The 113,231-nt window shown below is 73.5% G+C and carries 98 protein-coding genes, 1 tRNA gene and 6 pseudogenes (2 of these 105 only partly in view); 37 read left to right on the top strand and 68 right to left on the bottom strand.

Going from position 1 to position 113,231, the window contains the following annotated elements:
* The 11 genes and pseudogenes from ACQ614_RS29810 to ACQ614_RS29760 form a co-directional block, all read left to right on the top strand.
* Positions 1-761 carry the 3' portion of an FAD-dependent monooxygenase gene (locus ACQ614_RS29810; RefSeq protein WP_431681944.1) on the top strand. The gene continues 748 nt to the left of window position 1, outside the view, so the window shows 761 of its 1,509 coding nt (coding positions 749-1,509); its start codon lies beyond the left edge, outside the window; it ends in the stop codon at positions 759-761.
* 30 nt (positions 762-791) lie between these two features.
* Complete coding sequence (locus ACQ614_RS29805; protein WP_431681942.1) at positions 792-1,481, top strand: winged helix-turn-helix domain-containing protein; 690 nt, start codon at positions 792-794, stop codon at positions 1,479-1,481.
* Positions 1,478-2,893 carry an MFS transporter gene (locus ACQ614_RS29800; RefSeq protein WP_431681941.1) on the top strand — a complete coding sequence of 472 codons (1,416 nt, stop codon included), beginning with the start codon at positions 1,478-1,480 and terminating at the stop codon, positions 2,891-2,893. Before ACQ614_RS29805 ends, ACQ614_RS29800 begins: the two co-directional genes overlap by 4 nt.
* Positions 2,894-3,059: 166 nt before the next feature.
* Positions 3,060-3,443 carry a hypothetical protein gene (locus ACQ614_RS29795; RefSeq protein WP_363494989.1) on the top strand — a complete coding sequence of 128 codons (384 nt, stop codon included), beginning with the start codon at positions 3,060-3,062 and terminating at the stop codon, positions 3,441-3,443.
* A complete protein-coding gene (locus tag ACQ614_RS29790) occupies positions 3,443-4,468 on the top strand; it encodes a transcriptional regulator (RefSeq protein ID WP_431681940.1) in 1,026 nt (341 codons plus the stop codon). Before ACQ614_RS29795 ends, ACQ614_RS29790 begins: the two co-directional genes overlap by 1 nt.
* A 37-nt stretch (positions 4,469-4,505) precedes the next feature.
* Positions 4,506-4,940, top strand: coding sequence for a roadblock/LC7 domain-containing protein (locus ACQ614_RS29785; RefSeq protein WP_431681938.1), 435 nt, complete (start codon positions 4,506-4,508; stop codon positions 4,938-4,940).
* 50 nt (positions 4,941-4,990) lie between these two features.
* Positions 4,991-5,365 (top strand): hypothetical protein, encoded by a 375-nt coding sequence (locus ACQ614_RS29780; protein ID WP_363494995.1) that lies wholly within the window; start codon positions 4,991-4,993, stop codon positions 5,363-5,365.
* A 306-nt stretch (positions 5,366-5,671) separates the two neighbouring features.
* Positions 5,672-7,041, top strand: a pseudogene (locus tag ACQ614_RS29775) (aminopeptidase P family protein).
* A 109-nt stretch (positions 7,042-7,150) separates the two neighbouring features.
* Positions 7,151-7,627, top strand: a complete 477-nt coding sequence (locus tag ACQ614_RS29770) for a MarR family winged helix-turn-helix transcriptional regulator (protein ID WP_431681937.1) — start codon at positions 7,151-7,153, stop codon at positions 7,625-7,627.
* Between the two features lie 5 nt (positions 7,628-7,632).
* A complete protein-coding gene (locus ACQ614_RS29765) occupies positions 7,633-8,490 on the top strand; it encodes a haloalkane dehalogenase (RefSeq protein WP_431681935.1) in 858 nt (285 codons plus the stop codon).
* A gap of 183 nt (positions 8,491-8,673) precedes the next feature.
* Positions 8,674-10,179, top strand: a complete 1,506-nt coding sequence (locus ACQ614_RS29760; RefSeq protein WP_431681932.1) for an amino acid permease — start codon at positions 8,674-8,676, stop codon at positions 10,177-10,179.
* 24 nt (positions 10,180-10,203) lie between these two features.
* Here the strand turns inward: ACQ614_RS29760 and ACQ614_RS29755 are convergent, their stop codons facing one another.
* Positions 10,204-10,914 carry a TetR/AcrR family transcriptional regulator gene (locus ACQ614_RS29755; RefSeq protein ID WP_431681930.1) on the bottom strand — a complete coding sequence of 237 codons (711 nt, stop codon included), beginning with the start codon at positions 10,912-10,914 and terminating at the stop codon, positions 10,204-10,206.
* A 110-nt stretch (positions 10,915-11,024) separates the two neighbouring features.
* Here ACQ614_RS29755 and ACQ614_RS29750 point away from each other — a divergent pair, with 110 nt between their 5' ends.
* Genes ACQ614_RS29750 through atzF form a run of 4 tightly spaced genes read left to right on the top strand, consistent with a single transcriptional unit; the run spans position 11,025 to position 17,676 of the window.
* A complete protein-coding gene (locus ACQ614_RS29750) occupies positions 11,025-11,834 on the top strand; it encodes an urea amidolyase associated protein UAAP1 (protein WP_431681928.1) in 810 nt (269 codons plus the stop codon).
* A complete protein-coding gene (locus tag ACQ614_RS29745) occupies positions 11,831-12,436 on the top strand; it encodes an urea amidolyase associated protein UAAP2 (protein ID WP_431681927.1) in 606 nt (201 codons plus the stop codon). The genes ACQ614_RS29750 and ACQ614_RS29745 overlap by 4 nt, the downstream gene beginning before the upstream one ends.
* A gap of 9 nt (positions 12,437-12,445) precedes the next feature.
* Positions 12,446-16,018, top strand: a complete 3,573-nt coding sequence (gene uca, locus ACQ614_RS29740) for an urea carboxylase (RefSeq protein ID WP_431681926.1) — start codon at positions 12,446-12,448, stop codon at positions 16,016-16,018.
* Entirely contained in the window at positions 16,015-17,676 is a 1,662-nt protein-coding gene (atzF, locus tag ACQ614_RS29735; protein ID WP_431681924.1) for an allophanate hydrolase, read from the top strand. Before uca ends, atzF begins: the two co-directional genes overlap by 4 nt.
* Before the next feature lie 73 nt (positions 17,677-17,749).
* On the opposite strand, the gene ACQ614_RS29730 is transcribed toward atzF, so the two are convergent.
* The 24 genes and pseudogenes from ACQ614_RS29730 to arc form a co-directional block, all read right to left on the bottom strand.
* Positions 17,750-18,454 carry a GntR family transcriptional regulator gene (locus ACQ614_RS29730; protein ID WP_431681923.1) on the bottom strand — a complete coding sequence of 235 codons (705 nt, stop codon included), beginning with the start codon at positions 18,452-18,454 and terminating at the stop codon, positions 17,750-17,752.
* A gap of 40 nt (positions 18,455-18,494) precedes the next feature.
* A complete protein-coding gene (locus tag ACQ614_RS29725) occupies positions 18,495-19,406 on the bottom strand; it encodes an ornithine cyclodeaminase family protein (RefSeq protein WP_431681922.1) in 912 nt (303 codons plus the stop codon).
* Positions 19,403-20,461 carry a proline racemase family protein gene (locus ACQ614_RS29720; RefSeq protein ID WP_431681921.1) on the bottom strand — a complete coding sequence of 353 codons (1,059 nt, stop codon included), beginning with the start codon at positions 20,459-20,461 and terminating at the stop codon, positions 19,403-19,405. The genes ACQ614_RS29725 and ACQ614_RS29720 overlap by 4 nt, the downstream gene beginning before the upstream one ends.
* The gene (locus ACQ614_RS29715; RefSeq protein ID WP_431681920.1) at positions 20,458-21,798 is read right to left on the bottom strand and encodes an aldehyde dehydrogenase family protein; all 1,341 of its coding nucleotides are present in this window, start codon (positions 21,796-21,798) and stop codon (positions 20,458-20,460) included. The genes ACQ614_RS29720 and ACQ614_RS29715 overlap by 4 nt, the downstream gene beginning before the upstream one ends.
* Positions 21,799-21,847: 49 nt before the next feature.
* Complete coding sequence (locus ACQ614_RS29710) at positions 21,848-22,849, bottom strand: proline racemase family protein (protein ID WP_431681919.1); 1,002 nt, start codon at positions 22,847-22,849, stop codon at positions 21,848-21,850.
* Positions 22,850-23,021: 172 nt separating this feature from the next.
* A complete protein-coding gene (locus ACQ614_RS29705; protein WP_431681918.1) occupies positions 23,022-23,930 on the bottom strand; it encodes a dihydrodipicolinate synthase family protein in 909 nt (302 codons plus the stop codon).
* 85 nt (positions 23,931-24,015) lie between these two features.
* Positions 24,016-25,421: pseudogene (locus ACQ614_RS29700) on the bottom strand (FAD-dependent oxidoreductase).
* Positions 25,402-25,722 (bottom strand): (2Fe-2S)-binding protein, encoded by a 321-nt coding sequence (locus ACQ614_RS29695; protein WP_363495027.1) that lies wholly within the window; start codon positions 25,720-25,722, stop codon positions 25,402-25,404. Before ACQ614_RS29695 ends, ACQ614_RS29700 begins: the two are co-directional and overlap by 20 nt.
* The gene (locus ACQ614_RS29690) at positions 25,719-26,909 is read right to left on the bottom strand and encodes an NAD(P)/FAD-dependent oxidoreductase (protein WP_431681917.1); all 1,191 of its coding nucleotides are present in this window, start codon (positions 26,907-26,909) and stop codon (positions 25,719-25,721) included. Before ACQ614_RS29690 ends, ACQ614_RS29695 begins: the two co-directional genes overlap by 4 nt.
* 188 nt (positions 26,910-27,097) lie before the next feature.
* Positions 27,098-28,039, bottom strand: a complete 942-nt coding sequence (tatC, locus tag ACQ614_RS29685; RefSeq protein ID WP_431681916.1) for a twin-arginine translocase subunit TatC — start codon at positions 28,037-28,039, stop codon at positions 27,098-27,100.
* A 67-nt stretch (positions 28,040-28,106) separates the two neighbouring features.
* Complete coding sequence (tatA, locus tag ACQ614_RS29680; RefSeq protein WP_431681915.1) at positions 28,107-28,376, bottom strand: Sec-independent protein translocase subunit TatA; 270 nt, start codon at positions 28,374-28,376, stop codon at positions 28,107-28,109.
* 138 nt (positions 28,377-28,514) lie between these two features.
* A complete protein-coding gene (locus ACQ614_RS29675; RefSeq protein WP_431681914.1) occupies positions 28,515-28,679 on the bottom strand; it encodes a hypothetical protein in 165 nt (54 codons plus the stop codon).
* 20 nt (positions 28,680-28,699) lie between these two features.
* A complete protein-coding gene (locus tag ACQ614_RS29670; protein WP_363495035.1) occupies positions 28,700-28,930 on the bottom strand; it encodes a hypothetical protein in 231 nt (76 codons plus the stop codon).
* Positions 28,931-28,933: 3 nt separating this feature from the next.
* Positions 28,934-29,890, bottom strand: coding sequence for a helix-turn-helix transcriptional regulator (locus tag ACQ614_RS29665; protein WP_363495037.1), 957 nt, complete (start codon positions 29,888-29,890; stop codon positions 28,934-28,936).
* A 5-nt stretch (positions 29,891-29,895) separates the two neighbouring features.
* Positions 29,896-30,870 carry a helix-turn-helix transcriptional regulator gene (locus tag ACQ614_RS29660; RefSeq protein WP_363495039.1) on the bottom strand — a complete coding sequence of 325 codons (975 nt, stop codon included), beginning with the start codon at positions 30,868-30,870 and terminating at the stop codon, positions 29,896-29,898.
* 185 nt (positions 30,871-31,055) lie between these two features.
* Positions 31,056-31,427 carry an FKBP-type peptidyl-prolyl cis-trans isomerase gene (locus ACQ614_RS29655; RefSeq protein WP_431681912.1) on the bottom strand — a complete coding sequence of 124 codons (372 nt, stop codon included), beginning with the start codon at positions 31,425-31,427 and terminating at the stop codon, positions 31,056-31,058.
* 153 nt (positions 31,428-31,580) lie between these two features.
* Positions 31,581-32,870, bottom strand: coding sequence for an FKBP-type peptidyl-prolyl cis-trans isomerase (locus tag ACQ614_RS29650; protein WP_431681910.1), 1,290 nt, complete (start codon positions 32,868-32,870; stop codon positions 31,581-31,583).
* A gap of 184 nt (positions 32,871-33,054) precedes the next feature.
* Positions 33,055-34,050, bottom strand: coding sequence for an FKBP-type peptidyl-prolyl cis-trans isomerase (locus tag ACQ614_RS29645; protein WP_431681909.1), 996 nt, complete (start codon positions 34,048-34,050; stop codon positions 33,055-33,057).
* 296 nt (positions 34,051-34,346) lie between these two features.
* Positions 34,347-35,708 carry a Pup--protein ligase gene (pafA, locus tag ACQ614_RS29640; RefSeq protein WP_363495047.1) on the bottom strand — a complete coding sequence of 454 codons (1,362 nt, stop codon included), beginning with the start codon at positions 35,706-35,708 and terminating at the stop codon, positions 34,347-34,349.
* Between the two features lie 167 nt (positions 35,709-35,875).
* Complete coding sequence (gene prcA / locus ACQ614_RS29635; RefSeq protein WP_431681907.1) at positions 35,876-36,637, bottom strand: proteasome subunit alpha; 762 nt, start codon at positions 36,635-36,637, stop codon at positions 35,876-35,878.
* A 36-nt stretch (positions 36,638-36,673) separates the two neighbouring features.
* Entirely contained in the window at positions 36,674-37,513 is an 840-nt protein-coding gene (gene prcB / locus ACQ614_RS29630; protein ID WP_431681906.1) for a proteasome subunit beta, read from the bottom strand.
* Between the two features lie 183 nt (positions 37,514-37,696).
* Positions 37,697-37,915: a ubiquitin-like protein Pup gene (locus ACQ614_RS29625; protein ID WP_363495053.1), complete on the bottom strand. Its 219-nt coding sequence runs from the start codon at positions 37,913-37,915 to the stop codon at positions 37,697-37,699.
* A 137-nt stretch (positions 37,916-38,052) separates the two neighbouring features.
* Entirely contained in the window at positions 38,053-39,564 is a 1,512-nt protein-coding gene (gene dop / locus ACQ614_RS29620) for a depupylase/deamidase Dop (protein ID WP_431681905.1), read from the bottom strand.
* Positions 39,565-39,656: 92 nt separating this feature from the next.
* On the bottom strand, positions 39,657-41,423 hold the full coding sequence (gene arc / locus ACQ614_RS29615) for a proteasome ATPase (RefSeq protein ID WP_363495057.1): 1,767 nt from the start codon (positions 41,421-41,423) through the stop codon (positions 39,657-39,659).
* Positions 41,424-41,668: 245 nt separating this feature from the next.
* On the opposite strand from arc, the gene ACQ614_RS29610 reads away from it, so the two are divergent.
* Positions 41,669-41,956 carry a ferredoxin gene (locus ACQ614_RS29610; protein WP_363495059.1) on the top strand — a complete coding sequence of 96 codons (288 nt, stop codon included), beginning with the start codon at positions 41,669-41,671 and terminating at the stop codon, positions 41,954-41,956.
* Positions 41,957-42,001: 45 nt separating this feature from the next.
* Here ACQ614_RS29610 and ACQ614_RS29605 read toward each other — a convergent pair whose 3' ends face one another.
* From ACQ614_RS29605 to ACQ614_RS29595, 3 genes are all read right to left on the bottom strand, one after another.
* Entirely contained in the window at positions 42,002-42,592 is a 591-nt protein-coding gene (locus ACQ614_RS29605) for a hypothetical protein (protein WP_363495061.1), read from the bottom strand.
* A gap of 301 nt (positions 42,593-42,893) precedes the next feature.
* Entirely contained in the window at positions 42,894-43,856 is a 963-nt protein-coding gene (locus tag ACQ614_RS29600; protein ID WP_431681904.1) for a tRNA (adenine-N1)-methyltransferase, read from the bottom strand.
* 97 nt (positions 43,857-43,953) lie between these two features.
* On the bottom strand, positions 43,954-45,153 hold the full coding sequence (locus ACQ614_RS29595; RefSeq protein WP_431681903.1) for a site-2 protease family protein: 1,200 nt from the start codon (positions 45,151-45,153) through the stop codon (positions 43,954-43,956).
* 248 nt (positions 45,154-45,401) lie between these two features.
* Between ACQ614_RS29595 and ACQ614_RS29590 the strand changes: the two genes are divergently transcribed.
* Both ACQ614_RS29590 and ACQ614_RS29585 read left to right on the top strand, forming a co-directional pair.
* Positions 45,402-46,310 carry a RecB family exonuclease gene (locus ACQ614_RS29590; RefSeq protein WP_431681902.1) on the top strand — a complete coding sequence of 303 codons (909 nt, stop codon included), beginning with the start codon at positions 45,402-45,404 and terminating at the stop codon, positions 46,308-46,310.
* On the top strand, positions 46,311-46,982 hold the full coding sequence (locus ACQ614_RS29585) for a response regulator (RefSeq protein ID WP_431681901.1): 672 nt from the start codon (positions 46,311-46,313) through the stop codon (positions 46,980-46,982). It abuts the gene before it with no gap.
* Positions 46,983-47,066: 84 nt separating this feature from the next.
* On the opposite strand, the gene ACQ614_RS29580 is transcribed toward ACQ614_RS29585, so the two are convergent.
* The 3 genes from ACQ614_RS29580 to metH form a co-directional block, all read right to left on the bottom strand.
* Positions 47,067-48,674 carry an ABC transporter substrate-binding protein gene (locus ACQ614_RS29580; protein ID WP_431681900.1) on the bottom strand — a complete coding sequence of 536 codons (1,608 nt, stop codon included), beginning with the start codon at positions 48,672-48,674 and terminating at the stop codon, positions 47,067-47,069.
* Positions 48,675-48,993: 319 nt separating this feature from the next.
* A complete protein-coding gene (locus ACQ614_RS29575; RefSeq protein ID WP_431681899.1) occupies positions 48,994-49,695 on the bottom strand; it encodes an HAD family hydrolase in 702 nt (233 codons plus the stop codon).
* Between the two features lie 160 nt (positions 49,696-49,855).
* Positions 49,856-53,374 (bottom strand): methionine synthase, encoded by a 3,519-nt coding sequence (gene metH, locus ACQ614_RS29570; protein ID WP_431681897.1) that lies wholly within the window; start codon positions 53,372-53,374, stop codon positions 49,856-49,858.
* A gap of 156 nt (positions 53,375-53,530) precedes the next feature.
* On the opposite strand from metH, the gene ACQ614_RS29565 reads away from it, so the two are divergent.
* Together ACQ614_RS29565 and ACQ614_RS29560 are read left to right on the top strand one after the other, a co-directional pair.
* Entirely contained in the window at positions 53,531-54,583 is a 1,053-nt protein-coding gene (locus tag ACQ614_RS29565; protein WP_431681896.1) for a hypothetical protein, read from the top strand.
* Positions 54,584-54,636: 53 nt separating this feature from the next.
* The gene (locus tag ACQ614_RS29560) at positions 54,637-55,173 is read left to right on the top strand and encodes a GNAT family N-acetyltransferase (RefSeq protein WP_431681894.1); all 537 of its coding nucleotides are present in this window, start codon (positions 54,637-54,639) and stop codon (positions 55,171-55,173) included.
* Between the two features lie 37 nt (positions 55,174-55,210).
* On the opposite strand, the gene ACQ614_RS29555 is transcribed toward ACQ614_RS29560, so the two are convergent.
* From ACQ614_RS29555 to ACQ614_RS29515, 9 genes are all read right to left on the bottom strand, one after another.
* Positions 55,211-55,768, bottom strand: coding sequence for a TetR/AcrR family transcriptional regulator (locus tag ACQ614_RS29555; protein WP_431681893.1), 558 nt, complete (start codon positions 55,766-55,768; stop codon positions 55,211-55,213).
* Positions 55,765-56,127, bottom strand: coding sequence for a DUF1304 domain-containing protein (locus ACQ614_RS29550; RefSeq protein ID WP_431681892.1), 363 nt, complete (start codon positions 56,125-56,127; stop codon positions 55,765-55,767). The genes ACQ614_RS29555 and ACQ614_RS29550 overlap by 4 nt, the downstream gene beginning before the upstream one ends.
* A 35-nt stretch (positions 56,128-56,162) precedes the next feature.
* Complete coding sequence (locus ACQ614_RS29545; RefSeq protein ID WP_431681890.1) at positions 56,163-57,776, bottom strand: glycoside hydrolase family 13 protein; 1,614 nt, start codon at positions 57,774-57,776, stop codon at positions 56,163-56,165.
* Between the two features lie 32 nt (positions 57,777-57,808).
* Positions 57,809-58,693, bottom strand: coding sequence for a carbohydrate ABC transporter permease (locus ACQ614_RS29540; protein WP_431681889.1), 885 nt, complete (start codon positions 58,691-58,693; stop codon positions 57,809-57,811).
* 15 nt (positions 58,694-58,708) lie between these two features.
* Positions 58,709-59,653, bottom strand: coding sequence for a carbohydrate ABC transporter permease (locus tag ACQ614_RS29535; RefSeq protein ID WP_431681888.1), 945 nt, complete (start codon positions 59,651-59,653; stop codon positions 58,709-58,711).
* A 79-nt stretch (positions 59,654-59,732) separates the two neighbouring features.
* Positions 59,733-61,130 carry an extracellular solute-binding protein gene (locus ACQ614_RS29530; RefSeq protein WP_431681886.1) on the bottom strand — a complete coding sequence of 466 codons (1,398 nt, stop codon included), beginning with the start codon at positions 61,128-61,130 and terminating at the stop codon, positions 59,733-59,735.
* 451 nt (positions 61,131-61,581) lie between these two features.
* On the bottom strand, positions 61,582-65,595 hold the full coding sequence (locus ACQ614_RS29525; protein WP_431681885.1) for a discoidin domain-containing protein: 4,014 nt from the start codon (positions 65,593-65,595) through the stop codon (positions 61,582-61,584).
* 190 nt (positions 65,596-65,785) lie between these two features.
* Positions 65,786-66,019 (bottom strand): hypothetical protein, encoded by a 234-nt coding sequence (locus tag ACQ614_RS29520; protein WP_431681884.1) that lies wholly within the window; start codon positions 66,017-66,019, stop codon positions 65,786-65,788.
* Between the two features lie 208 nt (positions 66,020-66,227).
* Complete coding sequence (locus ACQ614_RS29515; RefSeq protein ID WP_431681883.1) at positions 66,228-67,241, bottom strand: LacI family DNA-binding transcriptional regulator; 1,014 nt, start codon at positions 67,239-67,241, stop codon at positions 66,228-66,230.
* Positions 67,242-67,716: 475 nt separating this feature from the next.
* Here ACQ614_RS29515 and ACQ614_RS29510 point away from each other — a divergent pair.
* Positions 67,717-68,355: pseudogene (locus tag ACQ614_RS29510) on the top strand (PAC2 family protein); the annotation flags it as partial.
* On the opposite strand, the gene ACQ614_RS29505 reads toward ACQ614_RS29510, so the two are convergent.
* The 5 genes and pseudogenes from ACQ614_RS29505 to ACQ614_RS29485 all read right to left on the bottom strand — a co-directional run bounded on the left by ACQ614_RS29505 (position 68,346) and on the right by ACQ614_RS29485 (position 73,151).
* Positions 68,346-69,716, bottom strand: a complete 1,371-nt coding sequence (locus ACQ614_RS29505) for an IS30 family transposase (RefSeq protein WP_431681882.1) — start codon at positions 69,714-69,716, stop codon at positions 68,346-68,348. The pseudogene ACQ614_RS29510 and the gene ACQ614_RS29505 sit on opposite strands and share 10 nt — an antisense overlap.
* 72 nt (positions 69,717-69,788) lie before the next feature.
* Positions 69,789-70,844, bottom strand: a pseudogene (gene mshC, locus ACQ614_RS29500) (cysteine--1-D-myo-inosityl 2-amino-2-deoxy-alpha-D-glucopyranoside ligase); the annotation flags it as partial.
* Positions 70,845-70,974: 130 nt separating this feature from the next.
* The gene (locus ACQ614_RS29495; RefSeq protein ID WP_431681880.1) at positions 70,975-71,847 is read right to left on the bottom strand and encodes an SCO1664 family protein; all 873 of its coding nucleotides are present in this window, start codon (positions 71,845-71,847) and stop codon (positions 70,975-70,977) included.
* Positions 71,817-72,380: a DUF3090 domain-containing protein gene (locus ACQ614_RS29490; protein WP_431681879.1), complete on the bottom strand. Its 564-nt coding sequence runs from the start codon at positions 72,378-72,380 to the stop codon at positions 71,817-71,819. Before ACQ614_RS29490 ends, ACQ614_RS29495 begins: the two co-directional genes overlap by 31 nt.
* Before the next feature lie 81 nt (positions 72,381-72,461).
* Positions 72,462-73,151, bottom strand: coding sequence for a histidine phosphatase family protein (locus ACQ614_RS29485; RefSeq protein WP_431681878.1), 690 nt, complete (start codon positions 73,149-73,151; stop codon positions 72,462-72,464).
* A 106-nt stretch (positions 73,152-73,257) separates the two neighbouring features.
* Between ACQ614_RS29485 and ACQ614_RS29480 the strand changes: the two genes are divergently transcribed.
* Positions 73,258-74,238, top strand: coding sequence for a magnesium and cobalt transport protein CorA (locus tag ACQ614_RS29480; RefSeq protein ID WP_431681877.1), 981 nt, complete (start codon positions 73,258-73,260; stop codon positions 74,236-74,238).
* Positions 74,239-74,281: 43 nt separating this feature from the next.
* Here ACQ614_RS29480 and ACQ614_RS29475 read toward each other — a convergent pair whose 3' ends face one another.
* Positions 74,282-75,328: an LLM class F420-dependent oxidoreductase gene (locus ACQ614_RS29475; RefSeq protein WP_431681876.1), complete on the bottom strand. Its 1,047-nt coding sequence runs from the start codon at positions 75,326-75,328 to the stop codon at positions 74,282-74,284.
* Between the two features lie 201 nt (positions 75,329-75,529).
* On the opposite strand from ACQ614_RS29475, the gene ACQ614_RS29470 reads away from it, so the two are divergent.
* Both ACQ614_RS29470 and ACQ614_RS29465 read left to right on the top strand, forming a co-directional pair.
* Positions 75,530-76,510, top strand: a complete 981-nt coding sequence (locus ACQ614_RS29470) for an aldo/keto reductase (RefSeq protein ID WP_431681875.1) — start codon at positions 75,530-75,532, stop codon at positions 76,508-76,510.
* 25 nt (positions 76,511-76,535) lie between these two features.
* A complete protein-coding gene (locus ACQ614_RS29465; RefSeq protein ID WP_431681874.1) occupies positions 76,536-78,476 on the top strand; it encodes an ATP-binding domain-containing protein in 1,941 nt (646 codons plus the stop codon).
* Positions 78,477-78,550: 74 nt separating this feature from the next.
* Here ACQ614_RS29465 and ACQ614_RS29460 read toward each other — a convergent pair whose 3' ends face one another.
* Positions 78,551-79,168 (bottom strand): hypothetical protein, encoded by a 618-nt coding sequence (locus tag ACQ614_RS29460; RefSeq protein WP_431681873.1) that lies wholly within the window; start codon positions 79,166-79,168, stop codon positions 78,551-78,553.
* A gap of 375 nt (positions 79,169-79,543) precedes the next feature.
* Between ACQ614_RS29460 and ACQ614_RS29455 the strand changes: the two genes are divergently transcribed.
* Positions 79,544-79,738, top strand: coding sequence for a DUF5703 family protein (locus ACQ614_RS29455; protein ID WP_363501579.1), 195 nt, complete (start codon positions 79,544-79,546; stop codon positions 79,736-79,738).
* A gap of 114 nt (positions 79,739-79,852) precedes the next feature.
* Here ACQ614_RS29455 and ACQ614_RS29450 read toward each other — a convergent pair whose 3' ends face one another.
* The 3 genes from ACQ614_RS29450 to ACQ614_RS29440 all read right to left on the bottom strand — a co-directional run bounded on the left by ACQ614_RS29450 (position 79,853) and on the right by ACQ614_RS29440 (position 82,684).
* Positions 79,853-80,620: a chaplin gene (locus tag ACQ614_RS29450; RefSeq protein ID WP_431681871.1), complete on the bottom strand. Its 768-nt coding sequence runs from the start codon at positions 80,618-80,620 to the stop codon at positions 79,853-79,855.
* Positions 80,621-80,846: 226 nt separating this feature from the next.
* Entirely contained in the window at positions 80,847-81,086 is a 240-nt protein-coding gene (locus tag ACQ614_RS29445; protein ID WP_431681870.1) for a chaplin, read from the bottom strand.
* Positions 81,087-81,346: 260 nt separating this feature from the next.
* Entirely contained in the window at positions 81,347-82,684 is a 1,338-nt protein-coding gene (locus ACQ614_RS29440; protein ID WP_363501568.1) for a M20/M25/M40 family metallo-hydrolase, read from the bottom strand.
* A gap of 233 nt (positions 82,685-82,917) precedes the next feature.
* Here ACQ614_RS29440 and ACQ614_RS29435 point away from each other — a divergent pair.
* Positions 82,918-83,002: transfer RNA gene (locus ACQ614_RS29435), tRNA-Leu, on the top strand.
* A gap of 70 nt (positions 83,003-83,072) precedes the next feature.
* On the opposite strand, the gene ACQ614_RS29430 is transcribed toward ACQ614_RS29435, so the two are convergent.
* Complete coding sequence (locus tag ACQ614_RS29430; protein ID WP_431681868.1) at positions 83,073-83,801, bottom strand: hypothetical protein; 729 nt, start codon at positions 83,799-83,801, stop codon at positions 83,073-83,075.
* A gap of 247 nt (positions 83,802-84,048) precedes the next feature.
* On the opposite strand from ACQ614_RS29430, the gene ACQ614_RS29425 reads away from it, so the two are divergent.
* The 3 genes from ACQ614_RS29425 (at position 84,049) to ACQ614_RS29415 (ending at position 87,933) form a co-directional block, all read left to right on the top strand.
* The gene (locus ACQ614_RS29425; protein WP_431681867.1) at positions 84,049-85,401 is read left to right on the top strand and encodes a DUF2252 domain-containing protein; all 1,353 of its coding nucleotides are present in this window, start codon (positions 84,049-84,051) and stop codon (positions 85,399-85,401) included.
* Positions 85,402-85,746: 345 nt separating this feature from the next.
* Positions 85,747-86,808, top strand: a complete 1,062-nt coding sequence (locus tag ACQ614_RS29420; protein ID WP_431681865.1) for a right-handed parallel beta-helix repeat-containing protein — start codon at positions 85,747-85,749, stop codon at positions 86,806-86,808.
* An 87-nt stretch (positions 86,809-86,895) separates the two neighbouring features.
* On the top strand, positions 86,896-87,933 hold the full coding sequence (locus ACQ614_RS29415; RefSeq protein ID WP_431681864.1) for a methyltransferase: 1,038 nt from the start codon (positions 86,896-86,898) through the stop codon (positions 87,931-87,933).
* A gap of 194 nt (positions 87,934-88,127) precedes the next feature.
* On the opposite strand, the gene ACQ614_RS29410 is transcribed toward ACQ614_RS29415, so the two are convergent.
* From ACQ614_RS29410 to ACQ614_RS29370, 9 genes and pseudogenes are all read right to left on the bottom strand, one after another.
* Positions 88,128-88,466: a TcmI family type II polyketide cyclase gene (locus ACQ614_RS29410; RefSeq protein ID WP_363489160.1), complete on the bottom strand. Its 339-nt coding sequence runs from the start codon at positions 88,464-88,466 to the stop codon at positions 88,128-88,130.
* Positions 88,463-88,918, bottom strand: a complete 456-nt coding sequence (locus tag ACQ614_RS29405; RefSeq protein WP_363489158.1) for an SRPBCC family protein — start codon at positions 88,916-88,918, stop codon at positions 88,463-88,465. The genes ACQ614_RS29410 and ACQ614_RS29405 overlap by 4 nt, the downstream gene beginning before the upstream one ends.
* A gap of 4 nt (positions 88,919-88,922) precedes the next feature.
* The gene (locus ACQ614_RS29400; RefSeq protein ID WP_431681862.1) at positions 88,923-89,177 is read right to left on the bottom strand and encodes an acyl carrier protein; all 255 of its coding nucleotides are present in this window, start codon (positions 89,175-89,177) and stop codon (positions 88,923-88,925) included.
* A 30-nt stretch (positions 89,178-89,207) separates the two neighbouring features.
* Positions 89,208-90,455, bottom strand: a complete 1,248-nt coding sequence (locus ACQ614_RS29395) for a beta-ketoacyl synthase N-terminal-like domain-containing protein (RefSeq protein ID WP_431681860.1) — start codon at positions 90,453-90,455, stop codon at positions 89,208-89,210.
* Positions 90,452-91,717, bottom strand: coding sequence for a beta-ketoacyl-[acyl-carrier-protein] synthase family protein (locus ACQ614_RS29390; protein WP_431681859.1), 1,266 nt, complete (start codon positions 91,715-91,717; stop codon positions 90,452-90,454). The genes ACQ614_RS29395 and ACQ614_RS29390 overlap by 4 nt, the downstream gene beginning before the upstream one ends.
* Positions 91,714-91,956, bottom strand: a pseudogene (locus tag ACQ614_RS29385) (cupin domain-containing protein); the annotation flags it as partial. The pseudogene ACQ614_RS29385 and the gene ACQ614_RS29390, both read right to left, overlap by 4 nt.
* Before the next feature lie 228 nt (positions 91,957-92,184).
* Positions 92,185-92,286: pseudogene (locus ACQ614_RS29380) on the bottom strand (beta-ketoacyl synthase N-terminal-like domain-containing protein); the annotation flags it as partial.
* Positions 92,283-92,702: a cupin domain-containing protein gene (locus ACQ614_RS29375; RefSeq protein WP_363489150.1), complete on the bottom strand. Its 420-nt coding sequence runs from the start codon at positions 92,700-92,702 to the stop codon at positions 92,283-92,285. The gene ACQ614_RS29375 and the pseudogene ACQ614_RS29380, both read right to left, overlap by 4 nt.
* Before the next feature lie 78 nt (positions 92,703-92,780).
* Positions 92,781-93,878 carry a SchA/CurD-like domain-containing protein gene (locus ACQ614_RS29370; protein WP_431684057.1) on the bottom strand — a complete coding sequence of 366 codons (1,098 nt, stop codon included), beginning with the start codon at positions 93,876-93,878 and terminating at the stop codon, positions 92,781-92,783.
* A gap of 325 nt (positions 93,879-94,203) precedes the next feature.
* Between ACQ614_RS29370 and ACQ614_RS29365 the strand changes: the two genes are divergently transcribed.
* The gene (locus tag ACQ614_RS29365) at positions 94,204-95,826 is read left to right on the top strand and encodes an FAD-dependent oxidoreductase (protein WP_431681857.1); all 1,623 of its coding nucleotides are present in this window, start codon (positions 94,204-94,206) and stop codon (positions 95,824-95,826) included.
* A 43-nt stretch (positions 95,827-95,869) separates the two neighbouring features.
* Here ACQ614_RS29365 and ACQ614_RS29360 read toward each other — a convergent pair whose 3' ends face one another.
* A complete protein-coding gene (locus ACQ614_RS29360) occupies positions 95,870-97,984 on the bottom strand; it encodes an MMPL family transporter (RefSeq protein WP_431681856.1) in 2,115 nt (704 codons plus the stop codon).
* 167 nt (positions 97,985-98,151) lie between these two features.
* Here ACQ614_RS29360 and lpdA point away from each other — a divergent pair, with 167 nt between their 5' ends.
* Both lpdA and ACQ614_RS29350 read left to right on the top strand, forming a co-directional pair.
* Complete coding sequence (gene lpdA / locus ACQ614_RS29355; RefSeq protein WP_431681855.1) at positions 98,152-99,558, top strand: dihydrolipoyl dehydrogenase; 1,407 nt, start codon at positions 98,152-98,154, stop codon at positions 99,556-99,558.
* Positions 99,559-99,686: 128 nt separating this feature from the next.
* On the top strand, positions 99,687-101,183 hold the full coding sequence (locus ACQ614_RS29350) for a carboxyl transferase domain-containing protein (protein ID WP_431681853.1): 1,497 nt from the start codon (positions 99,687-99,689) through the stop codon (positions 101,181-101,183).
* A gap of 41 nt (positions 101,184-101,224) precedes the next feature.
* Here ACQ614_RS29350 and ACQ614_RS29345 read toward each other — a convergent pair whose 3' ends face one another.
* The 5 genes from ACQ614_RS29345 to ACQ614_RS29325 form a co-directional block, all read right to left on the bottom strand.
* Positions 101,225-101,494 carry a hypothetical protein gene (locus tag ACQ614_RS29345; protein ID WP_363489138.1) on the bottom strand — a complete coding sequence of 90 codons (270 nt, stop codon included), beginning with the start codon at positions 101,492-101,494 and terminating at the stop codon, positions 101,225-101,227.
* Positions 101,495-101,537: 43 nt separating this feature from the next.
* The gene (locus tag ACQ614_RS29340) at positions 101,538-102,194 is read right to left on the bottom strand and encodes an ABC transporter ATP-binding protein (RefSeq protein ID WP_431681852.1); all 657 of its coding nucleotides are present in this window, start codon (positions 102,192-102,194) and stop codon (positions 101,538-101,540) included.
* On the bottom strand, positions 102,191-102,949 hold the full coding sequence (locus ACQ614_RS29335) for an ABC transporter ATP-binding protein (protein WP_431681851.1): 759 nt from the start codon (positions 102,947-102,949) through the stop codon (positions 102,191-102,193). The genes ACQ614_RS29340 and ACQ614_RS29335 overlap by 4 nt, the downstream gene beginning before the upstream one ends.
* Positions 102,950-103,076: 127 nt before the next feature.
* Positions 103,077-104,990 carry an ABC transporter permease subunit gene (locus ACQ614_RS29330; RefSeq protein ID WP_431681850.1) on the bottom strand — a complete coding sequence of 638 codons (1,914 nt, stop codon included), beginning with the start codon at positions 104,988-104,990 and terminating at the stop codon, positions 103,077-103,079.
* On the bottom strand, positions 104,987-105,520 hold the full coding sequence (locus tag ACQ614_RS29325; protein ID WP_431681849.1) for a hypothetical protein: 534 nt from the start codon (positions 105,518-105,520) through the stop codon (positions 104,987-104,989). Before ACQ614_RS29325 ends, ACQ614_RS29330 begins: the two co-directional genes overlap by 4 nt.
* 214 nt (positions 105,521-105,734) lie before the next feature.
* On the opposite strand from ACQ614_RS29325, the gene ACQ614_RS29320 reads away from it, so the two are divergent.
* The 4 genes from ACQ614_RS29320 (at position 105,735) to cobM (ending at position 109,823) form a co-directional block, all read left to right on the top strand.
* The gene (locus ACQ614_RS29320) at positions 105,735-106,340 is read left to right on the top strand and encodes a hypothetical protein (protein ID WP_431681848.1); all 606 of its coding nucleotides are present in this window, start codon (positions 105,735-105,737) and stop codon (positions 106,338-106,340) included.
* Positions 106,337-107,701, top strand: coding sequence for an ABC transporter substrate-binding protein (locus ACQ614_RS29315; RefSeq protein WP_431684055.1), 1,365 nt, complete (start codon positions 106,337-106,339; stop codon positions 107,699-107,701). Before ACQ614_RS29320 ends, ACQ614_RS29315 begins: the two co-directional genes overlap by 4 nt.
* A 131-nt stretch (positions 107,702-107,832) precedes the next feature.
* A complete protein-coding gene (gene cbiE / locus ACQ614_RS29310) occupies positions 107,833-109,065 on the top strand; it encodes a precorrin-6y C5,15-methyltransferase (decarboxylating) subunit CbiE (RefSeq protein ID WP_431681847.1) in 1,233 nt (410 codons plus the stop codon).
* Positions 109,062-109,823: a precorrin-4 C(11)-methyltransferase gene (gene cobM, locus ACQ614_RS29305; protein ID WP_431681846.1), complete on the top strand. Its 762-nt coding sequence runs from the start codon at positions 109,062-109,064 to the stop codon at positions 109,821-109,823. The genes cbiE and cobM overlap by 4 nt, the downstream gene beginning before the upstream one ends.
* 4 nt (positions 109,824-109,827) lie before the next feature.
* On the opposite strand, the gene ACQ614_RS29300 is transcribed toward cobM, so the two are convergent.
* Together ACQ614_RS29300 and ACQ614_RS29295 are read right to left on the bottom strand one after the other, a co-directional pair.
* Positions 109,828-110,520, bottom strand: coding sequence for a bifunctional 4-hydroxy-2-oxoglutarate aldolase/2-dehydro-3-deoxy-phosphogluconate aldolase (locus tag ACQ614_RS29300; protein ID WP_431681844.1), 693 nt, complete (start codon positions 110,518-110,520; stop codon positions 109,828-109,830).
* Positions 110,517-112,118, bottom strand: coding sequence for an N-acyl-D-amino-acid deacylase family protein (locus ACQ614_RS29295; RefSeq protein WP_431681843.1), 1,602 nt, complete (start codon positions 112,116-112,118; stop codon positions 110,517-110,519). Before ACQ614_RS29295 ends, ACQ614_RS29300 begins: the two co-directional genes overlap by 4 nt.
* 143 nt (positions 112,119-112,261) lie before the next feature.
* On the opposite strand from ACQ614_RS29295, the gene ACQ614_RS29290 reads away from it, so the two are divergent.
* Positions 112,262-113,231 carry the 5' portion of a sugar kinase gene (locus ACQ614_RS29290; RefSeq protein ID WP_431681842.1) on the top strand. 101 nt of this gene lie beyond the right edge of the window, so 970 of the gene's 1,071 nt are visible here — the first part of the coding sequence; the start codon lies at positions 112,262-112,264; the stop codon falls past the right edge of the window.

Raw genomic sequence — 113,231 nt, 5'->3', positions numbered from 1 at the left:
TCGTCGCCCGGCACACCGGGCGCGAGGACATCCGGGTGCACCGGGCCGGCTGGCTCTCCAGCTGGCGGGTCAACGTGCGGATGGCAGAGCGGTACCGGGTGGGCCGGGTGCTGCTGGCGGGCGATGCCGCGCACGTCCACCCGACCGCGGGCGGGCTCGGCATGAACACCGGCATCCAGGACGCATGGAACCTCGGCTGGAAGCTCGGGGCGGTGCTGGCAGGCCGGGCCCGGCCCGCGCTGCTCGACAGCTATCAGGAGGAGCGCCTACCGATCGCCGCCTGGACGCTGCAGACCTCCGCCGCCGGGATGGAGGCCGTCATCCGGGGCGCAAGGACACCAGGGGTCGGCGTGGAGGCCACCCGGATCGCCGACCTCACCGGCCTCTCGCTCGGCTACCGCTGGAGCAGTCTCGCCGAGGACGGGCTCGGCGGTCTGCTGCAGGCCGGAGACCGGGCACCGGACGCCCCCTGCGCCGACGCCGAGGGGCGGCCGATACGGTTCCTCGAGGCGTTCGCAGGCGATCGGTTCACCCTGCTCGCCTTCGGCCACCGACCGGCCACCGGCCTGCCCGGACACCTCCGCACGATAACCGTGGACACGGACGACCCGGCGGGGCTGCGGGACACCGGCGGGCATGCGCACCGGGCGTACGGCGTCGAGGGTCGGGCCCTGGTGCTCGTCCGGCCGGACAACCATGTGGCGCTGACCGCCCGGAAGGGTGAGGAGAAGGGCGTCCTCGACTATCTCGCCCGCTTGTAAAGACTTCTTTCTAAAGATATCTTTACATGCATGACCGAGGACCGTCCGGAACCGCCGCCACCCGACACCGTGCACCTCAGCGACCCGCGGGCGCTGCGGGCGTACGCGCACCCCACCCGGATGGCCCTGGTCGGGCTGCTCCGCCGGGAGGGCCCGCTCACCGCCACCCGGGCCGCCGAGCTGATCGGCGAATCGGTGGCCAGCTGCTCCTTCCACCTCCGCCAGCTCGCCAAGTACGGGCTGGTGGAGGAGGCCGGTGGCGGCCGCGGGCGTGAGAAGCCCTGGCGGGCCACCGCCCTGTTCACCAGCTGGGACACCGCCGCGGCGGACCCGGCGGCCGCCGAGGCGGCCGGCGCCCTCCAGCGCACCGTCGTCGACCGGTACGCCGCCCTGGCCGCCCGCTGGCTGGACGGCCAGGGCGAGGAGTCGCCCGCCTGGCGTCGCGCCGCCGGCCTCGACGACACCCTGCTGCACCTCACCGCGGAGGAGCTCGCCGACCTCACAGCGCGGATGGACGAGCTGACCCGCCCGTACCTGGGCCGGCTCGGCGCCGGGGCCGAGCGCCCGGCCGGCAGCCGCCCGGTCCTGCTCGTCCGAATGGCCCTGCCCACCGATCCGCCGCACGCCACCGATCCGCCGCACGCCACCGATCCACCGCACGCCACCGATCCACCGCACGACGGCCCCGCCGCCGGCCCGACCGAGGAGTCCGCACGGTGACCGCGCCGACGACCGCCCACGCCGACCAGCCCGACCACGGGCCCGAGGCCCCCGAGGCTTCCGAGGCTTCCGAGGCTTCCGCCGGCGTCGATGCCCTCGAGTCCCTCGAGTCCTCCGGCACCCCGGCTGCGCCGGACGGTCCGCTCCCTCCGGAGCGCCCCGGCCGGCGGCTGATACCCGCACTGCTGCGGGTCACCGAGTTCCGCCGCTACTGGACGGGCCAGACCGTCTCGGCCGTCGGCGACCAGATCACCCTGATCGTGCTGCCGCTGGTCGCCGTCACCACCCTGCACGCCGACGCCGGCCGGATGGGCCTGCTCACCGCGGCCGGCTGGCTGCCCAGCCTGCTCTTCGCGCTGCACGCCGGCACCTGGGCGGACAGCCGCTCCGACCGCCGCCGGATCATGATCGCCGCCGACATCGGGCGGGCCGTCCTGCTGCTCACCGTGCCGATCGCCTACCTGCTGGGCGCGCTGACGCTCACCCAGCTGTTCGTGGTGGCCTTCGCCATGGGCACCCTGTCGGTGCTGTTCGACGTGTGCAACCCGCCGCTGTTCGTCTCCGTCGTCCCCGCAGACCGCTACGTGGAGGGCAACTCGCTGGTCAATGGCAGCCGGGCGATGTCCGCGGCGGCCGGCCCGGGCCTCGGCGGCGGGCTCGTCCAACTGCTGGCCGCCCCGCTGGCGCTGGTCGCCGACGCGCTCTCCTTCCTCGCCTCGGCTCTCGCCCTGGGCAGCATCCGGCCCACCGAGCCCCCGGCCGAGCCGCGCTCCCGCGGCCGGATCTCCGCCGGGCTCAAGTTCATCGCCACCACACCCGTGATGCGGGCGGCCCTGCTCGGCACGGCCACGGTGAACCTCTTCACCTTCATGATCGCGGCGCTGTTCGTGCTGTACGCCACCACCGAGCTCGGCCTGTCCGCCGGGCTGCTCGGCGCGGTGCTGAGCGCCGGAGCGGTCGGCGGACTGCTCGGCGCGGCCGTCACCGGGCGGATCAGTCGCCGGATCGGCATCGGCCGGGCCGCGGTGCTCGGCCTGATCGCCTACCCGGCGCCGCTGCTGCTCATCCCCGCGGCACGCGGAGGCACCTGGACGGTGGTCGGCCTGCTGCTGGCCGCGGTGTTCGGCTCGGGCATCGGCGTGATGATCCTCGATATCACAGTCGGCTCGCTCTTCGCGGCAGTAATCCCGGATCGGCTCCGATCCCGGGTCTCCGGCGCCTATCAGGCGGTGAACTACGGCATCCGTCCGCTAGGTTCGCTTCTGGGAGGGGTGCTTGGAAGCACGCTCGGCCTGCGGCCGGCGCTCTGGGTTGCCGCCGTCGGCGCACTCACCTCGTTCCTGTGGCTGCTGCCCTCGCCGATTCCCGGCCTCCGGACCCTGCCCGACTCGCAGGAGGAGAAGGGGAGCTGACCGCACGTCAGCACTTTGCAAAGCTTCGGGCATATGCCCGAGGAATGTGCCGGAACCCTCCCCCGTGCCACCACCGGCGCGGTAGCGTTACGCCCCGATGGGGCTACAGCCAGTAAGGACGTGGCCACGGACGCGTCTCGGGGGCGCTTAGGAGGGGTGCGAACCATTGCCGGGGATCGACGACTGCCTGCTCGAAGCGATGACCATCACCGGGGCTCTCGGCGCCAGCCTGGTCGACTGGACCAGCGGCCTCGCCCTCGGTGCGGCCGGCGCCGGCCCGGGCGGTGACCACGACGCGGGGGCGGCCGACGCCACCGAGGTCGCCCGCGCCATCACCCAGACCTCGTCCTTCGCCGACCCCGCCGCCAGAACCGCCCCGGCCGAGGACGTCATCGTCACCTCGGCCGGCACCTACCACCTGATCCGCTTCGTGGAGACGGCCTTCGACAGCAGCGTCTTCCTCTACCTGCGGCTGGATCGGGCCACCGCCAACCTCGCCATGGCCAGGATGCGATTGGCCGGCATTGCGGACGGGCTGGTGCTCGCCTGATGCAGCCGACCCTGCAACCCGCCCCGCACCCGGTCCCCGCGCCGGTCCTGCAACCCGCCCCGCAGCCGCTCCCCGCGCCGGTCCTCCAACCCGCCCGTCCCGCGTTCAGGCTGCCGCGCCGGCACCGCTCGGGCTTCGCCCCGGCCACCGTCTTCGAGGCCGCACTGGCCGACCTCGCCTCCGACCGGGCCACCGGGGCGCTGCACGGCTCCGCGGGCACCGTCCACCTGGTCGACGGCGAGGTGGTGCACGCCGAGAGCCCGGCCACCCCGGACGTCGGCACGCTGCTCACCTCGGCCGGCCGGCTCTCCGCCCGCACCTGGGCCGACGCCATGGCCGCCGCCCGTGGCCGCCCCGCCGCCGAGCACCTCGTCAGCACCGGCTGCATCGGCCGCGGCGAACTGGAGCTCTGCCAGGTCACCGCGGTGCTCGACGCCGCCTTCTTCGCGCTGCCGCAGAACGACGGCCCGATCGGCTTCCTGCCGGGCGTCCGCCCGGCGCTGACCCTCGCCCGTCCGCTGGCCGCCGGGGCCGTGCGGATCGCCGTCGCCCGGCGGCGCGCCCTGCTGGACCGCACCTTCGCGGCCGCCGGGCTGGACGAGGCCCCGGTCCGCGCCCGCTCCGAACCCGCCGGACCGGAGCGGCGGACCGCCGCCTTCGGCGCCAGGGCACGGGCCGTCCTCGCCGCGGCGGACGGCTACCGCACCCCCGCCCAGATCGCCCGCCTGCTCGGCCGGTCCGCCTACACCACCCTGCTCGACATCCGGCACCTCGCGGCCGCCGGGCTCATCGAGATCCCGGCGCCCAGGGACGGGCCCGCGCCGACCGTCGCAGCCGCACCCCCGGTGGCCGCGCCCGCCCCGCCGTCCGCCCCGGCGCGGACGGACGGAGTGCCGCCGCAGGCCGGGCCGCCCCCGGCCCACCCGGAGGTGCTGCTGCCGTCGCCGGCCCTGCACGACTTCCCGCCAGATCCGGAGATCGCCCTGCTGCTCCGGATCCGAGCCGCCCTGGAGGCCCGACTGTGAGCGTCCCACCCGCCCGTACGCCGTTCCGGGCCGCGTCATGAAGCGCGCCCTGCGCCAGTTCACGGCGAAGCGGTCACCCGCCCTGCCCGAGCCCGAGGTGCTCAACGAGCTGCGCGGGCTGCGCGCCACCGTGCCGCACCTGACCGGCGGACTGGTCGCCACCACCGACGGGCTGGTGGTCGCCCACGACACCAACGGCCTGGAGCCGGAGGGCCTGGCGGCGCTCACCGCGGCCGCCCTCGGCGTCGGTTCCAGGCTGATCGAGGCCAGCGGCCAGGGCGGCTTCCGCGAACTGCTCACCCGCGGCGAGAACGGCTACACCGCGACCTACGCGGCCGGCGGCTACGTCGTCCTGACCCTGTTCGCCGGGCCGGACGCCAACGTGGGCCGGCTGCACTTCGAGGCCCGCCGGGCCGGCGGCCGGATCGCCGCGATAGCCGACGCCGCCCTGGAGCGCCAGGACCGTCCCTGAATCCGAACCACCGACACCCCGTCAACACACCCTTTTCGGAAGGAACCACCATGGCCAGCACGGAGCACTCCCTCAAGGACGCGATGAGCTCGATCGAGGGCGCCATCGGCGTTGCCCTCGTCGACTACAACAGTGGCATGGCGCTCGGCACCATCGGCGGCGGCCCGGAGCTCGACCTGAACGTCGCCGCAGCGGGCAACACGGACGTGGTCAGGGCGAAGGTCCGCGCGATCGAGATGCTGAATCTCAAGGAAGCCATCGAAGACATCCTGATCTCACTGTCCAGCCAGTACCACCTGATCCGGCCGCTCACCAGCCGCTCCGGGAAGGGCCTGTTCCTCTACCTCGCCCTGGACAAGCAGCGCGCCAACCTGGCGATGGCCCGTCACCAGCTGAAGCGCATCGAGGCGGACCTGGAGGTCTGACAGCAGCACCACGGGCAGCGGGCCGGGCGGACCATCGGGTCCACCCGGCCCGCCGGTGCGTGCACACCGGTCCGGCTCCCGGCGTGCACGGGTCTGGTTCCCGGGCAGGGGCATCAGTACCATGGCAATGTGACATTTCACTGATGTCCGGTCGACACCCCCGCCCCGACCGGCCGGCCGAAGGAGAGCCCACCAGCCGTGACCACCGACCCTGCGACCACCAGCCCCGCGACCACCGACTCCGCACCCCTGCCGCCCAACACCGGGAGCCACGACCTCCCGGTCTCCCCCGCGCTCGACGCCTTCATGGGCACCGCCTGGGCACCCACCCCGCTGCCCGCCGGCGATCGGGTCCCCGGCCACCACGCGATGCCGGCCCGGCGGGCCGCCCTGGCGGCGGCCTTCCCCGGCGAACGCCTGGTCGTCCCGGCCGGGCAGCTGAAGGTCCGCAGCAACGACTGCGACTACCGCTTCCGCCCGCACAGCGCGTACGCGTGGCTCACCGGGCTGACCGGCGAGGAGCAGGTCGGGCACGTCCTGGTGATCGAGCCGGACGGCGAGGCCGTGCTGCACGTCCGCCCCCGCTCGCCGCGCGGCGCGGGCAGCTCCGAGTTCTACCGGGACCGCCGCTACGGCGAGTTCTGGGTCGGGCGGCGCCCCGACCTCGCCGAGGCGGAGCAGCTCACCGGCATCCGCACCGTGCACCTGGACGAGCTCGCCAAGACCGTGGGCCCCTCCGCCCGGGTGCTGTCCGGGGTCGACCCCGCGGTGGACGCGCTCACCGGCCTGCCGCCGCGGACCGCGCCGAGGGCGACGCCCGGCTGGCCGCGGTGCTCTCCGAGCTCCGGCTGGTCAAGGACGCCTGGGAGGTCGGCCAGTTGCAGCTCGCCGTCGACCACACCACCGCCGGTTTCGAGGACGTCGTCCGCGCACTGCCGGCCGCACTGCGCCACCGCCGCGGCGAGCGCTGGCTGGAGGGCACCTTCGAGCGGCGCGCCCGGCTGGAGGGCAACGGCCCCGGCTACGAGACGATCGTCGCCTCCGGCGCGCACGCCTGCGTGCTGCACTGGATCCGCAACGACGGGCCTCTCGACCCGGACCGGCTCCTGCTGCTGGACGCCGGCGTGGAGACGGACACCCTCTACACCGCCGACATCACCCGCACCCTGCCGCTGAGCGGCACCTTCACCAGCGCGCAGCGGGACGTCTACGAGCTCGTGCTGGCCGCGCAGGAGGCGGGCATCGCGGCGGTGCGGCCCGGCGCGAGCTTCCGCGACTTCCACCGGGAGGCGATGCGGGTGATCGCCGAGGGGCTGGCCGAGTGGGGCGTGCTGAAGGTCCCGGCGGAGGAGGCGCTGCGCCCGGAGAGCGGGCTGTACCGCCGGTACACGCTGTGCAGCAGCGGCCACATGCTCGGGCTGGACGTCCACGACTGCGCCAGGGCGCGGACGGAGACCTATCTGGACGGGCGCCTGGAGGAGGGCCATGTGCTCACCGTGGAGCCCGGGCTGTACCTCCAGCCGGACGACGAGACGCTGCCGCCGGAGCTGCGCGGCATCGGCGTGCGGATCGAGGACGACCTGGTGGTCACCGCGGACGGCGCCCGGCTGATGTCCGGTGCACTGCCGCGCACGGTCGCGGGCATCGAGGAGTGGATGGGCACCCTGCTGGGCTGACCCGCCGGACGGCATAGGGCAGGGAGGGCGGGGCACCGGCCGTCGGCGCCCCGCCCTCCCTTCGGCGAAATAGTAGCCATGTACTTAATAGCCATGTACTGTATTTCCCATGAGCAAGGAACCCCACGGCCCGACACCCGGCTTCCTGGTCTGGCGGCTGGCCATGAAGTGGCGGGTGGCCGTCGACCGGGCGCTCGCCCCGCTCGGCCTCACCCACGCCCAGTACGCCCTGCTGGCCTCGCTGTACGGCGTCCAGCGCTCCGGCCTGCAGCCCAGCCAGCGCGAACTCGCCGACCGCACCGGCCTGGAGGCGCTCTACGTCTCCAAGCTGGCCCGCACCCTGGAGGCCGACGGCCTGCTGGCGCGGGAGAAGGACCCGGCCGACAGCCGCGCCGTCCGGCTGTCGCTCACCACGACCGGCCGGGAGACCACCCGCCGCGCCATCGCCCTCGTGCAGCAACTCCTGGAGCAGCTGCTGGCCCCGCTCGGCGGCCTCGACGGCGCGCGCACCGACGCCCTGGTCCGCGAACTGACGACCCTGCTGGACACCCCGCTCGACGTCCCGTCCGACCCACCGGAGGAGTAACAGCCATGCCCGAGACCGTCGTTCTCGACTCGACGATGCACCACGAGGAAGCCGGCAGCGGCACGCCGCTGGTCTTCCTGCACGGCAATCCCACCTCGTCCCACCTGTGGCGGAACGTCCTGCCCGCGGTCGGCGGCCCGTTCCGGCGGCTCGCCCCCGACCTGATCGGCATGGGCCGCTCCGGCAAGCCCGACATCCCGTACCGCTTCGACGACCACGCCCGTTACCTGGACGCCTGGTTCGACGCGCTCGGGCTGGACGGGGCGGTGCTGGTCGGCATCGACTGGGGCGGCGCACTCGCCTTCGACCGGGCCGCCCGGCTGCCCGAGCGGGTCCGCGGGGTCGCCTTCATGGAGACCATCGTCCGGCCGATGACCTGGGAGGAGTACCCGGCGGCCGCCCGAGCCCGGTTCGAGGCCTTCCGCACCCCGGGCGTCGGCGAGGAGCTGGTGCTCGACCGGAACGTCTTCATCGAGGGCTCCTTCGGCCAGACCGTGCTCACCGGCCTCGCCGAGGAGGACCTGGACGTCTACCGCAGCCCCTACCCCACCCGGGAGAGCCGCCGTCCGCTGCTGGAGTGGCCGCGGGCGATGCCGCTGGACGACGAGCCGGCCGACGTGGTCGCCCGGGTCAAGGCGTACGGGGACTGGCTCGCCGCCACCCCCGAGGTGCCGAAGCTGCTGCTGACCTTCGACTCCTCGCCGACCCTGATGATCGACCCGGCGATGGCCGCCTGGTGCACCGCGAACATCGCCGGCCTGGAGACCGTGCCCTGCGGCCCGGCCGGCCACCAGGCCCCCGAGGACCGGCCCGCCGAGATCGCGGCGGCAATCACCGCATGGGCGGGCCGCCACTTCGGCTGACCCCCAGGGGCGCTCGGGCACCTGAATCGACCACCCGAGTGCCCTTCGAGGCCGGCTCCCGGCTCGCCGGACGATCGGTGAGCACACGGCAACCTGGCGGCAACAGCCGGGCAACGCACGGGAATCCGGCCGGGCCTAATTTCTGTCACCCGACAGAAACCGCCCGCGGAAAGCCGGTGCCCGATGACCACCAGCACTTCCCTCGCCCCTGCCGAGACCCCCGGGCCGCCGTCCGCCGGCGAGCTCCCCTACCCCCAGCAACTCCACCGCACGATGGGCCGGTTCGCCTCCTTCGCGGCCGGGTTCTCGTTCATCTCCGTCCTGACGACGGTCTTCCAGCTGTTCGCCTTCGGCTACGGCGCGGCCGGCCCGGCCTTCGTCTGGACCTGGCCCGCGGTGCTCGCCGGGCAGCTGGCGGTGGCCGCCTGCTTCGCCGAACTCGCCGCCCGCTACCCGATCTCGGGCGCCATCTACCAGTGGGCGACCCGGCTGGCGAACCCGGTCTACGGCTGGTTCACCGGCTGGCTGATGGTGCTCGGCCAGGTCGTCGTGGTGGCCGCCGCGGCGCTCGCCCTGCAGGTGGTGCTGCCCGCGCTGTGGTCCGGCTTCCAGCTGGTCGGCGGCGACCCCTCGCCGACCACCGCGAGCGGCGCGGCCAACGCTGTGCTGCTGGGCACCGCGCTGATCGCGCTCACCACACTGGTCAACGCGGTCGACAACCGGGTGCTGTCGCTGGTGAACGGCGTAGGCGTGACGGCCGAGCTGGCCGGCATCGTCCTCATCGTGGTGCTGCTGTTCACCCACACCGAGCAGCCGGCCGGTGCGGTGCTGCACACCGGCCACCCCGGCGGCGGGTTCTGGGCGCTGCTGGTCGGCTCGTTCACCGCCGCGTACGTGATGATCGGCTTCGACAGCGCCGGGGAGCTGTCCGAGGAGACGGTCGCACCGCGCCGCACCGCGCCGCGGACCATCCTCACCGCGCTCGCCGCGGCCGGGGTCAGCGGCGGGCTGCTGCTGCTCGGCGGGGTGCTGGCAGCGCCCAGCCTGACCGACGGACGGCTCGCCGCCGAGGGCCTGTCCTACGTGCTGACCAGCAGCCTCGGCGACGGGCTGGGCCGGGTACTGCTGGCCGACGTGGCGGTCGCGGTCTGCGTGGGCACCCTGGCGATGCACACCGCCGGCACCCGGATGGTGTTCTCGATGGCCCGGGACGGTGCACTGCCCGGCGCCGGACGGCTGGCGCGGGTCTCCCCCGGCAGCGGCATGCCCCGCTGGGCGGCGCTCGCGGTGGGCGCACCCGCGGTCGGCTTCCTGCTGCTCAACCTGGTCTCCCCGGCGGCCTTCCTGGCGCTCTCCGCCACCTGTGTCGCCCTGGTGTACGCCGCGTACGCGCTGGTGGTGGGCGCCATGCTGGCCCGCCGGCTGCGCGGGCTGCCGCTCGGGGCCGGCGGGGCGGGCGGCGCGGGGCTGGACGAGGCCGGCCTGCCGCTGTTCTCGCTGGGCCGCTGGGGGCTGCCGGTGAACGCCCTGGCGCTGCTCTACGGGGTGGCGATGACGATCAACCTGGCCTGGCCGCGCGCCTCGGTGTACGACCCGGAGGGCGGGCACTGGTACCTGCAGTGGTTCGCGGTGCTCGTCCTGGCGGGGGCGGTGGCGGTGGGCGCGGCCTACCGGTTGCGCCGCCGCTGAGGCCCTTCGCCCGGAGGGCCGCCCTCACAGCAGCCGCTCGCCCTCCCGGCGGGCGGCTTCGAGGCGTTCGGGCCCGCAGCCGCCCAGGCGCAGCACGGCGTCGGCGACCGCACGGGCCACCTGGGCGGCCGAGCGGCCGCCGTGCTCGCGGGCGACCGCCACCCCGCCCTCGACCAGGCCGAACAGCAGGTCGGTGCGCAGCGCCGCGTCCGTGCCCGGGTCGACCAGGGCGAGCAGGCGCCCGTACGCGGCCTTCAGGGCCTCGCGGGCGCCGCGGAAGTCCGCGAAGCGCTCGCCGCGGACCTCGGGCAGCTGGTAGAGCGCGCCGAGGTTGTAGAGGCCGCCGAAGAGGAGTTCGGCGTCCCGGGCGGCGAGGGCCCAGAGCCGCGGGGCCGGGTCGGCGTCGGCGTCGGCGAGCAGGCCGGTGGCGAAGGCGAGCGAGGGCTCGACGGTGCCCTCGAGCAGGGTGGCGAGGATGTCCTCCTTGCCCGCGAAGTAGTGGTACATCGAGGCCTGGCGCATCCCGGCGCGTTCGGCGACGGCACGGGTGGTGGTGGCGGCGTAGCCGTTCCGGGTGAAGAGTTCGGCGGCCGCGGCGAGGACCTGGTCGCGCGGGGCGAGGCCGCTGTCCGAGGGGCCCTGGGCGCGCGGGCGGCCGACGCGGCCCGTGCCGTGGGTGGTGGCGGTACGGGGGGTGCGGGCCGTTCGGGCGGTCGGGCGGCTGGTGGCGGACACCCCGCGATCCTCGCACATCACCGCCGGCGGCGATCGCCGTGAGGGGACGGTAACTCCGGTGTTACGCACGGGCAATGGCGGCGAAGCCGGGCCTCCCTAATTTCTGTCGCATGACAGAAATCCACGACGCCGAGGCCGGCACCGCCACCACCACGGCCGCCCGCGCCCACGCCAGGTCCCAGGCGGGCACGGTCGTCGACTGCATGCCGCAGCTGCCGCCGCCCCCGGGCACCCTGTGGTCCGAGACCGTCGCCGGCGGCGGCTACACCCACCTCGTCCTCCCGGCCGGCACCCTGGTCACCCTCACCGACCGGGACGGCGACGCCTGCGCCCACCTGCTGCTGTACGTCACCGGGCGGCCGTGGGAGCGGCTGAACGCGGCCGACACCGTCAAGGTGCAGTGGAACGCCTACCTCACCGGGGGCAGCCAGCTGCTCTCCGGCGAGGGCCGGGTGCTCGCCACCCTGGTCGAGGACACCTCCGGCCGGCACGACGCACTGGCCGGCGCCTCCACCGCCGCCCGCAACACCGCCCGCTACGGCGACGGTTCCGCACACGGCCCCTCCCCCGCCGGCCGCGAACTGCTCACCCTGGCCGCCGCCAAACACGGCCTGACCCGGCGCGACCTGCCCGCCCCGGTCTCCTTCTTCCAGGGCGTCACCGTCGAGGCGGACGGCACCCTGCGCCACACCGGCCCGGCCGGCCCCGGCGCCCGGGTCGTCCTCCGGCTGGAGCAGCACAGCACCCTGCTGCTCGCCAACACCGCCCACCCGCTGGACCCGCGCCCGGCCTGGCACTGCTCCCCGCTGCAGGTCACCGCCGCGCCCGGCGAGGTGACCGGCCCCGGCGACCCGCACTGGGACGCCACGCCCGAACGCCACCGCGCCCACCTCAACACCGCCGCCCTGGGGGCCCGATGACCGTCCTGCCCGATGCCGAGGTGCCCGCCCGCGGTGCCTGGTCCGCCGTCGTCCGCCGCGGTCAGCGGCTCACGATCACCGACCTCGGCGGCAACCAGGCCGTCGACTGCCTGCTCTACGACGCGCACGACACCACCGTCCGCTACAGCGCCGCCGACACCCTGCAGGCGCAGGGCTCGGTCTTTCTCGGCAAGGGCAGCGTGCTGCTGTCCACCGAGCACACGCCGCTGATGACCGTGGTCGAGGACGACTGCGGCCGGCACGACACCATCGCCGGCGCCTGCTCCAAGGAGTCCAACACCCTGCGCTACGGCCACCACACCTGGTCGCAGCACGCCTGTGTGGAGAACTTCCTCGCCGAGGGCGCCCGGCACGGCCTCGGCAAGCGCGATCTGGTCTCCAACATCAACTGGTACATGAACGTACCGGTCGAGGCGGACGGCACGCTCGGCATCGTCGACGGCATCTCCGCCCCCGGCCTGCGGGTCGTGCTGCAGGCCGAGACGGACGTGCTGGTGCTGGTCTCCAACTGCCCTCAGATCAACAACCCGTGCAACGGCTTCGACCCCACGCCCGTCCGCATGACGATCACCGAGGACTGAGCGGCGACCATGGCCTACGACACCCTGCTGATCGCCAACCGCGGCGAGATCGCCGCCCGGATCGTCCGCACCGCGCGCCGGATCGGCATCGCCACCGTCGCCGTGTACTCCGACCCGGACCGCTCCGCGCCGCACGTCCGGCTCGCCGACCATGCGGTGCGGCTCGGCCCGGCCGCCGCCAAGGACAGCTACCTGCGCACCGACCTGGTGCTGCAGGCCGCCCACGACAGCGGCGCCGGCGCGATCCACCCCGGCTACGGCTTCCTCTCCGAGGACGCCGCCTTCGCCCGGCAGGTGGAGGCCGCCGGGCTCGCCTTCGTCGGCCCCACCCCCGGCCAGCTGGAGGTCTTCGGCGCCAAGCACACCGCGCGGGCCGCCGCCGAGGCCGCCGGCGTGCCGCTGCTGCCCGGCACCGGCCTGCTGCCCGATCTGCCGGCCGCCCTCGCCGCCGCCGAGACCGTCGGCTACCCGGTGATGCTCAAGGCCACCGGCGGAGGCGGCGGCATCGGCATGCAGGCCTGCCGCAACGCCGACCAGCTCGCCGACGCCTGGGAGCGGGTGCAGCGGGTCGCCGCCGCCAGCTTCGCCACCGCCGGCGTCTTCCTGGAGCGGCTGGTCGAGCACGCCCGCCATGTCGAGGTGCAGGTCTTCGGCGACGGCACCGGCCGGGTGGTCACCCTCGGCGACCGGGACTGCTCGCTGCAGCGCCGCAACCAGAAGGTCCTGGAGGAGGCCCCCGCACCCGGTCTGCCCGACCGCGTCCGCCGGCAACTCGCCGACTCCGCAAGGGAGCTGTGCGCCTCCGTCGGCTACCGCTCGGCCGGCACCGTCGAGTACGTCTACGACGCCGCCCGCGAGGAGGCCTACTTCCTGGAGGTCAACACCCGCCTCCAGGTGGAACACCCGGTCACCGAGGCGGTGTACGGGGTCGACCTGGTCGAGTGGATGCTCCGGCTCGCCCAGGGCGACCGCTCGGTGGTCCGGGAGGTCGGCGCACCCGACGGCCATGCCGTGGAGGCCCGCGTGTACGCGGAGGACCCGAGCCGCGACCACCGGCCCAGCGCCGGCCTGCTCACCGAGGTCGTCTTCCCGCCCGGCGTCCGCGTCGACACCTGGGTGGAGACCGGCACCGAGGTCACCACCGCCTACGACCCGATGCTCGCCAAAGTGATCGTGCACGGCGCCGACCGGGCCGACGCCCTCGCCCGGCTCACCGGCGCCCTGGACGGCACCCGCATCCACGGCATCGAGACCAACCTCGGCCTGCTGCGCGCCGTCCCCGCCGTCCCTGCGATCGCCGTGGCCGAGCACCACACCGGCACCCTGGCGCACGTCGCCGACCCCACCCCGCGGATCGAGGTCGTCCGGGCCGGCACCCAGACCACCGTCCAGGACTGGCCCGGCCGCACCGGCTACTGGCACGTCGGCGTACCGCCCTGCGGCCCGATGGACGACCTCTCCTTCCGGCTCGGCAACCAGGCCCTCGGCAACCCCGAGGGCGCCGCCGGCCTGGAGTGCACCCTGCTCGGGCCCGCGCTGCGCTTCACCGCACCGACCTGGGTCTGCGTCACCGGCGCCCCGACCGCCGTCACCGTGGACGGCACCCCCGTACCCCAGTGGGAGCCGGTGCTCGTCCCGGCCGGCGGCCTGCTCGACATCCCGGCCCCGCCGGGCCCCGGCCTGCGCAGCTACCTCCTGGTCGCCGGCGGCATCGAGGCACCGGACTTCCTCGGCAGCGCCGCCACCTTCACCCTCGGCGGCTTCGGCGGCCACGGCGGACGGGCGCTGCGCACCGGCGACGTCCTGCACGGCGGCACCGGCACCCTCGGCGAGGGCGCCGGCCCGGTCGCCGACCGGCCCGAGTTCACCTCCACGTGGCAGCTGCCCGCCGTCGAAGGGCCGCACGCCGCACCGGAGTTCTTCACCGAGCAGGACATCGCCGACTTCTACGCCGCCGACTGGTCGGTGCACTTCAACAGCGCCCGCACCGGCGTCCGCCTGGTCGGCCCCAAACCCGCCTGGGCCCGCCCGGACGGCGGCGAGGCCGGCCTGCACCCCTCCAACATCCACGACACCCCGTACGCGGTCGGCGCCGTCGACTACACCGGCGACATGCCCGTCCTGCTCGGCCCGGACGGCCCGTCCCTCGGCGGTTTCGTCTGCCCCGCCACCGTCGTCTCCGGGCAGCGCTGGAAGCTCGGCCAGCTCCGCCCCGGCGACAGGGTCCGGTTCGTGCCCGTCACCGCCGAGGACGCCGGCGTGCTGCGCCGCACCCCGGCCGCCGCACCGCACGCCTCCCGCCCGGCGATCGTGGACGGCGGCATCCTGCACCGCACCCCCGCCGGCCGGGACCGGCCGAGCGTCACCTACCGGCGCAGCGGCGACGACAACCTGCTGGTCGAGTACGGGCCCATGCAGCTCGACCTGGCCCTGCGGATGCGCGTCCACGCGCTGGCCGAGCAGCTCGCTGCACGGCGGCCGGAGGGCGTCGTCGACCTGACCCCGGGCATCCGCTCGCTGCAGGTGCACGTCGACCCGGACGTCCTGCCGCTGCCCGAACTGCTGGCGCTGGTGCGGGAGATCGAGCGGGCACTGCCCGCCACCGACCGGCTGGTGGTGCCCAGCCGCACCGTCCACCTGCCGCTGTCCTGGGACGACCCGGCGACCCGGGAGGCGATCGAGCGGTACATGGCGGGCGTCCGGGACGACGCGCCGTGGTGCCCGTGGAACATCGAGTTCATCCGGCGGATCAACGGCCTGGCATCGGTGGACGAGGTGTACCGCACGGTCTTCGACGCCGAGTACCTGGTGCTGGGCCTCGGCGACGTCTACCTGGGCGCGCCGGTCGCCACCCCGCTCGACCCGCGGCACCGGCTGGTCACCACCAAGTACAACCCGGCCCGCACCTGGACGGCGGAGAACTCGGTCGGCATCGGCGGCGCCTACCTCTGCGTGTACGGCATGGAGGGACCCGGCGGCTACCAGTTCGTCGGGCGGACGGTGCAGATGTGGTCGGGCTGGCAGCAGCGCGGCCCGTTCGAGCCGGGTGCGCCCTGGCTGCTGCGGTTCTTCGACCGCATCCGCTGGTACCCGGTCTCCGCGGAGGAACTGCTGGAGATGCGGGCCGACATGGCCGCCGGACGGTTCGCACCGAAGATCGAGGAGGGCGAGTTCGCGCTCGCCGACCACCTGCGCTTCCTCGAGGAGAACGCCGGGCCGATCGCCGGGTTCCGGGCCGTCCAGGCGGCGGCCTTCGCCGCGGAGCGGCAGGCTTGGGAGGAGGCGGGCGAGTTCGACCGGGCCGAACGGGCGGCCGGCGCCGCACCGGTGGCACCGCGGACCGTCACCGCGCCGCCGGGGGGCAGCGTGGTGGAGGCCGAATTCACCGCCTGCGTCTGGAAGGTCGACGTGGCACCGGGCGAACGGGTGCGCAAGGGGCAGCAGTTGATGGCACTGGAGGCGATGAAGATGGAATCGGCGGTCACCGCGGACCGGGACGGCGTGGTCGCGGAGCTGCTGGTCGGCTCCGGCGACCAGGTCGAGGCCGGCAGCCCGCTCGTGGTGCTGGGGGCGGTCGCATGAGCACCGCCCCCGCCGGCGCCGTGGAGCGGGTCCGCCGGGCGTACGAGCGGATCGCCGCCGTCGACCGGCCCGAGGTGTGGATCGACCTGCGCCCGCAGGCGGAGGCCGAGGCGGAGGCCGCCCGGATCGACGACCGGGCGGCGGCCGGCGAGCACCTGCCGCTGGCCGGCACGGTCTGCGCGGTCAAGGGCAACATCGACGTCGCCGGGCTGCCCACCACGGCCGGCTGCCCCGACTACGCCTACCTGCCCGAGCGGGACGCCCCGGCGGTCGCCCGGCTGCGGGCGGCCGGCACGGTCGTCCTGGGCACCACCAACCTCGACCAGTTCGCCACCGGCCTGGTCGGCACCCGCAGCCCGTACGGCGCCGTCCGCAACGCCTTCGACCCGGAGCGGATCTCCGGCGGGTCCAGCTCCGGTTCGGCGGTCGCGGTCGCCCTCGGCCTCGTCGACCTGGCGCTCGGTACCGACACCGCCGGCTCCGGCCGGGTGCCCGCCGCGTTCAACGGCATCGTCGGCCTCAAGGCCGCACCCGGCCGGGTGCCCACCGAGGGCGTCGTCCCGGCCTGCGCGAGCCTGGACTGCGTGTCGGTGTTCGCCCGGACGGTCGGCGAGGCGGAGGCCGCCCTGCGGCTGGTCGCCGACCCGGCGCCGGTGCCGCCGCCCGCGCGGCACCCCGGCCCCTGGCGGATCGCCGCCCCGGACGCCGCCCGTCTTGGCACCCTCGCCGACGGGTGGGCCGAGGCGTACACGGCCGCCGCCGACCGGCTCGCCGCAGCCGGCGCCGAACTGCGCGACCTCGACCTGGCACCCTTCGACACCGTCGCCGCCATGCTCTACCAGGGCGCCTTCGTCGCCGAACGGTACGCCGCGGTCGGCGAGTTCGTCGACGCCCTCACCGAGAAGGACGGCGCAGGGCTGGACCCGGTGGTGGCCGGGATCATCCGCGCCGCCCGCGACATCCCCGCCCACCGGCTGTACGGCGACCTCGCCGAACTGGCCCGCCTGCGGGACCTCGCCCTGGCCGAACTCGGCGACGCGGACGCCCTGCTGCTGCCCACCACCACCTGGCACCCGACCTTCGCCGAAGTCGCCGCCGACCCGGTCGGCAGCAACGCCCGCCTCGGCCGGTTCACCAACTCGGCGAACCTGCTCGGCCTCTGTGCGATCGCCGTCCCCGCGGGCACCGTCGACGGCCTCCCCTTCGGCGTGATGCTGGTCGGCCCGGCCGGCACCGAGGAACGGCTGGGCGCCCTCGCCCGTCTCCTGACCGAACCGCCGGTCCGCCTCGCCGTCTTCGGCGCCCACCTCACCGGCCAGCCACTCAACGGCCAACTCACCGCTCTGGGCGGCCGCTTCTGCACCGCCGTGCGGACGGGGCCGGTCTACCGCCTGTACGCCCTGGACACCGTCCCGCCCAAGCCAGGAATCGTCCGGGTCGACGAGGGCGGCACAGCCGTCGCCGGCGAACTCTGGGAACTCCCCGCCGCCGGCCTCGGCACCCTCCTGGCCGCCCTCCCCCACCCCATGGCCCTCGGCCCCGTCCAGCTCGCCGACGGCACCCGCACCCCCGGCTTCCTCTGCGAACCCGCAGCCCTCCCCGGAGCCGAGGACATCACCGCCTCGGGCGACTGGCGGACTCATCTGTCGAACCCGTAGGGGCGCGGGTAACTGCGCAATCCGGATGCGGCTCACCCGGACAGTGCGGCCAGCGCCCCTGGTGGCCGGCCCTTCAGCGCGCGCGGAGCCGTACCGGCTCCTCCTCCGGGGCCTCCAGACCCGCCGCCCAGAGGGAGCGGACGTGCCCCAGGTGGCGCGACATGCACTCCTCCGCGGCCTCGGCGTCCCCGGCCAGCATCAGGTCGAGCAGTTCCAGGTGCTCCTCCGCCGAGGAGACCAGTTCGCCGCGCTGGTCCAGCCGGGTGAGGCCGTACAGCCGGGACCGCTTCCGCAGGTCGCCGACGGTCTCCACGAGCCGGGCGTTGCCGGCGAGGCCGAGCAGGCCGAGGTGGAAGCGGCGGTCGGCCTCCAGGTAGGCGATGAGGTCGTGCTCGCGGGCGGCGGCGACGATGGCCTCGGCCTCGGGGCGGAGGGCCTCCAGCTGCTCGCGGGTGGCGGTGCGGGCGACCCGGCCGACGGTCGGGACCTCGATGAGGGCGCGGATCTCGGTGAACTCGTCGAGGTCGCGTTCGCTGAGCTCGGTGACCCGGAAGCCCTTGTTGCGGACGGCCTCGACGAGGCCCTCGCGGGCGAGGTCGAGCATGGCCTCGCGCACGGGGGTGGCGGAGACGCCGAAGTCCGCGGCGAGGGCGGGTGCCGAGTAGACGACGCCGGGGCGCAGCTCGCCGGAGATCAGTGCCGCGCGCAGGGCGTGGGCGACCTGGTCGCGCAGTCTCTCCTGGACGGAGATGAGGGCGCGGGGCTTGAGGTCCGCCATGGTGTGCCTCCGGAGGTGTACTGGACCCCATCGTACAATGTCACGTTGCGCCGGGCCTGGTGGCGTTCTCGTACTGGGCGGCGGCGACTGCGAGATCCTCCCAGGCCATGCCGACGCTCTTGAACAACCGGGGCCGATCATGGGGGACAACTTCCCCGCCCGCCACCAGTTCTGAAAGATTAGCAAGCGGTGCGGGACCGTCCTCGGCGAAGGCCACCAGCAGGTCCCCCGCCTCGCGCAGGGCGGCCGCCCGCGCCTCGACGTACAGCGCCGACCTGCGGACGAGCGTGCTGTCGACCTCCCGGGCGCCTGGTTCGTGCGAGCCGACCGCGGCGACGGCGGCGCGGTCGGGGACGAGCCGCCCGTCGAAGAGCGGGGTGCGGGCGGTGGTGCAGCAGACCACCAGGTCGGCCCCGGCGACGGCCTCCGGCCCGCCGACGGCCGCCGTGGGGCCCAGGGTGCGGGCGTGCGCGGCCAGTTCCTCGGCAAACCCGCGGCGACGGCCGACCACCGTGACCCGGTCGACCGGCCGGACCGCGAGGAGCGCGGCCAGGTGCCCGTACGCCTGCGGCCCGGTACCGAAGAGCACCAGGTGCCGGGCGTCGGGGGCGGCCAGCCGGTCGAGGGCGAGGGCGGTGACGGCGGGGGTGCGCAGGGCGGTGAGGTCGGCGCCGTCGAGCAGGGCGAGCGGTTGCAGGGTGGGGCCGTCGAGCAGCAGGTAGCTGCCGGTGATGCGGGGCAGGCCGCGGGCCGGGTTGCCGGGTGCCACGCCGGCGGTCTTCACCCCGGCGTAGCCGCCGGCCGCGGCGGGCATGAGGAGCAGTTCGCCCGCCGGGACAGGCACGGCGGCGCGGGGCGGCTGGGTCTCGGGGTCGAGGCCGGCGGCCAGGGCGTCGGCGAGGGCGCGGACGGCCCCCGCCGGGCCGAGGGTGAGCGGCAGGTGCGGGATCACAGCAGGAAACCCGTCCCCAGCCGGTCGTCGGGGTCGAGCAGGAAGCGGTGCTCGCCGGTGCGGTGGGCGGTGCCGGTGACCTCGGTGAGCAGGCCGCCGGACCGCTCCCCCAGCACCCGGCCGGTGAACTCGGTACCGACCAGCGACTGGTGGCGCAGCACCTGCCCGGGGGCGAGCCGGCCGTCGGCGGCGAGCAGGGCGAGCCGGGCGGAGGTCCCGGAGCCGCACGGCGAGCGGTCGATCTGGCCGTCGGCGAAGACGGTGACGTTGCGCTGGACGGGCCCGTCCGGGGAGTCGGGCAGGTCCTCGTACAGGACCACCCCGTAGACGCCGGAGAGCCGGGGGTCGGTGGGGTGCCGGGTCGCGGGGTGGCCGTCGAGGGCGGCGCGGACGGCCTGTCCGGCGGCGGTGAGGCCGGGCAGCCGGGCCGGGGTGACCGCCAGTCCGAGGTCGGCGGCGCGGACGGAGGCGTAGCAGGCGCCGGCGTGGGCGACGTCCACCGTGCAGGGCCCGTACCGGGTGCTGACGGCCAGGGCGCGGGCGGTGACGAAGGCGGGCACGTTGCGGAAGGCGATGCCGGTGGTGCGTCCGCCGTGGCGGTGCACGGTGGCGGCGACCCGTCCGGAGGGGACGTCGATCCGCACCTCGGCGGTGCCGTCGTCGGGGGCCGGGACGCGGCCGGTGTCGACGGCCCAGGCGGCGAGCGCGATGGTGCCGTGGCCGCAGGCGGTGGAGTAGCCGTCCTTGTGCCAGAACAGCACGCCGAGGTGGGCGCCGTCGTCGTCGGGCGGCACGACGAAGCCGCCGTACATCCCGGCGTGGCCGCGCGGTTCGCGGGTGAGCAGCCGCCGCAGGTCGTCGAGCGGTCCCGGTCTCGGTGCGGTGGCGGTGCCGCCGGCGCCGATGGCGACGGCGCGGCGTTCGGCAACGGTCTCGCCGGGGACGGGCGGCAGGCCGCCGGCGACGATCCGGAAGGGCTCGCCGGCGGTGTGGTAGTCGACGGCCTCGACCGCCGCGGGCGCGGGTGCGGGTGCGGGTGCGGGTGCGGTGCTCATGCGGACGGGAGCAGCGTGACGGTGCGGCTGGCGGTGTAGAACTCGAGGGCGGCGGCGCCCTGTTCGCGTTCGCCGTAGGCCGCGGAGCCGGTGCCGCCGAAGGGCAGGTGGAAGTCGACGCCGGTGGTGGGGGCGTTGATCCGGATCATGCCGGCGGCGAGGCGGTCGGCGGCGGCGAGTGCGGTGTCCAGGTCGCGGGTGTGCACGGAGGCGGCGAGGGTGTGCCGTCCGGCGTTGGCGAGGGCGATCGCCTCGTCGAGGTCGGCGGCGGGCAGCAGGACGGCGATCGGGCCGAAGAACTCCTCGGTGCGCAGCGGGTGTCCGGCGGGCACGTCGGCGAGCAGGGCGGGTGCGAAGCCCCAGCCCGGGCCGTCGGTGCGCCGGCCGCCGGCGAGGAGGGCGGCCCCGGCGGTGCGGGCGGAGTCGACGGCACCGGTCAGGCGGTCGAGGGCGGCCTCGCCGATGACGGGGCCGCACTCGGCGGCGGTCAGCCGCTTGGCGAGGGCCTCGCGGAGCGGCTCGTACGCGGCGCCGACGGCGATCACCTGGCCGGTGGCGGTGCACTTCTGCCCGGCGTAGCCGGCGACGGCGGCGGCGAGGTGGTCGGCGGCCTGCTCGATGTCGGCGTCGGGCAGCACGAGGGCGGAGTTGAGGCCGCCGAGTTCGGCCTGCACGGGGATGCCGCGGGCGGCGGTGGCGGCGATGACGGCCCGGCCGACGGCGGTGGAGCCGGTGAAGGAGACCACGTCGGCGGTGTCGACGAGTTCGGCGCCCTCGGTGGCGCCGCCGGGCACCACGGTGAGCACGCCCTCGGGCAGATCGAGGAGTTCGGCGAGGCGCAGGGCGCAGGCGGTGGCCTCGGGGGCGGGCTTGAGGACGGCGGTGTTGCCGACGGCGAGGGCCGGGGCGGCCTTCCAGACCGGGATCGCCAGCGGGAAGTTCCACGGCGTGACCAGCCCTGCGACGCCGTGCGGGCGGCGGCGGGTGAGCAGCAGTCCGGGCCCGGCGGCGGTCTCGTGGACGGCGCCGGACGGGGCGTAGGGCGCCTGCGCGTAGTAGCGCAGGATGGCGACGGCGCGGGCGGCCTCGGCACGGGCCTCGGCGAGCGGCTTGCCGACCTCGCGGACGGCGAGGGCGGCGAGCTCCTCCGCGGCGGCCTCGACGGCGTCGGCGGCCCGGCCGAGGGCGGCGGAGCGGGCGGCCGCCCCGGCGGCGTGCCAGCCGGGCTGGGCGGCGCGGGCCCGCTCCACGGCGGCCTGGGTGCCGAGGGCGCCGGCGGTGTCGGCGGCGATCACCAGGTCGGCCGGGTCGGCGGGGTTGTACGAGCTGACGGTCACGTCGGGGCCCTTCGGGTGGGTGCGCGGGACGGGCGGGGGCCGGCCGGTCTCAGAGCAGGAAGCCGGCCGGGAACGGGTCGTCGGGGTCGAGGAAGTACTGGGCAGTGCCGGTGAGCCAGGCGCGGCCGGTGACGGTGGGCACGATCGCGGGGCGGCCGGCGACGGTGGTCCGCTCGACGATCCGGCCGGTGAAGGTGGTGCCGATGAAGGACTCGTTGACGAAGTCCTGGCCGATCGGGAGTTCGCCGCGGGCGTTGAGCTGGGCCATCCGGGCGGAGGTGCCGGTGCCGCACGGCGAGCGGTCGAACCAGCCGGGGTGGATGGCCATCGCGTGCCGGGAGTGCCGGCCGGTGGAGCCGGGGGCGAGCAGCTGCACGTGGTGGCAGCCGTTGATGGACTCGTCCTCGGGGTGGACGGGCCGGTCGGTCTTGTTGATCGCGGCCATCACGGCGAGGCCGGCGTCGAGGATCTCCTGCTTGCGGGCCCGGTCGAAGGGCAGGCCGAGCCGCTCCAGCGGCAGGATCGCGTAGTAGTTGCCGCCGTAGGCGAGGTCGTAGGCGACGGTGCCGTACCCGGGGACCTCGACCTTGAGGTCGAGTCCGGCGGAGAAGGAGGGCACGTTGCGGATGGTGACGGCCTTGGCGGCGCCGTCCTCGACCCGCACCTCGGCGACCACCAGCCCGGCCGGGGTGTCCAGGCGGACGGTGGTCACCGGCTCCTGCACCTCGACCATGCCGGTCTCGACGAGCACGGTGGCCACCCCGATGGTGCCGTGGCCGCACATCGGCAGCAGGCCGGAGACCTCGATGTAGAGCACCCCGAAGTCGGCGTCCGGCCGGGTCGGCGGCTGCAGGATGGCGCCGCTCATCGCGGCGTGGCCGCGGGGCTCGTACATCAGCAGGGTGCGGAAGTGGTCGAGGTGCTGCTGGAAGTGCACCCGGCGCTCGGCCATGGTGGCGCCGGGCAGGGTGCCGAACCCGCCGGTGATCACTCGGGTGGGCATGCCCTCGGTGTGCGAGTCGACGGCGTGGAACACATGGCGGCTGCGCATGGCCGCTCCCCCTCGTGGTGAAAGGTGCTCGATCGGTGAAGTCGTCAGGGGCGCGGGGAACTGCGCGATTCGGATGCGGGCCGTCGCACGGATCACGGCTTGGCCCATGCTGCCGTGGTACCCGCCCACGGACTGCGCAGTTCCCCGCGCCCCTCATCGGATACCCGGCGCCCTAGGACAGGCCCTCGGCGAGGGCCTTCTCGGTGGCGGCGCGGACGGCGGCCGCGACCTCCGGGGCGAGCGGGCCGCGGGGCGGGCGGCAGGGCCCGCCGGGCATCCCGGCGATGTCCATGGACAGCTTGATGGCCTGCACGAACTCGGTCTTGGAGTCCCAGCGGAGCAGCGGGTGCAGGGTGCGGTAGAGCGGCAGCGCGGTGGCGAGGTCGCCGGCGACGGCGGCCTCGTAGAGCGCGACGGAGGCCTCCGGCAGGGCGTTGGGGTACCCGGCGATCCAGCCGACGGCACCGCCGAGGGCGAGCTCCAGCAGGACGTCGTCGGCGCCGATCAGCAGGTCGAGGCCGGGCGCGAGTTCGGCGATCCGGTAGGCCCGGCGGACGTCGCCGCTGAACTCCTTGACCGCGACGATCGAGCCGTCGGCGTGCAGCCGGGCGAGCAGCTCGGGCACCAGGTCGACCTTGGTGTCGATCGGGTTGTTGTACGCGACGACCGGCAGCCCGGCCCTGGCGACCTCCGCGTAGTGGGCGCGGACGGCCGCCTCGTCGGCGCGGTAGGCGTTGGGCGGCAGCAGCAGTACCGAGCCGGCGCCGGCCTCGGCGGCCTGCTCGGCCCAGCGGCGGGACTCGGCGGAGCCGTACGCGGCGACGCCGGGCATCACCCGGGCGCCGTCGCCGGCGGCCTCGACGGCGGTGCGCACCACGCGGGCGCGCTCCTCGGGGGTGAGGGTCTGGTACTCGCCGAGCGAGCCGTTGGGGACGACGCCGTGGCAGCCGGCGTCGACGAGTCGGCGGACGTGCTCGCCGTAGGCGTCGTAATCGACCGACAGGTCCTCGCGCAGCGGCAGCGCTGTGGCGACCATGATGCCGCGCCAGGGCCGGGCGGGGTCGTACGGGACTCGGGTCATGGGGCTACGCTCCTGAGTAGTGATGTGTGACATTTTACAAGGGTTCGCGGGGCGCCACAAGGGCGCCCCGCCGGACGGGCCGGGCTCATGCCTCCCGGGCCGCACCGTCGGCCAGCTGCGCGAGCGGCACCGGGCAGGCCAGCGGACGGCTGTCGGGCCGCGGCTCGCCGCCCCCGGCCAGGCAGGCCACCGCGGGCCCGCACATCCGGCCCTGGCACCAGCCCATGCCGGCCCGGGTGAGCAGCTTGACCGTCCGGGCGTCGCCCGCGCCGAGCTCCTCGACGGCCTCGCGGATACGGGCGGCCGGCACCTCCTCGCAGCGGCAGACGTCGGTGTCCGGGGTGAGCCAGCCCGTCCAGCCGGGGCCTGGCCGGTGGGCGGCGGCCATCAGGTCGGCGAAGGCGCGCCGGCGGCGGCGCAGCGACCGCAGCGCGGCCGGCACCGGCCGGCGATCTCCCTGGCGGCGATCGCACCCTCGACCAGGGCGAGGTCGGCGCCGCCGACCCCGCAGGTCTCCCCCGCCGCCCAGAGGCCGGGCAGGCTGGTGCGCAGCCGCTCGTCGACGTCGAGGGCGACGGCGCCGTCCGGGCCGGTACGGGTGGCCGCGCCGAGTTCGGTGGCGAGTTCGATCTGCGGCAGCAGGCCGTGGCCGACGGCGAGCGCATCGCAGGTGACGTGCCGCTCGGTGCCGGGCACCGGCCGCCAGTCGGCGTCCAGCCGGGCGACGGTCACGCCGGTGACCCGCTCCTCGCCGTGCACGGCGACGACCGCGCTGCGCGGCCGCAGCCGTACCCGGTGGCGCAGCAGCAGGGCGGTGTGCCGGGCGCCCTCGGCGAGCTTGGCCGGGTTGGCGGCGAGGGCACCGGGTGCGCGGGCGTAGCCGAGGTATCCGGAGGCCTCCACGACCTCGGGCACCTGCGCGCCGGCCGCGGCGAGCGAGGCGGCGGCGGCGAGCAGCAGCGGGCCGCTGCCGGCCACCACGATCCTCCGACCGGGCAGCACCAGGCCGGACTTGAGCATGGCCTGGGCGCCACCCGCGGTGACCACACCGGGCAGGGTCCACCCAGGGAAGGGCAGCTGGCGTTCGTACGCGCCGGTGGCGAGCAGCACGGCGCGGGCCTCGACCACGGCCGCCCCCTCGCCGCCGGGGCCGCGGACGGCGTGCAGCCGCCAGGGCTCCCCGGGCTCGGCCGTCCAGACGTGGTGGCCGGCCAGGTGGTCGACCCGGCCGGCCCGGACGTGCCCGGCGAGGGCGCGGTCGAGGGCGGCGAAGGCGGGCCAGTGGTGGTGCAGCCGCTCGGGACGGGCGGCGCGGAGGCCGGGCGCGGGGTGCCGGTAGTACTGGCCGCCGGGCTGCTCGGCGGCGTCCAGCAGCACGCACCGCAGGCCGAGGCCCGCGGCGGTGGCGGCGGCGGCGAGCCCGGCCGGTCCGGCGCCGACGATCGCCAGGTCGTAGGGCCGGGCGGCGGCGTCAGACTTCGAGGTCGGCACGGCCGTGTCCCTCCTGGGTGGTGACGACGGTGCCGGGCTCGGCGGGCAGCAGGCAGGTGCGCCGGTTGGGCCGGCCGTCGACGGTGGCGAGGCAGTCGAAGCAGACGCCGATGCCGCAGAACGCGCCGCGCGGGCGGCCGCCGACCCGGGTGCGGCGCCAGGCCAGGATGCCGGCCGACCAGAGCGCGGCGGCGATGCTCTGCCCGGGCAGCGCCGGGACGGGCCGCCCGTCGAACTCGATGGTGTGCGCCGGGCCTGGCCGGGCCTCGACCAGGTCGGCGGGGGTGCGGTGCGCGGTCATGCCTCTCCTCGGGCGGCGGTTCGGTCGGCCGGGCCGTCGGCGGGCCGCCCGGCGAAGCGGTCGGCCCGGAACGGCGCCGGGTCGAGGGCGGTGGGGCCGCCGGTGAGCTGCTGGGCGATCAGCAGTCCGGTGGCGGGCGCGAGCCCGATGCCGGCGCCCTCGTGCCCGCAGGCGTGGTGCAGGCCGGGCACCCGCGGGTCGGCGCCGATCGCCGGCAGGTGGTCGGGCAGGTACGGGCGGAAGCCGCGGTAGGCGCGCTGCACGGCGACCTCGCGGAGCACCGGGAAGAGCGCGGCGGCCTGCGCGGCGAGCCGCTGCAGCACCTCCACCGAGAGGGTGCGGTCGAAGCCGACCCGCTCCCGGCTGGCACCGATCAGCACCGGCCCGGCGGGGGTGCCCTCGACGACGGCCGAGGTCTGCAGGGCGGCGGAGCCGCTGGCCACGTCGGCCACGTAGTCGGCGGCATAGACCTTGTGCCGGACGATCCGCGGCAGCGGCTCGGTGACCAGGACGAAGCCCCGGCGGGGCAGTACGGGCAGGTCGACGCCGGCCAGTGCGGCGACCTCGCCGCCCCAGGTGCCGGCGGCGTTGACCACGGCGGGGGCGGCGATCTCCCGGCGGTCGGTGACGACCCCGCGGACGGCGCCGTCGGGGCCGGTGCGCAGCGCCCGGACGGTCTCGCCGAGGAACCGGTCGGCGCCGGAGGCGCGCAGCAGGTGTGCGGCCGCAAGGGCCGGCTGCACCTGGGCGTCCTGCGGGTAGTGGACGCCGCCGGCCAGGCCGGGGGCGAGGTGCGGCTCCAGCTCGGGGAGCCGGTCGGCGGCGATCTCCTCGGCGGTGACGCCCGCGGCGCGCTGGCCGGCCGCGAAACGGCGCAGGGCGGCCAGGCCCTCCGGGTGGGCGGCGACGACCAGGCCGCCCTTGGGCTCGTACTCGACGGCGTCGCCGAGCTCCTCGGCGATCTCGCGCCAGAGGCGGGTGGAGAGCAGGGCGAGGTCGAGCTCGGGGCCGGGCTCCTTGTCGGAGACGAGCAGGTTGCCCTCGCCCGCGCCGGTGGTGCCGCCGGCCACCGGGCCGCGGTCGACCACGGCGACGCGCAGGCCGGCCTGCGCGGCGTAGTAGGCGCAGGCGGCGCCGACGACTCCGGCGCCGATCACCACGACGTCGTGGGAGGGTTGGATGAGCACAGCAGTAATATGTCACATGGTTTACGTCTGCGAAAGAGCCGCCCGGGGACTCGGCCCCGGGGACGGGCCCCCGGGTCCACGCCGCCCCGGATCGAGGCTTCCCACAGGTCCAGGTTGCCCCCGGGAACGCCGGAAGCCCCGGCTCGCCGAGTGGTCGGCGGGGCGGGGCTTCCGGAAGAGGGCGTGGATCAGGTGATGTCGTCCATCTGCTCGTGGCGGGCGGCCGGCACCGGGGCGGGCGCCTCGGGGGCGGCCGAGGCCTCGATGGCCTCCGGGCCGGAGACGCCCTCGACCGAGAGGTCCAGGTGCGAGGCCTCCTCGTCGCTCAGCCCGGCGTCCGGGTTGCGGCGGGCCCGGCGGCGGTCGTTGAGGATCGCGATGCCGGCGGCGAGGAAGTACAGCGCCCAGATCGGCGCGGCCAGCGCGATCATGCTGAGCGGGTCGGCGCTGGGGGTGGCGAAGGCCGCGAAGACCGTGATGCCCATGACCATGCCGCGCCACCAGCCGAGCAGCCGCTTGCCGCTCAGCACGCCGATGAGGTTGAGCATGACCAGCAGCAGCGGCAGCTCGAAGGCGCCGCCGAAGACCAGCACCATCCGGGTCACGACGTCGAGGTAGTCCTCGGCCGGCATGATCGGCACCGTCTCGGTCGGTGCGAAGGAGATCAGCATCTCCGCGGTGGCGGGGAGGATCAGGTAGGCGAGCACGGCGCCCCCGAGGAACAGCGGGATGCCCGCCGCCAGGAAGCTCATCGAGTACTTGCGCTCGTGCTTGTGCAGGCCGGGCGCCACGAACGCCCACAGCTGGTACAGCCAGACCGGGGTGGCCGCGACCACGCCGGCCGTGAGGCTGACCTTCAGCGCGAGGGTGAACGGCGTCAGCAGGCCGATGGTCGACACCACGCCGCACCGCTCGCCGTTGACCGTCAGACCCTTCTCGCCGCAGGCGGGGAGCGGCTCGAGCAGGAAGTTGGTGAGCTCCCGGTGGAAGAACGCCGCGACGATCGTGGTGATCACGATGGCGAGGACCGACTTGACCACCCGGTTGCGGAGCTCGCGCAGGTGGTCGGCGAGCGCCATCCGGCCCTCGGGGTCCTTCGGCGGCTTCGGCGCCTTGGAAGACTTGCTCAAGCCCGGTCCTCAACTCGTACGACGGAGCCCGCCGGACGGCGGACCCCCGATGGCCGTGGGTACCGGCTCAGCCCTGCGGGGCCGTGCCGTGGTCGGCGGCGACCGGACGGGCGGTGCCCGAACCGGGTGCCGGCTTGATCGTCATGGGCACGGGCTCCGCCTCGGGGCGCGCCTGCGGGGCCGCACCGGCGCCGTCCGTCCGCAGGGCCCTGGCCTCGCTGCGCAGGATGCGCAGTGACTTGCCCAGTGCCCGGGCGGCGTCCGGCAGCCGCTTCGCCCCGAAGAGCAGCACCGCCAGGACCGCGACCACCAGGATCGCCGTCGGCGAGATGCGCATCAGCCACCACCACTTCCCTCAGCGGGGCGTCCTCCCCGTTGCGGGCGATGGTAGTCGTTGCCGTCGACCGCCCGGCAACCGCCGTCCCACTGCGGCCCCGGCCGCACCGCGGGGCCTGCCACGAGGGTACCGGCCGGGTCAGCGGCCCGGGAGGTCCGCGGCGGCGGAGGCGAGTGCCCGGGAGGCCGCGTCGACCTCGCGGGCCAGCGAGCGGACGTCCGCCCAGAGCCGGACGGCGAGCACGCCCAGGACGAGCAGACCGGCGGTGGACAGCAGGACGACGGCGGTGAGGGTCCACGACATGGGACGACCCTACCGGCCGGTCAGCCGTCGACCGGGAGCAGCCGCATCGTGCTGACCCCGGCCGCCGTCATCGCCTGGACGATCTTCTCCCCGGCGGGCTTGCGCACCGACGCCCCGCACTCGGGGCAGACGAACCCGTAGAAGGTGCGCTCCGGCGTCGGGCCGAGCGCCAGCCGGAAGTCCTCCGCCGGGATCTCGACCTTCTCCCGGCACTGCGAGCAGTAGACCTGGAATCTGGTGCCGTGCGCCACCGATCAGGCCCGCCCCTCCGGGTAGCCGGCGAGCGCGGCCAGGGCTGCCTCGCGGGCCTGCTCGGCGAGCTCCGGCGGGGAGACGATCCGGCCGTCGCGGCCGAGCCGCAGCGCGAGCGGGCGCAGCCCGGACGGGTCGGCGCTGCGCAGGGTGATCCGCAGGCCGCCGTCGGGCAGTTCCTCGGCCTTGTCGTGGGTGTAGTACTCGGCGACCCAGCGGCCGCCGGGGCCGACCTCGACGATCACCTCGGGGTCGTCGGCGGCCGGGTTGACCAGGCCGGCGGAGAGGTCGCGGGGCTCCACCCGGGGCGGGTCCGCGGGCTCGTCCAGGATCCTGATCTCGGCGACCCGGTCCAGCCGGAAGATCCGGCGGTCCTCGGAGGTGCGGCACCAGCCCTCGAGGTAGGTGTGTCCCTCGGCGACCAGGCGGATCGGGTCGACCTCGCGCTCGGTCATGCCGCCGCGGCCGTGCGACCAGTAGCGCAGCCAGATCCGGCGGCCCTCGGTGAGGGCGCGGTCGATGTCGGCGAAGACCTGGCCCTCGGCCTCGAAGGTGACGCCGACCCGGGCACTGGACTCGGCGCTCTCGCCGGCCGCGTCCTCGATCTTGGTGACGGCGCGGGTGAGCGCCTCCCGGTCGCGGCGGCGCAGGCCGGGCAGGCCGGCCACCGCGCGGGCGGCGACCAGCAGGGCCGTCGCCTCGTCGGCGGCCAGGCGCAGCGGCTGGGCCACGTCGTCGACGTTGTGCCACCAGATCCGCTCGCCGTCGGTGTCGATGTCGAGCAGGTCGCCGCCGCGGAAGCTGGTGCCGCACATCGGCAGCACGTTGAGGTCGCCGATCAGCTCGCGCTCGGTGATGCCGAAGGCGCGGGCGACCTCGGCGACCTCGGCGCCGGGCCGCTCGCGCAGGTAGGTGACCAGCGAGAGCATCCGCCGGGTCTGGTCGATCGCATTGCTCATGGCTGTTACTCCCCCACTCCGGCGACGGCACGCAGCCGGTCGATGACGTCCGCCCGCAGGTCGTCCGGGCCGAGGACGAGGACGTCGGGCCCGAACTCGGCGAGGTCGGCGGCGAGGCCGTGGCCGTACGGGATCTCCAGCTCGTCCCAGTCGTCGTCGATGCGGGTGGTGCTGAGTGCCCGCCCGCGGAGCGGGAAGGCGGCGCCGCGGCGCAGCCGCAGGGTGGCGGTGGCGCCCTCGGTGACCGCTCCCTCGCCGGCGAACCGGGCGACGTAGGCGCGCACGTCGACGTGCTCGGGGACGTCCCCGGTGAAGCTGCCGGCCCGGGAGCGGACCTTTCCGGTGATCCGGCTGAGCCGGAAGACGCGGGCGCTCTGCCGGTCGCGGTCGAAGCCGGCCAGGTACCAGTGGCCGCGCCAGCACTCCAGGGCCCAGGGCTCCACCGAGCGCTGCTCGGCGGCGGCGGCGCCGGCCTTGCGGTAGTCGAAGGTGACCGGGCGCCGGTCGCGGGCGGCGACGAGCAGCGGCTCGAAGGCGGCCTCGCGGGCCGGGATGCGCGGCTGGAGGGCGGTGTGCTCGGTGTCCTCGGCGAAGGGCACGCCGGCCGCCCGGAGCTTCTGCAGGGCGCCGCTGGCGGCACCGGACATCTTGGCCTGCTGCCAGACCCGGGCGACCAGGGTGAGGGCGGCCGCCTCCTCGGCGTCGAGGGCGATCTCCGGCAGGCGGTTGCGGTCCCGGCGGGCGAGGTAGCCGATCTCGCCGTCGAGGGAGTTCTCGTCGACGTCGATGACCAGGCCGAGCTCGCGCAGGTCGTCCTTGTCGCGCTCGAACATCCGGTTGAAGGCGTCCTCGCTGCCCTGCTGCCAGGCCTCCCGGTAGGCCTCGACGGACTCCCGCAGCTCCTTCTTGGAGAGCGGCCGTCTGGTGTTCATCAGACAGAGGGCGAGGTTCATCAACCGCTCCGCCTTGGCGATCGCCATCGCTGACCTTCCTGTCCGTCCGGCCGGCACCCCTCGTGATCCGGCGGACCCGACCGTACCGGTCCGGGCACGCTGAGCAAAAGCCGAGCCCTGCCCCGGCCGCGAAGCGGCGGCAACCCATGTGCCCGCAACAACGACACCGGGCCGCTCCCCCGAAGGGATGCGGCCCGGTGCTCAGGGGTGTCTCAGACGCCGAGCAGGTCGACGACGAAGATCAGGGTGGAGTTCGGCGGGATCGCCGGGCTGGGCGACTGGGCGCCGTACGCCTTGCCCGGGGGGATGATCAGCTCGCGCCGGCCGCCGACCCGCATGCCCTGGACGCCCTCGTCCCAGCCCTTGATGACGCGGCCCGCGCCGAGCGGGAAGCGGAAGGTCTGGCCGCGGTTCCAGGAGGCGTCGAACTCCTCGCCGGTGGAGAAGGTGACACCGACGTAGTGCACCTCGACGACCGCGCCGGCCTTGGCCTCGGCGCCGTCGCCGACCACGATGTCGCGGATCTGCAGCTCCGCCGGGGGCTCGCCGCCCGGGAAGTCGATCTCCGGCTTGGTAAGGCTCACAACAGACTCATCTCGTTCGGTGATACAGACATGACGGGGCGGCAGGCACCGCTACGGTCCACCGTACGGCGCCCTGCCGCCCGTCCGGGCCATCCGGGGACGTGCGACGTGTCGCCGCCCCCGGGAGCCCTCGTGCGTCCGGTCCCGGACCGGTCAGTCCTGGGTCCCGACGCCGGCATCCAGGATGTCGATCACGAAGACCAGTGTCGAATTGGCGGGGATGTCGCCCTGCGCCTGGTCCTTGTAGGCGAGCGAGGCGGGGATCACCAGCTCGATCCGGCTGCCGACGGTCTGGCCGGTGACGCCCTTGTCCCAGCCCTCGATGACGCCGCCGCCACCGGTGACGAAGGTGAAGGCCTGGCCGCGCTTGAGCGAGGAGTCGAAGACCTTGCCGTCCTTGTAGAGCGCGCCGGTGTACTGGACGAGCACCTTCTCGCCGGCCTCGATCTTGCGGCCCTTGCCCTGGATCAGGACGTGCGACTTGAGGTCCTTGACCTCGGGGGTGCCGGGCACCGGGGTGATGTCGGCGGGCTTCTTGCCGTTGTCCTTGACCTTCGGCATGTCGGCCGGCGGGGCCGTCATGTCGCCGCTGAGCACCGTGTCCTGGGCGGTGGCGTTCTTGATGTCGATCACGAACACCAGGTTGTCCTTGGGGCCGACGCCCATGCCGCTGCTGCCCTGGGCGCCGAAGGCGGCGGCCGGCGGGGCGACGACGAGCAGCCGGCTGCCGGCCTTGTGCCCGGTGACGGCCTGGTCGAGGGCGGGGATCAGCTTGCCGCCGCCGGCCTGGAACAGCTGCGGCTTGCCGGTGGAGTACGAGCCCTCGATCTCCTTGCCGGTGCTCCAGTTCATGGCGGAGAAGTCGGCGGTGACCCAGGTGTTCTTCTCGACCTTGGCGCCGTCGCCGGACTTCAGCTCCTTGACCACGAAGGTGCCGTCGGCGGCCTCCTTGGGCAGGGCGATCGTCGCCTTGGTGCCGAACTCGCCGGTGACGGTCGGCAGCACCTTGGCGCTGTCCTTGATCGGCGGCACCGGGTCGGCGGACGGGGTCGGCGAGGCGGTGGGCGCCGCCGGGTCCGGGGAGGCCGAGGCGGACTTCCCGTCGTCCTTGTTCACCATGTAGAGCGTGATGCAGCTGCCGACCAGCAGGACGGCCAGCACGGTGCCGAGGATCGCGCCGAGGCGGCCCGCACCGGGCGGCTCCTCGTCGTAGCCGGCCTCCGAGATGTCCTGGCGGCGCACGGTCGACGCGAAGACCTGCGGCTCGTCGGACTTGGCTTCGCCGGCGGGGCGCGGCGGGGTCTGGCCCCAGCCGGCCTGCTGCTTCAGGATCGCGGGCGGGACGACGATCGACTCGCCGTCGCCGGGCAGCGGGCCGCCGGGCCGCGCCGCCGCCGGGTCGGCGGTGCCTGCCTCGCCAGGGCTCGACGCTTTCTCAGACATGACTCCCCATCCATCTCGCCGTGCCATGCCCTCGCGGGACCTGACGACGCTGCCACAGTGCGGAAAACGGCAGCAGTATGTCAGGTCTGCATGAGGACGGGCCCTCCCGGTGCAGGATCGGTGCACCGGTCCCCGGCCCCGGGCGTGTCGTACGGATCGTGTGGAACCGATCCGCACGACTCCCTCACACCGCCTCCAGGATGTCGATCACGAAGACCAGGGTGGAGTCGGCCGGCACCGGGCCGCTGGACTGGTTGCCGTACGCCAGGGAGGGCGGCACGACCAGCATCACCCGGCTGCCGACGGTCTGGCCGACCAGACCCTGGTCCCAGCCCTTGATCAGGCTGCCGGTGCCCACCTGGAGGGCCTGGGCGCCGCCGTGCGAGAACGAGGAGTCGAACTGCGAGCCGTCCGACCACAGCACGCCGGTGTACTGCACCAGCAGCTGCTGGCCGGCCTGCACGGGCTTGCCGTCGCCCTTGATCAGCACGTAGGTCTGCAGCTCGGTCGGCGGGCTCTGGCCGGCCGGGATGGTGATCGTCGGCGCTTGCTTGCCGTTGTCCTTGACCTGCGGCGCGGTGGCGGGCGCCTGGGTCATCTCGCCGGTGACGGTCGAGTCCGGCGGCACCACGTCCACGATGTCGAGGACGAAGACCACGGTGTCCTGGCCGCCGACGCCGGCCGCGGTGTTCCCCGTGGTGCCGAACCCGGCCGCGGGCGGGGCCACCACCAGCAGCCGGCTGCCGGCCTTCTTGCCGACCACGGCCTGGTCGAAGGCGGGCACCAGCTGGCCGCTGCCGGCCTGGTAGAGCTGCGGCTTGCCGCCGCTGTCGTAGGAGCTGGAGACGTCCTTGCCGGTCGTCCAGTCCTTGGCGGTGTAGTTCACCGTCACCCAGTCACCCTTGGCGACCGTGGCGCCGTCGCCCTCGTGCACGGTGCTGACCACGAACTGGCCGCTCGGCGGGGACTGCGGCAGGGTGATCTCGGCCTTGGAGCCGACCTCGCCGGAGACGGTCGGCATGGGATCGGCCGACTCCACCGGGCTGGGCACCGCCGTCGCCGAGGCCGAGGCGGCGGGCGAACCGCCGGACGAGCCCGAGGACCCGCTGGTGCAGGCGGCGAGCACGGCGACGAGCAGGGCGGCAAGGGGCACGGCCGGCAGTCCGGCGATTCGGCGCATGGTCGCCAGCGTATGGCCCGATCCCGCCGCCGCATCGGAGGCACAAGCACGCTGTCGCCTGCTCGCCTCCTGGCCCCCTGACCCGGCGCCGACGGTCTCCCCCGGCCCGGCGGCCGGGAGGTGCCCCCATGCTCCGTCGCCCCGCTCCCGCGCTCGCCCTCCTTGCCCGCCGACGGGCAGGAGGGGCCCACCCTCTCGGCACCGGCGGGCCCTTCGGCTCGCACGCACGAAGGGTGGCGCCCGGACGCACCCGCCCGGACGCCACCCCTGGTGGCCGCCGTCAAGCCCTGCGGGCGTCACATGCCCGCGATGAGCTTCTCCACCCGCTCGTCGACCGAACGGAACGGGTCCTTGCACAGCACGGTGCGCTGCGCCTGGTCGTTCAGCTTCAGGTGGACCCAGTCCACCGTGAAGTCGCGGCGCTGCTCCTGCGCCCGGCGGATGAAGTCGCCGCGCAGCCGGGCCCGGGTGGTCTGCGGGGGCACCGACTTCGCCTCGAAGGTCTTGAGGTCGGTGGTGACCCGAGCCGCCCTGCCCTTGTTCTGCAGCAGGTAGAACAGGCCGCGCCGGCGGTGGATGTCGTGGTACGCGAGGTCGATCTGGGCGACCCGCGGGTTGGACATCGTCATCTGGTGCTTCTCGCGGTACTGCTCGATCAACCGGTACTTCATGATCCAGTCGATCTCGGTGGAGACCCGGTCCAGGTCCTCGGTGCGGACGGCCTCCAGGGTGCGCCCCCAGAGGTCGAGGACCCGGGCCACGGTGCCGGTGTTCAGGCCCTTGCGGTCCGCGAACTCCAGCGCCTTGGTGAAGTACTCCTCCTGGATGTCCAGCGCGCTGGCCTCGCGGCCGTTGGCGAGCCGGACCTGGTGGGTGCCGGTCAGGTCGTGGCTGACCTCGCGGATCGCCCGGATCGGGTTCTCCAGGGTGAGGTCGCGCATCACCACGCCCGCCTCGATCAGGCGCAGCACCAGGTCGGTGGCCCCGACCTTGAGCAGGGTGGTGGTCTCCGACATGTTGGAGTCGCCGACGATGACGTGCAGCCGGCGGTAGCGCTCGGCGTCGGCGTGCGGCTCGTCACGGGTGTTGATGATGGGGCGGGATCGGGTGGTGGCCGAGCTGACGCCCTCCCAGATGTGCTCGGCGCGCTGGCTGACGCAGTAGACCGCGCCGCGCGGGGTCTGCAGCACCTTGCCGGCGCCGCAGATCAGCTGGCGGGTCACCAGGAACGGGATCAGGACGTCGGCCAGCCGGGAGAACTCGCCGTGCCGCGCCACGAGGTAGTTCTCGTGGCAGCCGTAGGAGTTGCCGGCCGAGTCGGTGTTGTTCTTGAACAGGTAGACGTCGCCGGCGATGCCCTCCTCGTGGAGCCGGCGCTCGGCGTCCACGAGCAGGCCCTCCAGGATGCGTTCGCCTGCCTTGTCGTGCGTCACCAGTTCGGTGACGTCGTCGCACTCGGGGGTTGCGTACTCGGGGTGCGAGCCCACGTCGAGGTAGAGCCGTGCACCGTTCCGCAGGAAGACATTGCTGCTGCGGCCCCAGGAAACTACGCGGCGGAAGAGGTACCTGGCCACCTCGTCCGGAGACAGACGCCGTTGTCCCCGGAACGTACACGTGACACCGTACTCGTTCTCCAGCCCGAAAATTCGGCGGTCCATGAGGCATCTTTTCTCTTCCGGGAGCATTTCGAAACCCCTGGGGCGGAGCCGAAAAGGTCACGGTGCCGCAGGGGCAATCCGACCACGCCGCGCCGTCAAATCCCGGAAGGCGCACGTGAATCCCGCACGGTGCCGGCGGCCTGCCGTACGGGATTCACGCGGTTGGGCTATTCGGCGGCCGGTGCCTCCTTGGCCGCCGGCGGCTCCTCGTCCTCGGCGGCGGAGGCGTCGCCGCCGAGCAGGCGGCCGAGCTGGCCGCCCAGGATGCGCTTGAACTTGCGCTGCTGGACGCGCTTGCGGTCCAGCACGGCGACCTCCAGCTGCTCGGGCGTGAGCGTGCGCGGGGTGCCGCCGTTGGCGTCGCGGGCGAGGGCGTCCACGGCCAGCCGGAGGGCGTCGGTGAGGGCCATGCCGGCCTGGTGCCGCTGGCCCAGGTAGTTGCCGATGGAGTCGGCGTTGCCGCCCACCACGACGTAGTTCTTCTCGTCGACGACCGAGCCGTCCGGGGTCAGCCGGTAGATCTGGTCGTCGCCGTCGCTGCGGCCGACCTCGGCGACGACCAGCTCGACCTCGTAGGGCTTGTCGCCGACCGAGGAGAAGATGGTGCCGAGGGTCTGGGCGTAGACGTTGGCGAGGCCGCGCGCGGTGACGTCGGCGCGGTCGTAGCTGTACCCGCGCAGGTCGGCGTAGCGGACGCCGCCGATGCGGAGGTTCTCGAACTCGTTGTAGCGGCCGACCGCCGCGAAGGCGATCTTGTCGTAGATCTCGGAGACCTTGTGCAGCGCCCGGGAGGTGTTCTCCGCGACGAAGACGATGCCGTCGGCGTAGGTGAGCACGACCACGCTTCGGCCGCGGGCGATGCCCTTGCGGGCGTACTCCGCGCGGTCCGCCATGGCCTGCTGAGGCGAGACGTAGAACGGTGTGGACACCGGCGGTCGTCCCCTTCTTCCTGGATGGGTGGCGGACTAGAGGAGCGGGGCCTGCGGCCCGTTGGGGTGCTCGCGGCGCCCGGCGGTGATGGAGACGGCGATCTCCGACACCTCGTCGTCCGAGAGCCGGCGGAAGCCGTCCTCGGTGATCAGCGAGACGATCGGGAAGATGCCGCGGGCCAGGTCGGGGCCGCCGGTGGCGGAGTCGTCGTCGGCGGCGTCGTAGAGCGCCTGGACGGCCAGCGTGGCAGCCTGCTCGCCGGAGAGGTCCTCGCGGTAGAGCTTCTTGAGCGAGCCGCGGGCGAAGACCGAGCCGGAGCCGGTGGCGGCGAACCCGCGCTCCTCGGAGCGGCCGCCGGTGACGTCGTAGGTGAAGATCCGGCCGCGCCCGAGGTCGAGGTCGTAGCCGGCGAAGATCGGCACCACGGCCAGGCCCTGCATGGCCATCGCCAGGTTGGACCGGATCATGGTGGTGAGCCGGTTGGCCTTGCCCTCCAGGGAGAGGACGGCACCCTCGATCTTCTCGTAGTGCTCCAGCTCCAGCTGGAACAGGCGGACCATCTCGACGGCGAGGCCGGCGGTGCCGGCGATGCCGACGGCGCTGTACTCGTCGGCGGGGAAGACCTTCTCGATGTCGCGCTGGGCGATGACGTTGCCCATCGTGGCGCGGCGGTCGCCGGCGATGACCACGCCGCCGCCGAAGACCGCGGAGACGATGGTGGTGCCGTGCGGCGCCTCGAGCACGCCCTCGGGGAGACGGCGGTTGCCGGGCAGCAGCTCCGGCGCCTGGCGGCCGAGGAAGTCCATGAACGACGAGGACCCGGGGGTCAGGAAGGCAGCCGGTAGACGCCCGGTGCCACCAGTGTTGGCTTCCACACGATTCCTTCCAGATTGACGGTCAAGCAGCTGATGCCCGGACCCTACCCGCGCCGGCGCCCCTTGATCCACACGATCGGAGGTACCGCTGCGGGCGGTGGGAGCAGAGCGCGCTGCAGGCATGCCTCGACACACCTGCAGCGCGGTCTCCGCAGCGCGGTTTCAGGAAGGGAATGCCCCCTCCTACTCGCCGCCCTTCTGCACGAATCCGCGGACGAAATCCTCCGCATTCGACTCGAGGACCTCGTCGATTTCGTCCAGAACGGCGTCGACGTCGTCGCTGAGCTTTTCCTGGCGCTCCTTCAGGTCGTCGGAGCCCTGCGCTTCCGCGGCCTGCTCCTCGACCTCCTCGGAGGAGCGGTTCGCCCGCTGCTGGCCGCCGCCGGTGTCCTTGCTAGCCATTTCCCTCACCCCGCTCGCTCTGTGTGGTCAGACCCTATCCGCCGGGTACGACATTCGCGCCCGGTTTAGCTTCAACGCCCGGCGCTCACCGGAATGATTCCCCTTCGGCCGGGATTTCACCCCAGGTGATCGAAGAGTTACCCTCCGGACAGTACACGAACCAGATCCTCCGCCGTCCGGCACCGGTCGAGGAGTTCCTTGACGTGGTTCCGGGTGCCGCGCAGCGGCTCCATGGTGGGGACGCGCTGCAGGGAGTCCCGTCCGGGCAGGTCGAAGATGACCGAGTCCCAGGAGGCCGCGGCGACGTGCTCGGCGTACTGCTCCAGGCAGCGCCCGCGGAAGTAGGCCCGGGTGTCCTCCGGGGGCTTGGAGACGGCGTGGACGACCTCGTCCTCGCCGAGCAGCCGCTCGAACCGGCCGCGGGCCACCAGGCGGTTGTAGAGGCCCTTGTCGGCCCGTACGTCGCTGTACTGCAGGTCGACCAGGTGGAGCCGGGGGTTGTCCCAGTCCAGCCCGTCGCGCTGGCGGTAGCCCTCCAGCAGCTCGCGCTTGGCGATCCAGTCGAGCTGCTTGGACAGGCTCATCGGGTCGCGCTCCAGGCGGCCCAGCACGTCCTCCCAGCGGGCGAGGACGTCCATGGTCTGGTCGTCGGCGTCCTGGCCCCAGCGGTCCTCGACGTACTTGCGGGCGAGCTCGCAGTACTCCATCTGCAGCTGGACGGCGGTGAGCTTGCGGCCGCTGCGCAGCGAGAGCAGGTGGGTGAGCCCGGGGTCGTGGGAGACCCGGTGCAGGGTGCGCACCGGCTGGTCGACGGCGAGGTCCACGGCGATGAAGCCGTCCTCGATCATCGCCAGGACCAGCGAGGTGGTGCCCAGCTTGAGGTAGGTGGAGATCTCCGAGAGGTTGGCGTCGCCGATGATCACGTGCAGCCGGCGGTACTTCTCGGCGTCGGCGTGCGGTTCGTCGCGGGTGTTGATGATCGGCCGCTTGAGGGTGGTCTCCAGGCCGACCTCGACCTCGAAGAAGTCGGCGCGCTGGCTGATCTGGAATCCGTGCGCGGAGCCCTCCTGGCCGAGGCCGACGCGGCCGGCGCCGGTGACCACCTGCCGGGAGACGAAGAAGGGGGTGAGGTGGCGGACGATGTCGGCGAACGGCGTCGCCCGCTTCATCAGGTAGTTCTCGTGGGTGCCGTAGGAGGCGCCCTTGTTGTCCGTGTTGTTCTTGTACAGGTGGATCTTCTGCCCGTTGGGCAGCTCCAGGGCGCGGGCGGCCGCCTCGGCCATGATCCGCTCGCCGGCCTTGTCCCAGAGCACCGCGTCGCGCGGGTTGGTGACCTCGGGCGAGCTGTACTCGGGGTGGGCGTGGTCCACGTAGAACCGGGCGCCGTTGGTGAGGATGACGTTGGCGAGGCCGATGTCCTCGTCGGTGAGCTGGCTGGCGTCCGCCACCTCGCGCGCGAGGTCGAAGCCGCGGGCGTCGCGCAGCGGGTTCTCCTCCTCGAAGTCCCAGCGGGCCCGCCGGGCCCGGTGCATCGCCGCGGCGTAGGCGTTGACGATCTGGGACGAGGTGAGCATGGCGTTGGCGTTCGGGTGGCCGGGCACGGAGATCCCGTACTCGGTCTCGATGCCCATCACGCGCCGTACGGTCATGCGGCCCTCCTTGCCCGTAGTGATCCTGTGCAGACGCGCCGTCCGGCTGCGGGGCGGGCGGGCACCGCAGCCGGACGGAGGGTTCGCGGTCCTTACAGGTACTGTCCCGTGTTGGCGACGGTGTCGATGGAGCGGCCGGACTCGGCGCCCTGCTTGCCGGTGACCAGGGTGCGGATGAAGACGATCCGCTCGCCCTTCTTGCCCGAGATCCGGGCCCAGTCGTCCGGGTTGGTGGTGTTGGGCAGGTCCTCGTTCTCCTTGAACTCGTCCACGCAGGCGGCGAGCAGGTGGGAGACGCGCAGGCCGCGCTGGCCGTGGTCGAGGAAGTCCTTGATGGCCATCTTCTTGGCGCGGTCCACGATGTTCTGGATCATGGCTCCGGAGTTGAAGTCCTTGAAGTACAGGACCTCCTTGTCACCGTTGGCGTAGGTGACCTCCAGGAAGCGGTTGTCCTCCGTCTCGGAGTACATCCGCTCGACCACGGACTGGATCATGGCGGCGACGGTGGCCGGCACCGAGCCGTCGTGCTCCTTGACGTCGTCCGGGTGGAAGGGCAGCGAGTCCTTGAGGTACTTGGAGAAGATGTCCTTCGCCGCCTCGGCGTCCGGCCGCTCGATCTTGATCTTGACGTCCAGGCGGCCGGGCCGCAGGATCGCCGGGTCGATCATGTCCTCGCGGTTGGAGGCGCCGATGACGATGACGTTCTCCAGGCCCTCCACGCCGTCGATCTCCGCCAGCAGCTGCGGGACGATGGTGTTCTCCACGTCCGAGCTGACGCCGGAGCCGCGGGTGCGGAACAGCGACTCCATCTCGTCGAAGAAGACGATGACGGGCGTGCCCTCGCTCGCCTTCTCCCGGGCCCGCTGGAAGACCAGGCGGATCTGCCGCTCGGTCTCGCCCACGTACTTGTTGAGCAGCTCGGGGCCCTTGATGTTGAGGAAGTAGCTCTTGCCCTGCGGCCGGCCGGTGACCTCGGCGACCTTCTTGGCCAGCGAGTTCGCGACCGCCTTGGCGATCAGCGTCTTGCCGCAGCCGGGCGGGCCGTAGAGCAGCACGCCCTTGGGCGGGCGCAGCTCGTACTCCTTGAAGAGGTCGGCGTGCAGGTAGGGCAGCTCGACCGCGTCGCGGATCTGCTCGATCTGGGTGCCCAGACCGCCGATCTGCCGGTAGTCGATGTCCGGGACCTCCTCGAGGACCAGCTCCTCGACCTCGGACTTCGGCACGATCTCGTAGACGTAGCCGGAACGGGGCTCCAGCAGCAGCGCGTCGCCGGGACGGAGGGTGAGCTCGCGCAGCGGCTCGGCCAACCGGACCACGCGCTCCTCGTCGGTGTGGCCGATCACCAGCGCCCGCTCGCCGTCCTCCAGGACCTCCTTGAGGGTGACGATGTCGCCGATGCTCTCGAAGGCCATCACGTCCACGACGTTCAGGGCCTCGTTGAGCATGACCTCCTGGCCGCGGCGCAGCTCCTCGGGCTCGATGCTCGGGCTGACGTTGACACGCAGCTTGCGGCCGCCCGTGAAGATGTCGACGGTGCCGTCCTCGTTGGCGCTGAGGAAGGTGCCGAAGCCGGCAGGGGGCTGGGCGAGGCGGTCGACCTCCTCCTTGAGGGCCACGATCTGGTCGCGGGCCTCACGGAGAGTGGCGGCGAGCCGCTCGTTCTGGGCGGTGACACCGGCCAGGTTGGTCTGGAGCTCGACGATGCGCTCCTCGAGGATTCTCGAGTTGCGCGGCGAGTCGGCGAGCTTGCGACGCAGGACGGCGATCTCCTGCTCGAGGTACGAGACCTGCGCGGCCTCGTCGGAACCACGAGCGGGCCGGCCGGCGCTGCGGTTGTAGTCGTCATCGTGGGCTGCCACGGTCCTCACCTCCTCCTGGGGGAGCTGGACGACCCAAACCTACCTGCAGCCAGGGGTCTGTAAACCCCTAGATCAGAAAGATGGATCGGGCGTGTCCGATCTTCGCCCTTGCGTTGCTTCCCCTCTGGTAGTGGATGTGCCCACCGCTCAACGGTTCAAAGCAGGGCGGGGGTAAGGTCGGCTCTGGAGTGAGAGGGGAAATGCCGCGCGAAGCGGGGCGTTCCAGGACAGAAACGGCAGGGGACATGTCGGCGACCGGCGAAGAGCTCGAAGTCTGGATCGACCAGGATCTGTGCACGGGCGACGGGATCTGCGCACAGTACGCGCCGGAGGTCTTCGAGCTGGACATCGACGGCCTCGCCTACGTCAAGGGCGACGACGACGAGCTGCGCCAGCAGCCCGGCGAGACGGTGCCGGTGCCGCTGACCCTGCTTCAGGACGTCGTCGACTCGGCCAAGGAGTGCCCCGGCGACTGCATCCACGTGCGCCGGGTGCGCGACCGCGTCGAGGTGTACGGCCCCGACGCCGAGTGAGCGGGGCCGGGCTGAGCCCGGCTCAGGCCGCACGGGGACGGGCCGTCAGACCTGGCCCGCCGGCGCGGCACTCTGTGCCCGCACCCAGCGGTCGCCGTGGCGCGTCCAGCTGAGTTCCACCAGGCGGTCGGGGCAGCAGCGCGGGACGTCGAGCGAGGAGTAGCCCTGCGCCCGGCCGCGGATCTCGCCGTCGCTGCGCACCGTGAGGGCGGTGACCGTCAGGCCGTCCTTCAGCGGGTCGAGCAGCGTCGCGGCGACCTCGGGGCGGCCGTCCGGGCCGTTGGTGAGCAGGAAGACGCCGTCCGGCGGGGTGCCGTTGTCGGCGGCGCAGTGCGCGGCCACCACGGTGGTCGGCACGCCGTCCACCTCGGCACTGGCCCGCAGTGCCACGGAGACGGTGAAGGGCCCGCAGTCAAGGGGAAGTTCGGCCTTCGCCGGGTCCGGCGCCGCGGCGCTCGGAGCGGGCTTGGCGGTGGGGCGGGTGGGGGTGGGGGTGCCCTGCGCCGGGTCCGCCGCCAGTGCGCCGGCGACCACCGCGCCGCAGCCGGCCGCCACCAGGGCCCAGTGCTTGAGCCCGCTGCGCGCGTGCCCCGGTCCCTTCGGTGCGCCGCTCGTGGTCATGCCGCTCGTGGTCATGATGTGCTCCGCCTCGGCCGCTGCTGCTGGTACGTGTCGGGGCTCCCCCGGGCCCGGGTGCCCGCGGCCCCGCGAGGGACCCCCCACCTCGCTGCGCCCGCCGGGCGGACCACTCCCCCGGAAGGCGCCCCGCAGGACGCGGAAGGGGGTGTCGTGAGCGAGCATCCTGCCACATGATCGGCGGCTGCGGGACCCCGGGCGGCGGCTCGTCACGGCCGGCCGCCCCTGCAGCGCCGCGAGGGGCGGTGCGCCGGGGGAAGTCCCCCGGTGCGCCGCCCCTCGCGGGTGCTGCGTCACGGTGTCAGGGCAGGTCGACGCCCTCGCCCGCGGCCGTTTCGCGGGCCGCGCGGCGGGCGGCCGCCCGCTCGGCCAGCGAGGGCTCCGGGGTGCCGTTGTCGTAGTCCTCGCCGTAGGCGCCCTTGGCCGGGCGGCGGCGGCGCAGCGGCGGCTCGACGCCGTCCGCGAGGCGGCGGGCGGTGAGCAGGAAGCCGGTGTGGCCGATCATGCGGTGGTCCGGGCGGACGGCCAGGCCCTCGAGGTGCCAGGTGCGGACCATGGTCTCCCAGGCCTGCGGCTCGGTGAAGGTACCGTGCTCGCGCAGCGCCTCGACGGTCTTCGACATCTGCGTGGTGGTGGCCACGTAGCAGCAGATGAGGCCGCCGGGGACGAGCGCCTTGGAGGCGACGTCCAGGCACTCCCAGGGGGCGAGCATGTCCAGGATGACGCGGTCGACGTCGGTCTCGACCAGGTTGTCCTGGAGGTCGCCGACGGTCAGCTTCCACGCCGGGTGCGGGCCGCCGAAGTAGCGCTCCACGTTGCCGCGGGCGATCTCGGCGAAGTCCTCGCGGCGCTCGTAGGAGGCCAGCATGCCGGTGTCGCCGACGGCGCGCAGCAGGTAGGTGGAGAGCGCGCCGGAGCCGACGCCGGCCTCGACCACGCGGGCACCCGCGAAGATGTCGGCCATCGCCAGGATCTGACCCGCGTCCTTGGGGTAGATCACCGCCGCGCCGCGGGGCATGGACAGGACGTAGTCGGGGAGCAGGGGGCGCAGCGCGAGGTACGGGACGTTGCCCGTCGTGCGTACGACCGTGCCCTCGGGGGCGCCGATCAGCTCGTCGTGCGGGAACGCACCCTTGTGGGTGTGGAACTGGTTCCCGGCCTGGAGCGTGAACGTGTAGTGGCGGCCCTTGGGGTCGGTCAGCTGGACCTGGTCCCCGACCTGGAAGGGCCCGCGTCGGCGGGTGGCACCGGTCGGTTCGGACATGCCGACAATCCTAAAGGAACGCCGGACCTCCCCCGACCAGCCCACCGGGGCCGGGACGGACGGGGTCACCACCGGGGGCGCGGGTTGCCCCCGTGGGTCACCGGCGGCCGCCGACCTCGCGGGCGAGTCTGCGTTCGAGGTCGGCGAGGGCCAGCACGCCGTACGGGGTGCCGTCGGGGCGGACGACCAGGTACTCGGTGGCGGGGGCGCCGCGCAGGGCGGTGAGCAGTTCCTCGCCGGTGAGGCCGACGTCCAGCCGCATGCCGGGCTCGATGTCGCGGGCGACGGCGCCGACGGCGATCCAGGGGCGGCGGTGCTCGGGCACCTTGGCGACGGCGGCCTCGGTGACCAGGGCGGTGGGCTCGCCGCGGCCGTCCACCACGACGATCGCCCCGGCCTGGGCCTCGCGGGCGCGGCGCAGCGCCTCGCCGAGCGGGGTGTCGGCGGTGACGTCGACGGACCGGCGGGCGAGGTCGCGCAGGGCGAGGCCGGGCAGGGCCTCCCGCAGCCGGGCGTTGCGGACGGCGCCGCTCGCCCCGTTCCAGATGATCACGGCGAGGACCGCGGCGAGGACGCCGTCGATCAGGCTGTCGGAGGTGGACTGCTGCGGGTCGCGGGAGGCGCTGAACAGCGGCAGGCCGAAGAGGACGAGCAGGGCGAGCCCGCGGCCGACCCAGGCGGCGGCGACGGTGCCGGCCATCGGGCGGCCGGTGATGCCCCAGACGACGGCGCGCAGCATCCGTCCGCCGTCCAGCGGGAGGCCGGGCAGCAGGTTGAAGGCGGCGACGACGAGGTTGCTGACCATGAGGCCGGCGAGCAGCACGCCGGGCACGGTGTCGGTGTCGACGCCGGTCAGGGCGAGGTAGAAGATGCCGCCGAGGACGAGCGAGAGCAGCGGGCCGACGAAGGCCAGCCAGAACTCGCGGACGGGGGTCTCGGCCTCCTTCTCGATCTCGGAGACGCCGCCGAAGAACTGGAGCTGGATACGCCGCACCGAGAGCTTGTAGCGGAGTGCGACGACGGTGTGCGCCAGTTCGTGCACCAGGACGGAGGCGTAGAAGGCGACGGCGAAGGAGAACGAGACCAGGTAGCGGGTGGCGCCGAGGTCGGGCAGCACCTCGGAGAGCCGTCCGCCGAAGATCCAGGTGATGAGGGCGGCGATGACGAACCACGAGGGCGTGACGTACACCGGTACGCCGAACGGGCGGCCCATGAGGATGCCGCCGCGCGGCTCCGGCCTCTCGGGCCGGCCCGCCGACGGCTGGTCGGAGGTCCGCTGCCCCCTGGTGTCGCTCACCGCGTCCCCTTCGCTCTCGTCGCTGTCGTCACCGTGGCCCCGGCCCGTCCCGTCGGCCGTGGCCCGCATCGTCGCGCCCACGCTACGTGATCTCCGTCCGGATGCCGCGCGCGCCCCTCGCGCCGCGCCCCGGGCCTCGTTTCCGGTGGTGCCCGTACGGGGGTGATACCCCGGATCGGGCCGGTGCAGCGGTGCCGCTGTCAGCGGGCTGGCAGCGGGATGTGAGCCGGGGGCAATAGGGTCGGGGCATGCACCAGAAGGACACCGCGCCGCCGCCCAGGCCGGCCGCCGCGCCGACGGGCCTGTCGCCCTCGCGTGCCGGCGACTTCATGACCTGCCCGCTGCTGTACCGGCTGCGGGTGATCGACCGGCTGCCGGAGCCGCCGAGCGCGGCGGCGACCCGCGGCACGGTGGTGCACGCGGTGCTGGAGCGGCTGTTCGACCACCCGCCGGCCGAGCGGACGGCGGAGCTGGCGCGGTCGCTGCTGCGCCCGCAGTGGGAGCGGCTGCTGGGCGAGCGGCCGGAGCTGGCCGAGCTGTTCCCGGACGATCCGGACGGCTCGGCGCTGGCCGGCTGGCTGGCCGACGCGGAGAAGCTGGTGGACCGCTGGTTCCGCCTGGAGGACCCGACCCGGCTGCACCCGGTGGAGCGCGAGCTGTACGTGGAGACGCCGCTGGATCCGGGGGTGCTGCTGCGCGGCTACATCGACCGGGTGGACGTCGCCCCGACCGGCGAGGTGCGGCTGGTCGACTACAAGACCGGCCGGGCGCCCTCGAGGGACTTCGAGGGCAAGGCGATGTTCCAGATGAAGTTCTACGCGCTGGTGGTGTGGCGCTGGAAGGGCGTCGTCCCGCGCCGGCTGCAGCTGGTGTACCTGGGCGGCGGCGGGGACGTCGTCACGTACGACCCGGACGAGGCGGACCTGCTGTCGGTGGAGCGCAAGCTGCGGGCGCTGTGGGAGGCGATCTCCCGGGCGGTGGAGACGGGCGAGTTCCCCGCGACCCGCAACCGGCTGTGCGACTGGTGCGACCACAAGAGCCGGTGCCCGGAGTTCGGGGGCACTCCCCCGCCGTACCCGCTGCCGCTGCCCGTGCCGGTGCAGAGAACGACCGACGACGATCCCACGGGGGATCTCATGGTGAGCAAGGAGTCGTAGGTGACGATCCGAGTGCTGCTGGTCGACGACCAGCCGCTGCTTCGCACCGGTTTCCGGATGATCCTGGAGGCCGAGTCCGACCTGGTGGTGGTCGGGGAGGCCGGGGACGGCCAGCAGGCGCTGGAGCAGGTCCGGGCGCTCCAGCCGGACGTGGTGCTGATGGACATCCGGATGCCGCGGATGGACGGGGTGGAGGCGACCCGCCGGATCGCCGGCCCCGGCCGGGACGGCCCGGCGAAGGTGCTGGTGCTGACCACCTTCGACCTGGACGAGTACGTGGTGGAGGCGCTGCGCGCCGGAGCCAGCGGCTTCCTGCTGAAGGACGTGCCGGCCGAGGAGCTGGTGCAGGCGATCCGGGTGGTGGCCGACGGCGCGGCGATGCTGGCGCCCTCGGTGACCCGGCGGCTGCTGGACATGTACGCCACCAAGCTGCCCTCCGGCGAGGAGGCGCCGCCGCAGGCGCTGGGCGCGCTGACCGAGCGCGAGGTGGAGGTGCTGCGGCTGGTCGCCCGCGGGCTGTCGAACGCGGAGATCGCCGCGGAGCTGTTCGTCAGCGAGACGACGGTGAAGACGCACGTCGGCCATGTGCTGACCAAGCTGCAGCTGCGCGACCGGGTGCAGGCCGCGGTGTACGCCTACGAGTCGGGCCTGGTGCGCCCCGGCTCGCTCTGAGCCCGGCGCGGCGCCCGGCTCCGGGCCCGGAACGGCGACGGCCCGCCCCCTCCGCTGCGGAGGGGGCGGGCCGTCGCCGTTCGGTCACTTCTGGGCGGCGGTGCGGCCGATCTCCCAGAACCGGAAGATGCCGGTGGTGTCGACGGTCGCGTCGACGCCGGTGATGTCGTTGCGCGAGGCGTAGAAGGACTTCGCCTGGAACAGCGGGATCACCGGGACGCCCTCGGCGACGATGTTCTGGATCTGGGCGTAGGCGCCGCCGGCGGTGCGGTCGGTCAGCTTGATGCTGGCGGGCACCAGCCTGCCGCTGATCCGCTCGTCGTCCCAGCCGTTGTGGAAGGCGCCGCCGTCGACCACGATCGGGCTGACGAAGTTGTCCGGGTCGGCGTAGTCCGGGGTCCAGCCGACGGTGTAGGCCTGGTAGCTGCCGGCCTTCCAGCCCTCCTGGTACTTCTTCCAGTCGGGCTCCTGCTTGACGTCCACCTGGAAGACGCCGCCGGCCTCCAGGTCCTTCTTCAGCTGCTCCATCTCGGCGGCGCCGGCGCGGGCGCGCGACCAGGTCAGGGTCATCTTGACCGGGGTGGAGACCTTCGCGGCGGAGAGGATCTTCTTCGCCTTCTCGACGCTCGGGTCGCCGTAGCGGTCGGCGAAGGAGGTGTTGTGGCCGGTGATGCCGGCCGGCACCAGGGAGTACAGCGGCTGGACGGTGCCGGCGTACACGGTGCGGGCGAGCGCCTTGCGGTCGACCATCTGGGCGATCGCCTGGCGGACGGCCGGGTTGCCGGTGACCGCGTCCTTGGTGTTGAGGACCAGGTAGCGGGTCTCGGCGCTCTCGCCCTGGGCCACCTTGAGGTCGCCCTTGCCGGCGATCTCGTCGTTCTTGATCTTGGCGCCGGCGGAGGGCTCCAGGCTGTTGTCGGCGAGGTCGACGTCGCCCTTCTCCAGGGCGGTCTTCAGCTCGTCCGGCGCGTTGAAGTAGCGGAGCGCGAACTTGCCGGTGGCGGGCTTGTTCTCGCCGCCGTACTCGCTGTTGGCGGAGAGGGTGATCTTGCCGGGGTTCTCGCCGCCGTCCATCGCGGCGATCGAGTCGATCTTGTACGGGCCGGAGCCGACCAGCTTGTCGTTGGCGAGCAGCGCGTCGGCCGGGAAGACCTGGTGGTCGACGATCGAGCCGGCCGCCGAGGCGAGCTTGGCCGGGAGCACCGCGTCGGGCGCGTTGAGGTGGAAGACCACCTTGTTCTCGCCCTTGGCCTCCACCGACTTGATGGTGGACAGCAGCGAGGCGGGGCCGCTCGGGTCGTTGATCTTCAGCATCCGCTGGACCGAGAAGACGACGTCCTCGGAGGTCATCGGGTGGCCGTTGGAGAACTTCAGCCCGGAGCGCAGGGTGCACTCGTAGGTCTTCGCGTCGCCGCCGGTGAAGCCGCAGGACTGCGCGGCGTCGGGCTGCGGCACGGTCGCGCCGGGCGGGAAGCTCAGCAGCGACTGGAAGGTGTTGTTCAGCACCAGCCAGGAACCGGCGTCGTAGGCGCCCGCCGGGTCGAGCACGCTGGTCACGTTGGTGGTGCCCATGGTGATCGTGGACGGCGAGTCCTTGCCGGTGACGGCCTTGGTCGCGGAGGCGCAGCCGGCGGCCGAGGAGACGACCATGGCGGCGCAGCCGAGCACGGCCAGGCGGTGGGCTGAAGACATGCGGGAGTGTTTCCTTCTCCGTGCGGCCGGGCTTGTGGGGAGGCGCCGGTAGGGGCCGCCACGAGCCGCGCCCGGGGTGGGGTGCGCGGTCGGTGACGGTCCGTTGTCCCCTTTTCGGGGAATGACCGGAAGTAGCGTGCCATATCGACCACGTACTGCCGTCGCACAGGTGCGCGGGGTACGGGGGCCGGCACCGACCGACGGGTCCCGCAACCCGACGATCTGTAGGCCAATGTCCGATTTGGCCGTCAGGCCCAGCACGGTCCGTTGCCACAGCGCCGCAGCCCGAGACGGGCGCTGCGCGGAAAAGAGATCGAACTCACACCCGGACGGCGGTGAGCGCGTGGAGCAGCTCCAGGTCGACCTGCTCCAGGGAGGCCAGCACGGTGCGCCCCGGGCCGGGTTCGATCGCGGTGACCGAGGGCACGGCGATCACCGGGCAGCCGGCCGCCTCGGCGGCCAGGACGCCGGTCGGCGCGTCCTCGATGACCACGCAGCGCGCGGGCTCGGCGCCGAGCCGGGCGGCGGCGAGCAGGTACGGGTCGGGGTGCGGCTTGGTGCGCGGCACCTCGTCGCCGGCGACGCTGAAGGCGAAGTGGTGGCTACCGAGGCTGCGCAGCACGATGTCGATGACGTGCCGGTGCGAGGCGGACACCAGGGCGGCCGGGACGCCGTGCGCGGCGAGCGTGTTGAGCAGCCGCTCGGCGCCGGGCATCAGCGGCACGCCGCCGGCGAGCAGGTCGACGAAGCGCTGGTTGATGAGGACGGTCAGCTCGGCCGGGGTGAGCGGCACGGAGGTCCGCTCGAGCAGGTAGTCGATCACCCGGGTCATCGGGCCGCCGACGACGTGGGCCCGGTCGGCCTCGTCGAGGGCGTGCCCGAACTCGGCGAAGAGCGACGCCTCGGCCTGCCACCAGAAGTCCTCGGTGTCGACGAGCGTGCCGTCCATGTCGAGCAGTACGGCCCGGAGGCCGCCGCCGGTGCCGCCGAGGCTTTCGGTGAGGGTCGAGATGGTCGTCATGGCAGGTCCCTTCGCCTGGGGTGGGGCGCGTCCGCGCCGGTCGCCGGACGGAGCCGGGGATGGCACAGGCCGGCCCGCTGGTGAGCGGACCGGCCCGTTCAGGATCATTCAGGATACGCCCGCCGACCGGAAATGTGCCGAACGGAACGCAGCGGACGGATTACCTGGCGTTGAAGTACTTCGCCTCGGGGTGGTGGATCACGATGGCGTCGGTGGACTGCTCGGGGTGCAACTGGAACTCCTCGGAGAGCACCACGCCGATCCGCTCCGGCTTCAGCAGCTCGGCGATCTTGGCGCGGTCCTCCAGCTCCGGGCAGGCGCCGTAGCCCAGCGAGAAGCGGGCGCCGCGGTACTTGAGGGCGAACATGTCGCGCACGTCCTGCGGGTCCTCGTCGCCGAAGCCGAGCTCGTAGCGGACCCGGGCGTGCCAGAACTCGGCGAGCGCCTCGGCCAGCTGCACGGACAGGCCGTGCAGCTCCAGGTAGTCGCGGTAGGCGTTGGCGGCGAACAGCTCGTTGGCGGCCTCGGAGACCCGGTTGCCCATGGTGACCACCTGCAGGGCGATCACGTCGCGCTCGCCGGAGTCCTCCGGGCGGAAGAAGTCGGCGAGGCAGAGCCGGCGGCCGCGGCGCTGGCGCGGGAAGGTGAAGCGGGTCCGCTCGGAGCCGTCCTCGTTGTAGACGATCAGGTCGTCGCCCTTGGAGTTGGCCGGGAAGTAGCCGTAGATGACGGCGGGCTCCAGCCAGCCCTCGGTCTGCAGGCGGTCCAGCCACATCCGCAGCCGCGGCCGGCCCTCGGTCTCCACCAGCTCCTCGTACGAGGGGCCGTCGCCGTTGCGCGAGGCCTTCAGGCCCCACTGGCCCTTGAACAGCGCGTCCTCGTCCAGCCAGGAGGCGTAGTCCGCGAACGGGATGCCCTTGACGATCCGGTCGCCCCAGAACGGCGGCGGCGGCACCCGGTTGTCCAGCGCCACGTCGGAGCGGATCTGGCCGAGGTTGACCTCCTCGACCTCCTCCACCTCCACCCGGGCGTGCCGGCGCTGCCGCAGCTCGGGCAGTGCGGCACCGGGCACCCCGCGCTTGACCGCGACCAGGGCGTCCATCAGCTTGAGGCCCTCGAAGGCGTCCCGGGCGTAGCGGACCTCGCCCTGGTAGACCTCGTGCAGGTCCTGCTCGACGTAGGCGCGGGTCAGCGCGGCGCCGCCGAGGATCACCGGGAAGTCGGCGGCCAGGCCGCGCTGGTTCAGTTCCTCCAGGTTCTCCTTCATGATCACCGTGGACTTGACCAGCAGGCCGGACATGCCGATGACGTCGGCGTTGTGCTCCTGCGCCGCCTCGAGGATCGCCGAGACCGGCTGCTTGATGCCCAGGTTGACCACGTTGTAGCCGTTGTTGGACAGGATGATGTCGACCAGGTTCTTGCCGATGTCGTGGACGTCGCCCTTGACGGTGGCGAGCACGATGGTGCCCTTGCCCTCCGTGTCGGACTTCTCCATGTGCGGCTCCAGGTGGGCCACCGCGGTCTTCATCACCTCGGCCGACTGCAGCACGAACGGCAGCTGCATCTGGCCGGAGCCGAACAGCTCGCCGACCACCTTCATGCCGGCCAGCAGCGTCTCGTTGATGATCTCCAGCGCCGGACGGGCCGTCAGGGCCTCGTCCAGGTCGGCCTCCAGGCCGTTGCGCTCGCCGTCGACGATCCGCCGCTGCAGGCGCTCATCCAGCGGCAGCGCCGCCAGCTCCTCCGCCTTGGAGGCCTTCACCGAGGCCGAGGAGACGCCCTCGAACAGCTCCAGCAGGCGCTGCAGCGGGTCGTAGCCGTCCCGGCGCCGGTCGTACACCAGGTCGAGCGCGACCTCGCGCTGCTCCTCGGGGATGCGCGCGATCGGCAGGATCTTGGAGGCGTGCACGATCGCCGAGTCCAGGCCGGCCTCCACGCACTCGTGCAGGAAGACCGAGTTCAGCACCACGCGGGCGGCCGGCGAGAGGCCGAAGGAGATGTTCGACAGGCCGAGGGTGGTCTGCACCTGCGGACGGCGGCGCTTCAGCTCGCGGATCGCCTCGACGGTCTCGATGCCGTCCCGGCGGGACTCCTCCTGACCGGTGCCCAGGGTGAAGGTCAGGCAGTCGACCAGGATCGACGACTCGTCGATGCCGTACTCGGCGGTCAGCTGGTCGATCAGCCGCTCGGCGATGGCGACCTTCTTGTCGGCGGTGCGGGCCTGGCCCTCCTCGTCGATGGTCAGCGCGATCAGGCCGGCGCCGTGCTCGCGGGCGAGCGAGGCGATCCGGCCGAAGCGGGTCTCCGGGCCGTCGCCGTCCTCGTAGTTGACCGAGTTGAGCACCGCGCGGCCGCCGAGCGCCTCCAGGCCGGCCCGCAGCACCTCCGGCTCGGTGGAGTCCAGCACCAGCGGCAGGGTGGAGGCGGTCGCCAGGCGGGTGGCGATCTCCTTCATGTCGGCGACGCCGTCCCGGCCGACGTAGTCGACGCACAGGTCGAGCAGGTGCGAGCCGTCCCGGATCTGGTCGCGGGCGATCTCGACGCAGGCCTGCCAGTCCTCGGCCAGCATCGCCTCACGGAACTTCTTGGAGCCGTTGGCGTTGGTCCGCTCGCCGATCGCCAGGTAGGAGAGGTCCTGGCGGAACGGCACCGACTGGTACAGCGAGGCGGCGGCCGCCTCGGGCCGCGGGTCGCGGGCCACCACCGGGCGGCCCTGGACGCGCTCGACCACGTGCCGCAGGTGCTCGGGGGTGGTGCCGCAGCAGCCGCCGACCAGCGACAGGCCGTACTCGCGGACGAAGGTCTCGTGGGCGTCCGCGAGCTCCTCGGGGCTCAGCGGGTAGTGCGCGCCGTCCTTGCCGAGGACGGGCAGGCCGGCGTTGGGCATGCAGGACAGGCCGACCTTGGCGTTCTTCGCCAGGTAGCGCAGGTGCTCGCTCATCTCGGCCGGGCCGGTGGCGCAGTTCATGCCGATGTAGTCGATGCCCAGCGGCTCCAGGGCGGTCAGCGCCGCGCCGATCTCGGAGCCGAGCAGCATGGTGCCGGTGGTCTCCACGGTCACCTGGGCGAGCACCGGCAGGTCCAGGCCCGCCTCGGCGAGCGCCTGCTTGACGCCCAGCACGGAGGCCTTGGTCTGCAGCAGGTCCTGGCTGGTCTCGATCAGCAGTGCGTCCGCGCCGCCGGCGATCAGGCCGGCCGCGTTCTGCCGGAAGCCCTCGCGGATCACCTCGAAGGTGGTGTGGCCCAGGGTCGGCAGCTTGGTGCCGGGGCCGATCGAGCCGAGCACCCAGCGGGTGCGGCCGTCCTGCGCGGTGAAGGCGTCCGCGGTCTCCCGGGCGAGCCTCGCACCCGCCTCGGACAGCTCCACGATGCGGTCGGCGATCTCGTACTCGCCGAGCGCCGCGTGGTTGGCGCCGAAGGTGTTGGTCTCCACGCAGTCCACGCCGACGGCGAAGTACGCCTCGTGCACCGAGCGCACGATGTCGGGGCGGGTCACGTTGAGGATCTCGTTGCAGCCCTCCAGCTGCTGGAAGTCCTCCAGGGTCGGGTCCTGCGCCTGCAGCATGGTGCCCATCGCGCCGTCGGCCACCACGACACGGGTGGCGAGGGCTTCGCGGAGGGCGTTCGCACGCTCCTGGTGGGCGGCTGCTGCGGCGGACGAGGGGACGGCGGTGGCCATGGGGCGACTCCCTGGGTGCGACGGCTGTCGGCTATGCGTCCCCTCCGTGAACGGGGATGCACGCCGTCAGGGTATCCGGACACCCGCACAGCCACGGAACCCATTCCGCATCCTGGGCGTCCTGTCCACCTGAACGGACGGAACGGGGGGTACGCAGTGCCATGCAGGACCACGGCAGCAGCAGGCCGGGCACGGGCCCGATGGCGCGGATGGACGCGGCGCCGCAGGTGTGCGGTCACCGCGCTGGCCGCCCTCGCCCTGCTGCTCCTTCCGGTGGGCGGCGCGGCCGCCGCGCTGCGCCTTCAGTACGCGGGCGAACCGTCCGCCGAGGCCAGGACCCGGGGCCGCGACGCCGTCTGGCTCGGCCACGCCTGGGTCGACGGCCGCCGCACCGACGCCGACCTCGCCGCGCTCGCCGCCCGCATCGCGGGCACCGGCATCCACGACCTCTACGTGCACACCGGCCCGCTGGAGCACGACGGCTCGCTGGACGCCGGGCGCTCCCCGCAGGCCCGCCGCTTCGTCGAGGACGTCCACCGGCAGCTGCCCGGACTGCGGGTGCAGGCCTGGCTCGGCGACGTCGTCGCCCCGGAGAAGGACGGCCTGCACCTGGACCGCCCCGAGGTCCGCGACCGGATCACCGCCGCCGCCCGGCAGACCCTCGCCCTCGGCTTCGACGGCATCCACTTCGACCTCGAGCCGGTGCGCTCCGACTCGGCCGGCTTCCTCGCCCTGCTGGACCAGGTGCGGCCCGTCACCGCCGCCGCCAAGGTTCCGCTCTCCGTCGCCGCCCCGCAGATCGACCCGCTGCCCGGGCTCCACAACGTCGGCCTCGCCGTCGCCGACCACGGCAAGTGGTGGTCGCAGGAGTACTTCGGCCGGGTCGCCCGGCGGGTCGACCAGATCGCGGTGATGTCCTACGACACCGCCATGCCGCTCGAGTCGCTCTACGGCGGCTACGTCGCCCAGCAGACCGAGCTGGCCCTGGAGGCCACCCCCGCCGGCGTCGACCTGCTGATGGGGCTGCCCGCCTACTGGGAGGACGACTTCGGCCACCGCGGCTCCGCCGAGACCGTCGAGGCCGCCGTCCGCGGCGCCCGGCTCGCCCTCGGCCGGGGCGGCCGGCAGGCCTTCGGCCTCGCCCTGTACGTCGACTTCACCGCCACCCCCGCCGACTGGGAGGCCTACCGGAGGGGCTGGTGCTTCTGACGGGACGTCAGGGCATGCCCTGGGGCGCGCCGGGCATGCCCTAGGCTGCGGCCATGACAGAACCCGTCCTGGGCGCCGAGGAACTGACGACCGATCACCTGGTGCTGCGGCGGCCGGTGCCCGGGGACGCGGAGACCATCCTGGCCGTCCACCGCGACCCGCTGTCCTGCCGGCACAACCCCTCGGACGCCCTGCGCACCCGCGCCGAGGCCGAGTGGCTGTTCCGCCGCTGGGACGAGAAGTGGCGCGCCAACGGGTACGGCTACTGGGTGGTCCGGGGGCGCACCGACGGGCAGCCGCTCGGGTTCTGCGGGGTGAAGCCGACCGCCCTGAGCGGAATGACCGCCCTCAACCTCTTCTACCGGCTGCACCCGGCGGCCTGGGGGCGCGGCGTCGCCACCGAGGCCGCCTCGGCCGTGGTCGCCTGGGCCGGCACCACCCTGCCCGGCCTCCCGCTGATCGCCCGGATACGGCCGGACAACCTGCCCTCCCAGCGGGTCGCCCTGAAGGCCGGCCTGGTCCGCGCGAGCCACCTCGACGAGATCGGCGAGGACGGCCTCGACTGGATCTACGCCCGCAACCTGCCGTAGGGGTGTCCCGCAGAAGTCGGGTGCCCCTGGACTTCCCCTATCCGTCCAGCGGAGCGCTGTGCAGGGCGATCAGCAGGCGCCAGACCCGGCCCGCGAAGACCGGCGGGTCGGCGGTGATCAGTCCGTGCAGCCAGTCGGCGAGCAGGCCGGTGAAGGCCGCGGCGACCGCGGAGGCCACCGTGTCGGCGTGCGGGACGCCGGCCCGCTCTCGTTCGGTGCGGCTGCGCTCCCGCAGCCGCTGGTGCATGAGGTCGCCGAGCGGGCCGCCGCCGCCCGGGTCGAGCAGGGCGCGGTAGAGCGCGGCGTGCCCGGCGGCGTCCGCGAGGAAGGCGGTGAGTGCGGCGGGCGGCGCGGCCGGGTCGACCGGCCCGCGCCAGTCGTGCAGGGCGTCGACGGCCGACTCGACCACCTCCCCGCAGGCGTCGACGGCGAGCGCACGGAGGTCCTCGTAATGGAGGTAGAAGGTGGCCCGGCCGAGGCCCGCGCGGCGGACCACGGCGGAGACGCTCACCTCCGAGAGAGGCCGCTCCCCGCACTCGGCGAGCAGCGCGGCCCGCAGGGCGGCCCGGGTGCGTTCGGCGCGGGGGTCGTTCATCCGGCGGCCAGTACGGCGCCGAGGGCGATCGCGCCGGGCAGTGCCTGGGCGACCAGGATGCGCCGGTTGGCGGTGGCGCCGCCGTACAGGCCCGCGACGACCACGCAGGACAGGAAGAAGACCTGGGCGTCGTGGCCGACCGGGTCGGCGGCGATCAGGCCCCAGACCAGGCCGGCCGCCAGGAAGCCGTTGTAGAGGCCCTGGTTGGCGGCGAGCGGCGCGGTGGCCTTGGCGAGTCCGGCGTCGAAGCCGGACAGGCTCCGGCCCGGGGAGCGCTCCCAGAGGAACATCTCCAGGACCAGGATGTACGCGTGCAGTGCGGCCACCAGGCCGACCAGGACGTTCGCCGCCGTGTGCATGGGTCACTCCGATTTCATGGACAACCGTCCAGCAATCATAGACGAGTGTCCAGGATCTCGAACCAGACGGCGGTGTCGGACGGCACCCCGTCCTCGGCGAGCGGGCCGCTGGAGAGCACCGGCTCGGCCCCTTCGGGCAGCGCGGCCGGGGCCTCCCCGAGGTTCACCAGGCAGCCGAAGCCGTCCGCCCGGGCGAAGGCGAGCACCTCGGGCGCGGAGGGCAGCCAGCCGAATCCGCCGGCGATCCGCTCGCGGCGCAGGTGCAGCGCCGCCCGGTAGAGCTCCAGCATCGAGTCCGGGTCGCCGGTCTGGGCGGCCACGGTGAGCGCAGCCCAGCCGGCCGGCTGCGGCAGCCAGGGCTCGGTGCCGTCCGCGGCGAAGCCGTACGGCGGAAGGGTGCCGGACCACGGGATCGGGACGCGGCAGCCGTCGCGGCCGGGGTCGGTGCCGCCGGAGCGGAAGTGCATCGGGTCCTGCAGGCTCGACAGCGGCAGGTCCTCGACCTCGGGCAGGCCGAGCTCCTCGCCCTGGTAGAGGTAGAGCGAGCCGGGCAGGGCCAGCGAGAGCAGGGCGGCGGCGCGGGCCCGGCGCAGGCCGAGCCCGAGGTCGGTCGGGGTGCCGAAGCGCTTGGTGGCGAACTGGAAGCGGGTGTCCTCGCGGCCGTACCGGGTGACCGTGCGGGTGACGTCGTGGTTGGCGAGCACCCAGGTGGCGGGGGCGCCGACCGGGGCGTGCGCGGCGAGCGTGCCGTCGATCGAGGCGCGCAGTTCGGCGGCCGACCACGGGCGGGCCAGGAAGTCGAAGTTGAAGGCGGTGTGCAGCTCGTCCGGGCGCAGGTAGCGGGCGAACCGCTCGGTGTCGGGCACCCAGATCTCGCCGATCAGGACACGCGGCTCCTCGTAGGAGTCCGCGATCGCCCGCCAGGAGCGGTAGATCCCGTGCAGGTCGTCGCGGTCGACGAACGGGTGGGTGTCGACGCCGGGTTCGAAGTCGGGCAGGCCCGGCTCCTTGGTCAGCAGGCCGGCCGAGTCGATCCGGACGCCGGCGGCGCCGCGGTCGAACCAGAAGCGGAGGATCTCCTCGTGCTCCTGGCGGACCAGCGGGTGCGCCCAGTTGAGGTCGGGCTGCTCGGTGGCGAACAGGTGGAGGTACCACTGCCCGTCCGCGATCCGCGTCCAGGGGCAGCCGCCGAACTCCGACTTCCAGTCGTTGGGCGGCAGTTCGCCTCTCTCGCCGCGGCCCTCGGCGAAGTGGAACAGCTCCCGTTCGGGGCTGCCGATGCCGGCCGCGAGCGCCGCCCGGAACCACGGATGCCGGTCGGACACGTGGTTGGGCACGATGTCGACGATGGTGCGGATGCCCAGGTCGCGGGCTTCCGCGATCAGCTTCTCGGCCTCCTGCAGGGTGCCGAACACCGGGTCGATGGCGCGGTAGTCGGCGACGTCGTAGCCGCCGTCCTTGAGCGGGGAGGGGTACCACGGGTTGAACCAGACGGCGTCGAAGCCGAGTTCGGCGAGGTACGGGAGCCGGGCGCGGATGCCCGCCAGGTCACCGGTGCCGTCGCCGTTGCCGTCGGCGAAGCTGCGCGGGTAGACCTGGTAGATCGCCGCGTCTCGCCACCAGTCCCGGCGGTCGGGCTGCTGTGCCACGGTGGGTAGTCCTTTCGAGAAATGACGGGCCGTCAGCCCTTGAGCCCGCCCGAGGTCAGGCCGGCCATGATGTTGCGCTGGAAGATCAGGAAGAACACGATCGTCGGCACCGAGGCGATGGCCAGGGCGGCGATCACGACGTTCTGCGGGACGCCGATGGACAGCGAGTTGATGCCGATGTTGAGCGGCTGGTTCTTCGGGTCCGGCTGCACCAGCAGCGGCCACAGGAAGTCCTTCCAGACGTTCACCACCGCGAAGATGGAGACCACGCCGAGGATCGGCCGGGACATCGGCAGCACGATCGACCACAGCGCCCGCAGCGGCGTCGCGCCGTCGATGGCGGCGGCGGCCAGCAGTTCCTCCGGCACGGAGTCGAAGAAGCGCTTCAGCAGGAAGATGTTGAAGGCGTTGGCCACGGTGGGCAGCCAGATCGCCCACGGCGTGTTGATCAGGTTGATGTGCAGCAGCGGCAGGTCCAGCACGGTGAGGTACTGCGGGACGATCAGCACCGTGGACGGGATCATCAGGGTCGCCAGCATCATCCCCAGGATCACGTTGCCGAGGATCGGCCGCAGCTTGGAGAGCGCGTAGGCCGCTGCCACGTCGAAGACCAGCTGGAAGGCGAGCGCGCCGAAGGCGTAGTACAGCGTGTTGAAGAGCAGCCGGCCCATGTTGAGCTTGGACCACGCCTCGGTGTAGGTCTCGGTGTGGATCTGCTCGGGGAAGAAGGTCGGCGGGTTCTGGATGACCTCCTGGGTGGACTTCAGGCCGCCGGTCACCAGCCAGTAGAGCGGGCCCAGGAAGACCAGGGTGAACGCGGTCACCACCAGGACGAGGACGGTCCGGTAGAGCGCCCTGCCGAGCGGGCGGTTCAGCTGCGTCTCGGAGATCAGGGTACGGGTCGAGGTGTCGGCCATGGCGGGGCTCCCGTCCTAGTCGTTGGTGCGGCTCAGGCGCACGTAGAGCGCGGAGAAGCCGGCGAGTACGAGCAGCATGACCAGGCCGAGCGCCGAGGCGCTGCCGTAGTTGTTGAAGCTGAAGGCGTACTGGTAGATGAGGTTGACGACGGTCAGCGTCGAGTTCTGCGGGCCGTTGCCGCCGGTCAGCAGGTAGGGCTCGACGAAGACCTGCATGGTGGCGACGACCTGCAGCAGCAGGAGCAGCGACAGGATCAGCCGGGTCTGCGGGATCGTGACGTGCCAGATCCGGCGCAGCAGGCCGGCGCCGTCGAGTTCGGCGGCCTCGTAGAGCTCGCCCGGGATGCCCTGGAGGGCGGCCAGGTAGATCAGGGTGGCGCCGCCCATGTTCATCCAGGTCGCCGCGATGACGACGGAGAGCATGGACGTGGTGGGCGAGTTGAGCCAGGCCGAGGTCGGCAGGTGGAGCGACTTGAGGATCGCGTTGAACAGGCCGTAGCCGGGGTCGTAGAAGTACTTGAAGAGCAGCACCGAGGCGACCGGCGGGAGCATCACCGGCAGGTAGACCAGGATGCGCAGGTACGCCTTGGCGTGGCGGAGCTCGTTGAGCAGGACGGCGACCACGAAGGGCACCGCGAAGCCGAGCACCAGGGCGAGCACGGTGAACAGCAGGGTGTTGCGCCAGGCGTGCCAGAAGTCCGGGTCCGCGAAGATGCGGTCCAGGTTCTCCGTGCCGACCCAGGTGGTCTTTCCGCGCTTGGTCTTCTGGAAGCTCATGATCACTTCGCGGACCATCGGGTACCACGAGAAGTAGGCGAAGCACAGCAGGGCGCCGAGCAGGAAGCCATGGCCGGTGAGGTGCCTGCGGAGGCGCTGACGGAGGGCGGCGCGGCCCTGCGAGGGGTTGGCCTGCGCCGGTGGCTCGGCCTTCCGGCGGGCGGAGACGCTGATCGCTGCCATGGGGGTCACTCCTGGTCGGTCGGGGGGTGTGGCTCGGGCGTGCGTGGGGGCCGGCCCGCCGGCCGGCCCCCACAGGCCGTCACTGGAGGTTCGCCAGCACCTGGTTGACCTGGCTCTCGGCGTCCGAGAGCAGCTTGTCGACGTTGGCGTTCTTGTCGGTCAGGACAGCGGAGACGGCGCCGTCGAGGACCTTGTAGATCTGCTGGGCGTTGGCCGGCTCGGTCTTGCCGGGCACCGCGGTGGCCAGGTACGGCGCGTAGTTCTGCACCGGGACGGTGGCGCTGGCGGCCTTGGCCTTGTTGTCGGCGTCCAGGGTGGCGCCGCCGAACAGGAAGGGCTGCGGCAGGCCGACCGGCAGGCCGTCGGCCTTGGTGCGGGCGTAGTCGAACTGGCCCTTGCCCATGGTCAGCCACTTGAAGTTGACCCAGGCGATGCCGGCCTTGATCTGGTCCGGGGTGGAGCCCTTCTTGAACATGTAGTCGGCGCCGCCGAGCAGGGCGCCCTTGCCGCCGGGCATCGGACCCATGCCGTAGTCCTCGTAGTTGCCCTTGAGGGTCTGCACCATGTAGGTGATGTCGTCCGGCGCACCGATGTACATGCCGAGCTTGTCGGTCGACATCTGGGTCATCAGGTCGGGCCACTTGAGGCTCTGGGTGGCACCCATGGTGTTGTCGGTCCAGCGCATGTCGTACAGGTTCTGCAGGACCTGCTTGCCCTCGGGCGTGTTGAAGGCGGCCTTCTTGCCGTCCTCGGTGGTCATCGAGCCGCCGAGGCCGTACAGCTCGGCGGTGAAGTGCCAGCCGCCCTGGTTGGTGGCGCTGTAGTCGCCGTAGCCGTTGACTCCGTTGCCGAGCGCCGCGATCTTCTTGGCGGCCTCGCGGACCTCCGCCCAGGTCGTCGGCGGCTTCTCGGGGTCGAGGCCGGCCTGCTTGAAGAGCTTGCGGTTGTACAGCAGGCCCATCTTGTAGTTGGTGGTGGGCAGGCCGTAGAGCTTGCCCTCCGAGGTCAGGGTCTTCATCACCGACGGGTCGATGTCCTTGAGAGCGGGCACCGTCTGCTCGTTGACGTAGCTCGAGATGTCCTCTGCCTGGTCGGCGTCGAGCACCTGGTCCAGGTCGGTGAAGTAGGTGTAGAAGACGTCGGGCTGGGTCTTGCCCTTGAGCTGCGCGGTGAAGGAGGCGGGCTCCTCGCAGGGGGAGGCGTCCTTCGAGTTGATCGTGACGTTCGGGTAGAGCTTGTTGAACGCCGCGACGTCCTCGGCCCACTGCTTGCGCTCGGCCGGCTTGGTGGTCGGCGGCTGGCAGTCGATGCCGATGGTGACCTTGGTGTTCGGGTCGAGGGTGGCACTGGCCGCGGGCTTGCCGGAGTCCCCGGAGTTGCCGGTGTCGGAGCCGGAGGAGCACGCGGCCGCGGTGAGGGCGAGGCCCGCGGCGGCGGCGAGGGCGACGGTTCTGCGGAGGAGCCGGTCTCTGGTCATGCGGATGGACCCTTTCAAGCACGTGCGGGCTGCGCCTGGGCGCGGGGGTGCCCGTGGATTTCCGGTGGGGGGCCGGCCCCGGAAGACGTCCGGGAGCCGGGGAAGCGTGCAAGGCCGAGGCTCGGTCGCTGCGTCTGGCAGCAGCGCCGGCTGGTGTCGACTACTTAACCAGCCTCGACAGATGTCCACAAGATGTCGACGAGATTTCGCAAAAACCTGACTACAAGCTTGCAGACCTGCGACCGTCCGCCGGCCGTCCGCATCCTGCCCCTGGCCTGCGCCTCACTCCGGCAAGGGCGCCGCGCGGCGCCCCGGAGGCCCTTCAGGGCCTAGTCGCGACCGGTCCCGCGGCAGGCCGCCCGGACGGCCTGCCGAGGTCTGCAAACGGCCTCAGGGAACGCCGAAGCAGGGCGGGCCGTGGGGCGCCCGCCCTGCTTCGTTTGCGCAATCGTTACGGGTTGACGGTGATCTTGAAGGTGGACGTGGTGTTCTGGATGTCCTTGAAGTTGCCGCTCATGGTGAGGTTGTTGAAGACCGCCTCGCCCACCGCCGGGCCCTGGCCCGCCTCGGGCATCTCGTTGGCCCAGATGCCGTAGCCGGACTTGGCGTCGAAGGCGTCACCGCTCTTCTTGGCGCCGGTGATCGAGATGTTGGTGAAGACGGTGTCCTTCACCGGGTACTCCGGCTGGCTGCCGGTGTACTTGGTCTGGAACATGATGCCGCTGTAGGTCGGGTCGACGATGTCGACGTCGCTCACGCGGATGCCCTGGAAGACCTTGGAGGCCGAGAAGACCCAGATCGCCGGGAAGACCTGCTGGCCCCAGAAGTGGCCGCCGGACCGGACGATCGTCATGTTCTGCAGGTTCGTCGTGGGCGAGGCGCCGAAGCCGTTCATCGGGTAGCCGAAGTCCAGCGACGAGATGGTGACGCCGGAGTAGCAGAGGGTGTCCGCGATGTAGATGTTGCGGAAGGTGTTGGCGTAGCCGCCGTACACCGCGATGCCCGCCGCGCGCCAGGTCAGGATGGTGGTGAGGTTCTCGAAGACGTTGTTCTTCTCGTCGGCGCCGCCGGCGTCGATCGCGGAGAACAGCGCGAAGGAGTCGTCACCGGTGGCCCGCGCCTCGTTGTTCGAGATGAGGTTGTCCGTGGAGCCGTTGGTCATGTTGATGCCGTCGGCGAAGGTGTTGCGGATCCGCGAGTTGGTGATCCGCATGTTGTCGGTGTTGGCACCCCAGTACATGCAGACCATGTGCTCGGTCCAGATGTTGTCGATCGTGATGTTCGCGACGTTGGAGAAGTCGAACACCTTGCCGGGGCCGTCGATCCGCGAGGTGTAGTTGCCGAAGTAGGCGAAGCCCGAGAAGGTCGAGCCGTTCGCGGTGGCCTCGGCGCGGAAGCCGACGTCGGTGTTGCTCTGGCTCGACGGCGCGTAGAACCGGGTGAACCAGGGGCCGGCGCCGACGACCTTGACCGCCTTGCCGTAGACCTGGAACTTGTTGGCGGTCTCGTAGTTGCCCGCGGGCAGGTAGACGCCGACGTAGCTGCCGGTGGTGTCCATCCGGACCTTGTCCAGGGCGTTCTGGACGTCCTGGTGGGTGAAGCCGGTCGGTACGACGTACTTCGCCGGGTCCGGGTTGGCGATCTGGGTGGCCTGCTCCAGACTCACGAAGTCGATCGCGTACTGGCTGGTGTTGGCCGAGTCCTTCTGCAGCTTGATCTTGTGGCCGGCCGGCACGGTGGTGCCGAGCAGCAGGTTGGCCTCGTCGTAGATGTGGCGCTGGCCGCCGGAGCCGGGCGAGTTGCCGGGCGCGGTCTCGCTGCCGTACAGCCAGGCGTACTTGGACGTCAGGTCGATGGCCTTGAGGAAGGCGCCGTCGACGTAGACGTTCAGCGTGGCGTTGGTGCCGTCGCCGCTCGCGCTGTCCGGGATGGAGAAGCGCGTGACCAGCGTGTTGGTGGCCGCCTTGGTGGTGAACTCCACCGAGGAGCCGGTCGAGTTGAGCGTCACGGCCTTGCGGCCGGAGGCCTCGCCGGCCGGGTCGCCGATGGTGCGGTTCGGGCCGACCACGGCCGCCCCGCCGCCCAGCACGCCGTCCTCGGCCTCGTAGGTGTCGAAGGGCATGTTGGCGCCGCGGCCGATGTACAGGCCCTGGCTGCCGGTGTTGTTGGCCTGCTTGACCGGCAGCTCGTTGCTGTCGGTGGCGATGACCGTCCGCACCGTGTACTTGCCGTTGACGGCCGTCCAACTTCCCAGCGAGACCGGGGAGGTGGTGGCGCCGGGGGCGATCGCGCCGCTGTAGGAGCCGGTCAGCGTCTTGACCGTGTTGCCCTGGGCGTCGAGGACGGTCAGGGTGACGCCGTGGGCTCCGGAGGCGGCGGCCGAGGTGCCCTGGTTCTTGATCGCCACCGAGAAGTTGACCGTGTTGCCGGCCGCCGGGTTGGACGGCGACCAGGAGACCGGGGAGGCGACCAGGTCGGAGCTCGCCACCTGGTCGACCACCAGGTTGTTCGCGGCCGTCCAGGTGTTGTTGGTCTCGTCCTGCTCGATGACGGCGTTGGCCTCGTCGACCTTGGCGGAGAGCTGGTAGCTGCCCGCGTTCTGCGCCGGGACGCTCACGTTGACGGTGCTGGAGGCACCGGCGGCGAGCGCGCCGACCTGGGCGGTGCCGACCTTGGTGGAGCCCAGGTACAGGTTGACGGAGGTGGCTGCGGAGGCCGCGCTGCCCTGGTTCTTCACCGTGGTGGCGAGGGTCAGGGCGTCGGTCTCCACCGGGTTGGCCGGGGAGACGGTGGTGCCGGTGACGGTCAGGTCCGGGTTGGGGGCCGGCACACCGACCACCTGGAACTCGGCGACCTGGCCGGCGCTGGACCCGGTGTTACTCGTGATCTTCAGCTGGACGTCGGCGACCCGGGCGGTGACCGGGATGGTCACCGTGTTGCCGGAGGCCGGGTCGAAGTTGTACGGCTTCGCGGCGACCAGGGTGGTGAAGGTCGAACTGCTCTGCTCGCGGCCCAGCACCTCGACGGTCTGGGTCCGGGCGCTCCAGGCGGAGGCCGGGTTGAGCTTGAGCACCACCTGCTGGGTGTCGGCGTTCGAACCCAGTGCCACGGTCAGGGTGTTGGGGTAGCTGCCGCCCGCGCCCTCCCAGTAGCTGGTCACGTCGTTGTCGTTGGCGTTGGCCGCCACGAAGGTGAAGACGGAGGAGTTGGCCGTGATCGGCTTGCCCGCCGCCAGATTGGTGCCGTTGCCGCCGGGCCGGCCGGTGCGGATCACGGTGTTGCTGGAGTCGGACTGGTTGCCCGCCGCGTCCTTCGCCTTCACGTGGTACGAGACGGTGGCGCTGTCGGGGCGGCTGTCGGTGTACGTCAGCACATTGCCGGCCACGCTGGTCAGCAACTCGCCGTTGGCGTAGACGTCGTAGCCGGTGACGCCGGTGTTGTCGGCGGCCGCGTTCCAGGTCAGCTTGATCTGGCCGGAACCGGGCTGGGTGTACGCCAGGCTGCCCGGGGCGGTGGGTGCCTGGGTGTCGCCGCTGCTCGGGCCGTACACCTCGAACTCGGAGAGCTGGGCGGCCGGCCAGGCGCTGTTGGCGGTGAACGACAGCCGCACGTACCGGGCGGTGGTCGTGCTCAGGTTGATCGTCGCGCTGTTCCCGGTGGCCGGGTTGAAGGTGTACGCGGCGGAGGCGACCAGGTCGGTGAAGTTGGTGCCGTCGGTGGAGCCCTGGACCTTCAGCGTCTCGCTGCGGGTCTCCCAGCCGGAGGGCAGGCGCAGCACCAGCTTGTTGACCGGCACGGCGGAGCCGAGGTCGGCCTGGTACCACTGCGGGAAGGCGTTGTTGGAGCTCTCCCAGTAGGTGCCGGTGTTGCCGTCGGCCGCGTTGTTCGCCGTGTAGGAGGCGTTGGCGCTGCTGGCGCTCACCGAACGGACCAGGTTGCCGGAGGCGCTGGTCGAGCCGTAGACCTCCAGCTCGGAGATCTGGGCGGCCGGCCAGCCGGTGTTGGCGGTCACGCTGACCCGGACGAAACGGGTCGTGGTGGAGGCGAAGTTGAGCCGCACGGTGTTGCCGGCGCCCGGGTCGAAGGACTGGGCGGCGGAGCCGACGATGGTGGAGAAGTTCGAGCCGTCGGTGGAGCCGAGCAGGGTCAGGGTCTCGTTGCGGGAGCCCCAGCCCGCGGGCAGCTTCAGTACGACCTGGTCGATGGCGGTGGGGCTGCCGAGGTCGACCTGGACCCACTGCGGCAGCGCGTTGTTGGCGGACTCCCAGTAGGTTTCCTGGCTGCCGTCGTTGACGTTGCCGACGACCTGCGCGCCGGTGGAGCTGCTGGCGGTCACGGTCTTGCCGGCCGCGAGGTTCGGACCGCCGGCGGCGTGGGCCGGTACGACCGGCCCGATCACCATCAGCAGCAGTCCGGTCGCGACCGTCGCGGCGCCGAGCCGCGGCAGTGTGCGCTTGGATCTCATTGCGTCCCTCTGTCTCGGGTGTCATTGCGGTGCGCGGCGTGGCGGCCCCCGGCTCCGCCGCGCGAGCACCCCTCGGGGTGCGCCGGGGCATGCCCCGGATCGGGCCGCCGGGTGTGCGGCGGCCCGAAGTCTGTGGTGGGTCCGTCCTCCCGCGCCGGTGCGCGGGGCCGGTGTTCCGGCAGGACGGGCGCTACTGGGCGAAGACCTGCAGCGCCGAGAGCTGCCCGGCCGGCCGGCCGGTGTTGCCGGTGAACTGCAGCCGGAGGTACCGGGTCTGCGCGGCGGCGGGCAGGGTGACCGCGGCGGTGTTGCCGCTGCCGTACACCTGGGTGTGGCTGCCCGCGGCGCGGGCCGCGGTGGGCAGCAGCCCGGCCGTGGAGGCGGCCGCAGCCGTCAGGAGGAGCGAGCGGCGCGAGATTCCCATGGGGTCCTGCCTTCGTGGGGGGAAGTTGCAGAAGGAATCACGAATATGACGTTGATCTGTTGAGCTTTTGCGTGATGGCAGCCAAGAGTTACAGAGGTGCTACAGGCATGTCAACGGATCGGACCGCGTGCGGGCACACGAAAAGGGCGGGCACCGAAGTGCCCGCCCTGGGTCTGTCAGTCCGTCAGGAGGTCCGGAGCAGCGGCGTTCAGCCCCGCTCGCGCGCCGGCGCGGTCGATCCGCGGACCACCAGCTCCGGTTCGAAGAGCAGCTCGTCGTGGGTCACCTTGACCCCGGCGATCTCCCCCACCAGCAGCTCCACCGCTGCCCGGCCCATCGCCTCGATGGGCTGGCGCACCGTGGTCAGCGGCGGGTCGGTGCACATCATGAACGAGGAGTCGTCGTACCCGATCACCGACACGTCGTCCGGCACCGAAAGGCCGGCCCGGCGCACCGCACGGACGGCCCCGAGCGCCAGCGGGTCGCTCGCGCAGACCACGCCGGTGACGCCCTGGCGCAGCAGCCGGGTGGTCGCCGCCTGCCCGCCCTCCAGGCTGAACAGGGCCCGCTCCACGTGCGCGTCCGGCAGCTCGACACCGGACTTGGCCAGCGCCGCACGGGCGGCCGCGAGCTTGCGCTGGGACGGCACGTGGTCGGCCGGGCCCAGCACCAGGCCGATCTTCCGGTGGCCCAACTGGTGCAGGTGGCCGACCGCCTGCTCCACGGCGACCGCGTCGTCGCAGGAGACCCGCGGGAAGTCCAGGTCCTCGATGGCGGCGTTGAGCAGCACCGTCGGCAGGCTGCGCTCGGCCAGCCGGTCGTAGTGCTCGTGCGGGGCGTCGCCCTGGGCGTACAGGCCGCCGAAGAAGACGATGCCGGAGACGTGCTGCTCCAGCAGCAGGTCCACGTAGTCCGCCTCGGAGACGCCGCCCGCGGTCTGGGTGCAGAGCACCGGGGTGAAGCCCTGGCCAGCCAGCGCACCGCTGACCACCTCGGCGAAGGCCGGGAAGATCGGGTTCTGCAGCTCGGGCAGCACGAGGCCGACCAGCCGGGCACGCTCGCCGCGCAGCTGGGTGGGCCGCTCGTACCCGAGCACGTCGAGCGCGGTCAGCACCGCCGCCCGCGTCGCCTCGGAGACGCCCGGCTTCTCGTTCAGCACCCGGCTGACGGTGGCCTCGCTCACCCCGACCTTCTTGGCCACTTCGGCAAGTCGTCGTGTCATGGCTGCGAGTGTACGGCAAAAAACGCAAACCGCTTGCGTGAATTTGCAGAGTTTGCCACTCTCGCCCGCCTCAGCGCGCCCAGTGACGCCCTGGACGGCCTGGACGGCCTGGACGACCTGATCAAGCATCAGTCCGCCGGGCAGGGCTTCCGCTTCGCCGACGTCCGGCCCGCCTTCGACGGCCACGGGGCGTGCCGGGCGGCGCCGGCGAGCGGGTCCACGCGATCACGCCGCCGCTCCGGGAGTCCTGCCACCCGAAGGCCGCCGGGCGGTCCTCCGGCCACCTGCCGAGCGTGTCGGCCGCCGCGCTCGGATAGGCTTCCCACTCGGGCCTGTACAGGCATCAAAGCCCGTAGGCTGGGCAGGTAGGGACCGTGGAGCGGGGCGTTCCACGCGACGTTCGACAGGCCGGCAGCCGGCCACCGGTCCACCGACCGGGAGGGGGGCGGCACCGGCCGACGGAGGGAGACGCTGGGTGATCGAGCTGGAAGACGTTCCCGAGTTGATCGACCCGGTGATGATCTGCGCCTTCGAGGGCTGGAACGACGCCGGCGACGCCGCCTCGGCCGCCGTCGGTCACCTGGACGAGACCTGGGGCGGCAAGGTGTTCGCCGCGCTCGACGCCGAGGACTACTACGACTTCCAGGTCAACCGCCCGACCATCTGGCTGGACGGCGGCGTACGGCGGATCACCTGGCCGACCACCCGCCTGTCGGTGGTCCGGGTCAACGAGCCCCGCACGCGCGACCTCGTGCTCGTCCGCGGCATCGAACCGAGCATGCGGTGGCGCTCCTACTGCAACGAGCTGCTCGGCTTCGCCCACGAGCTGGGCGTCGAACTCGTGGTCATCCTCGGCGCACTCCTCGGGGACACCCCGCACAGTCGCCCGGTGCCGGTCAGCGGCGTCACCTCGGACGCCGCACTGGCCCGCAGGCTCGACCTCGAGGAGAGCAAGTACGAGGGCCCGACCGGCATCGTCGGCGTCCTCCAGGAGGCCTGCGCGCACGCCGGGGTGCCGGCCGTCACGCTCTGGGCCGCCGTCCCGCACTACGTGGCGCAGCCACCGAACCCCAAGGCCACCCTGGCCCTGATCAACAGGCGGATTCAACTGATCGTCGCAACACCGGCGTGTACCGATCGTAGATGATCGTCGAGGGCTTCCGCGGGTGTCTTCCAGCCGAGGGTCTTACGGGGACGGGAGTTGAGGACCGCGGCGACGGCGGACAGCTCGTCGGCGCTCCATCGGGACAGGTCGGTGCCCTTGGGGAAGTACTGGCGCAGTAGCCCGTTGGTGTTCTCATTCGTGGCCCGCTGCCAGGGAGCGTGCGGGTCTGCGAAGTAGACCGGCAGTCCAGTCTCGACCGTGAGTTGGGCGTGAGCGGCCAGCTCCTTGCCGCGGTCCCAGGTCAGTGACCGGCGGAGCTGATCGGGCAGGATCGTCATCGTGGTGGCCAGGGCGTCCTTCATGGCCACAGCGCCGTAGCCGCCCAGCGCGGGCCCGTTCTTGGTCGGTGGGATGGTGCCGTAGCCTTCGGCTCGTGGCAGGTGAACGAGCATGGTGTAGCGGGTCGTTCGTTCCACGAGCGTGCCGATGGCCGACCGATTCAGCCCGATGATCAGGTCTCCTTCCCAGTGTCCCGGAACGGCGCGGTCGGCCGCTTCGGCGGGCCGCTGGCTGATCACCACGTCCTGCGTGACGTGGCCGCCTGGCTTGTTGCGGGACCTGGCCCGTGGGACGCGCAGGGCGCGGCCGGTGCGCAGGCAGGCCACGAGTTCGCGTTTGAGGCCACCGCGACTCTCGACGTAGAGGGACTGGTAGATCGCCTCGTGGCTGATGCGCATGGACTCGTCCTCAGGAAAGTCGATCTTAAGGCGGGCCGAGATCTGTTCCGGGCTCCAGGCGTTCGCCCACCGGCGGTCGTCGCGGTGCGGCTTGTTGCGGCCCTTCCATTCAGGAACCTGCGGCCCGGGAAGTACCGTGCCGTCCGGGGCTCGGATCACGCCCAGCAGGCGGTCCTGGACATACTCCCGCAACCGCTCGTTCCCGGCCAGCTTCGCCTCCTTGGGGCGCCGGGCCACAAGGTCGGCTTTCCACTGCGCGACCGAGGCCCGGTACTCGAGCTTGCCACCACGGGTGGCCGCGTTGCGCCGCAGTTCCCGGGAGATCGTCGAGGGTGCCCGGCCCAGCTGCTGGGCTATCTCACGCACTCCGGTGCCCTGCACACGCAAAAGGGCGATCTCCTCGCGTTCGGCGAACGAGAGGTACCGCCCCGAGACGGCAAGATCGATCTGCGGCATCCCGCCAGCATGCCGGAACCACCGGGTGCCCACCGCCGGCGCCGCCCCGACGGCGACGGCCGCGTCCTCACTGGTCAGTCCCTTGGCGATCTCTCGCCAGAACAGTCTCTCGACCTCCCGCCGAGTCGAGGGCCGTCCCGGTGACTTCATGGGCGACCGCCCTGTCAACTCCGTCATCCAACCCGCTGGTCGTCCCACAACACACCTCTCTGATCAGGGGTGTTGCAACGACTCGTTGAACCCAAGCAGCGCCGCCGGTCCGTCCGGCCGGGAGACGGCCGCGCGCCAGACGGCGAGCCGTTCCTCGGCCTGGGCGAGGTCGCGCTCCGTCCACTCCCAGTCGCTGCGGTAGTGGTGGGCGAGCAGGGCGAGCCGGATCGCGGCCGGGTCGACGCCCTCGCGGCGCAGTGCGGAGACGAACACCAGGTTGCCGCGGGACTTGGACATCTTGTGCCCGTCCAGCGCGACCATCCCGGCGTGCACGTACGCCTGGGCGTAGGGGTGCTCGCCGGTGACGACCTGGGCGTGGGCGGCGCCCATCTCGTGGTGCGGGAAGGAGAGGTCGCTGCCGCCGCCCTGGATGTCGAACGACATGCCGAGGAACTCGAGGGCGATGGCGACGCACTCGATGTGCCAGCCGGGCCGGCCGTGGCCGAGTTCGGTGTCCCAGGCGGGTTCGCCGGGGCGGGCGGAGAGCCAGAGCAGGGCGTCGAGCGGGTGCTTCTTGCCGGGGCGCTCGGGGTCGCCGCCGCGCTCGGCGAAGATCGCCAGCATGGCTTCGCGGTCCAGGCCGGAGACCTCGCCGAAGCGGGGGTCGGCGTCGACGGAGAAGTAGATGTCGCCGTCCAGCTCGTAGGCGGCGCCGGTGGCCAGCAGCTGCTTGACCAGCGGGACGATCCACGGGATGGATTCGACGGCGCCGATGTAGTGGGCCGGGGGGAGCATCCGCAGGGCGGTCATGTCCTCGCGGAAGAGGGCGGTCTCGCGGGCGGCGAGTTCCGTCCAGTCCTGTCCGGTGGCGACGGCGCGCTCCAGGAGCGGGTCGTCGACGTCGGTGACGTTCTGTACGTAGAGGACGTCGTGACCGGCGTCCTTCCAGACCCGTTGCACCAGGTCGAAGGTGTTGTAGGTGGCGGCGTGGCCCAGGTGGGTGGCGTCGTACGGGGTGATGCCGCAGACGTAGAGGCGGGCGGTCGGGCCCTGGGGCACGACCTCGCGGACACTGCTCGTGGCGGTGTCGAAGACACGAAGGGGGAGCCCCTGACCAGGCAGGGCGGGAACCTCGGAGGCGGGCCAGGCATGCATGGTTCCGACTCTAACCGGGCGATCATTTGAAAGGCTAACCAGTACTCGGGATCGGCCGGATTCCTTCCCTGGGCGGAACGAAACCCTCCGCACCTGCAGGCCCCGGCGCCCCGAAGCCCCGGGTCGGGTGTCAGACCGGCGGCCAGGGGATGGACGGCCAGTGCGGCGAGGGCAGCGGGTGGCGTCCGGTCTTCAGCAGGGCGTCGACCCGCCGGGCGGCGGCGTCCAGTTCGGCGGCGGTGAGGTGCGGCCGCAGCCGCTCCCCCAGCGCGCCGGTCAGGTCGGCGGCGAGCCGGCCGAGCACCTCCAGGGCCTCCGCGGTGAGCGGCTGTTCGGCCCAGCCCCAGAGCAGGGTGCGCAGCTTGTCCTGGACGTTGAAGGTCACCCCGTGGTCGATGCCGTAGATCCGGCCGTCGGCCGCGGGTATCCAGTGGCCGCCCTTGCGGTCGGCGTTGTTGAGCACGGCGTCGAGGACGGCGAGCCGGCGCAGCCGCTCGTCGTCGCGGTGGACGAGCAGGGCGGTGCGGCCGCCCTCGACCTCGGCGCGGACGATGGGCAGCCAGCCGTCCTCGGGGCGGTCCGGGTCCTGCAGGTCGAGGAGTTCGGGGGCCGCGGGGTCGGGTTCGACCCAGAGCTGGACCATGCCGGGCCCGGCCTGGCCGTCCCGCAGCACGGTGGGCGGGACGAGCGCCCAGCCGGTGGCGGCGGCGACCTCGTAGGCGGCGGTCTCCCGGCCGGCCAGGGTGCCGTCGGGGAAGTCCCAGAGCGGGCGTTCGCCGGCGACGGGCTTGTAGACGCAGGGGGCGGTGGTGCCGTCCAGCGTCACGGTGCAGTAGAGGACCGCGTTGGAGGCGTCGGTGAGCCGGCCGTGCACGGCGAGTTCGCCGTCGCGCAGCAGCGCGAGGGCGGTCGGGAGGTCTGCGGCGAGGGCGGCGCTGGTGGCCGGGTCGGTGCCCGGGAGCCCGTCCGCGCTCAGCGCCGGTAGCCGTTCGCGCGCGGGCACAGGTGGCCCTCCGGATCCAGCGGCAGGTTGCAGAAGGGGCAGGGCCGGCGGCCGGCGGCGACCAGTTCGAGGGCGCGCTTGGCGAAGACCCGGGCCATGGCACCGGTGAGCCGTACCCGCAGCATGTCGGGGCCGTTCTCGTCGTCCTCGTAGAGGTCGGTGTCGTCCTCCTCGGCGTCCTCTACCAGGGCCTGGGCCTCGACGACGAGGCGCTCGTCGACGCCGTCCCAGGCGAGCGCCATGGTGCCGACCCGGAACTCCTGGTCGAGCGGCAGGTCCAGCGGGGCGCTGTCGAGCAGTTCGGCGGGGGCGACGGCGGGGATCGATGCCGAGCCGCCGCTGCGCCGCAGCGCCTCGTCGAGGACTTCCTCGACGCGCTCGGCGAGCGCGGCCACCTGGGCCTTCTCGAGCAGCACGCTGGTGATCCGGCCCCGGGCGCTGGCCTGCAGGTAGAACGCCCGGGATCCGGGCTCGCCGACGGTGCCGGCCACGAACCGCTCTGGCTGGTCGTAGAAGAAGACCTGACGGGGCACTCTCTCGCTCCGGATCGGGATCGGACGGGGGCTCATCGGCCACCCTACGACGTGCGCCGCGGGGACGCGGCGACCGGTGTGTCAGCCGGTGCCGCCGACCACGGCGTCGCCGGCGGGCACCTCGGGACGCTCCGCCTTCGGGGCGAGCGCGGCGAGGCCGCCGGTGTCGCCGAGGCGCAGCAGGAAGGGGCGGTGGGCGGTGTAGCGGATCGCGGTGACCGAGCACGGCTCGACCGAGATCCGCTGGAAGTGGTCGAGGTGCAGGCCGAGGGCGTCGGCGACCACGGCCTTGATCACGTCGCCGTGGCTGCAGGCGATCCAGAGGGCGTCCTCGCCGTGCTCGGCGGCGACCTTCGCGTCCCATTCGCGGACGGCCTCGACGGTGCGGTGGCTGAGGTCGCGCAGCGACTCACCGCCGGGGAAGGCGGCGGCGGAGGGCTGGTTCTGGACGGTGCGCCAGAGCGGTTCCTCGGCGAGTTCGCGCAGCGGACGGCCGGTCCAGTCGCCGTACTTGCACTCGCCGAGCCGCTCGTCGACGGCCGGGTCGCCGAGTTCGGGGCGGGCGGCGAGCAGCGGGGCGAGGGTCTGCCGGCAGCGCTCCAGCGGGCTGCTGACGGCGTGTGCCAGCGGCAGCCCGGAGAGTCGGCCGACGAGGCCCGCGGCCTGCTCGCGGCCGGTGTCGTCGAGGTCCACGCCGGGCGTCCAGCCGGCCAGGACGCCGGCGGTGTTGGCGGTCGAACGGCCGTGGCGGACGAGCAGCAGCGTGGGCATGCGGCCTAGCGTACGGCCTGCGTGCCGGGTGGGGCACGGGTGCCCATCGGGTGTGCGTTCAAGGGATGTGATGACCGTTCGGGCACGGTCGCGGAACAATGGCGGCATGATCGTCGATTGCGCCACCTATCGGGACGGCCGCCGGGTGGAGGGGCCCGCGGACTTCTCGGACGCGCTGGACGCCGTGCGGGCCGCCGGGGACGGCTTCCTGTGGATCGGGCTGTACGAGCCGACTCCGGAGGAGCTGGACCTGGTCTCCTCGGAGTTCTCGCTGCACCCGCTCGCGGTGGAGGACGCCCTGACGGCCGCGCACCAGCGCCCCAAGATGGAGGTCTACCCGGACGCGCTGTTCACCGTCGTCAAGACGCTGGGCTACCGCGAGTCGGACCACTCGGTGGAGACCGGCGAGGTGCTGGTGTTCGTCGGCGACTGCTTCGCGATCACCGTGCGGCACGGGAAGGCGACCCCGCTGGGCGGCATGCGCAAGGAGTTGGAGGACCGGCCGGGCCTGCTGCGGCTGGGCCCGGCGGCGGTGCTGTACGCGGTCTGCGACCTGGTGGTGGACAGCTACCTGGACCTCTCCGCGATGCTGCTGTCCGACCTGGACGAGCTGGAGGCGGACGTGTTCGCCCCGGGGCGGACGCGCGGCGTCGCCGAGCGGATCTACGCCTTCAAGCGGCAGGTGGTCGCCTTCCGGCGGGCCAGCGCGCCGCTGCTGGAGCCGGCCGGCCGGCTGGTGCGCGGCGGCGTGCCGTTCGTCCCCGACGCCCTGCAGCCGTACCTGCGGGACGTGCTCGACCACCTGACCAAGGCGAACGAACAGGTCGAGGCGCTGGACCGGTTGCTGTCGGACATCCTGAACGCCAACCTGGCCCAGGTGAGCGTGCAGCAGAACAACGACATGCGGAAGATCTCGGCCTGGGCGGCGCTGGTGGCCGCGCCGACGATGATCGCGGGAATCTACGGGATGAACTTCGAGTACATGCCGGAGCTGCGCCAGCCCTGGGGCTACCCGGCGGCGCTGGGACTGATGGCGGTGGTCTGCCTGGTGCTGCACCGCCTGTTCAAACGGGCCGGCTGGCTCTGACGGGCCGGGCGGGGCGGGCGTTCGGCCCGCCCCGCCGCGGGGATCAGGCCAGGCCGGCGCGCTCCAGGGCCTCGATGCCCGTGCGCAGGGCGGTGATCCGCTCCTCCAGGGTGAAGCCGGCCGGGGCGAGGGTGAGGGTGGTGACGCCGGCGTCGGCGTAGGCCTGCATCCGGTCGGCGATCCGCTCGGTGGTGCCGAGCAGCGCGGTGGCGTCGATCAGGTCGTGCGGGACGGCGGCGGCCGCGCCGGCGTAGTCCTTGGCCAGGTACTTCTCCTGGATCTCGTCGGCGGCCTGCTCGTAGCCCATGCGGCGGGCGAGCTGGTTGTAGAAGTTCTTCTCCTTGCTGCCCATGCCGCCGATGTAGAGGGCGGCGTAGGAGCGCTGGCTGTCGGCGGCGGCCTTGACGTCCTCGCCGACCGAGATGGCGACGGTCGGGCAGAGGTCGAAGCCGTCCAGGGTCTGCCCGGTCTTGGCGCGGCCGGCCTTCAGCGGGTCGATGGAGAGCGCGGCGTGCTCGGGGGCGAAGAAGATGCCGAGCCAGCCGTCGGCGATCTCGCCGGTCTGCTCCAGGTTCTTCGGGCCGATCGCGGCGATGTACAGCGGGATGTGCTCGCGGACGGGGTGCACGGTCAGCTTGATCGGCTTGCCGGGGCCGCCGGGCAGCGGCAGCGTCCAGTTGGCTCCCTCGTGGACGACCCGCTCGCGGGCCATCGCCTTGCGGATGATCTCCACGTACTCGCGGGTGCGGGCCAGCGGCTTGTCGAACTTGACGCCGTACCAGCCCTCGGAGACCTGCGGGCCGGAGACCCCGAGGCCGAGCCGGAAGCGGCCGCCGGAGAGGGTGTCCAGGGTGGCGGCGGTCATCGCGGTCATGGTGGGGGTGCGGGCGGGGATCTGGAAGATCGCCGAGCCGACGTCGATCCGCTCGGTCCTCGCGGCGACGAAGCTGAGGACGGTCGCCGCGTCGGAGCCGTACGCCTCCGCCGCCCAGCAGACCGAGTAGCCGAGGCGGTCGGCCTCCTGGGCCACCGCGATGTTGTCGGCGTCCATGCCGAGTCCCCAGTAGCCGAGGTTGATGCCCAGTCGCATAGCCGGCCCACACCTTCCGTTCGATCGGTACGGCGAGCGTAGCCGCGCCGCCGACAGCCAGGCTACCGGCGGGTAGCTGTGGTCTGCGTCACCCTGCCGCGCGGGTCATCCATCACGCCGCGCGCCACGGCCGCTACGCTCTGCCCCCGTGGGGGCTCCGTCCCCACCTGCGGTTTCCAGCCACCACGGAGGGGCCTCCCGATGGAACAGCGCCACCTCGGCAGGACGGGCCTGAGAGTCGGCCGGCTCGGTCTCGGCACCATGACCTGGGGCCGCGACACCGACGAGCAGGAGGCCGCCGAGCAGCTCAAGGCCTTCGTCGACGCCGGCGGCACCCTCGTCGACACCTCCGACGAGTACGCCGACGGCGGCGCCGAGTACCTGCTCGCCCGGCTCACCGGCGGCCTCGTCCCCCGCTCCGAACTGGTCATCGCCACCAAGGCCGGCGCCCGCCCCGGCCCCGGCCGCCGCCGCGACGCCTCCCGCGGCCACCTGCTCGCCGCACTCGACGCCTCGCTGCACCGCCTCGGCACCGACCACGTCGACCTCTGGCAGGTCGACGGCCACGACCCGGCCACCCCGCTCGACGAGACCCTGCACGCCCTCGACATCGCCGTCGCCTCCGGCCGCGCCCGGTACACCGGCGTCTGCGACTTCAGCGGCTGGCAGCTCGCCAAGGCCGCCGCCTGGCAGCACGGCCACCCCGGCCGGGTGCCCCCCGCCGCCGCCCAGCTCGAGTACTCGCTGCTCCAGCGCGGCCTGGAACGCGAGGTGCTGCCCGCCGCCCAGGACGCCGGGGTGGGCCTGCTCGCCTCCTCCCCGCTCGGCCGCGGCGTGCTCACCGGCAAGTACCGGCACGGCGTCCCGCCGGAGTCCCGCGGCGCCTCCCCGTACCACGCCGCGATCGTCCAGCCCTACCTCGGCGAGCGGTCCCGGCGGATCGTGGACGCCCTCGCCACCGCCGCCGACGGGCTCGCCAGCAGCCCGCTCAAGGTCGCCCTCGCCTGGGTCCGCGACCGGCCCGGCGTGGCGGCCGCCCTGGTCGGCGCCCGCACCGCCGCCCAGCTGCAGGCGGCGCTGTCGGCGGAGGCCCTTACGCTTCCGAGTGAGATCCGCGGTGCGCTGGACGACGTCTCGGCGCCGGTGCACCGCTACCCGGACCAGGGCTGGACGGAGCTGTGAGACCGCCGGCCGTGAGGAGACATCGATGACGCAAGCGGAGCACCCCGCCCCGGACCGGCAGGCCGAGGCGGTCGCCGCGCTCGCCGAGGCGATCCGCGCGGCGGGGGCGTCGTCGGGGCCCGCCGCCGAGGCCGCCGCCCCGGCCGGGCCGCGCACGGACGAGCAGCACGCCGCCGCACTCGCGGCCGCCGCCGAGGTACTGACGGCCGGCGGCGCCCCCGCCGACCTCGCCGCACCCGCAGTGGCAGCACTCGGCGAGGGCGCGGCCGGGGAGCTGCGCCAGGACCCGTGGGCCGTCCTCGTCCTGCCCGGTGTCCGCCCCGAGCAGGCGGACGGCTTCGCCCGCGGGCTGCTGGGCGCCGAGGCCGGTCCTGGCGACCCGCGCCGGGCCGCCGCCCTGGTGCCCTGGCTGCTGGAGCAGGCCGCCCTGCGCGGGCACTCCGCCCAGGAGATCGGCGAGATCGTCACCGGCCTCGAGCGGCTCGGCCTGCCCGACCCGGCCGCCGCCCTGCAGGAGGTCGTGGTGGTCGGCCGGGTGATGGCCTTCCAGGAGGAGCTGCCCGGTCACCACGGCAGCAGCGAGGAGGAGCCGCCCACCCGCACCATGCTGGCCCTGGAGCGCCTGGCGCTGGCCGAGGAGAGCCTCGGCGAGGGCCTGGTCCGGCTGCAGTCCACCATCGTCCCCGGCACCGACGCCGAGGACACCGGCCCGGAGGCCGGGGCGGACGAAGACACCGAGACCGGAGCCGGACCCGGCGAGCACCGGCCGGCCCCCGGCCCCGCCGCCTGGGAGGCCGCCGCCGAGGCCGCACCCTCCTCCTCCGCCACCGCGCTGATCCGCGCCGCGGCCGACAACGCCCTGGTCGCGCACACCGGCGGCGAGGCCTCCCGCACCGAGCTCGCCGCCCTGCTGCGCGCCGCCGACGGCCTCGGCCTGCGGGCCTGGGCCGGCACCTGGACGGACCACGGCCGCGGCGTGCTCTCCGCCCTGCTCGCCGGCTCCCCCGCCGCCGACCGGGTCGCCACCCTGGCCGACCTGCTCGGCACGGCGGGCCCCGGCCGCACCGAGGACGGCACGCTCGCCCTCGACCTGCTGGTCGTCCCGGACGCCCAGCTGCTCGACGCCGAGTTCGCCGCCACCCTGCTGGAGGCGCTCGCCGACGGCACCCGCCTGGTGCTCAGCGGCGACCCGGCCCAGCTGTGGTCCGCCAGGCCCGGGCGGTTCCTCGCCGACCTGCTGGCCGCCAAGGCCTGCCCGGCGGTCGCCTCCCGCACCCCCGACCCGGGGCCGATCGGCGAGCTGGTCTCCGGCATCTCCGTCGGCGAGCTGCAGCCGGTCGACGCTCCGGAGAAGGAGGTGGTCGTGCTGGCCGTGCAGGACGCCGGCGAGGCCGTCCACCGGGCCGTCCAGCTGCTCGGCGACTCCATCCCGCGGGCGCTCGGCATCCCCGCCGAGCAGGTCGTGCTGCTCACCCCCGGCCACGGCGGCGGCGCCGGCACCCGGGCCCTGAACGCGGCGGCCAAGGCCCGGCTGAACCCGGGCCCCGGCGCCTTCGGCGGCTTCGACCCGGGCGACCGCGTCGCCTGGTCGCCCGCCCCGGGCACCACGCTGCCCGGCCGGGTGGTCGACGGCGACTCCGCCGGTCTGCACGTCGAGCTCTCGGACGGCACACGGCTCACCCTCTCCCCCGCACAGACCGCCCGGCTGCGGCACGGCTGGGCGCTGACCGCGCACCAGGCCGTCGGCCGGCGCTGGCCCGGCGTGGTCGCCGTGGTGCCCGGGGACGCCGTGGCGGGCCTCACCCGCCAGTGGGTGTACACCGCCTTCGGCCGGGCCGAGCAGCACCTGTCCGTGGTGCACGCGGCCGGCCCCGCGCTCGCCCAGGCGGTCGCCGAGCGGCCCGCCGCACCGCGCACCACCCGCCTGCGGGCCATCCTGGCGGAGCAGGCCAGCCAGGAGTACTGAGCGGCTTCCGCACACGCAGGAGGGGGGGGGCCGACGGCCCCGCCCCTCCTGTGCTCACGCTTCCGGGTCTGCGCTCACGCCTCCGGTTCGAAGGCGTCCGGGTCCTCGTCGTAGACCTCGCTGATGTCGAAGCGGCAGATCAGCATCTGCGGATCGGCAGCGTCGAACGGCTCCGGCAGCCACTCGCCGGGCTCGGACGGCTCGACGGCCGACACCCACACCGTGGAGTCGCCCTCCTCCAGCCCGAACTCCTCGCAGCGCGCCGCGATCTCGTCCGGCTCGTACTCGCCGAACAGCACACCGATCGCCGCATTCACGGCCCCGCCAGCCCCGCCGCCCGGGGTCAGCGAGGCGTCCACCCGCTCGGCCTGGACGCGCAGCCGCTTCGGGTCCGCGACCAGGTAGTCGCGGCGGATCAGCACGCTGATCGCCTCGGGCTGCTCGGGCCCCTGGTAGCCGCCCTCGCCGCCGTCCCCCGGCACCTCGAAGGGCGTGACCTCGTCGAAGACCTCGTAAAGCAGTTGGTCGTAGGTGATCGCCGCCGCCGCCAGGTCCTCGTACGCGGCGACCACGGCCGGATCGCCCTCCTCGGTGGTGCCGGCCACGGCCTCAAGGTGCCGGTCGATCGCGGCCTTGACCGCCTCGGCGGCGGCCCGTACCTCGTTGATGGTGAGCTGCGCGGCATCAGACATGGTGCAGACGCTATCCCGCCCCGGTGACCACATGCATCGGGGTTGTCACCTACGCCCGCGAATTCACGACAACTTCCCCCCTGATGTCCGATCCGTATGCATATGCCCCCTCCCGACGGCCCGCGGCGGCCGACGGGGAGGGCGCGTACGGGCGGCCGCGCCGGGCAGAACGGGCCACCCCGGCATCGACCGCCCGGCACGGGGGTATTCGTCCCGGACAGCGGAACTGATCGCGAGTCAGCCCGGCGGCGGCGCCGGACGCGGCCGCGGCGCGGCGGCCGCCCTGCAGGCCGGGGCTCGCCGTCGGCGCCAGGCCGTAGGCTTGCGTGCAGGCGTGTCGCACGGACGCAGGAGGAGAACTTGACCCCACCGAAGCTGGTCCGGCAGCCCGAGTACGAGTACCAGTCGCTGCGCCTCCCGCGCGGCACGAGCCGCAATGCGGCGCGGCAGCTGCTCACCGAGCACGCCGAGTACGGCCACTGGGAGCTGGACCGCCTGCGGCTGTTCCCGGACGGCAGCCGGACGGTCCGGCTCCGCCGCCGGATCATCCGCCAGGTGCGCAGCTGGTGAGCGGAGCGGCCCGGCGGGCCCGCGCATGAGAGCGCCTGCGGCCGCCCCGGAACGAACCGGGGCGGCCACAGGCGCAGCAGGGGCCGGCCGGGCCCGCCGCGGCCCGCGCGACGATCAGCGGGCGCCGGCGCGGGAGCGGCGGTAGAGCACGCCGCCGCCGAGCAGCAGCGCGAGGCCCGCGGGGGCCAGCAACTCCAGCCCGGAGGCGCCGGTGGAGGCCAGGTGGTCGGGCGTGGCCACCTGGGTGGTGACCGCGGGCGGCGTGCCCTCGCCGGAGCGGGGGGTGCCGTTGGACGGCGTCTCGGGGGTCTTGGGCGGGGTGGGCGGGGGCGTCTCGGTGCAGGCGCACTCCTCGTCCGGCCGGGTGGGCGGCGGCGGGGTCTCGTGGACGTGCGTGTTGCCGCAGGAGTTGCCGTACGCGGGGTTGCCGATGCCGACCACGTCGACGGTGTTGCCGCAGGCGTTGACCGGCGCGCTCACCGGGACGCTCACGGTGTTGCCGGAGGCGACGCCCGGCGAGTTGTGACTGCCGCCGCTCGCCGAGGAGCCGCCGGCGTGGCTGCCGCCGGTGCCGGAGCCGCCCGTGCCCGAGCCGCCCGTGCCCGAGCCGTTGGAGCCGGACCCGCCGTGGCCGGCGGAGACGTTGCCGCACTGGTTGCCGTAGGCGGGGTTGAGCAGCCCGATCACATTGACCGTGTTGCCGCAGGCGTTCACGGGGATGTCCACCGGGGCCTGCACGGTGTTCCCGGAGCCGACGCCGGGAGAGTTCGCCGCGACGCCCTGGGCCTCGCTTCCGGCGGCGTACGCATAGCCTGCGGTGGAGGCCAGAACACTGCCGGTGGCGACGGCGGTGAGGATGCCCCTCTTTGCGACCTGTCGCATTAACTCCCCTGATTCGTCTGATAGTCGGAATTCCTGACGAGGGCCTCGCCCGTACACCGCACAACGAGCCGAACGGCCAAAGGTTGAGCCGGACGCAGCGCCTTCATCCGATCGAGTGAGCGCCACGCGGGAGCCCCTTGCGGTCCGGACACGAACGTGCCCCCGGGCGGGAGTCCCGCCGCCCGGGGGCACGCGTCGGAAGACCGGGATCAGCGCCCGGGCCCGCTCAGAAGTTGGCGCAGCTGTTGCCGAACGCCGGGTTGAGCAGGCCGATCACGCTGATGGTGTTGCCGCAGACGTTGACCGGAACGTGCACCGGCACCTGGATCAGGTTGCCGGAGAGCACGCCCGGGGAGCCCGCCGCGACGCCCTGCGCACCGGCGCCGTGGGCCGACGCGGCACCGGCGCCGGCGAGCACCAGCCCACCCGTGGCGGCGGCGACGGCGGCGATCTTCTTGACCTTCATGGGTCCTCCTGGTCGATTCCGCAGCCCGTTCCCCCGGGCTGCACACAGGAGTGAACGAGACTGCTGCAAACGGGGTACGGAGGGAATTCCGCATTCACTCGCAACGGTGATGATCCGAACAGGCAATCGGTACCGGAAAAGCGAGAGGAATCGTTTCTTCAAGGCCTTCCGAGGGTGTCCCAAATCATTCCCTCGTACCATGCGGACGGCCCGCCCCGGAGCAGTTCCGGAACGGGCCGCCGGGGGCAGGCGCGAGCGCGTCAGCAGGCGTCGAGGAAGCGGTCCAGCACCCGCACGCCGAACTTCAGGCCGTCGACCGGCACCCGCTCGTCCACGCCGTGGAACATGCCGGCGAAGTCCAGGTCCGGCGGCAGCTGCAGCGGGGCGAAGCCGAAGCACCGGATGCCGAGGTCCTGGAAGGACTTCGCGTCGGTGCCGCCGGACAGGCAGTACGGCACCGCCCGGGCGATCGGGTCCTCGGCGCGCAGCGCCGACTGCATCGCCTCGACCAGGTCGCCGTCGAAGCCGGTCTCGATCGCCTTGTCCGAGTGCAGCGTCTCGCGCTTCACGCGCGGGCCGAGCACCGAGTCCAGCTCGGCCAGGAACTCCTCCTCGTAGCCGGGCAGGAAGCGCCCGTCCACGTGCGCGGTGGCCTGGCCGGGGATGACGTTGACCTTGTAGCCGGCACCGAGCATGGTCGGCTGCGCGGTGTTGCGCAGCGTGGTGCCGATCATCTTGGCGATGCCGCCGAGCACCCGCAGCGTCTCGTCCATGTTCTCCGGGTCGAGCTTCACGCCGAGGGCGTCGGAGAGCTCGTCCAGGAAGGCGCGGACGGTCTTGGTGATCCGCAGCGGGAAGGTGTGCCGGCCCAGGCGGGCGACCGCCTCGCAGAGCTCGGTGATGGCGTTGTCGTCGTTCTCCATCGAGCCGTGCCCGGCCCGGCCCTCGACGGTCAGGCGCATCCAGTGCATGCCCTTCTCCGCCGTCTCCACCAGGTAGAGGCGCACCTGGTCGTTGACGGTGAAGGAGAAGCCGCCGACCTCGCCGATGCCCTCGGTGACGCCCTCGAAGAGGTCGGGGTGCCTGTCGACCAGGTGGCGGGCACCGTAGGTGCCGCCGGCCTCCTCGTCGGCGACGAAGGCCAGCACCAGGTCGCGCGGGGGCTTGCGGCCGGTGCGCAGCCGGTCGCGGACGACGGCGAGCGTCATCGCGTCCATGTCCTTCATGTCGACCGCGCCGCGGCCCCAGACGCAGCCGTCCGCGATCTCCCCGGAGAACGGGTCGTACGTCCAGTCCGCCGCGTTGGCCGGCACCACGTCGAGGTGGCCGTGGATGAGCAGGCCGGGCCGCGAACGGTCCTCGCCCTCGATCCGGACGACGGTCGAGGCCCGCCCCTTGGCCGACTCGTAGATCTTCGGCTCGACGCCGAACTCGGCGAGCATCTCGGCGACGTACTCGGCCGCCTTCCGCTCGCCCGGCCCGGAGCCGTCCCCGTAGTTGCTGGTGTCGATCCGGATCAGGTCGCGGCAGATGTCGGCGACCTCCGACTCGGCCGTCACCTTCGCGGCTTCCGCCCGCTCCGCTCTCGCCTCACTCACGGCCACTCCTCGTCTCCGGCCCGCGCGACGCACCTGGCCGCCGCCCCGACCCCACGCCGGGGCACCGCGGGCACCGTCCCGCCATCCTCCCCCAGCATCCGCTGCGCCCCAAGGCCATCCGCCCACGGATCGAAGCCCGTCGGCACCCCGCGGGAGCGGTTTTGGGACCGGAAGCGGATCTTTGCTACAGTTGAGCACGTCAACGCGGCGCAGAGCCGCGGAGACGACACCCGGTCCGGGTGGCGGAATGGCAGACGCGCTAGCTTGAGGTGCTAGTGCCCTTTATCGGGCGTGGGGGTTCAAGTCCCCCCTCGGACACAGACGCAGAGATGCGGGTCGGATCATCCCGGCCCGCATCTCTGCTTTTCTGCATCCTCCGGTCCCGCCGTCAGACCCCGGCGGAGGCGGCGGAGGCCCCGTCGGTGCCGGCCACCAGCACCTGGGCCGCCTTGTCCGCGGCCGCCCGGTAGACGGCGGAGGCCAGCTCGGAGGAGATGTTGCCCGCCTGGAAGTACCAGAAGGTGAGGACGGCGGGGCCGATCCGTTCGACGGCGAGGTAGCCGTTGAGCAGGATGCCGTCGAGGGCGCCGTCCATCCGCACGGCCGTGGCGCCGATGCCGCCGAAGCGCACCGGCGTCAGGGTGAAGGTGACCGCGGTGGCGCCGCTCTCGAGGGTCAGCTCGTGGCAGTTCCGGAGCGCCTCGCTCACCCGGCCGTGGTCGTCCGCCAGGGCCTGCTGCTCCTCGGCGAGCAGGGACTCCCCGACGTACGGGCTGGACTCGAACGTGGTGAACTCGGCCTGCTCGTGGACGGCCCCTGGCCGGGGCGCGCCCTGCCCGTTGAGGATGGCGGTCACCAGCGGGCAGCCGCTCGTGGCCGAGTCCCCGGCCCCGCTCGCCGGGAGCGACTCGACGAACGCCGGGCCGAGGTCCTCGACGCTGAGCAGCGCGCTCCTCAGGTCCTCCGAACTCGGCACCGCCGAGGCGGAGGACGAGGGATCGCCGGGCGAGGGCGGGGAGGACACCGCGGCTCCCGGAGCCGGGGCGGGGCCGCCGCCGCCCGACCCGCCGCAGGCGGTGCCGCCCGCCACGACCAGGGCCAGCAGCGGGGCTGCCAACAGCCTCGCCCGCCCGGGCCTGGCCGGCCGTGAGGCCGTCCGCAGGGCATGCATCAGGGCCCCTTCCGAAGGTCGCACCCCTGCCCCGATGGTCGCACCGCCCGCACACGACTGCCCTCCGGCCGATCCGATCGTGGCCGGGGCAGGCCCTACGCCGGTCGGCGGTCCAGCCGCTGCGCCCGGCCTGCACTCGGCCGACGCTGGAGTGATCGACGCCGGTCAACGGCGCCCCACGGACGGAGGAGCCATGACCGAGCCCGCCACGCCGGCCGAACGCACGGAGCGCGGCAGGTCGGTGCGCAGTGTGGTGCCCCGTTCGTCCCACGGCCTGCTGCCCTTCTCCGAGGGCCGGCCGGACCCGGTGACGCTGCTCCGGCGGCAGGCGGTGACCCGGCTGCCCGAGCTCGTCCCGTTCCGGTACGGGCGGATGGCGGTGTCGCCGTTCGCCTTCCTGCGCGGCGCGGCGGTGGTGATGGCGGCCGATCTCGCGCTCCAGCCGCACACCGGGCTGACCGTGCAGCTCTGCGGCGACGCCCACCTGCTGAACTTCGGCGTGTTCGGCTCGCCGGAGCGGGCCCTGCTGTTCGACCTCAACGACTTCGACGAGACGCTGCCGGGCCCCTTCGAGTGGGACGTGAAGCGGCTGGCCGCCAGCCTGGCGGTGGCCGCCAAGTCGATCGGGGCCAAGCAGGGCCAGGCGCGCGAAGCGGCCCGGGAGGCCGCCCGGGCCTACCGCGAGTCGATGCGGCGGCTGGCCGGCCTGGGCGAGCTCACCGTCTGGTACGAGCGGATCGACACCGCCGAGATCCTGCCCCTGCTGCGCGGCGGGGAGCGCCGCCGGGCCGAGGGCAGGATCGCCGCGGCACGGCGCCGGGACAGTCTGCACGCCGTCGCCAAGCTGACCGAGGTCCGCGGCGGGCGCCGCCGGATCGTGGCCCGGCCGCCGCTGATCACCCGCATTCCGGCACCGGACGCCGAGACCGTGCACAGCATCCTGAACGGCTATCGGGAGAGCCTGCCGGAGGAGCGCCGCGGCCTGCTGGACCGCTTCCACTTCATCGACGCCGCCGCCAAGGTCGTCGGGGTCGGCAGTGTCGGCACCCGCTGCTTCGTGGTGCTGCTGGAGGGGCGGGACGAGGAGGACCTGCTGGTGCTCCAGCTGAAGGAGGCGGAGCGGTCCGTCCTGGAGGAGCACCTGCCGTCCGGTCCGCACGACCACCACGGGCACCGGGTGGTGGCCGGCCAGAAGCTGATGCAGGCGGCGAGCGACATCTTCCTCGGATGGACCAGCGGACCGGACGCCCGGGCACGGCACTTCTACTGGCGGCAGCTGCGCGACATGAAGGGCTCTGCGGAGATCGAGGCGATGTCGCCGGGCCTGCTCGCCCGGTACGGCGGCCTGTGCGGGACGGCCCTGGCCCGGGCGCACGCCCGTTCCGGCGACCGGGTGGCCATCGCCGGCTACCTCGGCAGCGGCGCGGTCTTCGAGGAGGCGATCGCCGACTTCGCGGTGCAGTACGCCGTCCGCAACGCCGCCGACCATGCGCGGCTGGTCGAGGCGATCGCCTCCGGCGCGGTCGAGGCCGCCTCCGAAACATGACGGTCCACCACATCCACCACTCCGTCAGCTGAGCGAACGTCACCGGTCGGACGGTCACGAGTGGCGGGCCACCTTGGGCGGACCTAGCTTCGGTGGGGCGGAGACTCCCTGCGTCACCGTGCCCCCGCACACCTCCCCACACCGTGCTGCCCCTACGCAGCGCGCACCCCACCGCACCCCCACGCGCCCGAGAACCCCCGCACTCCCGGCAACCCCCACGCACCCGTGGCCCCCGCGCGGCCGGGCTCGGAGAACGCCGGGCCCGGCCGTCCGCACCCCCACATCCGTGCCCCGATCCCGGGGCCCGCCCGACCCCCCGTACCCCGGAAAGCAGGCCACCGTTCCATGTCCAAGCGTCGGACCCACTACCTCGCGGGCGGCGTCGCCGCCCTCGTCGCGAGCCTGGGGGCGGTCCCGCCCGCCCATGCCGCGACCTCCCTGCACACCGTCTACCCCGGCCAGTCGATCCAGGCGGCGGTGGACGCGGCCGCCCCCGGCGACACCGTCCAGCTGATGGCCGGCACGTACCACGAGAGCGTCCTGATCAACCGCTCCGACCTCACCCTGCGCGGGGTCGGCGACTCGACCGTCCTCGTCCCGGACCCTGCCCAGACCGGGAACGCGTGCGCCACCGCCGGCCACGGCATCTGTGTGGCCGGCACGGACGAGCAGAAGGTGAACAACGTCCGGCTCAACTCGCTCACCGTCTCCGGCTTCCCGAAGAACGGCATCGACGCCTCCAACACCGACCACCTGCGGATCGTCAACGTCGGCGCCCACCACAACGGCAACCAGGGCATCAGCCAGGAGAAGTCGGTCCGCGCCACGCTGACCGGCAACGAGGCCACCGACAACGTCCAGGCCGGCATCTTCCTGGCCAACTCGGTCGCGCACGAGGGCGGCGCGATCGACACCCAGGGCACGCTGATCCGCGGCAACCGCCTGGAGGGCAACCGGATCGGCGTGGTCGTCCGCCGCGCCCGCGCGCTGACCGTGGACGCCAACGACATCAGCGGCAACTGCGGCGGCGTCTTCGTGGTCGGCGACGAGGGCGTGCCGAAGGCGGGCGCCCTCACCGTGCGCCGCAACTACATCCACGAGAACAACAAGTACTGCCCGCCGAACCCGCGGCTGGCGTTCATCCAGGGCACCGGCATCCTCTTCACCGGCGCCGAGGACTCCCTGGTGACGGAGAACCAGATCGAGGGCAACCACGGCGACTCGCCGATGTCCGGCGGCATCGTGCTGTTCGCCAGCGTGGTGGGCACCCCGAACAACCGGATCACCGTCACCCGCAACGTGCTGAGCGACAACGGCCCGGCCGACCTGGCCGACCGCGACACCGGCGCGGACAACACCTGGTCCCGCAACACCTGCAGGGTCTCCGAGCCCGCCGGCCACTGCTGACCGCCGCCGGCCGGCGGACCGTCGGACGACCGCACCGCAGACCACCACCTCCCCCGGGCACCCAGCCCCCGTACGAAAGGCGGTTCCATGTCCGCCAGCGCCCAGTCCCCCTCCCCGCCCGCGGCGATGCGTCTGCGCGAGCTCGTCTTCGGCGCCGCCTGCGCCGCGGCCGTCCGTGCCGCGGCCTCGCTCGGCGTCGCCGACGCCCTCGGCGAGGACCCGGCCCCCGTCCGCGACCTGGCCGCCGCACTGAAGGTCGAGCCCAAGCCGCTGCGCCGGCTGCTGCGCGCCCTCGCCAGCTACGGGATCTTCACCGAGACCGACAACGACCGCTTCGCGCACACCGACATGTCGCGAATGCTGCGCGAGGACGCCCCCAACAGCCTGAAGTACATCGCCCTGTGGTGCACCGAGCCGTGGACGTGGGAGGCCTGGCCCCGCCTGGACGAGGCCGTCCGCACCGGCCGCAACATCTTCCCCGAGATGTTCGGCAAGGAGTTCTTCCAGTACCTGCACGACGACGCCGGCGAGTCCGCCAGGGTCTTCGACAAGGCGATGAGCAGTTCCAGCCGGCAGTCCGCGGCCGACCTGGTGGCGTTCCTGGACGACCTGTCCGACGTCTCCAGCGTGGTCGACATCGGCGGCGGCCAGGGCCTCGCGCTGGCCGGTCTGCTGGAGAAGCACCCGCACCTGCACGGCACCCTGCTGGACCTGCCGCAGGTGGTCGCGGACGCCGATCCGCGGCTGCGGCCGGGCGGCTCGCTGGCCGACCGGGCCCGGCTGGTGCCGGGCGACTGCCGGGTGGACATCCCGGTGAAGGCCGACCTCTACCTGATCAAGAACATCCTGGAGTGGGACGACGAGTCCACCCGCCGCACCCTGGCGAACGTGGTGGGCGCGGCCCGCCCGGGCGCCCGGGTCGTCGTGGTCGAGAACCTCGTCGACGACAGCCCCTCGATGCGGTTCACCACCGCGATGGACCTCCTGCTGCTGCTCAACGTCGGCGGCGCCAAGCACACCCGGGAGAGCATGCTCGGGCTGATGTCCGAGGCCGGCCTGCGGGTCGACGAGGTCCGCCCGGTCAACCCGTACCTGCACGCCTTCGAGAGCGTCGTCGAGGGCTGATCCCCGCCCCGCCCCGAGGCCCGCCGGCAGAGCGCCGGCGGGCCTCCTCGTGCGCCCGACGCAAGCCGCCGCAAACCCCTGCCGACCCCGGAGCGGCCCGGCACAGCCACCCCGGCACGGCTGCCGGGCACGGCGCAGCGCCAGGGCGCCGGTCCGACGGGTGGTCGGCCGGCGCCCTGGCGCTCTTCGACGGGTCAGCCCGCGGGCCGCTCCCAGCGGTAGAACTCGCGTGCCATCGCGTCCTTCGGCTCCCGCCAGGTCGCGGGGTCGTACGCCTGGACGTGGGCGGTGAGCCGCTCGCTGACGAGGCGGAACTCCGGGTGCTTCACGTGCTGGGCGACGGACGGCCCGGGCGGCCGGTCCGCCTCGATGAGGTGCAGGTAGAGGTCCTCGAACTGGAACAGGCTGCGGCCGGTGACGCCGATCAGGTGCGGCAGTTCGCCGCGGTCGGAGTCGGCGAAGATGCCCGCGATGTCGTCGCCGGAGCCGGGCCGCATCCGGGCGACGATGAGCGAGCGGTACGTCCCGCTCACCGCACGCCCGCCCGCAGTTCGACCTTCTCCTTGATGAGTTCCATCTGGATCCGCGAGTTGCGGTTGATGTGGTTGGTCATGCCGTGGTCGTCGACCGGCGCGGTGGGCTTCATCGCGAAGTCCTGGACCCAGCGCATCAGCGTGCCGCCGGGCCGCTCGGAGTACTCCCACCGGATGTTCATGAACTCGAACGGGCCGGGCTCCACCCGGCGTGCCCTGACGGTCAGCCCCTGGCGGTCGGTCTCCCGCTCGGAGACCCAGCTCCAGACGGTGCCGTTCTCGTCGGGGTGCATGGTCAGCCGGAAGGTCGTCTTCGGGCCCTCGCGGTCGATCACCTCGACGGAGGCGTACTCGCTGAACAGCTGCGGCCAGCCCTCCAGGTCGTTGGTGACGTCCCAGACGAGGTCGATCGGGGCGTTGATGAGGATCTCGTTGTCCGTGTGGCCGGGCATGGTGTCAGGCTCCCGTCGTGGCAGAGGCGTTGACGGCGTCGAGGAAGTCCTGCGGGGTCTTGGACATCTCCGCGCCGGGGGTGATGGGCAGGGCGTACTTGTTCTCGAGCTCCCCGACGATGCCGAGCAGTGCGAGGGAGTCGACGCCGAACTCCTCGAAGGTGGCGCCGGGCCGCTCCAGGTCGACCGGGTCGACGCTGATGCCGGCCCGGCCCTTGATGAGCGCGGCCAGTTCGTCGTGGGTGAGGGCGTGGGTCATCGGGTTCTCCTGTGTTCGGGGAAGGGCCGGTCAGGACGGCCGGGCGGCGCCGGCGCGCAGCACCAGGGCCGCGTTGGAGCCCATCAGCCCGCGGCTGAGCACCAGGGCGGTGCGCAGCTCCGCGGTGCGTCCGCGGCCGCGGACCAGGTCGAGGTCGTACGCCACCTCGGTGACGTTGGGCGTGGGCGGGACGAAGCCCTGCTCCATGGCCAGGACTGCCGCGGCGGCGTCCAGCAGCGGGGCGCCGCAGTAGGCGCGGCCGGTGCCGGTCTTGGGCGCCGTGACGGGCACCCGTGCCGCGTGGCCGCCCAGGACGTCGGCGATGGCCCGGGCCTCGGCGAGGTCGGCCTCCGGAACGCCCAGTGCGTCGGCGAAGACCACGTCGACCTCGTCGGGGGCGCAGCGGGCCTGTTCGAGTGCGGCCCGGATGGCGTGGGCGAGGCCCTCCCGGGACTCGGCCCAGCGCGACGCCCCGGTGAAGGTGGCGGCGTGCCCGGCGAGTTCGGCCCGGATGCGGGCGCCGCGGCGGCGGGCGGCCCGTTCGTCCTCGAGGACGAACATGGCACCGCCCTCGGCGGGGACGAAGCCGCTCGCCCGCCCGGTGAACGGGAGGTAGGCGGTGGCGGGGTCGTCGTCGAGGCTGAGCTCGGGGTAGCCGAGCTGGCAGACCATCGAGTACGGCGCCAGTGGTGCCTCGGCGCCGCCGACGACGACCGCGTCGGCGCCCCTGGCTATGGTGCGCGCCGCGTGCGCCAGCGCGTCCAGGCCGCCGGCCTCGTCGCTGGCCACCACGGCGCAGGGCCCCTTGAAGCCGCCGCGGATGGAGATCTGGCCGGTGCTGGCGGCGTAGAACCAGGCGATCGACTGGTACGGGCCGACGAACCGGGGGCCGTCGCCCCACAGGTTCTGCAGCTCGCGCTGGCCGAACTCGCCGCCGCCGGAGCCGGCCGCGGTGACGACGCCGGTGGCGAACGGCGAGTTCTCGTCGGGCCGCAGCCGCGCGTCCTCGAGGGCGAGGTCGGCGGCGGCCATGGCGTAGTGGGTGAACCGGTCGGTCTGGACGAGGTAGCGGCCCTCGACGGCTGCCTCCGCGTCGAAGCCGCGGACCTCGCCGGCGACGCGCAGCGGCAGTTGCCCGCAGCCCTCGCGGGTGATCGGGCCGATGACACTGGCACCCTCGCGGGTGGCCTTCCAGAAGTCGTCGGCGCCGACACCGTTGGGCGCGACCACCCCGATGCCGGTCACCACCGTCCGCCGGTCGGGCGGGTCGGAGGTCATGTCCGTGCCCCCTCTCTGCTGAGGACGACCGCGGACTGGAAGCCTCCGAAGCCGCTGCCGACCGAGAGCACGTGCCGCAGCGGCAGCTCACGGGCGGTCTTCGGCACGTAGTCCAGGTCGCACTCCGGGTCCGGGGTCTCGTAGTTGGCGGTGGGCGGCACCACGCCGTGCTTCAGCGCCAGGGCGCAGGCGACCAGTTCGATGGCGCCGATGGCGCCGAGCGAGTGGCCGACCATCGACTTGATGGAGCTCATCGGCGTCCCGTACGCGTGGGCGCCGAGCGAGCGCTTGACGGCGGCCGTCTCGTGCCGGTCGTTCTGCTTGGTGCCGGAGCCGTGCGCGTTGACGTAGTCGACGTCGTCGGCGTTCACCCTGGCGTGGGCGAGCGCCTTGTCGATCGCCTCCGACATCTCCCGGCCTTCCTGGGTGAGGCCGGTCATGTGGTAGGCGTTGCCGAAGGTGGCGAAGCCGCCGATCTCGCAGATGATGCGGGCGCCGCGGCGCCGGGCGTGCTCGTACTCCTCCAGCAGGAGCACGGCGCCGCCCTCGCCGAGGACGAAGCCGTCCCTGGTGGCGTCGAACGGCCTAGAGGCGTGCTCCGGGTCGTCGTTGCGCGCCGAGGTCGCCTTGATCGCGTCGAAGCAGGCGACGGTGATCGGGGAGATCGGCGAGTCCGAGGCGCCGGCGATGCAGACGTCGACCCGCCCGTCCTCGACGGCCTGCAGGGCGTAGCCGACGGCGTCGAGCCCGGAGGTGCAGCCGGTGGAAACGGTCTGCACCGGGCCGTGGGCGCCGGCCTGTTCGGCGACGGCCGAGGCGAGCGTGGCGGGCGTGAAGGCCCGGTGCAGGTGCGGCTCGGCGCTGCGGTGGTCGACGTCCCAGCGGGCGCCCTTGGAGCTGACGCCCACGTAGTCGTGCTCCAGCCGGGTGGTGCCACCCACCGCGGTGCCGAGCGACACCCCGATCCGCCAGGGGTCCTCGGCGGCGAGGTCGAGCCCGGCGTCGCGGACGGCCTCCGCGGCGGCGGCCAGCGCGAACTGGATGTACCGGTCGCAGCGGGCCACCTCCTCGGCGCCCAGGCCCGCGGCGTACGGGTCGAAGTCGCACTCGCCGGCGATCCGGGAGCGGAATCCCGACGGGTCGAAGAAGGTGATGCCGCGGGTCGCGGTGCGTCCGGCGGTGAGGAGCTCCCAGAACGCGGGAACGCCCACCCCTCCGGGGGCGACGACGCCGAGCCCGGTGACCACCACCCGCCGGGTCATGAAACGGCCTCGGCCGGTTCCGGCGGCGCCGGGGCCTCCTCGGTGTCGACGTGGCCGAGCTCGGGCCGCGGTGCGAGCGGGCCGAGGTGGAAGACCAGGCGGGCCTCGGTGGAGCCGACGTTGCGGAACCGGTGCTTCATGTTCATCGGGATCAGCAGGCCGTGGTCGGGGCTGAGCCGGAAGGGTTCGCCGTCGAGGTCGACCTCCAGCTCGCCCTGGACGACGAGGACGAACCATTCCATTCCATTCCATTCCATTCCATTCCATTCCATTCCATTCCATTCCATTCCATTCCATTCCATTCCATTCCATTCCATTCCATTCCATTCCATTCCATTCCATTCCAGAGGAGAGGAGAGGAAGGAAGGAAGGAAGGAAGAAGAAAGAAAGAAAGAAGAAGAAGGAAGGAAGGAAGGAAGGAAGGAAGGAAGGAAGAAGAAGGAAGGAAGGAAGGAATCGATGCCGCGGGTCGCGGTGCGTCCGGCGGTGAGGAGCTCCCAGAACGCGGGAACGCCCACCCCTCCGGGGGCGACGACGCCGAGCCCGGTGACCACCACCCGCCGGGTCATGAAACGGCCTCGGCCGGTTCCGGCGGCGCCGGGGCCTCCTCGGTGTCGACGTGGCCGAGCTCGGGCCGCGGTGCGAGCGGGCCGAGGTGGAAGACCAGGCGGGCCTCGGTGGAGCCGACGTTGCGGAACCGGTGCTTCATGTTCATCGGGATCAGCAGGCCGTGGTCGGGGCTGAGCCGGAAGGGTTCGCCGTCGAGGTCGACCTCCAGCTCGCCCTGGACGACGAGGACGAACTCCTCGGAGTAGGGGTGGTAGTGCTCGGCGATCCGGTCGCCCGGCTGCACGATCGCCAGCCCCATGAAGCCGCTCGTGGCACCCACCGTCGTCGGTGTGAGCATGGCGCGCAGGTCGCCGCCGCGTCGGGTGTTCGGCGGCGCGTCGTCGACGTGCACGATGCGTGGGAACTTGGTGGTCATGGTTGCTGTCTCCAGAGGGCTTTGCAGGGATGGGAGTTGATGGGGCGTACGGCGCCGCTTCCGGCTCGCCGGCGCCGGTCAGGCGCTCTGGGAGGAGCGGTCGGTGACCGCCTGCATGGTGCAGTCGGCGAGCAGCCGGCCGATGCCCGCCGCGGACCGCAGGTCGTGCTGCTCCTCGAGCTCCAGCAGGCGGGCGAGCACCCCGGCGGCGCGCGGGCCCGCGATGCCGAGGGCGGCCGCGGGGTCGGCGTCGGCCGGGCCGGCGAAGTCGAGCACCCGGACGACCACGTCGTCGCGGTGGAAGATGGTGCTCGCCACGAGGCGCGAACCCTCGTCGACCGCCTGGCGGTCCTGACGGGCCAGCAGGCCGACCACCGAGGCGCCGCAGCCGGACTTCACCGGGTAGCGCAGCGCGTACCGCTGGACGGGGGCGGTCGGTGCGTCCGGGGAGGCGACGCGGTGCACGGCGGGCAGCGCGGCCCGCATGAAGAAGGCGCGGGCGGACTCGGGGTTGCCGAGGTCGCGGGCCTCCTCCAGGTACGGGTTGATGGCCTCCTCGACCGCGCGGACCTCGGGCTGCTGGGCGACGTGGCGCAGCGCGGCACCGAGGTCGCCGGCGACCTCGACGGCGCGGACGACCCGGTTGCCCTGCATGAAGAGCGAGGTGCGCAGCAGCCGCGTCCGCTCGTCGACCTGGGCCTTGGGCGAGGTGTAGCCGGAGAGGATCCCGGCGACCTTCTTCTCGGTGCCGGGCTTGACCGTGAAGGTGAGGGCGTGTCGGACGATGCCGTCGGAGACCGGTGCGGCGAAGTCGTAGGTGTGGTCGCCGGCGGTCTCCCGCATGATGCTGAAGCGCAGCGAGCGGGTGTCGCGGACGCAGCCGTGCAGCGGCTTCACCATCTCGCGGTGCGCCTCGCTGTCGACCCAGGAGAGGAAGGGCTGGGCGCTCTCCCACTCGCTGGTGATCAGCCACTGGGACGGGTCCTCGATGGACTGGCAGAGCTGGTCGCTGACGTGGCCGGGGACGGCGGCGACCTGGTGGCGGAGCTGCTCATAGGCCGTCAGGAAGCGCTCCTGGGCGCCGTCCATGACGTCGCACATGAGGACGACGCGCAGGCGCGGGACGGCGAGCGCGGCAGGGTGGGCGTCGGTCAGGGGTTCGGTGAGGGTCGTCATCATCACTCGTCTGCTCGAAGGAAGGGGTCGCTGCGCGGCCGCGGTGCAGCGGCGGCCGGCGGCGGGTGTGGGGGATCGGACGGCCGCCCCCATGGCGGGGCTCCGGCCGGTGCGGTCGCTCGCCCGGCCCGGTGTCGGGGACAGCGGGCCCGGACATGGTCCGGTCACGAGGACTGAGCTCGATCGTGGCGGTCCGTCACCGATCGTGCGAGGGCAGGAACCCATCCGAGCGAAAAGGCGCGGCCATGGGCGCAACCGGCCGCGCGGGCACGCACGGACGGCAGGGACATTGGAAGCCGGGCCCTTCGAACGACTGGAGTCACAGATGAACCCAACCGCCGACGGCCGGCTGCCCGTCCTGATCGTGGGCGGCTCCCTGGTGGGGCTGTCCACCTCGCTGTTCCTCGGAAGGCTGGGGGTGCGGCACCTGCTGGTGGAGAAGCACGCCGCCACCTCGCACCACCCTCGCGGACGCGGCAACAACGTGCGGACGATGGAGCTGTTCCGGGTGGCGGGCGTGGAGTCCGCCATCAAGGAGGCCGCCTCGGTGCTGGCGGAGAACCACGGCATCCTGCAGGCCGACACCCTCTCCGGCGACGACCAGGAATGGCTGTTCAAGGAGATCGACCCGGGCGGCGCGCTGAAGAAGTTCAGCCCCACCGGCTGGTGCCTGTGCAGCCAGAACGACCTGGAGCCGGTGCTGCTCCAGCACGCCCGCACGATGACCGGCGACATCCGCTTCGGCACCCAGATGGTCTCCTTCGAGCAGGACGCCGACGGGGTGACGGCGGTGCTCCGCAACCGGGAGACCGGCGAGGAGGAGACCGTCCGGGCGCAGTACCTGGTCGCGGCGGACGGGCCGCGCAGCCCGATCCGTGAGCAGCTGGGGATCGGGCAGACCGGCCCCGGCGACCTGTTCCACAACGTCAGCATCACCTTCCGGTCGAAGGGGATGGCCGACGTGGTGGGCGAACGGCGCTTCATCGCCTGCTATCTGACCGACCCTCGGGGCGCGGGCGCCCTGCTGCCGGTGGACAACCGGGAGCACTGGGTGTTCCACGCGCCGTGGCACCCGGAGAACGGCGAGGCGCTGGAGGAGTTCACCGACGCGCGGTGCACCGCGGCCATCCGGGCCGCCGCGGGTGTGCCGGACCTGGACGTGGAGGTCACCGGCCGGGCGCCGTGGCACGCGGCGCAGCGGGTCGCTGAGCGGTACTCGGTGGGCCGGGTGTTCCTGGCCGGCGACTCCGCCCACGAGATGTCGCCGACGGGCGCGTTCGGCTCCAACACCGGCATCCAGGACGCGCACAACCTGGCGTGGAAGCTGGCGGCGGTGCTCGGCGGCTGGGCCGGCCCGGGGCTGCTGGAGTCGTACGGACGGGAGCGCCGGCCGGTCGCGGAGGCGACCAGTGCCCGGGCCACGGCGCGTTCGGCGGAGCACAAGCACCCGGGGTACGACGTGACGCCGGGCAGCGGGCGGCAGAGCAACGTGCTGTCGGTGGTGCTGGGTTACCGCTACCCGCTGGGCGCGGCGGTCGGTGCCGACGCGGACGGCCCGGCGGTGCCGGAGCGGCTGGCGGCGGACGGCTCCCCGGGCAGCCGGGCGCCGCACGTGTGGCTGCGGCGGGACGGGGTGCGGATCTCCACCCTGGACCTGTTCGAGAAGGTGCCGGTGCTGCTGGCCGGGCCGGCCGCCGATGCCTGGCACGAGGCGGGCGAACTGGCCGCGAAGCGGCTGGGGGTTCCGCTGGCGGGCTACCGGGTCGGTGCGGAGCTGGAGTTGGAGCCCGAGGAGGGCGCCGACTGGGCCGGCACGTACGGCGTCGGTGCGGACGGCGCCGTGCTGGTCCGCCCGGACGGCTTCGTGGCCTGGCGCTCGACGGGCGCCACGGGCGACCCGGAGGCCGTCCTGACGGCAGCCCTCCGCGAGGTCCTCAGCCTGGCCTGACAGGCAAACCCTCAGGGGCGCGTGGGGCACCTCCCCCGCGCCCCTACGGGCTTGTCCTTCCCCGCGCCCCCACCGGCCTGTCGGCTGCGTCGGGGGCCGGTCTGCGGCTGAGGTGGCTGGGCCACCACATGTGGCGGCCGAGGTCCATGGTGAGGGCGGTGACGAGGACGGAGCGGACGACGAGGGTGTCCAGCAGGACGCCGAGGGCGACCGCGAAGCCGATTTCGGCGAAGCCCACGATCGGCAGGGTGCCGAGGACGCCGAAGGTGGCGGCGAGGATCAGGCCGGCCGAGGTGATCACGCCGCCGGTGGCGGCCAGGCCGACGACCGCGCCGGCTCTGGTGCCGCGGTGCAGCGACTCCTCCCGGACGCGGGTCATCAGGAAGATGTTGTAGTCGATGCCCAGGGCAACCAGGAAGACGAAGACGAACAGCGGGAAGGCGTTGTCCTCGCCCTCGAAGTGGAAGCCGTGGGTGAAAACGAAGGCGCTGATGCCGAGCGCGGCGGTGTACGAGAGCACCACGGTGGCGATCAGCACCAGCGGGGCGACGACGGCGCGCAGCAGTACCGCGAGGACGGCCAGCACGACGGCCAGCACGATCGGAATGATCATGCGGTTGTCGTCCCCGGCGGCGCGCCCGGCGTCGAGGACGACGGCGGTGTTGCCGCCGACCTGGGCGTCGGCCTGCGGCAGGGCGTGCACATTGGCCCGGACGCGGTCGACGGTGTCCTTGGCGGCCTGGCTGTCCGGCGGGTCGTCGAGGGTGGCCTGGAAGAGCGCCTGGTCGCCCTTGACCAGGTAGGGGGTGGCGCCGGCGACGCCCTCGGTGGCGGTGGTGACGGTTCTGACCTGTTGGGCGTCGGCAGCCTTGCTGATCACGGTGAGCGGGGCGCCGGTGCCGCCCGGGAAGTGCTCGGCGAGGACCTGCTGGCCGACCACCGAGTCAGGCTTGCCGGTGAAGGTACCGGCGGTGCTCAGGCCGGTGGCGTTCAGCGAGACCAGGCCGATGCTGCAGATGGCGAGGGCCACCGCGGTGCCGATCCACACCTGGCGGGGGCGGCGGTCGATCCAGGCGCCGATGTGCGCCCAGCGGCCGGTGCGGGTGGGTTCGGGGGTGCCGTACGCGGGGCGGACCGGCCAGAAGGCCCAGCGGCCGACGATCACCAGCGTGGCCGGCAGCAGGGTGAGCATGGCGGCCAGCGCCACCAGGACGCCGATCGCACAGACCGGGCCGAGGCCGCTGGTGGAGTTCATCTCGGCGACCATCAGGCACAGCATGGAGGCGACCACGGTCACCGAGCTGGCCAGGATCGCCGGACCGGCCCGGTGCAGGGCGAAGGCCATCGCCTCGTGCCGGTCCTCGTGTCTGCGCAGTTCCTCCCGGTAACGGGCGGTGAGCAGCAGGGCGTAGTCGGTGCCCGCGCCCAGGACGAGGACGATCAGGATGCCGGCGCTCTGCGCGTTGACGGTCAGGCCGGCGTGTGCGGCCAGCAGGTAGATGACGGCCTCGGCGACGAACAGGGCGGCCGCGGCCGACAGCAGCGGCAGCAGCCACAGCACCGGGCTGCGGTAGGTGAGCAGCAGCAGCACGATCACCACGGTCACGGTGGCGAACAGCAGGGTGCTGTCGATGCCCTCGAAGGCCTCGGACTGGTCGGCGCCGATGCCGGCCGGGCCGGTGACGTGGGTGGACATGCCGTTGCTGTTCTCGGCGGCGGTTTCGCGCAGGCTGTCGACCGCGGACGGCAGGTCGCGCCAGCCGCCGGTGCCGATGTCGACCGGCACCACGGTCTGCATGGCCTTCCCGTCGGCGGAGACCTGCGGGCCGATGACGGGCCCGCGCACGTGCGGGGCGCCGGCGAAGGCCGCGGCGTCCTCGGCCGCCTCGGCCCGGTCGGCCGGGGTGATGCCGCTGTCGCGCTGGTAGACGACCACGGCCTGGGCGATGTCGACGGGAAAGAAAACGCGCTGCTCGTTCAGCACCTGGGTGGACTCGGCGTTGCCGGGCAGCCAGCTGCTGGCCTCGTTGTCCTCCGCGTCGGTGAGCTTGCCTGCCAGCGGGAAGGCGACGACCAGCAGTACCAGCCAGAACGCCAGCACCACCCACTTGGCGCGCCTGCCGCACGGCAGTGCGGCAAGCCTTGCGGACGGGCTCATCGGGTACCCCCTTGCGGGCCCTCGGCTGCTCCCTCGGCCGCACCCGGTGCCCCGGCGTGCGGGGCGCACGGCCTCTCCCAGCATGCCACCGGCGCGCGGCCGGTGACGGATCGGGCGGCCGGCACCGGTACGCCCGCCGAGCGGCGGCGAGGTCTATCGTGTGGCTCATGAGCTCACACTTCGACGTCGTGGTCCTGGGTGCGGGCCCGGGCGGATACACCGCCGCGGTCCGGTCCGCGCAGCTCGGGCTTCGCACGGCGGTCATCGAGACCAAGTACTGGGGCGGCGTCTGCCTGAACGTCGGCTGCATCCCGTCCAAGGCCCTGCTGCGCAACGCCGAGCTGGCGCACATCTTCACCAAGGAGGCCAAGACCTTCGGCATCAAGGTCGAGGGCACGGTCAGCTTCGACTACCGCGAGGCGTTCCTGCGCAGCCGCAAGGTCGCGGAGGGCCGGGTGGCGGGCATCCACTACCTGACGAAGAAGAACGGCATCACCGAGTTCGACGGTTGGGGCACCTTCGTCGACGACCACACCCTGCAGGTCTCGCTGACCGCGGGCGGCGTCGAGACGGTGACCTTCGACCACTGCATCATCGCGGCGGGCGCCTCCACCCGGCTGCTGCCGGGCACCTCGCTGAGCGAGCGGGTCGTCACGTACGAGGAGCAGATCCTCAGCGACACCCTGCCGGAGAGCATCATCATCGCGGGCGCCGGCGCGATCGGCGTCGAGTTCGCGTACGTGCTGCACAACTACGGCGTGAAGGTGACGATCGTCGAGTTCCTCGACCGGGTGGTCCCGCTGGAGGACGCGGAGGTCTCGGCGGAGCTGGCGAAGCGGTACAAGCGGCTCGGCATCGAGGTGCTGACGTCGACCCGGGTGGACGCGATCGACGACTCCGACCCGAACGCCAAGGTGCGGGTGACCGTCACGCAGAACGGCGCGCAGAAGGTGCTGGAGGCCGACAAGGTGCTCCAGGCGATCGGCTTCGCGCCACGCACCCAGGGCTACGGCCTGGAGAGCACGGGTGTGAAGCTGACCGAGCGCGGTGCGATCGCCGTGGACGGCCGCAGCCGCACCAATGTGCCGCACATCTACGCGATCGGCGACGTCACGGCCAAGCTGATGCTGGCGCACGCGGCCGAGTCGATGGGCGTCATCGCGGCGGAGACCATCGCCGGCGCGGAGACCATGGAGCTCGACTTCGTGATGATCCCGCGGGCGACGTACTGCCAGCCGCAGATCGCCAGCTTCGGCTGGACGGAGGCGCAGGCCCGCGAGCAGGGCTACGACGTCAAGGTGGTGAAGTTCCCCTTCACCGCGAACGGCAAGGCGCACGGCCTCGGCGACGCGGCCGGCTTCGTCAAGCTGATCAGCGACCAGAAGCACGGCGAGCTGCTCGGCGCCCACCTGATCGGCCCCGAGGTCACCGAACTGCTGCCGGAGCTGACGCTGGCCCAGCAGTGGGACCTGACGGTGCACGAGGTGGCGCGCAACGTGCACGCCCACCCGACGCTCGGCGAGGCGGTCAAGGAGGCCGTGCACGGCCTGGCCGGACACATGATCAACTTCTGATCGACCGCCGCGGCACTCTCCGCGGCCGGCGGTGACGGTCCACCGGGCCGCCACCGCCGGCCGCCGGCGCAGCCCGTACCCTGGGCGCGGACGGGTGCCCGCCGCGCCCGCAGGACACGGGGGTGCGCGTGGGCGACGAACGGGGTCTGACCGCCGGCGAGCTGGTCGAGCTGCTGGCCGACCCGGGCAGTTTCCGCTGCTGGGACGAGCCGGTCGCCCACCCGGGCGCGGACGACGCGTACAAGGCGTCCCTGGCGAAGGCCGCGGGCCGCACCGGCCTGGACGAGGCGGTCACCACCGGCCGGGCGCTGCTGGACGGCGTGCCGGTGGCCCTGGTCGCCTCCGAGTTCGGCTTCCTCGGCGGCTCCATCGGGGTGGCCACCGCCGAACGGATCACCCGCGCGGTGGAACGGGCCACCGAGGAGCGCCTGCCCGTGCTCGCCCTCCCGGTCTCCGGCGGCACCCGGATGCAGGAGGGCTCCGCGGCCTTCCTGTGCATGGTCCGCGTCACCGCGGCCGTCCAGGCCCACCAGGCGGCGGGCCTGCCGTACCTCACCTACCTGCGCAACCCCACCATGGGCGGGGTGTTCGCCTCCTGGGGCACGCTCGGCCACGTCGTGCTCGCCGAGCCCGGCGCCCGGCTGGGCTTCCTCGGCCCGCGCGTCTACGAGGAGCTGCGCGGCGTCCAGCTGCCGCCCGGCGTCCAGCGCTCGGAGACCCTCGCCGCCCGCGGCCTGGTCGATGCCGTCCTGCCGCCCGAGGAGCTGCGCGAACGGGTGCTGCGCGTGCTGTCCGCGCTCGGCTCCCGGCCCGTCCGCCAGCCGCAGCCGGCCTCGGACCGCCCGGCGGGCACCACCGCCGACGCCTGGGACTCCGTGCGCCGCACCCGCCGCGCCGACCGGCCGGGGGCGCGCGAGCTGCTGGACGCCGCCACCGACGAGTACGTGCTGCTGGGCGCGCCCGGCGGCGAGAGCGGGGCACTCGTCCGGGCACTGGCCGTTTTCGGGCGCAGCCCGGCCGTGGTGGTCGGGCAGCAGCGCGGCGGGGACCGCCCGTTCACCGCGGCCGACCTGCGGGCCGTCCGGCGGACGGCGCGGACGGCCCAGCAGCTGGGCCTGCCCCTGGTGACCGTGGTGGACACGGCCGGCGCGGAGCTCTCCGTCCAGGCCGAACTCGACGGCATCGCCATCGAGATCGCGCACTGCCTCAGTACCCTGACCTCGCTGCGCACACCGGTGCTGGCGGTGCTGCTCGGCCAGGGCTCCGGCGGCGGGGCGCTGGCACTGCTGCCCGCGGACCGGGTGATCGCCGCCGAGCACTCCTGGCTGGCGCCGCTGCCGCCCGAGGGCGCCTCCGCGATCGTCCACCGGGACGGCGACCACGCCGCCGACCTGGCCCGCGCGCAGGGGATCGGTGCCTACGACCTGGCGGCGGTCGGCCTGGTCGACGAGGTCGTCCCCGAGCACCCCGACGCCGCCGACGAGCCCGCGCCCTTCGGTGCCCGCATCGGCCGGGCCGTCGCACTGGCGCTGGGTGCGCTGGCCGACGTCCCGGTCGAGCAGCGGCTCGCCGCGCGGGCGGCCAGGAACCGGCGGCTCGGCGACCGGCGGGCCGCGGAGGGCTGACGGGCGCCGGGGTGCACGTCAGGCGCGGGCAGCGGCCGCGGTCAGAGCAGTCCGCCGAGGGTGGCGACGGCCTTGGACGCGGAGGCCGCGCCCTCGAGCTCGCGGACCACCCCGTGCAGGTCCTTGATCCGCTTGGTGGCGTGCTCCTGGAAGGCGTCGGCGGCCGAGCCCGTCCAGTGGACGGAGTGCCGGGCGCGGTCCAGCTCCTCGGCGATCCGGCCGACCTCCGCGGCCAGCGCCTCCAGCTCCTCGCCCAGCTCGGCGAGCTCGGCATCGGCGAGCAGTCGGCCGATCCCGTCCAGGATTCCCATCGTCAACCCCCGTCGTCCGGAACGCTCCTGTTCAACGGTCAGCTTATCCGCCGATCGGACCGGACAGGAGTTCGCTCGGTTCGCCGCTGAACACCACCTGCCCGCGCCGCAGCACGTGCACCACCCCCGCACCGGCCAGCGTCCCCGGCAGGGACTGGGCCGCCAGCACCACCGCCAGTCCCCCGTCCGCCGCCTCCAGCAGCTGCCCGTGCAACCTGGCCGCCACCGACGGCGCCAGCCCGCGGTCCGGCTCGTCCAGCAACAGCAGCCGCGGCCCGGCCAGCAGCGCCCGGCCGAGCGCCACCATCTGCTGCTGGCCGCCCGAGAGCGTGCCCGCCCGGCGCGGCAGCAGCGGCACCAGCTCCGGGAAGTACGCCTCGACCGCGGCCGCCCGCGGGCCCAGGTTCTCCGCCACCGTGAGGCTCGCGAACACCGCCCGCTCCGCCGGCACCAGCGCCAGCCCCTGCCGCGCACGGCGGTACGCCGACAGCGCGGTCACGTCCCGGCCCGCCCACAGCACCCGCCCGGCCGCCGGCCGCACCACACCGGCCAGCGTGTGCAGCGCAGTCGTCCGGCCGGCGCCGTTGCGTCCCAGCAGAACCGTCACCCGGCCTGCCGGACACGCCAGGTCGACCCCGTGCAGTGCCTCCAGCAGCCCGTACCGCACCCGGACCGCACGCAACTGCACCTCGACGCTCATGCCTCGCCCCACGCACCGGCGACCCGCGGGTCGGCCAGCACCTCCGCCGTCGGACCGCTCGCCAGCACCCTGCCCTGAGCCATCACACAGACCGTGTCCGCGAGCCGCCCGACCAGCTGCACGTCGTGCTCCACCAGCAGCAGCGCCACGCCCTCCGCCGCGAGCGCCCGCAGCACCGAGCCCAGCCGGGCCGCCTGCGACAGGTCCAGGCCCGCGGCGGGCTCGTCCAGCAGCAGCACGCTCGGCGCGCCCGCCAGCGCCCGGGCCAGCTCCAGCAGCCTCAGCGCACCGGTCGGCAGCCGGTCCGCCGGCCAGTCCCGGACGGCATCCAGGCCGAACAGCCGCAGCGCCCGGTCGGTGGCCTCGCGGGCGGCCCCGCCGCCGCGGGCGGGCAGGCCGAGGAGGCCGCGGACGGTGCCGCCGGGGCCCTGCTCGGCGCCGAGGCGGGCGTTCTCGCCGACCGTCAGGCCGGGGAAGACGGCGATCTGCTGGAACGTCCGGGCCAGGCCGAGGCGGGCGCGGGCGTGGTCCGGCAGCCGGGTGACGTCGCGGCCTGCCAGGAGGACGCGGCCCGCATCGGGGCGGGCGGCCCCGGACAGGCAGTCGAAGAGGGTGCTCTTGCCGGCGCCGTTCGGGCCGACGAGGGCGGTGATACGGCCGGGAGGGACCTCCAGGTCGACTCCGTCGACGGCGGCGATGCCGCCGAAGCGGCGGACGAGGCCTTGGGCGGTGAGGCCGGTTGGGGAGGAGGACATGGGTGGGCCTTGGTTCGTACGGGTGACCGGACTGGGGTTGCGCGGTTCGCCCCCGGCCTTCGGCCGGGAGGTGCCCCCAGCGCCCCTGGCTGCGTCAGCCCTGCGCCGCCCCTGAGGAGGCCGGCGGTCATCGGGGGCGGTCCTCGAGGCGGTGGCGGAGGGATTCACCGAGGGGGCTGAGGCGGGGAGGGGCGGGGGCGGGGCGGGTGGCGAGGCGGCGGGCGAGGCCGGCCAGGCCGCCGGGCATGCGGCCGAGGGCGGTGGCGAGGCCGCCGACGACGACGGCGGAGATGCCGGGAATGGTGCCGGTGTCCAGGCCGACCAGCAGGGCTGCGGCGAAGACGGCGCCGACCGCGCTGTCGGCGCCGGCCACGACCACGGTGGCGAACCACAGCAGGCCCTGGATCGGGTCGAAGGCGGCGGCGGAGAAGGCCCGCCCGGCCAGGGTCAGCAGGCCGCCGCCGAGTGCGGCCAGCCCGGCGCCGGCCATGAAGACCAGCAGTTTCAGCCGGGGCACGTCCACCCCGGCGGCCGAGGCGCCGGCCTGGTGGTCGCGCATCGCGGTGAGCGCGCGGCCGAGCCGCCCCCGGTGCAGGTTGCGCACGAGCAGCAGGCCGAGGCCGAGCAGCACCAGTTCGGCGGTGTAGAAGGCGCCGTCCCCGGCGAGGAACTCCGGGCGCTCCACGACCAGGCCGGTGGTGGCGTACGGCTGGTTGAAGACCAGGCGGCTGAGCGCGGTGCCGACCGCGAAGGTGACCAGGGCCAGGGCGAGGCCGCGGCGGCGGATGGCGGGCCAGCCGGTGAGCACGCCGAGCGGGACGACGACGGCGACCGCCAGCAGCAGCGCCGGAACGGCGGGCAGCGGCGGCACGCCGGGGACCCGGCCCGACATCAGCAGGGCGGTGCCGAGCCCGCCGAGGCCCGCGTACCCGGCCTGGCCGAGCGAGACCTGCCCGCCGTAGCCGGTGACCACGACGATCGACAGCAGGACGAGGGCCAGGGCGGGCACCACCAGGGCGTGGCGCAGGTCCTCGCTGCGGAAGCCGAGCGGCAGCAGCAGGAGGACCGTGCAGACGGCCTTGACGGCGGCCGAGCCGCGTTCGATGCGCGGTGCGCCGGCCGGGGCGAGGCCGGTGTCGTCGACGGCTCCGCGCCAGGGCAGCAGGGCGGCGACCAGCAGGGCGACGGTGAACAGGTTCGCCTGAACGGCCTGGGCGAGCGGCAGCAGTTGCCCGGCGGGGCGCAGCCGGGTGAGTTCGCTCTGCGCGACGCCGAGCGCGAGTCCGGTGACCACGGCCACGGGGAGGCTGCGCAGCCGGGCGGCGACGGCGACGGCCATGGTCTCCATGACCAGCAGCGGCAGGCCGTACGGGTCGAGCAGCAGGGACGGTGCCAGCAGGATGCCGACGAGCCCGGCGGTGAACGAGCCGAAGGCCCAGCCGGCGGCGGAGATCCGGTCGGCGTCGATGCCGGCGAGTTCGGCGAGGCCGCGGTTGTCGACGACGGCACGCAGCCGGGTGCCGAAGGCGGTGTACCGGGTGACCAGGCCGACGCCGCCGGCGACCGCGAGCAGGGCGGCGAGCTGGACGGCGGTGTCCAGGCGGAGCACGTGCCCGCCCAGGTCGGCGAGGTGCCGGGGCTGGACGAGGGCGGGCGCGTCGGCGAGGGGGGCGGTGCCCCGCAGCAGGATGACGGTGCCGATGAGCAGGACGAAGACGCCGATGCCGGCGACCATCGTCTCGCCGGCCCCGGCGCCGCGCCGCTGGAGGGGGCGGAAGACGGCGGCGTCGAGCAGGACGCCGAAGGCGGGGGCGGCGATCAGGAGGCAGAAGGCGGCGGCGGGCAGCAGCGGCCAGCCGCGGACGACGACGAGTTCGCGCAGCAGGTAGGCGGTGGCGGCGGCCTGGGCGCCCTGGGCGAGGTTGAGCACCCCGGTGGCGCGGTGGGTGACGACCAGGCCGACGCCGCTCAGCGCGGCGGCGCTGCCGACCGAGAGGCCGGCGAGGGCGAGGTCGGCGGTGAGGCCGAGGCTGTCGCTCACCCGTCGGCCGTTCCGGGCCCGCCGGGCGGCTCGGGGCCGGGCTCGGCGGCCCCGGCGGGCGGTCCGGGGTCGCAGACCGGGCAGGGGGCGAGGCCGCGGTCGCGGACGGCCCGGGCGTCGACGGGTTCGGCGCCGGTCTTGCCCGACACCAGGGGGCAGTCCCGGCGGTGGTAGAGGGTGCCGTCGGGCAGGCCGACGGGCGGGCCGCCGCCGTCCTCCTCGGGTGCGGCGGACGGGGTCTCGGTCACCAGCAGGGCGTACAGCTGCTCCAGCCGCCGGTCGGTCTGGTCGCCGGGCCCGGCACCGGGGCGGCGGACGGCGATCAGGACGGCGCCGGCCACGATCAGGGCCGCGCCGGGGGCGGTCGCGGAGGCGATGTAGGGCAGCTGACGCGCCGCGAACTCCTCCCCGGAGACGCCGTACCACCCGAGGACGCACAGCACGGCGCCGGCCGCGAGCGTGAACCAGCCGGGCCACTCGCGCAGTGCCCGCAGCAGCCCGGCGGCGCTCGGCCGGGGAATCCGGTTCATCCAGATTTCTCCGTACTGTCCAGATTTATCGGTATTCTACTGTTCTGTCAGCTCCTCTTGCGGTTCGTCCGCCGATCGGCCTTCATAGTGTCACTTGCGGCATACGGCGCCGCAGCACGGACCACAGCTCCGACCCAGAGCAGCCACGACACGAGCGACCGGGGCCACCGGCGGGAGGGCGGCCCGCCGGTCGGGAAAAACGCGGTGAGCACCCATGCGTACCACCCCCAACGAGTCGATCCACCCGGCCGGGCCCGGCCCCGCCGACCACTCGGACGGCCGCACCCCCGCAGCCCGCCGAGCAGGCGCAGCCGGCCGGCTCGCCGCAGCCGTACTGGCCGTCCTGGCCCTGCTGTTCGCGGCCGCCTGCAGCAGCGACGGATCCTCCGGCTCCTCCTCCCCTTCACCCTCGGCGCCGGCCTCGGCCACGGTGTCGGAGTCGCCCGGCGGCTCGGCACCCGCCGACGCGGAAGCGGCCAAGACCGCGATCACGACCAACTGGGAGAAGTTCTTCGACCCGGCGACGCCGATCGCCGACAAGGCCGCCCTGCTGCAGAACGGCGAGGCGCTCCAGCCGGCCCTGCAGGGCTTCGCGAACGACCCCCGGGTCGGCCAGGTCAAGGCTGACGTGAGCGACGTGCAGTTCACCTCCGCCACGACCGCCACGGTGACCTACGCGCTGTCGCTGGCCGGCCAGGTCGTCGAACCGACCGCGACCGGGCAGGCCGTCCTGGACAACGGCACCTGGAAGGTGTCGACCAGCACCCTGTGCGGCCTGGTCGCGCAGGCCGGCGGCTCGACGATCCCGGGATGCAGCTGACACGGCCCCGGCGGGCGGCCCGGCACGCCGCGGCCGCCCGCACCGCCGTGCTGGCGGCCTCGGCCGCCCTGCTGCTGACCGTCGCCGGCTGCGGCAGCCGCCTGCCGGAGAGCGCCTTCGGCGCCCCTCCGGCGGGCAGCACCGGCCGCTCCACCGACACCGGGGCGAACGCCGACAGCGTGAAGATCGGCGTCATCACCTCGCTGACCAGCCCGGTCGGCTCGGAGACCTTCGCCGGACCGCGCTACGGCGCGCAGGCCTTCTTCCGGGCCCTCAACGCCGCCGGAGGGCTGAACGGGCGCACCGTCCAGGTCGTGACCTGCGACGACGGCGGCAGCGGCATCGGCAACCAGGACTGCGTCCACCGGCTGATCGACCGGGAGAAGGTCTTCGCCCTCGTCGCCGGCAGCGTCCTCGTCTACGCGGGCGCCCCCTACGTCAGCTCCAAGGGCGTGCCCGACGTCGGCGGGCAGCCCATCGGCACCGCCTACGAGCAGTGGCCGGACCTGTACGGCATCTACGGGAGCAGCGCCCCGCGCGACGGCCGGTCGGTCGGCTGGGACGGCACCCTCTACCAGAGCACCGAGGTCTACCGGTACTTCAAGGAGAAGCTCGGCGCGCGCAGCGCCGCCGTGGTCTCCTACGACCAGGCCGACTCCGCACGCTACGCCCGCCAGTTGGAGGAAGGGCTGCGGGCCGAGGGCTACCGGGTGCTCAACCAGACCGTCGACCTGGCGCTCCCCGGATTCCAGGCGGTCGCGGCCGCCATGAAGGCCGACGGCACCGAGCTCCTCTTCGACGCCATGGACACCCGCGGCAACGCCGCCCTCTGCCAGGCCCTCGACGCGGCCGGGGTGCGGCTGAAGGCCAAGGTGACCAATGTGCAGAACTGGACGGCCACCGCCGGCACGGACTACCGGGACTCCCCCGGCTGCCGGTCCGTCCTGTGGGCCACCTCCTCCAGCCTCAACTACGAGGACACCCGGTACCCGGAGGTGCAGGCCTTCCGCAGCGCCATGGCCGAGTACTTCCCCGAGCGCGAAGGACTGCTCTCCGCCTGGGAGTTGGAGGGCTGGGCGGCCGCCCGGTGGCTCACCGACGCGATGGACTCCTGCGGCGCCGACCTCACCCGGCACTGCGTGGAGGCCTTCATGAACAGCGGCACCCCGTACGACGCCAACGGGCTGCTGCTGCCCGCCTCGTTCAAACGCGCCCCGCGGCCGAGCGGGCCGCTGCGCGCCTGCCTCAACGCCGCCCGCTGGGAGGACTCCGCCGACTCCGGCCACGGCGGATGGGTCACCCAGGTGCCCGACATGACGACCACCTGCTACGACGTGCCGCAGCTGCCGTACAGGCCCTGACCGGCCGTGACCGGCCCGGCGGTGTGGCGAACGTCGCAGGTGATCGTGCCCGGATTGCCCCGCGGCCCGGCGACTCGGCGCGGAGCGGCCGGTAGGCTGCCGCTGCCCCGTCCGAGCTGCAAGGAGTCCCGTTGGCCGCCGCCGTGCCCGAGTCCGTGACCACCGTCGTCGGGGTCGGTGCGGACGGATGGGACGGACTTGCGCCCACCGCACGCGAGGCGCTGCTGGCCGCCGAGGTCGTGATCGGCGGGCCGCGCCAGCTCGACCTGCTGCCGGACACCGTCACCGCCGAACGGGTGGCCTGGCCCTCGCCGCTGCGCCCCGCCGTGCCGCGGCTGCTCGCCGAGCACGCCGGCCGGCGCCTGTGCGTCCTGGCCAGCGGCGACCCGATGTTCTTCGGCATCGGCCGGGCCCTCGCCGAGACCGCCGGCGCCGGACGGCTGCGCATCCTGCCGCACCCCTCCTCCGTGTCGTACGCCTGCGCCCGCCTCGGCTGGCCGCTGGAGGACACCGAGGTCGTCAGCCTGGTCGGCCGGCCCCTGGAGACCCTGAACGCGGCGCTGTCCGGCGGGCGCCGGCTGCTGGTGCTGAGCGCCGGCGCCGACACCCCGGCCGAGGTCGCCGCCCTGCTCACCGCCCGCGGCTACGGCGCCAGCCGGATGCACCTCCTGGAACAGCTCGGCGCCGAGCGGGAGCGCATCGCCGACGGCACCGCCGAGGCCTGGCCGCACCCTGCCGGCGACCCGCTGAACATCGTCGCCGTCGAGTGCGAGGGCCCCGGGGCGCAACTCGTCCCCGGCCTGCCGGACGACGCGTACGAGCACGACGGGCAGCTGACCAAGCGCCACATCCGGGCCGCCACCCTGGCCGCACTCGCGCCGTCCCCCGGCGAACTGCTGTGGGACATCGGCGGCGGCTCCGGCTCCATCGCGATCGAATGGCTGCGGGCGCACCACAGCTGCCGGGCCGTCAGCGTGGAGCGCGACACGGTGCGGGCCGACCGCATCCGCCGCAACGCCGGCGCACTGGGCGTGCCGCGGCTCCGGGTGGTGACCGGCCGGGCGCCGGACGCGCTGGCCGGGCTGCCCGTACCGGACGCCGTGTTCATCGGCGGCGGCCTGACCGCGCCCGGGCTGCTCCAGGCCTGCTGGGACGCACTCCCGGCCGGCGGACGGCTCGTCGCCAACACCGTGACCCTGGAGTCCGAGGCGCTGCTGACGCAGTGGTACCGCCGGCACGGCGGGGAGCTGGTGAAGCTGGCCGTGGCACACGCCGTACCCGTCGGCGGGTTCACCGGCTGGCGGCAGGCGATGCCGGTCACCCAGTGGTCCGCCGTCAAGGCAGTCGAGGAGGAACAGCAGTGACCGTCCACTTCATCGGGGCCGGCCCGGGCGCCGCCGATCTCATCACCGTCCGCGGCCAGCGCACGCTGGCGGCCTGCGGGGTGTGCCTGTACGCCGGCAGCCTGGTGCCGCGCGAACTGCTCGCCGAATGCCCGCCGGACGCCCGCCTGGTGGACACTGCCAACCTGGACCTGGACCGGATCGTCGCCGAGATCGTCCGCGCCCACGAGGAGGGGCACGACGTGGCACGCCTGCACTCCGGCGACCCGTCCGTGTTCAGCGCCGTCGCCGAGCAGATGCGGCGGCTCGACGCCCTGGGCATCCCCTACGAGGTCGTGCCCGGCGTGCCCGCCTTCGCCGCCGCCGCAGCGGCGCTCAAGCGGGAACTGACCGTGCCGACGGTCGGTCAGACCGTCATCCTCACCCGGGTCGCCCGGCAGGCCACCCCGATGCCCGAGGGCGAGGACCTCGCCACGCTGGGGCGCAGCGGCGCCCTGCTGGTGCTGCACCTGGCCGCCCGGTACGTCGACAGCGTGGTCGAGGAACTCCTTCCCCACTACGGCGCCGACTGCCCGGCCGCGGTGGTCGCCATGGCCAGCCGGCCCGACGAACTCGTCCTGCGGGGGACGCTCGGCGACATCGCCGAGCAGGTGAAGGCGGCCGGTGTCCTGCGCACGGCGGTCATCCTGGTCGGCCGGACGCTCGGCGCCGAGCAGTTCCGCGACAGCCACCTCTACTCCCCGGACCGCGACCGGCCCCACGAGCCCTGCGGGGCCTGAACGATCAGGCGGATCGATCGGGCAAGCCACCAGCGCCCCTTGGGGTTACCCCTGCTGGCCGGCCCAGGGCGGTGGTGAAGGTTCGGGCCCGGTGGGTGATGTCGGGCCAGGCGGCGGTGGTGACGGCGGCGGGCGGGACGACGTCGGTGCCGGCGCAGACGGCGAGGGCGCCGTGGGTGAGGAAGGCGGCTGCGTTGGCGGTGTTGACGCCGCCGGAGGCCACCAGGGGGACGTCCGGGTAGGGGCCGCGGAGGTCGGCGAAGTAGCCGGGGCCGAACGTGCGGGCGGGGAAGATCTTCACTGCGGCGGCGCCGAGGTCGACGGCCCGGGCGACCTCCGTCGGGGTCAGGGCGCCCAGGACGACCGGCACGCCGGCCCGGTCGGCCGCGGCGGCGACCTCGGGGCGGCAGCCCGGCGTGACCAGGAAGGCTGCGCCGGCGTCCACGGCCCGGTGGGCCTGTTCGGCGGTGAGCACGGTGCCGGCGCCGACCCGGTGGCCGGCGTCGGCCGCCCGCCGCAGATGGGTGGTCACCTCCGGGGTGGTGAAAGTGAGTTCCACCAGGCCGATGCCGCCGGCGGCGAGGGCCGCGCACAGGTCGGCGGCGTCCGGGATGCGGGGCGCGCGGACGACGGCGATGACCCGTTCGGCGGCGAGTTCGGCCCGCAGGGCGGTGGAGGCGGTGGCGGTGGCGGTCACAGGGCCCTCGTTCCTCGGTCGGTGCGGCGCAGGGCGCGGCCGGGGAGGGCGCCGGTGGGGCGGCCCTCGGCCAGGACGGCCGTGCCGTTGACGTAGACGTGCTCGATGCCGGCCGCGGGGCGGCGCGGGTGGTCGTAGTCGGCGGTGTCGCGGACGGTCAGCGGGTCCAGGAGGACCAGGTCGGCGTGGTGGCCGGGGCGGACCAGGCCGCGGCGGTCCAGGCGCAGGCGGCGGGCGGGGCGGCCGGTCATCCGGGCGATCGCGCCTTCCAGGGTGAGGACGCCCTCGTCGCGTGCGTAGTGGCCGAGATAGCGGGCGAAGGTGCCCCACGCGCGGGGGTGCGGGCGGTCGCCGACGAGCAGGCCGTCGCTGCCCGCGGTGTGTGCGGGGTGCTGCATGACGGTCCGGACGTTCTCCTCGTGGCCGACGTGCTGGAGGATCGTGGTGGCGAGCCGGTCGGCCTGCAGCAGGTCGAGGAAGACCGTGGTGCCGGTGGTGCCGCGTTCGGCGGCGACGTCGGCGACCGTCCGTCCGACCAGGCCGGCCAGGGCCGGGTCGCCGGTGCCGGAGATCTGGACGGTGGCCCAGTCGGCGACGACGCCGTGGCAGCCGTCGCTGCCCTTCTCCTCCATGTCGGTGCGGATGCGCTCGCGGGCGGCCGGGTCGGCGAGCCTGGCGAGGGCGGCCCCGGGGCCGCCTGCGGCGGCCCAGCCGGGCAGCAGGGCGGCGAGGGTGGTGGAGCCGGGGAGGTAGGGGTAGCTGTCGAGGGTGACGTCGACGCCCTCGGCGATCGCCCGGTCGACCAGGGCGAGGAGTTCGCCGGCCCGGCCCCGGTTGACGTCGAAGTTCATGGTGGCGTGGGTGAGGTGCAGCGGGCAGCCGGAGGCGCGGGCGATCGCGATCATCTCGGCGTAGCCCTCCAGTGCCCCGGCGCCGTAGGAGCGCTGGTGGGGGGCGTGGAAGCCACCCGCCGCCGCGACGACCTCGCACAGCGCGACGAGTTCGGCCGTCCCGGCGTACATGCCGGGCGGGTAGCTGAGCCCGCTGGAGAGGCCGACGGCGCCCTCGGCCAGGCCCCGGGCGGTGAGTTCGCGCATCCGGTCGAGCTCGGCCAGGGTCGGCGGGCGGTCGTCCCAGCCCATGGCGAGCATCCGGACGGAGCCGTGCGGCACCAGGTAGCAGGTGTTGACGGCCGCGCCGCCGTCGAGCCGGTCGAGGTAGCCGCCGACGGTGCGCCAGTTCCAGTCGAAGCCGTCCGGGTCGCCGTTCCAGCCGGCGAGCTGGCGGCGCAGCGCGGGGAGGGTGGTGTCGTCGACGGGGGCATAGGAGAGGCCGTCCTGGCCGAGGACCTCGCAGGTGACGCCCTGGGTGGTCCGGGAGGGGTGGCCGGGTTCGACGAGCAGCCGCAGGTCGGAGTGGGCGTGCATGTCGATGAAGCCGGGGGCGAGGACGAGTCCGTCCGCGTCGATCACCCGGCGGCCGGTCAGGCCATGGCCGATGCCGTCGATCAGGCCGCCGGTGACGGTGACGTCGGCCGTGCGGCGCGGGGCGCCGGTGCCGTCCACGACGGCGGCCCCACGGAACAGCAGATCCGCCACCGAACCACCCCTCATCTGCGAAGTTGCACTATTTGCAACCACCGTTGCGCATATCGCCACGACGGTTCTAACATTCACGCCGAACAGCGGTCAACGACACCGGGCCGACGCGACAGCCGGGCGGCAGCGAGGAGGCGGGGCGGATGGCGGAGCGGACGGCAGGCCCGTGGGCCGTGTGCCTCGGCGAGTCGATGGCGGTGCTGCTGCCGGACCGCACCGGACCGCTGGAAACGGTCGGCGGCTTCCGGCCCTCGGTGGGCGGCGCCGAGTCCAACACGGCGTGCGCGCTGGCGGCGCTCGGCGTGCCGAGCGCCTGGATCGGCCGGGTCGGCGACGACGGCTTCGGGCGGCTGCTGACCGCCGACCTCGCCGCCCGCGGCGTGGACGTCTCCGCCGTCGCCGTCGACCCGCACCGCCCGACCGGCCTGTACGTCAAGGAGACCGGCGGCTCCGGTCTGCCGCACGACCCGGGCGCCGGCCGCAGCCGGCTGCACTACTACCGGACGGGCTCCGCCGCCTCCGCCCTCTCCCCCGCCCTGCTCGCCGACCCGGCCGCCGCCCGGCTGCTCGGCGGTGCCCGGCTGCTGCACCTGACCGGCATCACGGCGGCGCTCTCCGACGGCTGCCTCGCCCTGGTCCGCGCGCTGCTCGAGCGGCCCCGGCCCGGGCAACTGGTCTCCTTCGACCTCAACTGGCGCCCCGGCCTGTGGCGCGGCCGGGACGCAGGCGTCCTGCCGGCCCTGCTGGACGCCGCCGACATCGTCCTGCTGGGCGCCGACGAGGCCGAGGCGGCCTTCGGCACCGGCGACCCGCATGCGCTGCGGGCCGCCCTCCCCTCGCCCGCCGTCCTGGTGGTCAAGGACGCCGAGCACCGGGCCACCGCCCTCGACCGGGCGGGCACGGCCGTCGGCGAACGGGCGCTGGCCGTCGACGTGCTGGAGCCCACCGGCGCCGGCGACGCCTTCGCCGCCGGCTACCTGGCCGGTGTGCTGCGCGGCCTGGACGGGCGCCGCCGGCTGCGCCTCGGGCACCTGGCCGCGGCCTGCGCGCTGACCTCCCCGGGCGACCGCGGCGGCGTGCCCGCACCGGAGGCCGTGGCGGCGCTGCTCGGCG

The organism is Kitasatospora dryopteridis, from assembly GCF_050749075.1.
In the GTDB taxonomy this organism is placed as follows: Bacteria; Actinomycetota; Actinomycetes; order Streptomycetales; family Streptomycetaceae; genus Kitasatospora.
This window is presented reverse-complemented; position numbering and strand designations above follow the sequence as displayed.

Bases quoted from the DNA above. Each gene is read 5' to 3' on its own strand.
- ACQ614_RS29805 (WP_431681942.1), top strand. From the start codon at position 792: ATGACCGAGGACCGTCCGGAACCGCCGCCACCCGACACCGTGCACCTC.
- ACQ614_RS29790 (WP_431681940.1), top strand. From the start codon at position 3,443: ATGCAGCCGACCCTGCAACCCGCCCCGCACCCGGTCCCCGCGCCGGTC.
- ACQ614_RS29785 (WP_431681938.1), top strand. From the start codon at position 4,506: ATGAAGCGCGCCCTGCGCCAGTTCACGGCGAAGCGGTCACCCGCCCTG.
- ACQ614_RS29780 (WP_363494995.1), top strand. From the start codon at position 4,991: ATGGCCAGCACGGAGCACTCCCTCAAGGACGCGATGAGCTCGATCGAG.
- ACQ614_RS29770 (WP_431681937.1), top strand. From the start codon at position 7,151: ATGAGCAAGGAACCCCACGGCCCGACACCCGGCTTCCTGGTCTGGCGG.
- ACQ614_RS29765 (WP_431681935.1), top strand. From the start codon at position 7,633: ATGCCCGAGACCGTCGTTCTCGACTCGACGATGCACCACGAGGAAGCC.
- ACQ614_RS29760 (WP_431681932.1), top strand. From the start codon at position 8,674: ATGACCACCAGCACTTCCCTCGCCCCTGCCGAGACCCCCGGGCCGCCG.
- ACQ614_RS29750 (WP_431681928.1), top strand. From the start codon at position 11,025: ATGACAGAAATCCACGACGCCGAGGCCGGCACCGCCACCACCACGGCC.
- ACQ614_RS29745 (WP_431681927.1), top strand. From the start codon at position 11,831: ATGACCGTCCTGCCCGATGCCGAGGTGCCCGCCCGCGGTGCCTGGTCC.
- uca (WP_431681926.1), top strand. From the start codon at position 12,446: ATGGCCTACGACACCCTGCTGATCGCCAACCGCGGCGAGATCGCCGCC.
- atzF (WP_431681924.1), top strand. From the start codon at position 16,015: ATGAGCACCGCCCCCGCCGGCGCCGTGGAGCGGGTCCGCCGGGCGTAC.
- ACQ614_RS29730 (WP_431681923.1), bottom strand. From the start codon at position 18,454: ATGGCGGACCTCAAGCCCCGCGCCCTCATCTCCGTCCAGGAGAGACTG.
- ACQ614_RS29720 (WP_431681921.1), bottom strand. From the start codon at position 20,461: ATGAGCACCGCACCCGCACCCGCACCCGCACCCGCGCCCGCGGCGGTC.
- ACQ614_RS29710 (WP_431681919.1), bottom strand. From the start codon at position 22,849: ATGCGCAGCCGCCATGTGTTCCACGCCGTCGACTCGCACACCGAGGGC.
- ACQ614_RS29705 (WP_431681918.1), bottom strand. From the start codon at position 23,930: ATGACCCGAGTCCCGTACGACCCCGCCCGGCCCTGGCGCGGCATCATG.
- ACQ614_RS29695 (WP_363495027.1), bottom strand. From the start codon at position 25,722: ATGACCGCGCACCGCACCCCCGCCGACCTGGTCGAGGCCCGGCCAGGC.
- tatA (WP_431681915.1), bottom strand. From the start codon at position 28,376: ATGCGCATCTCGCCGACGGCGATCCTGGTGGTCGCGGTCCTGGCGGTG.
- ACQ614_RS29675 (WP_431681914.1), bottom strand. From the start codon at position 28,679: ATGTCGTGGACCCTCACCGCCGTCGTCCTGCTGTCCACCGCCGGTCTG.
- ACQ614_RS29665 (WP_363495037.1), bottom strand. From the start codon at position 29,890: ATGAGCAATGCGATCGACCAGACCCGGCGGATGCTCTCGCTGGTCACC.
- ACQ614_RS29660 (WP_363495039.1), bottom strand. From the start codon at position 30,870: ATGGCGATCGCCAAGGCGGAGCGGTTGATGAACCTCGCCCTCTGTCTG.
- ACQ614_RS29650 (WP_431681910.1), bottom strand. From the start codon at position 32,870: ATGTCTGAGAAAGCGTCGAGCCCTGGCGAGGCAGGCACCGCCGACCCG.
- ACQ614_RS29645 (WP_431681909.1), bottom strand. From the start codon at position 34,050: ATGCGCCGAATCGCCGGACTGCCGGCCGTGCCCCTTGCCGCCCTGCTC.
- pafA (WP_363495047.1), bottom strand. From the start codon at position 35,708: ATGGACCGCCGAATTTTCGGGCTGGAGAACGAGTACGGTGTCACGTGT.
- ACQ614_RS29625 (WP_363495053.1), bottom strand. From the start codon at position 37,915: ATGGCTAGCAAGGACACCGGCGGCGGCCAGCAGCGGGCGAACCGCTCC.
- dop (WP_431681905.1), bottom strand. From the start codon at position 39,564: ATGACCGTACGGCGCGTGATGGGCATCGAGACCGAGTACGGGATCTCC.
- ACQ614_RS29610 (WP_363495059.1), top strand. From the start codon at position 41,669: ATGTCGGCGACCGGCGAAGAGCTCGAAGTCTGGATCGACCAGGATCTG.
- ACQ614_RS29605 (WP_363495061.1), bottom strand. From the start codon at position 42,592: ATGACCACGAGCGGCATGACCACGAGCGGCGCACCGAAGGGACCGGGG.
- ACQ614_RS29600 (WP_431681904.1), bottom strand. From the start codon at position 43,856: ATGTCCGAACCGACCGGTGCCACCCGCCGACGCGGGCCCTTCCAGGTC.
- ACQ614_RS29590 (WP_431681902.1), top strand. From the start codon at position 45,402: ATGCACCAGAAGGACACCGCGCCGCCGCCCAGGCCGGCCGCCGCGCCG.
- ACQ614_RS29580 (WP_431681900.1), bottom strand. From the start codon at position 48,674: ATGTCTTCAGCCCACCGCCTGGCCGTGCTCGGCTGCGCCGCCATGGTC.
- ACQ614_RS29575 (WP_431681899.1), bottom strand. From the start codon at position 49,695: ATGACGACCATCTCGACCCTCACCGAAAGCCTCGGCGGCACCGGCGGC.
- metH (WP_431681897.1), bottom strand. From the start codon at position 53,374: ATGGCCACCGCCGTCCCCTCGTCCGCCGCAGCAGCCGCCCACCAGGAG.
- ACQ614_RS29560 (WP_431681894.1), top strand. From the start codon at position 54,637: ATGACAGAACCCGTCCTGGGCGCCGAGGAACTGACGACCGATCACCTG.
- ACQ614_RS29555 (WP_431681893.1), bottom strand. From the start codon at position 55,768: ATGAACGACCCCCGCGCCGAACGCACCCGGGCCGCCCTGCGGGCCGCG.
- ACQ614_RS29550 (WP_431681892.1), bottom strand. From the start codon at position 56,127: ATGCACACGGCGGCGAACGTCCTGGTCGGCCTGGTGGCCGCACTGCAC.
- ACQ614_RS29540 (WP_431681889.1), bottom strand. From the start codon at position 58,693: ATGGCCGACACCTCGACCCGTACCCTGATCTCCGAGACGCAGCTGAAC.
- ACQ614_RS29535 (WP_431681888.1), bottom strand. From the start codon at position 59,653: ATGGCAGCGATCAGCGTCTCCGCCCGCCGGAAGGCCGAGCCACCGGCG.
- ACQ614_RS29530 (WP_431681886.1), bottom strand. From the start codon at position 61,130: ATGACCAGAGACCGGCTCCTCCGCAGAACCGTCGCCCTCGCCGCCGCC.
- ACQ614_RS29525 (WP_431681885.1), bottom strand. From the start codon at position 65,595: ATGAGATCCAAGCGCACACTGCCGCGGCTCGGCGCCGCGACGGTCGCG.
- ACQ614_RS29520 (WP_431681884.1), bottom strand. From the start codon at position 66,019: ATGGGAATCTCGCGCCGCTCGCTCCTCCTGACGGCTGCGGCCGCCTCC.
- ACQ614_RS29515 (WP_431681883.1), bottom strand. From the start codon at position 67,241: ATGACACGACGACTTGCCGAAGTGGCCAAGAAGGTCGGGGTGAGCGAG.
- ACQ614_RS29505 (WP_431681882.1), bottom strand. From the start codon at position 69,716: ATGACGGAGTTGACAGGGCGGTCGCCCATGAAGTCACCGGGACGGCCC.
- ACQ614_RS29485 (WP_431681878.1), bottom strand. From the start codon at position 73,151: ATGCCCACGCTGCTGCTCGTCCGCCACGGCCGTTCGACCGCCAACACC.
- ACQ614_RS29480 (WP_431681877.1), top strand. From the start codon at position 73,258: ATGATCGTCGATTGCGCCACCTATCGGGACGGCCGCCGGGTGGAGGGG.
- ACQ614_RS29475 (WP_431681876.1), bottom strand. From the start codon at position 75,328: ATGCGACTGGGCATCAACCTCGGCTACTGGGGACTCGGCATGGACGCC.
- ACQ614_RS29470 (WP_431681875.1), top strand. From the start codon at position 75,530: ATGGAACAGCGCCACCTCGGCAGGACGGGCCTGAGAGTCGGCCGGCTC.
- ACQ614_RS29465 (WP_431681874.1), top strand. From the start codon at position 76,536: ATGACGCAAGCGGAGCACCCCGCCCCGGACCGGCAGGCCGAGGCGGTC.
- ACQ614_RS29460 (WP_431681873.1), bottom strand. From the start codon at position 79,168: ATGTCTGATGCCGCGCAGCTCACCATCAACGAGGTACGGGCCGCCGCC.
- ACQ614_RS29450 (WP_431681871.1), bottom strand. From the start codon at position 80,620: ATGCGACAGGTCGCAAAGAGGGGCATCCTCACCGCCGTCGCCACCGGC.
- ACQ614_RS29445 (WP_431681870.1), bottom strand. From the start codon at position 81,086: ATGAAGGTCAAGAAGATCGCCGCCGTCGCCGCCGCCACGGGTGGGCTG.
- ACQ614_RS29425 (WP_431681867.1), top strand. From the start codon at position 84,049: ATGACCGAGCCCGCCACGCCGGCCGAACGCACGGAGCGCGGCAGGTCG.
- ACQ614_RS29420 (WP_431681865.1), top strand. From the start codon at position 85,747: ATGTCCAAGCGTCGGACCCACTACCTCGCGGGCGGCGTCGCCGCCCTC.
- ACQ614_RS29415 (WP_431681864.1), top strand. From the start codon at position 86,896: ATGTCCGCCAGCGCCCAGTCCCCCTCCCCGCCCGCGGCGATGCGTCTG.
- ACQ614_RS29405 (WP_363489158.1), bottom strand. From the start codon at position 88,918: ATGCCCGGCCACACGGACAACGAGATCCTCATCAACGCCCCGATCGAC.
- ACQ614_RS29400 (WP_431681862.1), bottom strand. From the start codon at position 89,177: ATGACCCACGCCCTCACCCACGACGAACTGGCCGCGCTCATCAAGGGC.
- ACQ614_RS29395 (WP_431681860.1), bottom strand. From the start codon at position 90,455: ATGACCTCCGACCCGCCCGACCGGCGGACGGTGGTGACCGGCATCGGG.
- ACQ614_RS29390 (WP_431681859.1), bottom strand. From the start codon at position 91,717: ATGACCCGGCGGGTGGTGGTCACCGGGCTCGGCGTCGTCGCCCCCGGA.
- ACQ614_RS29375 (WP_363489150.1), bottom strand. From the start codon at position 92,702: ATGACCACCAAGTTCCCACGCATCGTGCACGTCGACGACGCGCCGCCG.
- ACQ614_RS29370 (WP_431684057.1), bottom strand. From the start codon at position 93,878: ATGACGACCCTCACCGAACCCCTGACCGACGCCCACCCTGCCGCGCTC.
- ACQ614_RS29365 (WP_431681857.1), top strand. From the start codon at position 94,204: ATGAACCCAACCGCCGACGGCCGGCTGCCCGTCCTGATCGTGGGCGGC.
- ACQ614_RS29360 (WP_431681856.1), bottom strand. From the start codon at position 97,984: ATGAGCCCGTCCGCAAGGCTTGCCGCACTGCCGTGCGGCAGGCGCGCC.
- lpdA (WP_431681855.1), top strand. From the start codon at position 98,152: ATGAGCTCACACTTCGACGTCGTGGTCCTGGGTGCGGGCCCGGGCGGA.
- ACQ614_RS29345 (WP_363489138.1), bottom strand. From the start codon at position 101,494: ATGGGAATCCTGGACGGGATCGGCCGACTGCTCGCCGATGCCGAGCTC.
- ACQ614_RS29340 (WP_431681852.1), bottom strand. From the start codon at position 102,194: ATGAGCGTCGAGGTGCAGTTGCGTGCGGTCCGGGTGCGGTACGGGCTG.
- ACQ614_RS29335 (WP_431681851.1), bottom strand. From the start codon at position 102,949: ATGTCCTCCTCCCCAACCGGCCTCACCGCCCAAGGCCTCGTCCGCCGC.
- ACQ614_RS29325 (WP_431681849.1), bottom strand. From the start codon at position 105,520: ATGAACCGGATTCCCCGGCCGAGCGCCGCCGGGCTGCTGCGGGCACTG.
- ACQ614_RS29320 (WP_431681848.1), top strand. From the start codon at position 105,735: ATGCGTACCACCCCCAACGAGTCGATCCACCCGGCCGGGCCCGGCCCC.